Consider the following 91706-nt stretch of genomic DNA (forward strand, 5'->3'; position numbering starts at 1 on the left):
GCGCCGATGGTACTGCACTCGACAGGGTGTGGGAGAGTAGGACACCGCCGAACACCCGTTAACCGAAAGGGGACCCAACATATTGGGTCCCCTTTCGTGCGTTGTATGAGAGGAATGACTGTGTCGGAGAATGGCGACGAGCGTCGGTCCTTCCGTGGGGGAGGAGCGCCTCGATCAGGTGGCCCCCGTCGTGACAACGACGGGCGTGGATCACGCGGCGCTGCAGGCGGAGACCGCCGCGGTGGTGCCGGAGACAACAACCGTGGCGGTGCTGGAAACAGTAACCGCGGCGGCGGATTCAACGGCGGACAGCGTCGCGGCGGCGAGGGTGGGTTCACCCCTCGTGGACGCGACGGCGACCGCAACCGTCAGCAAGCACGACCTGACGAACCGGATTTGCCCGACAACGTAGAGCCCACGGAGTTGGACCCGGCCGTTCGTCGGGATCTGCTCAGCCTCGACAAGGACAACGCCAACACGGTTGCGCGTCACCTCGTCATGGCGGGCAAGCTCGTCGACGAAGATCCGGAACTCGCACTGCTCCACGCTCGCGCTGCCCGTCAGCGCGCCGGCCGAATTGCGGTCGTTCGTGAAGCTGCCGGAATCACCGCGTACCACGCCGGTGAATGGGCTGAAGCTCTCTCCGAGCTTCGTGCTGCCCGTCGAATGGCTGGCGGACCGGGTCTGATCGCTGTCATGGCCGACTGCGAACGCGGTTTGGGTCGACCCGAACGCGCGATCGAGCTCGGCCGTAGCGACGAGGCTGCCCTGCTTTCGGGCGACGAGGCGTCTGAGTTGAGGATCGTCGTCGCGGGCGCCCGCATGGATCTCGGTCAGTTCGACCAGGCAGTTGTCACACTGCAGACCAAGGATCTGGACGCAGCGCGTACCGGTGAAGCTGCGGCTCGGCTGTTCTACGCCTACGCCGATGCCCTCGTTTCAGCTGGTCGTGTCGAAGACGGACTGAAGTGGTTCCTCAACGCTGCAGCTGCTGACCTCGAGGGTGACACGGATGCTGAAGAACGGGTCGCCGAGTTGACCGGAGAAGATCAGTGACCGTGCTTCGTACTCAGTACGACGTACTTTTGCTCGATCTCGACGGCACGCTGTACGCCGGAGCTCATGCGATTCCCGGCACCCAGGCCGCTCTCGGTCAGGGCACGCAGGCTTTGTACTACGTGACCAACAATGCGAGTCGCTCGCCTTCGGCAGTGTCGGCGCATTTGACCGAACTCGGTTTCGATTCCGAAGACGATCGTGTCGTCACCAGTTCTCAGACGGCAGTGCGTCTGCTGTCGGAGCGTCTCGAACCCGGTGCCGCTGTGCTCGTCGTCGGTACCGACGCATTGGCCGACGAGGTGACGCGCGTCGGGTTGCTTCCGGTGCGCGAATTCGCGGATTCTCCGGTTGCTGTCGTTCAAGGACATTCGACGGAGACCAACTGGTCGATCCTTGCCGAGGCGTGCTTGGCGATCCGGGCCGGTGCGCTGTGGGTAGCGGCAAACCTGGACACAACACTGCCGTCGGAGCGGGGTTTGGTGCTGGGCAACGGCTCGATGGTGGCAGCTCTACGCGCTGCGACCAAGCAGGAACCGTTGGTGGCAGGTAAGCCTGCTGCACCGCTGATGGAGGACGCGCTCGCTCGCAGCGGGTGCTCGCGTCCACTGGTGGTCGGTGATCGTTTGGACACCGATATCGAAGGCGCACAAGCTGTTTCGATCGACTCGTTGTTGGTTCTCACCGGTGTGAGCATGCCGGGTGACGTACTGCGGGCTCCGGTTGAGCAGCGCCCCACCTACATTGCAGCAACTCTGGATTCGCTCAATCAGCCGGCCGTCGAATCGCTGGTCGGTGCGGACTCCAAGTGGTCTGTCTCCGTGAACGGGTCGGCGCTGGTTGTCGACGGCCCGGTTGTCGGGGACGAGATGTCGCTTCTACGCGCGGTTGCGCCTGTCGCATGGGCTAATCCGTCGTTCCGGACCCTGGAAGCGTCGGATGCCGGCGTGGCGGATCTGTTTGCATCCTGGCTCGTCTGATCTCTCGCAAATGTGTTCGACTCGCGGGGGTGCGGGTGTATGCGTAACCGAGAGTCATGCACTAACGTTGTGCCCGATGAGCACGCCGACACCGCACCCCGGAAACACGAGTAACGGATCTCCGTTGCCCGGGCCACGCCCTTCCGTCGATCCGGAACGCATACGTTCTGACGTCGACGGTTTGCTGGCGCGCCTCGGTGGCATCGAACAGGATCCGAACGATCAGCACGGAGCAGGTGTGATTCCGCAGAAGGCACATATTTTGGAACAGGCACACGAGGTGCTCGTCCAGGCACTCGCCTCTGTGGACAGGGCTTGACGTGGCACGTAGAGCACGGGTGGACGCCGAACTTGTCCGTCGCGGACTCGCACGGTCACGAGATCATGCGCAAGAACTGATTTCCGCCGGGCGAGTTCTCATCTCGGGAGCCGTTGCGACCAAGCCTGCGACGGCGATCGAAGCCGGTACTCCGCTTCGGGTCGTCGAGGTGGAGCAGGAAGTTTCGTGGGCGTCGCGAGGTGCTCACAAACTGATCGGCGCACTCGACGCCTTCGGTGCCGAAGGATTGACGGTCGAAGGTCGCCGTTGCCTCGACGCCGGCGCATCCACCGGTGGGTTCACCGATGTTCTGCTGACGCGTGGTGCGAAGGAAGTTGTCGCAGTGGACGTCGGCTACGGACAACTGGTGTGGCGCCTGCAGTCCGATGACCGGGTGCACGTCATCGACCGAACCAATGTTCGTGCAATTGATGCGGAGACCATCGGCGGAACTGTCGATCTCGTTGTCGCGGACTTGTCGTTCATTTCTCTCAAACTTGTACTCGGGGCGTTTGTCGCCTGTACTGCTGACGGCGCGGACCTGGTTCCGATGGTCAAGCCTCAGTTCGAGGTGGGCAAGGACCGCGTCGGTGCCGGTGGCGTCGTACGAGATCCGGAATTGCGAATCTCGGCTGTGCTCGACGTGTCGGAGGCTGCTGCAAAGGTAGGTCTGCGGACGTTAGGTGTCGTGGCCAGCCCATTGCCCGGTCCGTCGGGAAATGTCGAGTATTTCCTGTGGCTTCGAAAGACAGGTTCGCCCGTTGATCACGAGCCGGACACCGAGGGAATTCCTTCGGTGGAGGACATGATTCGCAAGGCTGTAGAGGAAGGGCCCCAGTGAACGCGGTCACGAACGGCGAGTCGCGCGAGATCCTTCTTGTCGCACACCCTGGTCGACGTGACATCACGGAAACCGCCAAACGAGTCGGGAAGATTTTCGAACGGGCGGGAATCGGACTGCGAGTCCTCGTCGACGAAGCAGACAGCTCGCGCATCGAAGCAATGACGGAACCCGCGGGCTTCTCTGCGCCGGGTCTCGACGTCACGGTTGTTCATCCCGGCCCTGATGCTGCCGTCGGATGCGAGTTAGTTCTGGTTCTCGGTGGTGACGGCACATTTCTGCGCGCCGCCGAACTCGCTCAAGAAGCGTCCATTCCGGTACTGGGCATCAACCTCGGACGGATCGGATTTCTGGCAGAGACCGAGGCCGAGCATCTCGACGAGGCTCTCGCACAGGTAGTTCGCAAGGAATATCGCGTCGAGTCCCGTATGACACTCGACGTTGTGATTCGGGTGGACGACGAGATCATCGATCGCGGGTGGGCGCTGAACGAGGCCAGTATCGAGAATCGTTCGCGTCTGGGAGTTCTCGAAGTTGTCCTCGAAGTCGACGGCCGACCGGTGTCTGCCTTCGGTTGCGACGGTGTTCTCGTGTCCACTCCCACCGGCTCGACCGCTTATGCCTTTTCTGCAGGCGGCCCTGTCGTGTGGCCCGAACTCGAAGCATTGCTCGTCGTACCCAGCAACGCGCACGCGCTGTTCGCGCGGCCGTTGGTCACCAGCCCGAATTCGATCATCGCGGTGGAGACCGTCGCCGGTAGCCACGACGGCCTGGTCTTCTGCGACGGTCGTCGTACGTTGGAACTGCCTGCCGGCGCTCGCGTCGAGATCGTTCGCGGCGCCACTCCCGTCAAGTGGGTCCGGTTGGACTCTGCGCCCTTCGCTGATCGGATGGTTCGCAAGTTCGAGCTTCCGGTTACCGGATGGCGAGGAAGGAAGCCTTAATCGTGCTCGCAGAGATCCGTATCGACAGTCTTGGTGTGATCTCCGAGGCCAGCGCCCAGTTCCACGAGGGCCTGACCGTCCTGACCGGTGAAACCGGCGCAGGTAAAACGATGGTCGTCACCAGCTTGCACCTCCTCAGCGGAGCGCGAGCCGATGCCGGGCGGGTGCGGTTGGGCGCGTCGCGAGCCGTCGTCGAAGGACGATTCATCGCCGACGACGTCTCACCGGCCACCGAGCGTGAGATCGTCCGAATCCTGGAATCGTCCGGCGCCGAGCGCGACGAGGACGGGACCATCATCGCCGTCCGGACAGTCGGCAGCGACGGCCGCTCACGGGCTCATCTCGGCGGACGAAGCGTGCCGGCGGGAGTTCTCTCCGAATTCACGGACCCACTTCTGACTGTCCACGGACAGAACGATCAGCTGCGATTGCTTCGTCCCGACCAGCAACGCAATGCGCTGGACCGCTTCGGGGACAAGGCAATCGGAACGCTGCTGACGAGGTACCGCAAACACCGTCGTGAATGGCTCGATGCTCGTTCGGAGTTGATCGAACGCACGTCGAAGGCTCGTGAACTGGCGCAAGAAGCAGATCAGTTGACCTTCGCGCTCAACGAAATCGACGGCGTGGCACCCGAGCCAGGCGAGGACACGGCAATCGTTGCCGAAGTTCGTCGACTCAGTGAACTCGATTCGCTCCGCTCGGCTGCGGAAGAGGCGCACGCTGCGCTCGCCGGTAGTGACGACATGGCCAGCGGCGACGTCGGGGTCATGCCGGCGCTAGACCTGATGTCCGAAGCGCGGGCGCGTATCGAGTCGGTCACCGACGCAGATCTGGACGGCCTCGGTTCCCGGTTGGCCGACGCTATTGCCGTCGTCACCGATGTTGCCGGTGATCTGAACACCTATCTGTCCGGGCTGCCCGCAGACCCGGGTGCTCTGGACTCGCTGCTGTCGCGGCAATCGGAACTGAAGACTCTGACTCGCAAGTACGCCGCCGATGTCGACGGTGTTCTCGAATGGGCAGATACCGCTCGCGCTCGTCTGTCCAAACTCGACGTGTCGTCGGATGCGTTGTCGCTGTTGGCCAAGCAGGTCGAGGAGACGGCTGGCCTCACCGCGGAAGCCGCCACAAAGCTGAGCGCCGCCAGAGTCAAGGCAGCGGCAAAGCTCGCCAAAGCCGTCAGCGCGGAACTCGCCGGTCTGGCGATGGGACGTGCGGGTCTCGAGGTGACTGTGCGCTCGCAGCCTGCCGGCCCGCAGGACTCGGCGCCGCTCAGCGTCGGGGGAGTAGACCTTCATGCCGGGTCTGCCGGCGTCGACGAGGTGGAATTCCGTCTGTCCGCGCACAGCGGGGCACCGTCACTTCCGATCAGCAAGAGCGCTTCCGGTGGCGAGCTGTCACGCGTCATGCTGGCGCTCGAGGTTGTTCTCGCTGGTAGCGACACCGGTGCGACGATGGTTTTCGACGAAGTGGACGCGGGGGTCGGTGGTCGCGCTGCTGTCGAGATCGGCCGCCGATTGGCGAAACTTGCTCGTACGCATCAGGTTATCGTCGTCACCCACCTTCCGCAGGTTGCTGCGTTTGCCGACACCCACCTCGTGGTGGACAAGGTCGACGACAAAGGCGGCGTGGTGAGCAGTGGCGTGCGGACCTTGTCGGATTCGGATCGGGTGGTCGAATTGGCCCGTATGTTGGCAGGGCTGGACGACACCGAGACCGGTCGTGCGCACGCCGAAGAACTGCTCGAGATCGCGAATGCGGCCCGCGTCACAGATTGAAGGTTCTGTGGTGTTGGTGTGACTGATGTGGTAGTTGTCGGCGCGCCTCCACCGGTCAACGCGGTTTCAGGTTCATCATCGAAGCCATGAAGATGCCCGGATTGCTCTCACGTAACACCGAATCCTTGCCTGGGATCAGTGGCATCGCCAGGGCCGATCGGAACACGGCGAAGCTTCTACGCCGCGTCGGTCCTGGAGACATCGTGATCCTCGACGAAGTCGACATCGATCGCCGGACCGCCGATGCTCTGGTGAAAGCCGGAGTCATGGCCGTGGTCAACGCGTCGCCGTCGATTTCGGGGCGGTACCCCAACCTCGGACCGGAAGTGATCGTCGCCAACGACATCGTTCTGATCGATGCCGTAGACGGTGACGTCTTCAAGAACGTCAAGGACGGCAGCAAGATCCGCCTGCACGAGGGCGAGATCTTCAACGGCGAGAAGAGCCTCGTCAAGGGCGAAGAGCAGACCGAGGCCGAGATCTCCGATCGGATGATCGAGGCCAAGACCGGCCTGGTCGATCACCTGGAAGCGTTCTCGGGTAACACCATCGAGTTCATCCGCACCGAAAGTCCTTTGCTGATCGACGGAATCGGTGTTCCGGACATCGACATCGACTTGAAGGATCGCCACGTCGTGGTCGTCTCCGACGGACCCGAACACGAGGCCGATCTGAAGAACCTCAAGCCCTTCATCAAGGAGTATTCGCCGATCCTGATCGGTGTCGGTGCAGGTGCGGACGTGTTGAGCAAGGCCGGATACCGCCCCGATCTGATCGTGGGCGACCCGGAAGAGATCACCAGTTCCACCCTCAAGTCCGGCGCGGAAGTTGTTCTGCCCGCAGACCAGGACGGTCATGCGGCGGGGCTTTCCCGAATCCAGGATCTCGGGATCGGGGCGATGACGTTCCCGGCGACCTGCTCACCGACCGACCTTGCGTTGCTGCTCGCCGATCACCACGGAGCTTCACTGATCGTGACGGTCGGCAACGTGGTGTCCTTGGACGAGTTCTTCGACCGTGGGCGTCGTGAAAGCAATCCGTCGGCGTTCATGACACGGCTCAAGGTGGGACCGAAGCTGGTCGACGCCAAGGCTGTGGCAACGCTGTATCGAAGTCGAGTGTCCGGCGGCGCGATCGCGCTCCTGGTGCTCGCCGCCCTGGTGGCAGTGATCGTCGCCCTGGTCGTGTCCAATGCCGGTAGTGAAGTTCTCGACTGGGCAATCGCAACGTGGAACAGCTTCGCGCTGTGGGTTCAGGGGCTCTTCAAGTGATTTCGATGCGTCAACATGCAATTTCCATAGCGGCAATCTTCCTGGCACTCGCGATCGGCGTGGTGCTCGGTTCCGGAATGCTGTCCAGTGGATTGCTTTCGGGTCTGCGCGACGACAAGGCGGACCTGCAGAACGAGATCGAAGACCTCAATCAACAGTCCAATCAGCTTCAGCAGCAACTCAATTCCGCGGACGGCTTCGATGCCGCTGTCGGCGGTCGCGTCGTGCGTGACAGTCTCGCTGGTCGCACCGTCGTCGTCATCACGGCACCGGACGCGGATCCCAGTGATCTCGACGGTGTCAACCGACTCGTCACTGCCGCCGGCGGTGCCGTGACCGGACGCGTCTCGCTCACCGATTCGTTTGTCGACGCCACCGGTGGTGACCGCTTGCGGACCGTCGTCACCAATGTCATCCCTGCGGGGATCACCCTAAAGACCGGTGCGGTCGATCAGGGCAGTCTCGCGGGTGATCTGCTCGGTTCGGTTCTGCTTCTCAACGGGCAGAACAGCGAACCGCGGAGCAGTCCGGACGAGATGAATCTCGCGCTCGACTCGCTGCGTAGCGCCGGTTTCATCAGCTACGACGACGGAGCGGTCAAGCCGGCTCAACTCGCCGTGGTTCTCACCGGCGACAACAAGAGTGAATCCGACGCAGCCACGGGTAACCGCGGCGCCGTCATCGCCCGGTTCGCCGGTGCTCTCGACGGACGCGGCGCAGGAACGATTCTCGCGGGCCGGCCTGGCTCGGCCGAGGGCAGTGGTCCGGTTGCCGTCGCTCGTGCGGACGCGGCGCTCTCAGCGGGCTTGACGACCATCGACAACATCGATCGGGAGTCGGGCAAGATCACCACGCCGTTGGCGCTGCAGGAACAGTTGAACGGCGGCGCCGGCCGCTACGGCACGGGACCGGGAGCGGCGGCGGTCACCGTCGGCGCACCCACCAACTGAACACCCCGGTATTGATACGCCGGTCACATCGGGGGCGGAAAGTCGGCGCGTTGTAGGCACCGACCCCCGATAGGTGTTACCGTGAAATCCCGTGGGTCGGCAGGCCCCAGCATGCTTCATCAGACCAAGCCCTGCACAGTCGTCACGGGAGCCCCTTTGCCACAGTCACGCACTAACACACGTACCGCCACCAAGCACATCTTCGTCAGCGGAGGTGTAGCTTCCTCGCTCGGCAAAGGTTTGACCGCCTCGAGCCTGGGACAGTTGTTGACCGCGCGGGGAATGCGCGTGACCATGCAGAAGCTCGATCCCTATCTCAATGTGGATCCGGGCACCATGAACCCCTTCCAGCACGGCGAGGTCTTCGTCACCGAAGACGGTGCCGAGACCGACCTCGACGTCGGACACTACGAGCGGTTCCTCGACCGTGACCTCTCCGGCCAGGCGAACGTCACCACCGGCCAGGTTTACTCGACGGTCATCGCCAAGGAACGCCGCGGCGAGTACCTCGGCGACACCGTTCAGGTCATCCCGCACATCACCGACGAGATCAAGCGTCGCATCCTCGAGATGAGCGGTCCGGATCTGCAGGGACACCGCCCGGACGTCGTGATCACCGAAATCGGTGGAACAGTCGGCGACATCGAATCGCAGCCCTTTCTCGAAGCCGCTCGCCAGGTCCGCCACGACGTCGGCCGCGACAACGTCTTCTTCCTGCACGTCTCCCTCGTGCCGTACCTCGGCCCCTCCGGAGAACTCAAGACCAAGCCCACGCAGCACTCGGTTGCGTCGTTGCGCAGCATCGGCATTCAGCCCGACGCGCTGATCCTTCGTTGCGATCGTGACGTTCCGCAGGGCCTCAAGAACAAGATCGCGCTCATGTGCGACGTGGACGTCGACGCCTGCATCTCGACGCCCGACGCTCCCTCGATCTACGACATCCCGAAGGTTCTGCACCGTGAGGGCCTCGACGCTTACGTCGTTCGCCAGCTCGGTCTCCCGTTCCGCGACGTCGACTGGACCGTGTGGGGCAACCTCCTCGATCGTGTTCACCAGCCGCGTGAGACCGTGCGGGTCGCGTTGGTCGGCAAGTACGTCGACCTGCCCGACGCATACCTCTCCGTCACCGAGGCACTGCGCGCCGGTGGATTCGCGAACCGGTCCAAGGTCGAGATCTCCTGGGTCCCGTCGGACGCCTGTGAGACCGAAGCCGGAGCGCAGGCCGCTCTCGGTGACGTCGACGGTGTTCTGATCCCCGGTGGCTTCGGCATCCGCGGCATCGAAGGCAAGCTCGGCGCGATCCGTTTCGCACGTTCGCGCAAGCTGCCGCTGCTGGGTCTGTGCCTGGGTCTGCAGTGCGTCGTCATCGAAGCTGCTCGTAGCGTCGGCCTCGACGATGCCAACTCGGCCGAGTTCGAGCCGGACACCAAGCACCCGGTCATCTCCACGATGGCTGATCAGGAAGACGTCATTGCCGGTGACGCCGACCTCGGTGGCACCATGCGTCTGGGTGCTTACCCGGCCGTGCTGACCAAGGGTTCCGTCGTCGCTCAGGCCTACGGAACCGAGGACGTCTCCGAGCGTCACCGTCACCGTTACGAGGTCAACAACACCTACCGCGACCGGATTGCCAAGTCCGGCTTGCAGTTCAGCGGAACTTCACCGGACGGCCACCTGGTCGAGTTCGTCGAGTACCCGCGTGAGCAGCATCCGTTCTTCGTTGCCACCCAGGCACACCCGGAGCTCAAGAGTCGCCCGACACGCCCGCACCCGCTGTTCGCCGCCTTCGTCGAAGCAGCGTTGACGTACAAGCTCGAAGAGCGCCTGCCCGTCGACGTCCACGGTGACGAGAAGATCGACACCGCCGCCACCGAGACGGCGCTCGACGCTGCAGTCGAGAACGTGGAAAAGGTCTAGCCACAGATGAGCGATCCCGGTCGGCACGAATTCGACACCCTCGGCTCCAAGACGGTCTACACCGGCGCGATCATCGCGTTGCGCGTCGACACCGTTGCGATGCCTGGTGGTCAGCGTGCCGATCGGGAAGTCGTCGAGCATCACGGCGCCGTTGCCGTCGTGGCACTGGACGAGCGCGACAATCTGGTGCTGATTCACCAGTACCGTCACCCGCTCGGGCACCGGTTGTGGGAAATTCCTGCCGGTCTGCTCGACGCTGCGGGGGAGAGCCCGGTCGAGGCGGCAGCGCGCGAGCTGGGCGAAGAAACCGGACTCGGCGCCGATCGGTGGTCGGTGCTGGTCGATGTCGCTCTCTCACCCGGGTTCACGGACGAGGCGGTTCGCGTCTTCCTCGCCGAGGGGTTGCACGAGGTGGAGCGCGACGATCCCGAACACGAAGAAGCCGATCTCGAGATTTCGCGGGTTCCGCTCGCCGACGCCGTCGACATGGCGCTACGCGGCGACATCGTCAATGCCACAGCGGTATCAGGCATTCTCGCGATCGCCACCGCACGCGCGACGGGAAAGCCGCTACGCCCCGCCGACGCACCGTGGCCCGATCGTCCTCGCGCATTCGGAGAACGCAAGTCGCGAGCCTGAAGTGCTTGCCCGACAGGTGGACTCGTATCTCGACCATCTAGCGGTCGAGCGAGGATCTGCGCGCAATACTCTACTTTCCTATCGCCGCGACCTGAATCGGTACGCGGAGTACCTGCACGGACGCGGCATCGACGACGTCGCGGGCGTGACGGAGAACGACGTCACCGAATTCGTGACAAATCTGCGCCTGGGTGACAAAGATGCCGGAGTCGTACCATTGGCGGCCAGTTCGGCAGCACGCACCCTGATCGCGGTCCGCGGATTCCACAAGTTCTCCGCCGCCGAGGGCCTGGTCAGCGTCGACGTGGCCCGAACGGTCAAGCCGCCGACGCCCGGACGCAAGCTGCCCAAGGCTCTGCCGCTCGACGACGTGATCGCCCTGCTCGACGCTTCGGGTGGCGGTGCGGCCGGTGACGGGCCCCGCGACCTGCGGGATCGCGCTCTGCTCGAGCTCCTGTACTCGACCGGAGCGCGAATCACCGAGGCGATCGATCTGGACGTCGACGACATCGATACCGAAACTCGTTCCGTGCTGCTCAAGGGCAAGGGCGGCAAGCAGCGGATCGTCCCCGTCGGCAGGCCGGCGATCGCCGCCGTCGACGCGTATCTCGTCCGCGGGCGCCCAAGCCTGGCGACGCGCGGTGTTCCTGCCCTCTTTCTCAACGCTCGCGGTGGACGCCTCTCGCGTCAGAGTGCATGGCAGATTCTTCAGGACGCGGCCGCGTCCGCCGGGATCAAGGCGGACGTCTCACCCCATACGCTCAGGCACTCGTTTGCCACACACCTGCTCGACGGCGGCGCGGACGTACGCGTCGTGCAGGAACTTCTCGGTCACGCTTCGGTAACCACGACGCAGATCTACACACTGGTCACCGTCACCGCGTTGCGCGAAGTGTGGGCTCAGGCACACCCGCGTGCCCGTTAGGGGTTGGTTGGCTCATGCGTGTCTGCGAGACCATTCGGTGATGTAAGCGGTAGCGTTCAAGGAGCGCGAGCGGCCTCCACCGCAGTTTCGGGGGTTTGCCGGCGCCGAGAGCAACCGCCGAAAGAGTAGGGGAGCATCGGACCGTGTCGACATCGCAGCCACCAGCGGCGGAGTCCGCGCCGCCGCATGTCAATGCCCAACTCTTCGAGCGCGTGAACGAATCAGCACCGGCTGTACCCTCCGAACCAGAGGCGATGTTCGAAATAGATACGACGCCAGTAGCCTCTCCACCTGCGGAAACCCTCACCGTTTCCGCGGAAGAACTCGGCCCGACAGGTCGACCGGTCCGCGAGGTACCCCAACCGACACCGTTGGCGCACCACGGACCCGCGATGATCATCGCGATGTGCAACCAGAAGGGCGGCGTCGGCAAGACGACGTCGACCATCAACCTGGGTGCGTCGTTGGCCGAATACGGTCGCCGAGTGCTCCTGGTGGATCTCGATCCCCAAGGCGCGTTGTCTGCTGGACTGGGCGTCCAGCATCACGACCTGGAACTGACCGTCCATAACCTTCTGGTCGAACCGCGTGTGTCCATCGACGATGTGTTGATGCGAACTCGGGTCGACGGCCTCGACCTGCTGCCCAGCAACATCGACCTTTCGGCCGCCGAGATCCAATTGGTCACCGAGGTCGGACGTGAGCAGACCTTGGGACGCGTGTTGCACCCTGTTCTCGATCGGTACGACTACGTGCTCATCGACTGCCAGCCGTCGCTTGGCCTGCTCACGGTGAATGCACTGGCCTGCGCCGATTCGGTCATCATTCCGATGGAATGCGAGTACTTCAGCCTGCGCGGCCTGGCACTCCTCAACGACACCGTCGAAAAGGTGCACGATCGTCTCAATCCCAAGCTCGAGTTGGCCGGTATCGTCGTCACGATGTTCGACGCCCGGACTCTGCACGCTCGTGAGGTGATGGCGCGAGTCGTCGAGGTGTTCGGCGACGTCGTCTACGACACGGTGATCAACCGCACCGTCCGATTCCCCGAAACCAGCGTCGCCGGTGAGCCGATCACGACGTGGGCGCCGAAATCGGCTGGGGCCGAGGCATATCGAGCATTGGCCCGCGAGGTCATTCACCGGTCTGGTCGTTAGTGGAACTGATTGCATCGCAAGAAGATTCGGTCGAAGTCGAGCCGGATTCGATCGACCCGAACGTGCCGACCGACGCTCAGACCGCAGCCAAGGCTGCCGGTTTCCGAGTCACTCTCCGGAACTTCGAAGGCCCGTTCGATCTGCTGTTGAACCTGATCAATCAACGACAGCTCGATGTCACCGAAGTCGCCCTGCACACCGTCACTGACGATTTCATCGCATACACCAAGGAACTTGGCAGTGCGATGGGCCTCGATCAGACAACAGAGTTTCTGGTCGTCGCAGCTACGCTTCTGGACCTGAAAGCGGCCAGGCTGTTGCCCGCCGGGCAGGTCGAGGACGCGGAGGATCTGGCGCTACTCGAAGCCCGCGACCTTCTCTTCGCGCGGCTGCTGCAGTACCGGGCGTACAAACAAGTTGCGGCGCTGTTCGGTGAGTTGGAGGAAGCAGCGCTGCGGCGCTATCCGCGCTCGGTTGCCGTCGAGGATCAGTTCACCGAACTCCTGCCCGAGGTGTTGTTGGGCGTCGACCCTCAGCGTTTTGCGGAGATCGCGGCGACTGTGTTCACACCACGTCCGGTGCCGACGGTGGGCCTCGATCACCTCCATGTGTCCAATATCTCGATACCCGAGCAGGCCGAGCGAATTCTCGAGTTGCTGCGCGAGCGAGGCATAGGGGAGTGGACACCCTTCGGGGACCTCGTTGCCGAGTGTGAGATCACCGTCGAGATAGTCGCAAGATTTCTCGCGTTGCTCGAGTTGTATCGCCGGCAGGTCATTGTGTTCGAGCAACCCGAAGCACTCGGACCGCTGATGGTGAGTTGGACCGGAGACGACCCGGCCGCGCCGGTCACAGAGGAGGACTACGGATGAACGCCGAGCCGACGGAACCAGAGTCTTCGCAGCTAGACGAGATGATCGAGCCTACCGAACACGCCTCGGAGTCCGAAGATTCCGCCCCCGATTTCGAACTCGACGACGATCAACTCGACGCAGTGCTGGAGTCGCTTCTGCTTGTCGTGGATTCGCCGGCCGAAGTGAACCAACTCGCATCTGTCACCGGAACCGCGCCGGAACGAGTCGAAGAACGCCTGACGTCGATGTCAGCCGCATTGACCGCTCGCGGCAGCGGAATGGACCTTCGCTACGCGGGCGACGGATGGCGTCTGTACACGCGACAAGAGTTTGCCCCGTACGTGGAAAAGCTGCTATTGGACGGCGCACGCACCAAATTGACCAGGGCGGCATTGGAAACTTTGGCCGTAGTCGCATACCGTCAACCGTTGACTCGTGCGCGGATCAGTGCGGTACGAGGCGTCAACGTGGACGGGGTGGTACGCACCCTCCTTGCCCGCGGACTGATCGCGGAAGCCGGGCCTGACCCGGACACCAACGCGACACGGTACTCCACGACCGAACTGTTCCTCGAACGGCTCGGCCTGGCCTCGCTCAGCGAGCTCCCGGAGTTGGCCCCGCTCTTGCCTGATGTCGATCTCATCGACGACATCAGCGAAAGCCTGGAATCCGATCCGCGATTTGCGAGAATGAACAAGGCAGACGTGCCCGCTGACGTAGTGGACACCGAAGTCGACGACTGACCGGAATTCCGGCGCTCGTCAGCACCGAGAAAGACCCGACCACGCTCGGGAAACAGTAGAAAACTGACAGGAAAAAAGTGAACAATCCCGCTCGCCGAGATGGCACACCGGACCGTAACAACTCCCGCGACAACCGCGGCGCACGCAGCGATGCCCCCCGTGGTGGTCGCAGCGACGCCCCCCGCGGCGCACGTAGCGAAGCGCCCCGTGGTGGACGCAGCAACACTTCCCGCAGTACCTCCGGATACGACCGCAACGCCGGATCCGACCGTCCCCGCACGGACGACCGTCGCGGTGGATTCAATGATGACCGTCGCCCTCCGCGCAGTGATGACCGTCGCCCTGCACGTACGGACGACCGTCGTGGTGGCTACAACGACGATCGGCGCGGCCCGCGCACGGACGATCGCCGCGGACCCCGCAGCGATGACCGCCGTACCCCCCACGTCGACGCCCGTCGCGCACCGCGTGGCGGCGCTGACCGTCGTAGTGACGATCAGCGCGGCGCACGCCCCGACGCTCCTCGCGGCGGCGCATGGTCGAACGCACCTCGTGGGTCCAAGTTCGACGGACCTCCGCGCAAGCGCCCGGCAGCTCCCACACCGCCGGCGACAAACAAGCGAGGCAAGCCGAAGACCGAGAAGCCGCAGCGCGTCGTCTCTCAGAACCCGTTGGTCTCCAACGCCAAGCCGGCACGTCACCAGCATGCCGAGATCACCAAGCACGACGGCCCGCCGAAGGGCGACGGCGTCCGCTTGCAGAAGGTGCTGGCTCAGGCCGGCGTCGCATCACGCCGTGCAGCTGAAGAACTGATCGACCAGGGTCGCGTCGAGGTCGACGGTCGCATCGTCGTCGAACAGGGTCTGCGTGTCGACCCCGAGAACGCAGTGGTTCGTGTCGACGGCGTCCGCGTCGTCGTGCAGAAGGACCTCGTCTACCTCGCGATGAACAAGCCGCGTGGCTGGCAGTGCACCATGTCCGACGATCTCGGTCGTCCGTGTGTCGGTGACATCGTCTCCGAGCGCGTTCAGTCGGGTCAGCGGCTCTTCCACGTCGGCCGTCTCGACGCCGACACCGAAGGCTTGCTTCTCTTCACCAACGACGGTGACTTGGCTCACCGCCTGATGCACCCGTCGTTCGAGGTTCCGAAGACGTACCTCGCCACGGTTCACGGAGTTGTCGAGCGCAGCACCGGCAAGCAGTTGCGTGACGGCGTCACCCTCGACGACGGTCCGGCCAAGGTGGACGCGTTCACCGTGCTCGAGATCAACGAGGGCAAGACGCTCGTCAAGCTGGTTCTGCACGAGGGCCGTAAGCACATCGTGCGTCGCCTCCTCGATGCCGTCGGTCACCCCGTTGTCCGCCTGGTACGCACCAACGTCGGAGTTGTCGCTCTCGGCGATCAGCGTCCGGGAACGCAGCGCGTCCTCGGACGTAGCGAGGTCGGTGGACTGTACGAGGCGGTCGGCCTGTGACCGATTCGTCCATGCCGCTGGTAGTCGCAATGGACGGACCGTCCGGAACCGGCAAGTCCAGCGTCTCTCGCGCGTTGGCGCAGCGTTTGGGCGCTCGCTACCTCGACACCGGAGCCATCTACCGGATCGCGACCCTGCACGTGCTGCGTCAGGGAATCGATCTGGCGGATTCCGCCGCGATCACGGCCGCCGTTGCGGCGTTGCCATGGTCCATCGGTACCGATCCGAGCAGCGAGCAGGTGCATCTCGACGGCGCGGACGTCAGCGAGGAGATCCGCGGCGACGCGGTCACCAAGGCTGTCTCCGCAGTGTCGGCCGTACCCGAGGTTCGCGACCTGCTGGTCGCCACTCAGCGTGAGTTGGCGGCCGGTGCGGAGCGGATCGTCGTGGAAGGTCGCGACATCGGAACCGTCGTACTCCCCGATGCAGACGTCAAGATCTTCTTGACCGCATCGGCGGAAACCCGTGCGGCACGGCGCAATACGCAGAATATTGGCCAAGGCCGTGAAGACAATTACGAAGCGGTGCTGGCTGATGTGCAGCGCCGTGACCATCTCGATTCGACTCGGGCAGTGTCGCCGTTGCGCCCTGCCGAGGATTCCATTCTGGTGGATACGAGCGAATTCGGAATTGAAGATGTGATCGCCAAGTTGCTGTTGGTGGTCAGCGACAGAACTGGAGCAGTGCAGTGAGCGACGATCTGGTAACCGAATATGCCGGTGACGGAACTTGGTCCGAGGAATCGGAGTGGGACTACGCCGATCTCGAAGCGGAAGGCGAAGGCGAAGCGCACATTGCCGTCCCGACCTTGGCTGTTGTCGGTCGACCGAACGTCGGCAAGTCGACGCTCGTCAACCGCATCATCGGCCGTCGTGAAGCGGTAGTCGAGGACATCCCCGGCGTCACTCGTGACCGCGTCTCGTATGAGGCGAACTGGGCCGGACGACGCTTCCTCGTCCAGGACACCGGCGGATGGGAACCCGACGCAAAGGGCCTTCAGCAGGCCGTTGCCCGGCAGGCCGAGTTGGCCATGGGAACAGCTGACGCCATTCTCCTGGTCGTCGACGCTGTTGTCGGCGCTACGGCGACGGACGAAGCTGTGGCTCGCGTGCTTCGCCGCTCGAAGACTCCGGTCATCCTCGTTGCCAACAAGGTAGACGACGGACGTACCGAGTCCGAGGTTGCAGCGCTGTGGTCCTTGGGCCTCGGTCAGCCGTACTCCGTGAGTGCGACCCACGGCCGCGGCACCGGCGACCTGCTCGACGAGGTTCTCGAGAAGCTGCCGGAAACCCCGCGTGAAGGTATCCCCGGCGGCGGTCCGCGTCGTGTTGCTCTCGTCGGAAAGCCGAACGTCGGAAAGTCCAGCTTGCTCAACAAGCTGTCCGGTGACGAGCGGTCCGTCGTGCACAATGTTGCCGGCACCACCGTCGACCCGGTCGACTCCATCGTCGAACTCGGCGGGCGCCCTTGGCGTTTCGTCGACACGGCTGGTCTGCGCAAGCGCGTCAGCCATGCCAGCGGGGCGGAGTTCTATGCGTCGCTGCGTACGAAGAGCGCGATCGAGGCCGCTGAGGTCGCGATCCTGCTGATCGACGCGCACGAGCCGATCACCGAGCAGGACCTACGTGTTCTGAGCATGGTGGCCGACACGGGTCGCGCACTGGTGATCGCATTCAACAAGTGGGACCTCGTGGACGAGGACCGTCGACTCATGCTGGACAAGGAAGTGGACCGCGATCTGGTCCGCGTTCCGTGGGCTCAGCGAGTCAACATCTCCGCCCACACCGGTCGCGCAGTGGCGAAGCTCGTGCCGGCTCTCGACACGGCTCTCGAATCCTGGGACAAGCGAATCCCCACGGGTCGCCTGAACACCTGGCTCAAGGAAGTTGTGGCAGCAACACCGCCGCCGATGCGTGGTGGCCGACTGCCTCGCATCATGTTCGCGACGCAGGCAAGCACGCGCCCGCCGACATTCGTTCTCTTCACAACGGGCTTCCTCGAGGCCGGCTACCGCCGCTTCATCGAGCGGCGTCTGCGTGAAGAGTTCAACTTCGACGGCAGCCCGATCCGCGTGTCCGTCCGAGTGCGCGAGAAGCGCGACCGTAAGGGCCGCTGATTCTGCGTCCAATTCGGTACTGAAACGGCTCTGACCAGCCGATTGGTACTTCGGCCCGTCCCTGATGTAATCTTTCCAAGCGCCCGAAACAAGGGCGTGGGACGGGCTGTGGCGCAGCTTGGTAGCGCACTTGACTGGGGGTCAAGTGGTCGCAGGTTCAAATCCTGTCAGCCCGACCGAAGTGAGATTGAAATGCGGCTCCGGAGCAATCCGGAGCCGCTTTTTTGCTGTGCCTGTGGCAGGCCGTCACTTGCGTGCCCTTGCGAAGGTCCCAGCGGGCGTATTTCTGTTCGGCATCCAACGACTGGCGACGGAACTGGTTCTATCGATGTTCTTATGTATCGGTATGGAGGTATGACCGCTTGATAGGGATTCAAGTTCGCATGGAACAAGATCTCGAATCTGGGCATGACCAGCTATGTGGCATGAGGACGCGAGGTTTCCGTCCGGCCGGCATTCTCTCTAGAGGTTAGGAATGTCGGCATCTGAGCATTCACGCTTAGCGGTTGTTGTCGTACGGAGACGATTTGAGCTGTTCACAAGCGGCGATTCAAGGGCGCGAAACATTGCGGTCCGTCAGCGAGGTCCAAACCCGCAACGCCTAGCCGTACAAGTGGTCCCAAGGAGACCGCCTCCATTTCGAAGTGTCCTCGGTCTGCCGGAGCACCTGCTCCCCGAATCGTTTGTTGATCCAGTTTTCTGCGTCTGCGTCGGCTGGTAGTTGTGGGTAGCTGTCGCGCCACTCAAAGAACTCGTGTCCGTAACTTGGCCCAGTTCCATGTAGGTCGTAAAGATGCTCGGCAGTCAACGCAAAGTGAGGTCGGCCGTTAGGGTCCTCGGTGACCTTCCACGGGGCTGCGCAGGCCGCCGACTGCTCGGTGGTTACCGCAAATGTTGCCGGTGCGCCTACGCGGTCGGCGACTCGCCAGAGCTTCTCAAGATCCCGTAAATACAGGCCGCGTGCGCGCGCTTTGCATTCGCCGAGAACCCACGCTCCGTTGCTCAGGATGACTAGCAAGTCAACCTCGGCGAGTGGGTTCTTCGAGCCTAGTTCGAATAGTTCGACGCCCGGATAGATTCCGAAGAGATGCCCACTCCTCCGATCAAAAATTCGACTTAGGTGGTGCATGGCTAAGACCGCGGGCAGGGCGTCGGAGCGGTTTGCACGTAGAAGCGTCTCGCTGGCTCGATATTGGTGGTCAATCTTGATCGCGTTGAATGGGTTTGCAATGGGCCGTCCGCAGCCGTGGCAGATCAGAACTGGGATGGCGTCCTCGAGGGTGCGCCATTGGTCGTGGTTGCAACTAGGACATGTAGCTTCGATTCCGCGGACGATGAATCGGTGTGAAAGGGCCCAGTCGATCCAAGACGAAGTCTCGTTTTTCGGCAACCTGAGAAGCGTCTTTATTCGGCTGAAGTCCATGTATGTAGTCTCATCCAACTCGGGTGATCCGATTGCCGCGTCGAGTTTCGCGGTCAATGTGTCGTACTTGTCTACGTTTTCGAGTTCTGATGTACCAGCGAGGAATTGGTCTAAGCGGCGTTTGACGAGGCTAGAATGTCCACGTCGGGTGAGATTGGACATGAGATCGATCGCACCGGGCGACGCCAGCATTGAAAGGTCACCGCCGGAGGCTCGAATAAGATGTTCTCCCGCAACACCAGGTTCGCTCGGCCGAGCAGTGAGCGAGCGGTCTGCTGCGAGAGCTCGGAGAACTTCAAGTCCTGTCGGCTGGCTGATGCGTCTGAAATCGTGGAGATTTCCAACACTCGCGATCTGACCGTGAAGGTAGCCTTGCGTTCCATACTTGCCTCGCCGCATGGTTGGGCTAGGTGGCAGTCGGTGGTTTGAGATGGTGGTGGTGCTACGCAGCCAAGTTGCATCGCTGGACCCCAAGTACTGCTGACCCAACTGCTCGACGTCGGTTGGTGAGAAGGATGCGATCATTGCTTCGCCGCCTCTAAACTGCGCAACGTCCGTGGAGGATACGCAGTAACCGAATATGGGACCCATGAGTTCCCACGGATCCACTACGTCGAAGGTTGTGGCCTCTGCGAGTGTTCGCAGTTTCGCCATCGGGACGCTGAAGGACGTCAGTGTGATGTGATGTGATATCCCGAAGTGGTGATGAATTTTGTGTTCGTGCTCAAGATGGACGAGGTCGCCGAGTGTCCTGCTCGTAATAGGCACGGCGAGTGGAAGTTTTGGGGGGTGAGCGAAGCGTGCCCGAAGATTCCAAAGCAATGCTAAGTCGGCGATGCTGCCCGGTTCGTAAACGACGATGATGTTCGGCCCGTAATGCTCGCGCATCGGGTTTCCGCCCCACGAGAAGCGTGAATTGCTCGGCATACCCTTGTTGAAACCTGCGACGAGTCCGGATGGAAGGCGCTCTCGTGTCAGAGCTACCGCGGTAGTTCTTACAGGGTCGCTAATGCGTTCGACTAGATCTCGGATCGACCCACTGTCGACGCCTTCGAGGTGGATGACATCTTCGAATTTTAGGTCGGTTTTGAGGTTGCTACGATTGTTGCGGTGCCTATCTGGGCCTTCAGGAAGGATGCCTAAGGTGCCAAGGTATGCGATATACCAGGGGTCGTCTGTCGGCAACCCGCGGGCAGTCTGTACTCGGACGCTTCCTGGTTTCTCAAGTTCGATTAGTTGACGCAGGAGGGACCGGGTCGCTTGGGCGTATTGATCAGAAAACCAATCCACTGCGGAGTCTGGAACAATTTCGCGCCAGTCGATCCCGTCGATGTTGCTTTCAATGAGAAGCCGGTGTAGCCGATCATCGATGTCAGGAGAATCTCGCCGGACCGCGACAATAGGGGACGCTCCACCGGCCCAGTCCGTGCACGCAGTGGCGATCGCGTCGGTGGCATCGGCTATTGAGTCTGCGTCGATAACTCTCGCGACGACGGTTGGTCGAAGTTGGCGTTCGATTGACAGTGAGCCTTCCGTTAGGTCGTCGGTGATTAGCGGCCAGAGATCCACTTCCGTACCTTTCAATTGGCAATGCTGGGCGTCGGGCCCGCCGCACAGTCGGCCGAGCGCAATGCATGGACGATTCACCTACACAGTCAGTTAGTCGAGAGCGCGCGGCTACGTGACTTCGAGTCTGGCAGTGTGGATAGTGTTGGGTGTACGAGGATCCGGCGGAATGTGTCGAGGGCTACCTGGAGTGCTCGATTCGCGACGGTAGTCGCAGATTCGTCGTCGAAGTCGTTTTCGTAGGGGTCGGTCACGCCGTAGACGATGTCAGCGCGGGCGGCATAGATGGTAGATAATTCGAGCTCTAGACTGGTGCGAGAAGTGGGGTCCTCTGGCTCAAGTAAGAGTGAAATCTGCGTGGTGGTTGGGTGCCCAGACTCGGGATAGCTGCCGAGAAGTGCGTCCCACGTGGTTACGGCGGCGAGCAGTCGTTCATTACTTGATGTACACCGGGCGGCCCGTAGCAGCTGTCGCATAGGTGAGTTTAGATGGTCAGGCATTCGCGTGACGACTTCGATCCAATCCTCGAAGTTCATGCACACGTCTGAAGTCAACTCATGTGCGGAGTTGTTGTGCGGCAGCTCAGCCGGGAGGCATGCACCAACATGTGTCATCGGGTTCGCAACTGTCTTGTAAACATCGTAGGTAGTAAGTATTTCGCCTTCGGAGGCAAGCAAGATTGAGAAACGAAGTCGATCTACAGCTTTGTTCAGCTCGCGGCTGCGGGAATTCAACTCATCCGAATGGCCCGGATCTCGATCGGGAAACATTGCGATTTCTGTCTGTCTTGTGCGAGTGGTTTGTCGGTTGGTGTGAAGGCAGTAGAACTCGGTGTCAATTTCTGCAATCACCCAGATCCGCGTCGTTCCGTCGAGGCATCCTGGATCGAGGGGGCGTCGACCGCCTCAGGTTAAATCCCTCTAATCCGGTCGCATCGATGTCGTCGGCTAGCTTGACGCCGGTCAATCCAACAAGTGTTCGTACGACGGCCTTTTCGCCTTGCGAAACCTTGCGAGCCTGCTGCAGTTGTTCGATCGCAGACGATTGAACTCCTTCAATAATGTTATTGGGCGCATATCGAGGAACAATCGTGTTCGTTAAGAGAGCTAGAACGACTTCGTGAAATTAAAGGGTTTGAGACGTACCGTCAGACCACAAGGGAAGCGTTGGGGACGGCGGTGGCAAGTACTCGAACGCTTCGGGCTCATAATCGACTTCAGTTGAAATCGCATTTACGAACATCGAGCGCAGGGGTTCATTTTCATCGAGACGGTCGAACAGATCGCGATACATGGGGTGTTTCTCGACCACAATATTTGGATGAGTGCGAGATTCGAGCAGCCTAATCCCGAGCAGGTCGCGTGCCAGGACGCTCACTGCGTATTCTACCGACCCGTCGTCCTCCATAGTCGGTACTCGACCACCACAGCGGCGATGCCATTCTATTGCGCGCGTGGTATCAAAATCTCCGAGGTAGACGCCAAGTTTCCTCGCGGTCGCAACCCTCCTATGGTCCGCATCGGCCACAGTTGCAAGGTCCGACGCAATTTGACGCAGTTCTGCAACCACTTCGCGCTGAGCATCCGACGGGATGGAGTCGACAAATGACCAATTTCCTCCGTACGCACACACGAACTCAAGGAAGTCCGCCCCGAATGACCGGATCATTTCGAAAAGCGTCTCACGAAAATCTCGGCCCTGTGCATCTAGAAACTCCTCCCACACTTCGAAGTCCCTGGCGTCTAGAACCCGTTCGTCACTCATAAGGTACAGAGATACACGAAGTTCGGCTTTCGTGGCTCGTTGTGGCAGCACGCTTGGAGGCAGCACATGCGTGCCCTCCGACGCTGCCTGCATCGAGGCCGCAGAATATCTCGCGGGCGCGCGCCAGTCTCAGCCGGTCACGTCCAGCTTGCGCTCGGCACGCCGACTGGGGCTCACTGACGAGTCCGACATCGTATTGCGGTGTCGCGGGATTCGTGAGGGCTCGGAGTGAGATATCGACCGAAGGTATTGCCAGACTGAGTAGCTCGTTGGGTCTTCTCGCTCCGGCGGTCGACGTTCTGTATTGCGTGATTACGCGCGGACAAGTATTCACACGGTTAGTTTAGTTTCTTTCGGGACTCTACCGATTCCGCGAGACAGCAGGATTTGTTGACGGAGCTGCGAGGAACTCACCGAAATCAGCGCAGTCGCTCGAGTCGTTGGCCTTTGCGGGCCAGTCGACAACAGCCATAGGGTGGGTGTCGGTTGAGTTGTTTGTTGCCGCGGGGCCCGAGAAGTTTCACTGCGACTTGATTGTCAGGAAAGTGTCCACGGGTTTGATGATCTTGCGTAGTTGGTCGTTCAGGGACTCGATCGCGTTCGCCCCCATGTACTTCCCTGCACGAAGAACATGGGGGGAGACGATCTTGCAGACTCAGGTGGAACGTGCGAAACGGGGAATCTACCGCCCCCAAGCGCTGCGCTCGGTCCGACCGCGGTCGCATAATAGCTTTTTGCTCCCGAGCGCAATGTTCGTTACTGGCATGATCTCTTCGTATGACGGGGATTCGGATCGCATGGGTTATATTGGCGGTTGCCACCGGGATTCTAGGATCCGCGACGGCACAGTGGCCGCTGTACGAGATCACCGATTGTGAAATAGGCCTCGGCCCGCTCAGTTCTGCCGATTGTTACCGCTCGATTCACGACTATTTCGGGCGGGAGCTCTTCTTAGTGCTGGCGTTGCCGGTGGCTCTGTGCGTCATTCCAGCCGTGATTCCGCGACCATTAGTTTCCTGGATCGTCTCGGCGACAATGCTCTGCGCTGCAGTAGTGGGTTTCTTTACCGCTTTCAGCTCGGATATGCCTTCTCTGCTCTCGATGGTGGGGAGCCTCCCTGCGGCAGTGCTGGCATTGGTACTTGCCGCAGTGCATCAGGGGATCGTATTGCGCAACAAGGGCGCCATTGCGCATGCGCGCGGTGGAGTTCGCGATGCGCGGTCGAGTGAATGATCAGGTGGGGCTGAAGAACAGTTCCATCGAGATCCAGAACCACGCCACCATTGCAGCGACCGGAAGGAACGCAAACACCAATGGCAACGCGAATTGCCGGCCGGTGCGACTGGGAATAGTCATAAGTCCGAGCAAGACGAACACGGCGGCAGGCGCCGCCCAACTTATCCAGTAGGTGAGCGGTGGTGGGTTGGGCCCGAACGACGTGAACGAACGGTTCGGATACAGCTGCGGCTGCGGGACATCCGCGAAGTGTTGCCACAGGAGTACCAATGGCAGGTAGCCGAACAGCCCCAGTAGGAGGCCGACGACGAGTCCCGCGAAGATTCGTTCGCCCCTCATCTCAACGCACCCGTCCGAATCAATCGTCCCACTGCCTATGCGACTTCTGGTAAGTCACGAGGCTGAATCCGTAGAGCCCACGCCCGGGCCGCAACGAACGTCATGGCCAATACGAGAACCGCCAGCAGTACGACCGCGATCCAGGTGGGAGCGGCGGTGGAAAAGCCCAGCCTCCACGCAGTACCGACACCTACAGTCGTCGCCGCCAACGCCCCGACCGGAAGCATCGCCGCGACCGCTCGCGTCGTGCGCGTAGTAAGTCGATCCCCGGCAGCGCGAAGGACTCCGAACACGGCGGCGACCGAAAGGCCATAGGCCAGGAGACCGCTTACGGCGTAGACCAGGAGAGGGGACCATCCGGTACCAACCGACCCGGTGAATACCATGCCGATCAAGACCAACAGGGGCGTCAGCCCAAGCGTGACGCCTGCGAGGCCTGCCACCACAGTTCGGACCATTCGATTGTCTTGGCCTCCGGAGATTCGCACGCCCGCGAGGCGGAGCACGAACCCGGTCAGCGCGCCCAGAGCGGCGCCGATCACCGCAGCGTCTATCGGCCAGTTCCATTGCGGTTCACCCGCGAAGCCCGAGATTGTCGTGCCACCCGAAAAGAGGGTGATCGTGGCGGACGCCTGTGCCGATCCCTGTGTCAGCGCCGCCGTGACGATGGCAACGGTCGCACCGAACAAAGCAAACCCGAGTGCCTGTTTCCACATCTAGCCATCTTGACCCATCCCGCGGGAGAATTCGGCACAACGGCAGTCTCATCCGGATGCCTTCTCACTGTGCAGATTGGGGGCGCAGCCGACTTCGGCGATAATTGTGTGAAGGGGCTGGTGGTGACACCCTCGTCGTATCACCACCAGCCACGTTCGACACTCACGACCTGCTGTCACGCACGCAATCGGCGACGTGCTGCCAGTGCTGCCGGAAATCCGAGATCTGCATCGATCACTTCACCGGAGAGACGTTCCGAGATTTCGATCAGTCGACTGCATCCGGTCTCTCCGATCGCCTCGTACGGGTACGACCCCAGCACATCGGTCTGATGCTCAACCCGCTTCCGGCGATCGCGACCCACCTCGTTCAGGTGAAGCTCGGGGCCGCCTTCGAGCCATCCACGCGCCCGCACACTTTCGACGCCTTCCGCCCACTGATCGTTGTCCCATGCCCGGCTCATTTGCAGAGCAGCAGCAGGAACATCACCGGTTGCGGCGTGGACTACCAACGCTTCGACACCGTTGAGTCCCTCGGCGTGAAGAAGTGCGACATGAGAATCTCCGCGAAACTCCCGGAGCAAGGATTGGGCATGCCACAACACGAGATGAGGCTCCTCAGGCCACGGCAATGATGCGTGCCCACCGAACAGGGGTCGCCCTTGTGGTCTGTTGCAGGCGCGTTCCGCGGCTCGACGTGCGAGTTCGGCAGCTTCGCGAACTTCTGTGCCGTCGACATGTTCTCCCCAGGCCTTGCGCAGCGAACGGTCGACAGCGTCGAGTCGAGCGGTGAGGATCTGTTCGGGGGTGGCGATTGTCCAGGCTTCCGGCAGCACCGCGTGTACCAGTTCGGGGTTGAAGTTGAAGAACGTAGCGATGGTGACTTCAGCCGCTACTGCGCCCATGGGCGCAGACCGCGAAGCGAAGTAGCCCATTCGAGGGTGTGTAAAGCCCAGTGCGGCATATGCTTCCGCGCCGAAAGGGGTGAAGTAGATCATGCCGTGTATCGGTTCGGCTCCACGGAAGACGCGGCGCGCGGTTTCTGGTGCGATCGAGGTCATCGATAGTCCTTCATGCTGGTGGTGTGGTCTTCGAACAGTCGAGTCGGATGGTTGTTCTACGCCGGCTATCTCCCTCTGACATACATGCGGTCCCGGACGGCATCACCCACTCGGTAGACGGCCAGGACGACCAATGAAATCAGAATGCCGGAGGGGAGAATCTGTTGTGGTGCACTCAAGATGTGCAGGTACGCATCGGATAAGTCACCGCCCCAACTCGGAGTGGGGGGCTGTATTCCCAACCCCAGGAATGAGAGTGCCGCCTGCGCGAGAAAGGTCAGGCCGGTGAGCACGGTCACCTGAACGACAACCGGCCCGATTGCGTGCGGAAGAAGATGACGCAGCAGCACTACGTGCGGCGGGCATCCTGAGAGTCGCGCGCTCAGAACGAAGTCTCGGTTCCTCGTTTCGCTGACCCCGGCAGCCAGAATTCTTGCAATTGTGGGTGCATAGACGACTCCGAGCGCTGACATCGACGTGATCAGGCTCGGCCCCAGAACACCGGTAATAGCCACTGCGAGAACCAAACCTGGGAATGCCAGCAATGCGTCCGCCACCCGGAGGAGTGACGCGCCGATCCAGCGTGGCCAATATCCGGCGATCAACCCCCACGGAATTCCCAACAGCAGACTGACGGCGACAGCGATCGCGACGCCGAAGAAGGCGGAGCGTCCTCCCCAGATCAATCGACTGAGCACGTCACGACCGAAGCCGTCAGTGCCAAGCAGGTGCTGTGCACTCGGACCGGCGAACGTGTTGGTCAGGTTCTGATCGGTCGGACTGTGCGGAGCCACGAACGAGGCCAAGACGGACGCCGCTATCAGCGTGCCGAGAAAGCAGTAGCTGAGCCATAATCCGGGGTGCAGTCGAGGGACAGCCCACTTGGAGCGGGTCTCGCCTGCGGTGGTCAGCGCGAGTTGGCTCACGAGATCGTTCCCTTCCTCAATTGTGGGCTGATCATGTTGTTGACGACGTCGACCAGGATGTTCACGAGAAGCACGATCACGACGAACAGCAACACAATGCCTTGAAGCATCGGATAATCTCGCGTGTCGATCGCAATGACGAGAGCGCTCCCGAGGCCCGGCAGCACGAAGATCTGCTCGAGAATGACCGTCGCACCCAGCATCGCCACGGCGAGCAATCCATAGACAGTGACAATCGTGGGAACGATGTTTCGTAGCGCGTAGCGCCACACGATCTTCCGCTCGTCGATACCCATCGCACGCGCAGTTCGTACGTAGTCACTTGACAGTGTCTCGATCATCGCAGCCCTGGTCTGCCGAACCGCAATCGATGCTGCGCCGGCAGCGAGCGCCGTTGCTGGTAGGACCAAATGGCTCAGGTTGTCGATCACACTGTTCTCGAGAGGAACCCAGCCGAGCACCGGTAGAACTCCCAAACCGAGGGCGAAGACATCGACCAGCACGATAGCGAGGAAGAAGTCCGGTACCGCGAGTCCGATCCCCGAAACCGTGCGGGTCAGACCATCGCTGCGTCGTCCCTGCCGCGTCGCGGTCCACACACCGAGCGGTATAGCGACGACGGCGGACAGTAACAGTGCGAGTACAACGAGCTCGGCGCTCGCCGGCAGGCGCGCAAGGATCTGTGGGCCGACGGGGGCGCTGTTCTGTAGCGACGTTCCCAGATCTCCGTGCAGAGCCGACACCACCCAGTTCCAGTACTGGACCAGCAGAGGTTGATTCAATCCGAGGCGCTCGTTGAGTGCGGCGATCGATTCATCGCTGCCGTTCGGACCGAGAAGGGCCTCGGCTGGTCCACCGGGGATTATCCGGATAAGGGCAAAGGTTATGAAACTAGCGATGATCGCGGTAGGAATTATCTGTGCGAACCGGACGCCGATCATCCGTATGTAAGGATTCACCGGCGATCGGTGAGGGTTTCGGGTCGGAACGCTCTCAGGCTCGGGGGCCAACGAATTCTCTTGCGATACAACGGTCGTCGTCATGACTTCGAGAGGTACGTCAGATTGGGGGAGCCGTTCAGTGCAGGAACGGCCCCGTGGACGTTCTTGGTGTAGGCGACCACGTCGGGAGTGAAGTACAACGGTACGTACTCAGCGGACTTGATCACGACTTGATTGATCTGTTTGACGATGTCGAGCTGAGCGGTTTCGTCATACGTGTTGTTCAACAGTGCGATCAACTTCTCCAAATCCTCGTTGGGGACGGAATTCTGCCGGAAGTACGACCGCGAACCCAGCGAGGCTTCGAAATTGAGCGGTGCGGATGCTCGCGTGGGCCATCCCACGCTGAAGACGTCCGCGCTGTTGTGTGCGACGAACTCCGTAATCGCCTGAGGTCCAGTCATTTCGACGAAGTCGACCTTGATGCCGACCTTCTCCCATTGTTCTCCGACAAGGACCGCGTTGGTCGAGTACGGCGGTAGATTGCCTGCTAATCCGCGCACGGTGACCCCGTTCGGATACCCAGCCTCCGCTAGCAGCGATTTGGCCTTCTCCGGGTCGTACGGCCATGCATCTTCGGTTTCCTCGTCGTAGAACTGCGAACCGGGAGGATATTGACCGAACGCCGCAGTTCCTTCCGTGCTGTCCAGTGCGGCTCGCGCAATTGCCTTGCGGTCGAGCGCGTATTGCATCGCCAGACGAACGCGGACATCGTTGACCACGGGGTTCTTGTTGTTGATCACGACGAGCGCAACTCCGAGTCTCGGATCGTGACTGACGTTCAGGTTGGGGTTGCGTTCGAGGATCGGAGCACTCGACGGTGTGAGCCCGTATGCAAAATCCGCAGCGTTCGATGTCAGGGCATTTGTCAGCGCTGTGGGATTGGAGATCACCTGGATCTGGATCTTGGCGAGCTGAGGGCTGGGTGGACCCGCCGGTTTGTAGTCGTCGAATCGACTGAATGTGTATGAACTGTTCGGGACTGCGCTGGTGAATGTGTACGGCCCTGCGCCTACAGGCTTGTTGGCGAAGTCTGCCCCTGCTGCTGCCAGCGCAGTGGGGGAGACCACCATTCCCAATCTGCCGTTGAGCCAGCCTGGTAAACCGGAGGTAGGTGAACTCAACGAGATCGTGACGTGATCTGGGGACGTTGCTTCGATGCTCTTGATCGTCGGGACGGAAACGATTCCGAGACTCAAGCAGTGTTCCATGCTTGCCTTGACGGCTGCTGCATCGACAGCTGTACCGTCGTGGAAGGTCAAGCCGTTCTGCAACGTCATCTCGAACGTCAGGTTGTCCGGTCCGGAGAAGCCCCACTCGCTGGCGATTCCGGGCCGCAACTTCTGGGTGGCAGGTTCCGCATCGATCAGTGGTGCATACATCAACTGTAAGTAGTCGATGTCGTATCCGATGTTTCCCGCACACGGGTCGAGCGAGGCGGGCACGTGCGATGTCGCGACCTTGAGTTCGGCGTTCGGATCGGCAGGTCCGGTATCGCCGGCGGTACCGGTGGCGCTGCTCGAACAGCCGCTGAGCACAAGAGCAGAAAGTGCAAACGCAGCTACCAGCACACGTGGGCCACTTTTCCCATGATTCTGGAAGCGTGTGATCGGATATCGGGATCGCAAAGACAGACGCGGATTCATATGGTGGACTTTCGCTTTGGTCTTCTCGGAAGGGGGAGACTGACGCGGCACGCATTTACTGCGGCGGGTTGGAGATTCCGGTCGATGTGGCCGGGGACGATAGATGGCAGGCGGAGCTGTGTGCGGAATTCGAGGCCGCGCGAAGTGACGGCGCTTCCGACGCACAGCGATCCATCGCAAACGGGCAGCGGGTGCGGAATCGACAACCCGAGGGTGGATTCCGTGGGTCGGGTAACTCGCCCCGCACCAATGCTTTCCGACGACTGCGCCGCTCGAGTTCGATGTGCGGGGCCGCGGCGAGAAGCGCCTGCGTGTAGGGGTGCGATGGAGTCCTCAGGACCGTGGCAACCGGTCCGATCTCGACGATTCGGCCGAGGTACATCACCGCGACGCGATCGGCGATCCGTGCCACCGAACCCAAATCGTGCGAAATGAAGATGTACGTGAGGTCATGTTCTTCTCGGAGATCGGCAAGAAGTTGCAACACCTCTTCCTGAAGCGAAACATCCAGGGAGGCAACAGGTTCGTCGCAGAGAATCAGTGGCGCCTTGGAGGCAAGTGCGCGAGCGATGGTCACGCGTTGGCGTTGGCCACCGGAGAGCTGGGTCGGGAGGCGGTCGGCAAGCTCAGCGCCGAGACCGACCCGACGCAACAGCTCGACGGCTTTCGGCCGCAAGGACTGTGGGATGCGCAGACGCCCTGGCGCCATCGGCTCGGCTACGCAAGCCCATGAGGCCATCCGATTGTTCAAGGCCGACGTAGGGTTTTGAAAAATGAGATGGGAAGATCCACCCTTGCCGAACGCCGGGTCGTCGAGATTCATAGTGATGGAGCCTGCGGCCGTAGCCACCAGACCCGCGAGAGCGTGAGCCGTCGAGGATTTTCCCGATCCTGATTCACCGATTATCGCAAGGGTTTCGCCCCTCTGTACGGAGAAGCTGACGTCGTCGACCGCGCGAAGAGCTTTGCGTCCGCGTCCGTACTCGACTGCCAGATTCCTAACGTCGACGATGACGTCGGTGTTGCTCATCAGCTCACCAGTCCGAGCAACTCGAGTTCGTCGCTGCGGTGACATCTTGTTGCCGATTCCGGTGATCCGATCAGAAGTGGATGATCGGATATGCAGAGCTCCTCGGAGTAGTTGCACCGGGCGACGTATCGGCAACCCACGCCGTCAGCAGGGGCTTTGGTGGTGAAATCGCCTCGCGCCTTGGGCGATTGGGAGGAGACTTCTTCGAATGTCGAGCGTGCCGCCTCGAGAAGGCTGAACGTGTAGGGATGCGCGGGCCGCCGAAGCAGCACGTCTCGTGGCGCGACGTCGACGATCTCGCCGCGAAACATGGTGATGACTCGATCCGCGACCTCGGCGACAACCGCGAGGTCGTGACTGATCAACAACACGGCAAGATCGCGCTGTTCGGCCAGTTCTCGAAGGAGATCGACAATCTGAGCTTGGATGGTGACGTCGAGCGCTGTTGTCGGTTCGTCCGCGATCAGCAACTTCGGACCGCATGCCAGGGCCATCGCGATCATCACCCGCTGACACATCCCGCCGGAAAGCTCGTACCCGAACGACTTCAAGGTTCTGCTCGGGTCGGCCAGACCGACCTGGTGGAGAAGATCTGTAGCCACGTCCTCCGCATCGACTTTCGTGATGTCGCGGTGGGCCTTCAACACATCGACGATCTGGCGACCGATGCTGACGGTGGGGTTGAGAGCCGAACTCGGGTCCTGGAAGACCATACTGACGTCGCGACCGCGTATTTTCCTCAACTCGGCGGCGGGCAGACCCACAAGTTCCTGTCCTTCCAAACGGATGCTTCCGCTGGTTGTTGCCGTACGGGGCAAGAGACCGAGCAGAGCGAGTCCGGTCAGTGTCTTTCCGCTCCCGCTCTCTCCTACGAGGCCGGTGATTTCGCCCGACCCCAACTCGAAGCTCACGCGGTCGAGGAGTCTGTTCGAAATCGATTCTGTCCCAATGTCAACCGTGAGGTCTCGTACTTGCAGAAGTGGGCTCATCGTCGGGTCGTCCACGTGTGATCGTTCATCGCATTCCTCCGTAAACAACTGAATTGTTGTGACTGGAATCACGTACCGGGGAACAATAAACACCCACCTGCAACAAAGTCAATGAATGTTGCAACGATCGCCGTCGATGGCGCCGTCTGATCGCCTCCGGCTACCGACCAGCACGTCGTCAGCGATACATTCACTCCATGGCCGAGACACGTGACATCCGCGCGGAAGCGTTGAGTGCCGCCCGACGACAGTTCGCAGCCGGAAAACCGCTCGATGTGAACGCTTTGGCCACCGAGTTGGGGGTGGATCGGACCACCTTGTTCCGGCGTGCAGGGAATCGCGACACAATTACCGGTGACGTGCTCGATTCGCTGGCGCGCCGAACGTGGCGAATGGGCCTCGAGGAGTGCGGTGGAAGCGGAGCGTCAAGGGTTGTCGACGTCCTCACTTACCATGCACGGGCGACAATCGAGACCGAATTCTTCCGGACGTATTTGACTCGGGAACCGCAAAAGGCGTTGTGCATACTCACAACTGGACTGGGGCCGATTCAGGGCACGATGGTCGAATCCGTGCGAAGGCTGATCGAAGCTGAAATACCGGAGCAGATTCGGCCAGACCTGCCCGTCGAGGACATGGCATATCTGCTGGTTCGCGTGGGTGAGTCGTTCATCTACAACGATTTGCTCACTGGTGGCACTCCGGATACGGAGAAGGCTCGCTTGGCGTTCCGGCTCATCCTCTCGCGTGACTAGTGTGCCGAGTTTCCGTTGTCTCAGTTTTCGTGAAAGCGCTTCGAATGCAAGCTATTTCATAGCTATGCCTGGTTGTATGACCCAATCAGGCTGGTGGGATCGGCACAAAGCTCCGCATTTCGTCCCGTCCGGGCCGGATGACGCCTGCGGCGGATTCGGGAACCTCGTTCCAGGCGCCGGGAAGGTCACGTAGAGGCTCGGAGACGACGATTCGGGTCTCCTCACTCAGATGGTGCAGGGCATCCACCTCAGGATGGAGCTTGCGCAACATGGAAATCTCGGTGGAGAAGAACAACGACCTCGACTGGTGCTCGCTGGAATAGCGAAAGATCCAGGTGGAGATGCCATCCGACGTGGCGACGGTCATCTGAACCGGATTGTCGATTCCCTGCGAGCGGGCCGTGTGCTCGACGAATCCGACGGCCCTCGCGACACCTTCGAACGGATCGTCGGTCAGGCCGAACGTCAGCGCGAGGAAGAACAAGGTTTCCGAGTCCGTCGATCCTTCGAGATCCGGAAAGAGCGACGGATCAATGGCAGTCACCAATTCCCGTTTCATGTCGTGGAATCCGTGTAGTGAACCGTTGTGCATCCACAACCATTGCCGGTGCCGGAACGGGTGACAGTTGCTGCGCTGCACTGCAGTTCCCGTCGAGGCGCGGATGTGAGCGAACAGCAGAGGGGTGCGCAATTGGGAGGTGACTTCGCGCAGGTTCGAGTCGTTCCACGCGGGTTCGATGCTCTTGAAAACTGCCGGTTGGGGGCCTTCCCCGTACCAGCCGATTCCGAAGCCGTCGCCATTTGTCGTCGTGGCCCCGAGTTGAGAATGCAGGCTCTGGTCGATCAGCGAGTGCTGTGGCCTGAACAGCAAGTCATGGGCCAGTATCGGCTCTCCGGAATACGCCATCCACCTACACATACTTTCAACTCAAGCAGATCGAGTCGGCGTTGACGGTGCATGCGCAGCGGCGTGCGTCGTCTGGGTGGGCTTCCATGTCGACACAGCCCAGATCACGACGATGTTCAGCGCGATGATGAGAGTCGACCACCAGGGGTAGTACGGCAGCCACAAGAAGTTCGCGATGATCGAGATCGCGCAGATCACCACTGCCGACACCCGCGCCCAGGCCGCTCCGGTGAACAGTGCGAGCCCGACGAGAGCGACGAGCGCGCCCAGCACGAGATGGATCCAACCCCACGTCGTCAGGTCGAACTGATAGACGTAGTCGATCCCGACTACGAACACTTCGTTTTCGGCGACGGCAGCGAGTCCTTGGAAGCACTGCACGATGCCGACCGTCACCAAGATGACGGCTGCCCCGATCGATGTTCCTACCGCGAAACCCTGCTTGACTGATGTTGTATCCGACATGACGGTTTCCCTTGATTCGGTGGGGGGCGACCGGACACGTGCCCGGCACGCTCGTTGTAGTGATCGTTGTTCCACCGGCTGACCGCTATGAAACGGAAATACCTGTCCAATGCGGTGAGAAATCAGTGCGATCTGCTCCGATGTGCGGGCGAAATGTAACTTATGACCCCTGTTGATCCGATGTACCCCTTGCCGGAACGCGTGTGCGGAGAAATTGCTCGTAACCGAAGTTCACAGAAAACAAGAGGAATTCGGCACGGAATTCGACCTATTTGTCCAGCTGTACTGGTATTTTGACTGAATTGACCGGAAGCTACGGTCCGCGGAAAAAGGTAGCGAGAGAATGACGATCTTCGGCAGGCGTACCGCGGGCATCACCGCGACGGCCTTCGTCTTGGCGACCGTTGTGTCGACAGCACTCCCCGCAGTGGGATCGGCTGCCCCCGTTTCGCTCACCCGCGCGTGCAACTCGGAAATCAACGAAAATTCGATGTCACTCGATCGGGCCGTGATCGACGGTTGGTACGACATCTCGACTGGATCGCCTGGAACGAAAATCAACTCGATCGAGGCGTGGCGGACAGTGCCGGGAGACATCCTCGAGTTTCGCGCATCGGTGACGATCAGAGCCCACGGAAGTCCCGTCCGAGGGACCCTTCGGATCGACGGCGCCGGCTTGACCGGAGATCAGGATTTGATCTCCAGAATGACGTTGACCCAAGATCTCGGCCGGTCAGGGTCAACGGTCACCGACGCTGACGACGGTTCGGTCATCCCCGTACGTGCCAAGCTCGCATTCGACGTCACAACTCCTGGACAAGTCGCGCAGAACCAGACGGTCAACCTCTCGGCAGTCAAGATTGTCTTGGCAGGCGACACCACCGATCCGGGAGGTGAGTGCCCCGGCCCCGGCCCCGGCGGCGGGGGGAATGGAAGCGGTGGCGGAAACGGCAGCGGTGGTGACGGTTCCGGTGGGAACGGTGGGGATTCCGGTGACGCACTTCCCGGTCGTGACGTCGGAAACCGAGTACCAATTTCCCAGATTCCGTCCGGCCCGACTTCTCGTCCGTGACAGCGGCACCTGGATCCACGGCCAGCCGAACGTGGGCCGCTGCAGTAGTGGCGACGATGCTCTTGATCGGCGGATGTTCCGACGACGGTGACTCGCCGACCCGCGTCCTCGCGACCGGCCAACAAGATTTGCCGCCAGAGATTCGCGCGGTGGTCGACGGTCCGGATGTCCCGACCACGCTGCGCACAGGCAACAGCACCGCTGACATCCTGCCGATCAAGACGACGACGGACGGCTCGCTCATTCCGCCCGAGGATGTCAGTGAGATCGGATGGTGGGCAGATTCGGCATTTCCCGGCTCCGGCGCGGGCACCGTGGTGATCACCGGACACATCAACGACATCTATCAGGGTGACGGTTTCGGAAAGAAGTTCTCGACACTGGAAATCGGCTCGGTCGTGACCGTGGCGGGCGCCGGGGGACAGACCTGGAACTACCGTATCGATGCGGTCGATCACTACGGCAAGGACGGAGAGCTGCCGGTCGAGCGATTGAACAGCCTCGACGGACCCGAAACCCTCGCGCTGATCACCTGCGGCGGCGAGTTCGTCGGTCCGCCGTTCGGATACGAGGACAACGACGTCGCGTGGGGAAGTCCGGTGCCCGCATAGCCGAAAACCAGACGTCGGAACGGTTGATAAACTGGGTCCCGCGTTCGTGGCCATCCACGCACGTTTCGAAAGTCCGAAGAAGGAGATTGTGCTGTGGTTGACCTCGCCTATGTCATCGCTGGGTCCGAAGCGACTGGCGGTGCCGGCCTGCAGGTCGACCTGAAGACGTTCCAGGCATTGGACGTCTACGGCGTAGCGACCACCACATGTATCGTCTCGTTCGATCCCAAGAACAACTGGGGTCATCGCTTCGTACCGATCGCTCCTGACGTGATCGCTGATCAGATCGAGGCTGCGACTGCGGCTCACGATCTGGACGTCGTCAAGATCGGCATGTTGGGCACGCCCGCCACCATCGAGGTTGTGGCAGAGGGCCTGCGTCGGCAGTCCTGGCGCCACGTCGTCCTCGACCCGGTCCTGATCTGCAAGGGCCAGGAGCCCGGCGCGGCTCTCGATACCGATACAGCACTTCGTGATTCGATCCTCCCGCTCGCCACAGTCGTCACACCCAACCTGTTCGAGGCACGCACCCTCGCCGGAATGGACAGCATCGAAAGCGTCGACGACCTCATCGAGGCCGCACGTCGTATCCACGACCTCGGACCCAAGTACGTGCTCGCAAAGGGCGGTGTCGAACTCGCCGGTGGCGACGCCGTCGACGTGTTGTTCGACGGGACCGACGTGACTGTTCTCTCCGCCCCCAAGGTCGGCGAAGAGCGCGTCTCGGGTGCCGGTTGCACGCTGGCAGCCGCAGTGACCGCGGAGCTGGCAAAAGGCGCCGACGTGGGAGAAGCCGTCGCTCTGGCAAAGAAGTTCGTCACGGCGGGCATCGAAGGCCGCGTCTCGGCACACACGCCGTTCGACACCGTCTGGCAGGGCGCGTTCAAGGGATAGGCGCACGGCGGCTCACATCGCCGCGCGCGGCCTGGCAGGATCGAGTGCGTGAGTACTGCGAACCTGAATCGAAGCGAAGTCGCCGAACGATCTCGAGCCATCTCCGTCGCCGGTTACCGGGTGGAGTTGGATCTGCGATCGGCGGTCGACTCCGCCGTGAAGACCTTTTCGACGGTCACGACAATTGATCTGACGTCCTCGGTGGAGTCCACGTGGCTCGATTTCATCGGTGCTGCAGTCGATTCCGTGGACGTCGACGGTGCGTCGATTCCGGTGGAGTACGACGGATCCCGGATCGGGCTGCGCGGACTCGGCGGATCGAACGTCGTTCGGGTGGCAGCTCACGGCAACTACAGCCGTTCCGGTGAAGGGCTGCACCGATTTGTCGACGACGCTGACGATCAGACGTATCTGTACACGCAATACGAGCCTGCCGATGCCAGGCGTGTTTTCGCCTGCTTCGAGCAGCCGGACCTCAAGGCGCCCTTCACATTCGAGGTGACAGCACCTGACGGCTGGGAAGTCCTGTCGAATCAGCCCGCGACCCAGACTCTCTCCGTGGACGGTGCACAACGCGTCACTTTCGCCCCGACGCTGCCGATCTCGACCTACATCACCGCGATCGCGGCCGGGCCGTATCACCGCGTGGCGTCGTCGTGGAGTCGCGGCGAACTCACTGTCGAGTTGGGTGCGCTGTGCCGGGCGTCGTTGGCTCCACACCTCGATGCGGACAACGTTTTCGACATCACCCGTCAGGGGTTGGACTTCTACGCCGAGTACTTCGACTATCCGTATCCGTTCGGCAAGTACGACCAGATCTTTGTCCCCGAGTACAACCTCGGCGCCATGGAGAACCCGGGACTGGTGACCTTCACCGAGGCATACGTGTTCCGCGGCTCCGCAACCGACGAGCAGCATCAGCGCCGCGCCAACACGATCCTGCACGAAATGGCGCACATGTGGTTCGGCGATCTCGTGACCATGGTCTGGTGGGACGACTTGTGGCTCAAGGAATCCTTCGCCGACTTCATGGGATCGCTGGTCAGCGCCGAAGCTACTCGCTTCACCGATGCCTGGGTAGCATTTGCCATCAAGCGAAAAGCGTGGGCGTACCTCCAAGATCAGCTGCCGACCACGCATCCTATCGTCGCCGACATCGTCGATCTCGAAGCTGCGAAGCTGAACTTCGACGGAATCACCTACGCCAAGGGCGCCAGTGTCCTCAAGCAACTCGTGGCGTTCGTCGGCCGTGACGCGTTCTTCGAAGCGGCACGACGGTACTTCAAGGCCCACGCCTTCGGGAACACCACGCTGGTTGATCTGCTCGACGTGCTCGCGGAGACTTCCGGACGTGATGTGCGCGAATGGGCCCGAATCTGGTTGCAGACCACCGGAGTGTCCACGCTGTCGCTCGACGGAACAGACCTGGTCCAGACGGACCCGAGGCCGCATCGGCTCGCAGTCGGAATCTACGACTACAACGAGTCCGGAGACCTTGTTCGCACCGAACGCGTCGAACTCGACATCACCGAATCACGCACGTCGGTCGACCTTCCGCCCGGAGCACTCACACTGCTCAACGACGAAGACCTCACCTACGCCAAGGTGCGATTGGACGCGGAATCTCTGTCCACTGTCGAGGCATCCCTGGACCGCGTGAGCGATCCGCTTGCGCGCGGGGTGATCTGGTCGTCGCTGTGGAACTCGGTGCGTGATGCGCAGCTCTCGGTGTTCCGGTACCTCGACATGGTGGAACGATTCGCTCCCGCGGAGACAGATCTTGCGATTCTCAGCTCGATCCTGACCGATGCCCAATACGCGGTTCTTCACTACGTTCCGAAAAGCTTGCGGCCCAATGTAAGTGCAGGCTGGTTGGAAACGACCTGGAAGGCGGTGTTCGAAGCCGAACCGGAGTCCGGAAGACAGCTGGCATGGGCACGGGCTCTGTCGGCCGCTGCAGCGGTCAACGATGCTCGCGCCGACGAGGTGCGGTCGATACTCGACGGCACCTGCCCGGGGCCGGTCGGACTGGCTCTCGATCCTGATCTGCGGTGGGCATTGTGGATCGCCCTGTCGGCGACCGGCCATGCGAGTGTGAGCGACTTCGACGGTGAGCTGAGCAAGGACAGCACGTCAGCGGGTCGAACGGCGTACGTCCGCGCCGCGGCGTCGATTCCCGATGCCGAGACCAAGGCGGCTGCCTGGGCGTCGGCGACCACTGACGGCTCACTCTCGAACGACCGCCTGGATGCGACGATCGCCGGATTCCGTTCGGGCACGGACCCGTCGTTGATCGAGGGATATGCGGCAGAGTACTTCTCGTCCCTGGGGAAGTGGTGGTCCGAACGCAGCATCGAGATCGCCCGACGGTTGGTGAACGGACTCTTCCCGGCAGCTGAAGACACCTCTGCTGTCGATTCCTGGATCCAGGCCAATGCGGAGGCGCCCGCGTCGCTGCGGAGGCTTGTTCTCGAGCGTCGGGATCACCTGGCCCGAGACCTACGTGCCCAGGCGTCGAACGCGGTGATCTGACGCCATCAGCTCCGAAATGTCCTGTTCTTGGATATTGTCTAAACAGGGCTGCGACAGGAGACGACGTGCACACGATCACGGATCTGTCGCTGGTCACGGGCCCGGTTCCGCCCGTGGTGACGGTGCTCGGAATTCTGGCACTTCTCTGGCTGATCTTCTCGAGATCGAGGCGTCACGTGCTGATCTCGATTCCGGTCTGCATCGTCGCGGCAATCGCGATCACTCTCGTGCTGTACTGGCTGATCGAGAAGGTGTGGCACCCGTTCCCCGATCCGATTGCCCGTCCGGTCTACGTGTGGATCGGGTTGGGCATTCTCGGCGTGCTGCTGGGTGGCTCGCGGGTATTTGCGGCGACGCGGATCGACGGTCGCGTGCTCACCGTGGTCTCGGTGCTCCTGGTGGTCGTGTCGAGCGCGGCTCACGTGAATCTGCAGTTCCAGTCGTATCCGACGTTGGGAACAGCGCTGGGACTCTCGGACGCGGAGAAGGTTTCACTCGCCGACCTGGACGACGGCAAGGACGGGGCGGTACCGGTTTCGCAATGGAAGGCTCCCGCGGACATGCCGTCGGCGGGCAAGGTCAGCACGGTCACGATTGCGGGGACGGTCTCCGGATTCAGCGTCCGCGACGCCGAGATCTACCTACCGCCCGCGTATTTCACCAACCCGCGACCGGAGTTGCCCGTGTTGGTCCTGCTTGCCGGCCAACCAGGCGCGCCCGAGGACTGGCTACAGGGCGGACGTCTCGTCCAGACCATGGACACCTACGCCGCTGCGCATTCGGGCTTGGCTCCCGTTGTCGTCGTTGCTGACGGGACCGGGTCGGAACTGGCGAATCCGCTCTGCGTCGATTCTCAACTCGGGAACGTCGCAACGTACCTTTCGCGCGATGTTCCCGACTGGGTGCGCGGGAACCTCCAGGTGGATCCCGACCCGAGGAAGTGGGCGATCGGGGGACTTTCCTACGGCGGTACCTGCGCGTTCCAGATGGCAACGAACTTCCCCGCGGTGTATCCGACGTTCCTGGATCTGTCCGGTCAGATCGAACCCACACTCGGCGATCGCAAGCAGACGGTCGATGCAGCGTTCGGCGGCAATGACGCCGCGTTCGTGGCAGTGAATCCGCAGGATCTGCTCCGGGAGAAGAAGTTCCCCGACAGCGCCGGGGTGTTCGTGGTCGGCAAACAGGACAACGACTACCGCCCAGGTCTTCAAACGCTCTACGAAGCCGCAAAGGCCGCAGGGATGGACGTCCAGTACGCCGAGGTCGACGGAGGGCACAGCTTCCAGGTGTGGTCGGCTGGATTGGCGAGTCAATTAGGTTGGCTGGGAACGCGACTCGGTCTGCCCGGATGAACGATCGTCCGGAAGTTCCGAAGACCCGATGATCAGCGGGTGAATTCTTCCGGTCGCCCCGGCTTCGGAGCCCAATCCCTGCGGATCCGCCACACTCGCGAGCCGAAGGTCGAGTGCGCCGGTCCATTCTCGGGTCAATTGCGCATCGAGTGCGTCGACGCGCTCGAGTAGCGGAGGGTGCTGGTCCGGCGGGCAGGCTTCGAGCAAGGTCGCGAATACCGCGCGCAGACGACGCTGGACCTGCGCGGAATTGGTACTGAAGTGCCGGATCTCGTCGGTGGCGACGGACACGTAATCGGTCCAGGTGCGTTGCTGCCCTCTGATCAGCGTGAGATCCGAGGTTGACGTGTCGAAGCGGACCCGCGGGGCGAGAAGTACCAGAAGATCTTCGATGTGGTCGAGAGCCTGGACGGCTCGGCCCGGGTCGTTGATGGCGGGTGACAGTGCCTTGAGCGCGATGTCCACGATCGACTGAAGCGCTGCACCGGGGCTGACGACCGGGCTGTGCGTGTCACCGAAGATCAAGCACGACATCAAAGTGTCCGGGCGTACCTTCAGCGACGGTCCGCGTACCTCGAAGAGGGGCGCGTTCTGGGCGACGAACTCGCCGATGCTGGGGACGACCTCGACCGAGACGTCCCAGCGGCCGGCCAACCGCTGCAGGCGTGCGAGATCGATCGCCAGCAGAATCCGGCCGTCGGGTGAGAGGTGGCGCAGGCGAATCACCAGTGCGTCGGCGCTCTCGGAGGTTTCGGACTCGTGCGGTTGGTGGAGGGGAAGTGGCTGACTGGGTTTCGGTGCGCCCGAGGGTAAGTCCTCGTACAGCGGATAGGCACGAATCGTCGCGCTCCGGCCCTGGGCCGCTATCCAACGCAGCAACCGACTGGAATTGAGAATCGACCCGGCCTTCGCCACCAACGCGATGAACAGGATCGCACTGGCCAATGCCAGAAGCAGTGCGATCGCCGTGGAGATGGTCGGTGAGGAATTCTCCGAATCGAGCGCCAGATCGAGCGCAATGATCAAGGAGAAGACGAACGTGGCCAGAAACATGCCGATCGACCACCGCATCACCCGCTGCTGCGCGAGCATCGGGACCACCCGCACCGAAATCTGCGAGGCGCCGAACTGCATTGCGAGGGTGATGGCGGTGAACACCAGACCGGTGAGAGTGATCATCCCGCCGGCGATGACGCTGAGCAGCGTCGCGGTGGCCCCGGCGTCGACGCCCTCGGAAATGGTACCGACGTCGCCGTCGCTGACCAGGTCTCCGTCGATCCCGACGAGGATGTTCGCGGTGACGACGGACAGGACGACGAGGATCACCGGGAGACGCCAGACGGGGACTGTTCGTAATCGTCGGCGAGTTCGACGCCAGCGAATTCTGTCCGAGAGCCGCCGCGACAATCCGACCTTCGACGTGGGGGTTGTGGTGTCGACGACGGGGAGCGGTGGTGGGGGCGGGGGAGTGGAACCGAAACTTCCCGACACCGTTTCCTGAACGTAGATCTTCGCGTGGATCATCGGCTCGCGATAACGCTGTTCACGGGCCACTGCCCGGCTCATCTTCGCCGGCTTGTCGCGGTAACGCGAGCGCGCCCACGGGGCACCCGGGCGACTCAACCGAATTGCTCCGATCAACAGAAGTGGGGTGAAGAACAGCCCGATCAAGCCGGTCCAGAGTTTGCCCTTCATCAACGTGATCACGGCGAGTCCGAGTTGGATGACGATCGCGACGACAACGCCGATCAACGTCGCCAGGCTACGGTCCTGCTCGTACGGGTCGAACTCTCCCGCGAACCCGATCGGGTGGACCCCGAGAAGGAAAAGGAACGAGATCGCGATGGCAACGAACACCGCGTCGATGGACGAGCGACCCTCCTCGGCCCAGTAGACATCGCGCAGATGCAACACGAGCGCGTACTCGTCGAGGACCAACGCGCTGCCGATACCGAACACCGACGCGAGAACACAATTGGCGATCGGGGTGTGATAGTCGGCCAGAGCGATGAAGGCGAAGCCGGACACGAGCATCATCATCAAACCGAAAACCATGTGGTGGATGTGCATTCCACCGGGCGTGACATTGCCTGGCCACCACGAGACCTCGGCCCGGATCATCCGGACGCTGAAGCGGATGAACAGGAACGTCAGGACAAAGGCGAGTAGGAGGAAGAACAGCGGGAGCCTGCCGGTGTCGACGACCGTGTGCTCGAACCAGGACCGCACGGCGTCAACTCTTGCTGGTGGCGAGCTTGATCAGCTGAGGAGCCGTTGCGTCGGGCAGGTAGGCACGCGTCAGTGCGATTCCGATCCGAGGCAGGTCGGCCTCGTCGCGGAAACACAGGAAAACGGGTTCGTACCTCGGCTTGAACTTCTTCTTGAACGCGTGAAGAGACCGGAAGCCGTAGAGCGGTTCCATCGCGGCTCCGAGCATGTCCAGCAGGCGGTCCATCGATGCGGCGTCGGCGCCGTCGTCGCTGCGGGCGAGCGGTGCTCCGGACAGTGAGACGAATTGGGCACCTTGTTCTTTGAACTCGAGGGCCGACGATGCGATGAGGAACTCGACCACCGGACGGAACCCGTCGGGACGTCGACGCATGACGTCGAGTGTCCAACCCCGAACCACGCCGCCTTCGCCGTACACCGGCAACCACGAGGTGACGCCGTGAATGCTTCCGGTCGGGTCGACGGCCAAGCCGACCCGGACGTCGCGGTCGAGCGCCTCCTCGACGCTTCCGAGGGTGAACCCCATCTCGGGTAGCCCCTTGTCGCCCACCCATTCCTCGGAGATGGCGCGCACCTGAGCCAATACGGAGAACGGCTCGTCGGCCAATGTTGTCATCCGGAAGGTGATGTCGTCCTTCTTGGCCTTGTTGAGCGCCGAGCGGATGTCCTGCCAGGATTTACCGGTGAACTGCAGTTCTGGTAGGTCGACGATCGTGTCTTCGGCGACCTGAACGGTGCGCCAGCCACGCCGGGTGGCGGCGTCGGCTGTCTCCTTCCCCACGGAGAACAAGCAGGGAGTGAGGCCGTTGGCTTCGGACATCGTCGTGAATTCGTCGACCGCTGCGGCAAGTCGGTCGGGGCTCGCTATCGGATCGGCCAGGACCACGACGACACCGACATGCCGTTGGAATGCAACGACGCTCTCACCCGACTCGCCGAAGTAGTAACTGTTGCCGTCCCACGTCGTCATCCACGACATGGTTCCGCCGCCGTGTCGTTTGAGTAGTTCCCGAGCGGCGGCGCGCGGATCGTTCCCGGACAACGGCCCGCCTCGAATCTTGCGCCGCATCGGTACGTGAAAAGCGTGGCGGCCCTTGATCAACAAGATGAGTTCGAGAAGCCAGAGCAGCGCGGTACCGACCGTGACGGCGCCGGCGCTCTCGTAGTCGAAGAAGATGACCGAGACGAGGACGAGGGCGGTGGCCAAAACCGTCAGTGAACCGAACACCACGGCAACCCACCAGGCCCAGCGGCGACCTCGTCGCAACTGGTCCGCGATCAGGGCAACGATGACCACGTCGATCAATGCCGTCCAGCCCGAACCGGTTTCGGCTTCCGTCGGCCCGAACGGTCCGCTTCCGGGGAACAGCCAGACGGCGATCTCGACCACGCCGATCAGGAGCAGGCCGATGAATCCGAGCAGGCGGATCTCGCGTCGCGTTCGGGGGATGAACCCGCGCTCTCCGTCGCCGAAGAACTTCTCGCCCACCGGCAGGAATATCGCGACCGCGATGAGGTGCTGCACGTCGGCGAGGCGGCCTTCGAAGAGGAACGCGATCGCAATGTACGCGCACAGAATGGCGCGCACTCGCATTCGCCAGGGCGAGCGGAGTGTTGCCGTGGTCGCGGCGAGTGCGGCGATGATTGCGGTGGTCACGCCGACGTCGCGGTGGGTGGCGAGGTTGCGAGCCCAATCCCAGTCGGTGTGGCTGCCCGCCCCGAGGAGGAGCGATGCACCGAGTTCGCCCGCCAACTGACCGCTGATCGTGACGATGGCCGCGTTCTTGGTTCCCAGGCGCCATTCGCACCAGCCGACCGCGAAGGCAAAAACGACGATGATCGAAACATACTGACCCGGCGTCAATCCGAAGAACCACCCCGTGACGAGAGTCCACCACTTGCCTTCCTGCAAGGCAGGAACTCCGTAGGCGATGTCGTTGAACCACGAATAGGTACGGACGTGATTCCACAGGGCGCCGGTCGCGATCCCGACGACGGTGATGGTGAGCACGACGCTCGCGGTGAACGGCACACGCCGCAGGACGCTCAGCGTGTCGGAAGCAAAGCGAGAGGCCCGATTCGACGCGCCCGGCGCGCCCTGGTCGGTCTGCGGGGTGGGGGTCTGGGACTGCTCAGCCATCGAGGTTCTCTTCTCGCCATGCCGCACGGTGGATTCTGCCTGTTCAGCATGACAGGAATACAGACCGATAATCAGGCGAAGCGGCCAAAATGGACCAGACTGGCTGAGGGTCTCAGTCTCGTGGCGCTACTGTCGAGCCATGGTGAACGGAGATTTACTGAATCGGGACCACGTGGTCGCCTCACTTGCCGCTTTCGAACCTCGGTCGGTCGAATTGGACGGAAGGCGCTCGGCGTCGGTGGTCATCGTCGTCATGCGGACAGCGGACGGAACACCAGTGTTCCCGGTGACGAAGCGGCCGAGCAAGATGCGCGCCCACCCCGGTCAATTCGCGTTGCCGGGCGGAAGCGTCGACCCGGGCGAGTCGTCCGAACAGGCAGCGGTTCGGGAACTTTCCGAGGAGCTGGGTGTCGACGTTCCCGAGTCGAAGATCATCGGCCAGCTCGACGACTACGTCACTCGTTCGGGATTCGTGATCCGGCCGTTCGTCATGTGGTCGGGCGAGGACATCGGGGGACTGGTACCCAATCCCGACGAGGTGGCCCAGGTGTATGCCGTCACGTCGGAGGAGCTCGACGTGGACTCGCGCTTCGTCACCATCGAGGAGTCAGCGAACCCGGTGATCCAATGGCCGTTCCGAACGAGCCTGATCCATGCGCCGACCGGAGCCGTCATCTATCAGTTCCGCGAAGTGCTGAACGGACGGCACACGCGCATCGACAAGCTCGAGCAGCCGGTGTTCGCCTGGAGATAAGGGCAGCTCGACACGCTCGGGACAGTTCAGGCTACGGCGCCTCGGCGAATAGTCCGTCGTGCTGTGGAAAGCTGGCCGCACGGCAATCGAACGACGCGAGGTGTGTGCAGTGAACTCTGGCGAACAAGAACCGATCCCCACGGACCGGATTCTCACTGTTCCCAACGTGCTCAGTATCGTGCGTCTACTCGCTCTGCCGCTGTTCGCCTACCTGCTGCTCGTCACGCACTCGGACGGCTGGGCATTGGCGCTGCTGATGCTCAGCGGGTTCACCGACTGGCTCGACGGCAAGCTGGCCAGAGTGCTCGGACAGACCTCGCGTCTGGGAGCGCTTCTCGACCCGCTGGTCGATCGTCTGTACGTCGTGACGACACTGGTCACCTTCGTCGCCCGCGATTTCATTCCCTGGTGGGTCGCAGCGATACTCATCGGCCGTGATCTTCTGCTTGCGTTGACGCTGCCGATCTACCGCAGGCGTGGCCTGCCACCGCCCGAGGTGGTTTATCTCGGCAAGGCTGCGACCTTCCTACTGATGTTCGCTCTGCCGTTGATTCTTGCCGGGCACGGAGACTGGGCCATCGGACCGTTCACCCATGCCTTCGGTTTCGCTTTCCTGATCTGGGGAACCGTCCTGTACGTGTGGACTGCCGCGATCTACGCGCTCAAGGCCGTTGACGTTGCGCGAACCCACGAGGTCGTGCCCCGATGAAGTCGACCGGGGAGGACGTCCGTCGTAACCCGGTACCGTCGCTGCTTCGGTCACTCATGACCGAACATCTCGACCCGGGCTACGAGGCAACTGCATTCGAACGCCAGCACGAGCACACCAAGAACAGATCCTCGAAGACGGGGCCGTGGCTGGCCCTCGGCGCACTGTTGATCGGGTTCATCGTCACGGTCTCGGCTGTTCAGGCGACGAAGCAGGTGACCGGCACCGAAGAGGTTCGAAGCGAGTTGGTGGCGAAGGTCCGTGATGCGGAGGATCGAATCGATTCACTGGCCGCGTCCCGCGATTCACTCGGCGGAGCCGTCGACGCCGCGCGCGGCGTGGTGCTCGAAGGCGATGCACGCGGCAGCGCCGTCCTCGACCAACTGCGAGCGGTCGAATCCGGCGCAGGAGCCGAAGCTGTTCACGGGGAGGGACTGGTGGTGACGTTGACCGACCCGGCCGGACGCCCGAACCTCTCGGATGCGTCGCAACGGAGTGTCGGCGGTAAGACAGTTGTCCTCGATCGCGATCTGCAGACCGTCGTAAACGCCCTGTGGGCTGGGGGAGCGGAGGCGATCGCCGTCGGCGGCGTGCGAATCGGGCCGACGGTGACCATTCGTCAGGCGGGCGGCGCGATGCTCGTCGACAACCAACCTGTTTTCTCCCCGTACCTCGTCGAGGCGATCGGAGACACGCGAGCACTGCAGCGGAAATTCGTCGTCAGCGACGCCTACGTGAGAATGTCTAGCGTCTCGCAACTGTACGGAGTCGGTTTCGCGGTGGCCGAAGACGATTCGTTGACTCTGCCGCCTGCGGCGCCTCGCGCCGTCCGAGTGGCAACAGAACCCACAGAACCCAAGTGACAGAAGGAGTTCGATGAAGGCCGGTTCCGCCCTGTACGGACTCGCAGCACTGGTCGTCGGCATCGTCCTGGGCGTAGTTTTCAGCCCGCAGGTGCCCGACGTGATCCAGCCCTATCTTCCGATCGCTGTCGTTGCGGCGCTCGACGCCGTCTTCGGTGGACTACGCGCGTATCTGGACGAAATCTTCGACGCGAAGGTGTTCGTGGTTTCCTTCGTCTTCAACGTGCTCGTCGCGTCGTTGATCGTCTGGCTCGGTGATCAGTTGGGTGTCGGTACTCAACTCTCGACGGCGATCGTCGTCGTGTTGGGTATCCGGATCTTCGGCAACGCAGCGGCATTGCGACGCCGACTGTTCGGAGCGTGAGTCATGGCGGAACATTCCACGACCGAACCGGAAGAAGAACCTCCCGTCATCACTGCGGGTGAAGGTCGTCACGAGTTGCGTTCACCGTCCAAACACCGCACCAACGTCGTCTTCGCAATCCTCGCTGCTGTGCTGTTGGGCGTGCTCGGCGTTGCGATTGCCACACAGGTACGCAGCACAGTGGCCGGAGATTCACTCGACGCCGCGCGCCCTGCCGACCTCCTGGTGGTTCTCGACAATTTGAATCGGCGCGAAGCCGCGCTGAGGCAGGAAGTCGCGAATCTTCAGGAATCGCTTGCCACTTTGGAAGCCGGTGGCAACACGGGAGCAGCGCTGGACGAGGCGCGGGCGCGGCTGACCTCACTCTCCATTCAAGTGGGGACCGCTCCGGCCATTGGACCGGGTGTGACGATGACCCTGACAGATCCGGCGGGCGGCGTCGGATCGGAAGTGATTCTCGATCTCATCCAGGAACTGCGTGCTGCCGGTGCCGAAGCCATCTCGATCGCAGGTGCGAACGGCGAACCCATTCGTATCGGCGTGAACTCGTGGGTGAGTGGGCGCGGCGGCGAGATCGAATTGGACGGAACCCGGATCGAGCAGCCGTACACTGTGACCGCGATCGGAGATCCGCCGACATTGGCGGCAGCGTTGAACATTCCCGGAGGCGTCTTCGACAATGTCGCACGCAATGGCGGAACGTCGTCCGTCGAGCAATCGCAGCAGGTCACGATCTCCGTCTTGCGACAATTGAATCCGCGCCAATACGCTCAACCCGGAAATTGATCTTTTTGCGTCCGACTTTCGGACGGCCTGTGAAAGGAAGCCACTGTGAGTGAGCTCGATACACCTACCGATCTGCGCTACACCGCGGAGCACGAGTGGGTGAAGCGAACCGGCCCGACCTCAGTTCGAGTCGGTATCACCGACTTTGCTCAGTCGCAGCTCGGTGACGTCGTGTTCGTCCAGCTTCCCGCTGTCGACGAAGACGTGACCGCCGGTGAATCGCTCGGTGAGGTCGAGTCGACCAAGAGCGTCTCCGACATCTTTGCTCCGTTCACTGCGAAAGTTCTTGCAGCGAACGGTGAATTGGACGGACAGCCCGACCTCGTCAACACCGACCCGTACGACACGGGTTGGTTGGTCGAACTCGAGGTTGCCGACGAGGCCACACTCGACGCCGCACTCGCGGCAACTCTGGACGCGGAGGCATACAAGGGACTCACGTCCGAGTAGAAAACCTGCGCGTGGACCGGCCAACTCGTGTTGTGTCGCGGCCTGTCTCGCTGCACACGGCGGTCTGCGCAGGGTACGGTCGTTAGGTACGCATGTGCCGAGTCGGGGCGCAGGGCCGTATCGAACGTGACTGTGAAAGATGCTCGTGAAGAAAGTGCACTGCGTAGTCCAGTGATTCATGATCTGGATGATTGACCCAGGAGGAGAAACAGTGAGCGAGAACGGTAACGACGCGGGCTATGGGGAGTCGCCGGCGGAGACCACTTCGGTTTTCCGCGCGGACTTCCTCAATGAGCTCGACAACACCTCCTCTGCAGCACCGGCCGCCGAGCAGCCGGTTTCGGGCGTGGAAGGCCTTCCCGCCGGAGCCGCACTTCTGGTGGTCAAGCGGGGACCGAATGCAGGATCCCGCTTCTTGCTCGATCAGCCGACGACGTCGGCAGGTCGGCACCCGGACAGCGACATCTTCCTCGACGACGTGACCGTCAGCCGTCGTCACGCCGAGTTCCGTCAGGAAGATGCAGATTTCCACGTCGTCGACGTCGGAAGCCTCAACGGCACCTACGTCAACCGTGAGCCTGTCGATTCGGCAGTTCTCGCGAATGGTGACGAGGTTCAGATCGGCAAGTTCCGTCTGGTGTTCCTCACCGGCCCTCGTGCCGGCGGTTCGCAGGTCGGCGAGTCGTCAGCAGGTGCGGGTAGCTAATGACGGCAGTGCGGCAGCAGAGCCAGCCCGGAATGTCGATTGGTTCCGTGCTGGATCGGTTGCGTCCAGATTTTCCCGACGTGACGATTTCGAAGATCCGTTTCCTCGAGTCCGAGGGCTTGATCAGCCCGCAACGGACACCGTCGGGATACCGCAGATTCTCTGTCGAGGACTGCGAGCGTCTTCGCTTCGTGCTGACCGCTCAACGCGATCAGTACCTGCCGCTCAAAGTGATCAAAGAACAACTCGAAGCGATCGACAGTGGCGCAGCGACGGTGAGTGCAGAAGTTCCTGCGCCTCGTCGTGCTCGCGTCCTGTCGATCGCTACGGGCGATGTCTCACCCGAGGCGTTCCGGGTCGATCGCGAAGTTCGAGTCGGTCGTCAGGATCTTCTCGCGCGCGCCGACATCGACGATCGGTTTCTGACCGATCTGATCCGCACCGGTTTGGTCGTTCCCGGCGCGGCGGGCTTCTTCGACGAGGATGCCGTGACGTTGGCGCGCACCGCTAAGGCGATGTCCGAGTACGGCTTGGAGGTGCGCCATCTGCGCGCGTTCAAGTTGGCTGCTGATCGCGAAGCGGGACTGGTGACTCAGATCGCCGGACCGGTTGCCAAGGGTCGTGACGCCGGAGCACGTGATCGTGCCGAGGAAATGGTGCGGGAGCTGGCCGCTCTGTCACTGACTTTGCACACGTGTCTGGTCAAATCGGCAGTTCGGGGAAGTCTCGATCGCTGAGTTCCTCGATCAGCGGGGCACACTCGAATAGAATTTCAGTACGACCGCATCGGAGTCGGTCGGCTGGATCACGTCAGGTTGGAGGCAAGCTCGATGGGCGAAATGCGTGTGATCGGAGTTCGTGTCGAGCAGCCTCAGAATCAGCCGGTCCTGTTGCTGCGAGAGTCCGACGGCGATCGGTACCTGCCGATCTGGATCGGGCAAACCGAAGCTACCGCGATTGTTCTCGAACAACAGGGAGTCGAGCCGGCGCGGCCGCTGACTCACGACCTGATCAAGATCTTGATCGAATCTTTCGGTCGGAGCCTCAAGGAAGTTCGGATCGTGGACCTGCAAGAGGGCACTTTCTACGCGGATCTCGTCTTCGACGAGCAGACCACTGTCTCGGCACGTCCGTCGGACTCGATTGCATTGGCCCTGCGCATCGGCGTTCCGATCTTCGCGTCGGAGGCTGTTCTCGCCGAGGCCGGTCTGGTCATTCCCGACGAGCGCGAAGACGAGGTCGAGAAGTTCAAGGAATTCCTCGACACCATCTCGCCGGACGATTTCAAAGCCACTGATGGTTAGCCTGAATTGACTGGTTGCGGACTTTAGTCTTCAACTCTCAAGTAGAGGTTGAGTCTCGGTCGGCGTGTTGCGTTGACCATGCACCCTCCTGGACTTACCGTTGCGTGCGGTGGAGATCTTCTCGCCTTGTCGATCGAGGCGTACTCTGGGTAAGTCCACTCATGGAATTACCTGCCTTGGATTCACATCTGAAAGTTCGGTCGGCACGGGATTCTCGTGACTGCTGATAGCACAGGTTGGTTACATGATGGCGAAGCGAGAGGGAGACGGCAGTGGAAGAACAGTCGAATGAGCGCGGGACGGGCATAGCCGGTAGTGCCGCGACTGCAGAAATGTCTTCCGAAGAGCTGCAGCCGGGCTTGTTCCCGGACGATTCCATCCCCGACGACCTCGTCGGATATCGAGTACCCAGTGCGTGCCAGATCGCCGGGATCACGTACCGCCAACTCGACTACTGGGCACGGACGTCGTTGGTTGTTCCGTCGATCCGTGGCGCTGCCGGATCCGGAAGCCAACGTCTGTACTCCTTCAAGGACATTCTCGTTCTGAAGATCGTGAAGCGTCTGCTCGATACCGGCATCTCACTGCAGAACATCCGCGTTGCCGTCGATCACCTCCGTAAGCGTGGCGTCCGCGATCTTGCCAACATCACTCTGTTCTCCGACGGCACCACCGTGTACGAATGCACGTCCCCCGAAGAGGTCGTCGACCTCCTCCAGGGTGGGCAGGGCGTATTCGGCATCGCAGTCAGTGGCGCGATGCGTGAACTCACCGGAACGATCGCCGACTTCCCCGCCGAGCGGGCCGACGGCGGCGAAAGTGATCCCAACCCGGAAGACGAGTTGGCTTCGCGACGCAAGAATCGCGCCAGCCGCAAAACCGGATAACGTACGTCACATCTCTTTGGAGGATGCCACGGTGCAGGTAGGCGTTTCGGTCAACTAGACTGGGCCTGCGTCGCCGGCGTACGGGAGAGCCTCGGATACCGATTCACCGAACTTGTCTTTGTTTCAGTCTTTGTCTCAAAGGTCAGTCGTGAGCGGGATCAGGGCGCCGAAGGAGCAATACCTCCCCGTCAATCTCTCAGGCACCAAGGACCGTACGGGCTCCGACGCCTCTGGAAAGCGGTGGGACAACCCACCCGCCGACGGGGAAAGGCTGTGGCTTCCGCCTTCGGCGGATCACTACCGAATCTCTCAGGCGCTCGGGAATCGAGCATGCGACAGAGGGGGAGGAACACACCGCAGTTCGGTGTGTGTCCTGATCCTCCGATCTGTCTGGGAGTTGTCGTGATCGACGCTGCAAGCCGTATATTTGCCGACCGCCATGTCGGTCCGAACGCCGCGGAACTCGCGCGCATCCTCGAACTCGTCGGGGTCGATTCACTCGACGAACTGGCAACCAAGGCCGTTCCCTCCGTCATCCTCGACGCTGCCCCGAACGGCATCGCTGCCGGACTCGACGCTCTGCCGCTTCCGGTCGGAGAGCACGAGGCACTTGCCGAACTGACTGCACTCGCAGCCCAGAACACCGTCGCGACGTCGATGATCGGCCTCGGCTACTTCGACACGTTGACGCCGCCGGTGTTGTTGCGCAACATCATCGAGAACCCGGCCTGGTACACCGCGTACACCCCGTATCAGCCGGAGATCAGCCAGGGCCGTCTCGAAGCCCTCCTCAACTTCCAGACCATGGTCGCCGATCTCTCCGGCATGGAACTGGCAAACTCGTCGATGCTCGACGAGGCCACCGCCGCTGCCGAAGCCATGACGCTCCTGCGCCGCGCGAACCGCAGCAAGTCCCCACGATTTGTCGTCGACGCCGATCTCTACCCGCAGACCCTCGCCGTCATCGAGACTCGCGCCGAGCCGCTCGGCATCGAGATCGTCTCTGCGGACCTCACCGCTGGTCTTCCGGAAGGTGACTTCTTCGGCGTCATCGCCCAGATCCCAGGTGCCTCGGGACGAGTCGTCGATTACACCTCGATCATCGCGGAAGCTCACGAGCGCGGCGCACTGGTTGCCGTCGGCGCAGACCTCCTCGCGATGACGCTCATCACCTCACCCGGTGAGCTCGGCGCGGATGCGTGCTTCGGAACCACCCAGCGTTTCGGTGTTCCCATGGGATACGGCGGACCGCACGCCGGTTACCTGGCCGTGCACTCCAAGCATGCGCGTCAGCTGCCCGGCCGCTTGGTCGGCGTCTCCATCGACGCCGACGGAGACAAGGCATACCGCCTGGCGCTGCAGACACGTGAGCAGCACATTCGCCGCGAGAAGGCGACGTCCAACATCTGTACCGCTCAGGTGCTCCTCGCCATCCTCGCTGCGATGTACGCGAGCTACCACGGCGCCGAGGGACTCAAGGCGATTGCGTTGCGCGTCGCTGCCCGCGCACACGCGTTGGCAAACGGCCTGCGCGAAGGCGGCGTGACCGTCGTCCACGATTCGTTCTTCGACACCGTGCTCGCTCAGGTTCCGGGCAAGGCGGCCGACGTCGTCGCTGCGGCCAAGGAATCCGGGATCAACCTGCGTCTGGTCGACGCCGATCATGTCGGTATCTCCTGCGACGAGGCCACGACCGCCGACCACGTCCTTGCCGTGCTCGACGCGTTCGGGATCGAGGATGCTGTTGTCGCCATCGAAGCCGAGGGCAATTCAGTTCCGGCTGCTCAGGAGCGCACCTCCGACTACCTGCAGCACGAAGCCTTCACCCGTTACCGTACGGAAACGGCAATGCTTCGCTACCTGCGCGCGCTGTCCGACAAGGACATCGCCCTCGATCGCAGCATGATCCCGCTGGGTTCGTGCACCATGAAGCTCAATGCGACCGCCGAGATGGAATCCATCACCTGGCCCGCGTTCAACGCGATCCATCCGTTCGCGCCGACATCGGATGCGCCCGGTCTGCTGAAGATCATCAAGGATCTCGAAGACTGGCTGGTCGCGGTCACCGGCTACGACAACGTCAGCCTGCAACCCAACGCCGGCAGCCAGGGGGAATACGCGGGCCTGCTCGCGATCCGCAACTACCACCTCAGCCGGGGCGACGACCACCGCGACACCTGCCTCATTCCGTCGAGTGCTCACGGCACCAACGCGGCTTCTGCCGTCATGGCCGGGATGCGCGTCGAGGTTGTCGCCTGCCGTCCCAACGGTGACGTCGACGTCGACGATCTGCGCGCGAAGATCGCCGATCACGCCGAGCGTCTCGCCGCGATCATGATCACCTACCCTTCAACACACGGTGTCTACGAGCACGAGATCTCCGACATCTGTGCAGCGGTACACGACGCCGGTGGCCAGGTGTACGTCGACGGCGCCAACCTCAATGCGCTTGTCGGCCTTGCCCGTCCGGGCCGATTCGGCGGCGACGTCAGCCACCTGAATCTGCACAAGACCTTCTGCATCCCGCACGGCGGCGGCGGACCCGGCGTCGGCCCGATCGGTGTGCGCTCACACTTGACGCCGTTTTTGCCCGGACACCCGATGGCCCCCGAACTCGGTGGTGGAGGAACGATCTCGGCAGCGCCGTACGGCAGTGCGTCCATTCTGCCCATCACCTGGACCTACATCCGGATGATGGGTGCTGCGGGCCTGCGCCGCGCCAGCCTGACCGCCATCGCGTCGGCCAACTACATCGCGCGTCGACTCGACGAGTACTTCCCGGTTCTCTACACCGGCGAGAACGGCATGGTCGCGCACGAGTGCATCCTCGACCTCCGTGGGTTGACCAAGGACACCGGCGTCACCGTCGACGACGTCGCAAAGCGTCTGGCCGACTACGGTTTCCATGCACCGACCATGAGCTTCCCCGTGGTCGGCACACTGATGGTCGAGCCCACCGAGAGCGAGAACCTCGAAGAGATCGACGAGTTCTGCGAGGCGATGATCGCCATTCGCGGCGAAATCGATCGCGTCGGCGCCGGCGAGTGGACGGTGGAGGACAACCCGCTACGCGGTGCTCCCCACACTGCCGGAAGCATTGCAGCGCAGTGGGATCACCCGTACTCGCGTGAGATCGCCGTCTTCCCGCGTGGCAAGGCCCGCCCGAAGGTGTGGCCGTCCGTGCGTCGTATCGACGGTGCACATGGCGACCGCAACCTGGTCTGCTCCTGCCCGCCGATCGAAGCGTTCGCAGGCAACTAAGGCGTGTGCCCGCCGGAGATCATCACCTCTCGTGTACGAGTTCGAGAACAGTGATCTCCGGCGGGGCGCCGACGCGTACCGGCGGACCCCAAGCCCCGGCGCCACGCGTCGTGTACAGCACTGTGTTTCCGACCCTGTCCAAGCCTTGCACCGAAGGCTGCTGCAGCGGAACGAGATACCGCAGCGGCCACATCTGACCGCCGTGAGTGTGCCCGGACAGTTGCAGATCGATACCCATCTCGGATGCCTCGATCGCTTGACGCGGTTCGTGCGCGAGAAGCAAGGCGAAAGTATTCGGATCGCGACCTGCGAGCGCGGCAGTCAGGTTCGGCTCGTACGGGGCCGGCGACGTGTAGTCGTGGATGCCCACGATGTCGATGGTATCGCCGCCATGCTGGATCGAGGTGCGGCTGTTGCGAAGTGTGGTGATCCCCAATGTCTCCCACACGTCGAGCCATTTGCCGCCGTCGTCGGCGTAGAACTCGTGGTTTCCGCTGACTCCGAAGATTCCGTCGGGCGCCCGAAGATCGGCGAGCGGAGCAAGATCGGGAGCAACTTTCGCGACGGTTCCGTCCACGAGGTCGCCGCCGATCGCGATCAGATCGACATTCTGCGAGTTCACGATATCGACCACCTTGCGGGTGAAGTCGACCCCGCGGGCCGGTCCCACGTGCAGGTCGGTGATCAAGGCGATCCGGTATCCGTTGAAGCCCTCAGGTAGGCGAGCGAGCGGCACGCGGACGCGGGAAATCTTGGGGCCCGACGCCTCGTAGACGCCGTAGCCGGCGGTGCCGATCGCCGCGAGAGTGACTGCTGCCGTAGCCAACTGCAACGTACGACGCTTGGCTGGGTCGACTTCGGTCGTGGTATCCGTGTGGCGTGCACGTAGTCGACCGATCCCGGCGAACAGGCCGATCACGAGCAGTCCGGGAATCAGATACAGCCACGAAGCCAGCCAGACCCATCCGACAAATCCGATCGGTCGCGCCCACGATGTCGGAAAGACTTCGCCGCTGCCGACCCCGATGAGCGTCGAGACCGCCAAGACGACAAGCGCAGTGTCGGCGAGACGAGCCCATCGCCTCGGGATGCCGGTGGCGCGAACGAGTCGGCGATGCAGGAACCAGGTCAGAAGGGCGAGAAGGACTGCAAAAACCGCGACGCGCCCCATCAGGACAGCATCTTGGTCACTGCGGCCGCGAGAGCGGGGTCGGACGTCGAATCGACCCGAACCAATGTGCCGCCCGTCCGATCCGAGACGTCTTGGAGTGTGGAGACGTCGTCGCCCGCACCGACGACGATCACGTCGACCTGTACCGGACGCGACGGATTGCCCGCAGCGGCGATCGCGCTGAGCAGTTCGGCTCGCGTCGTGGTGGATTCGTCAGGCGTACTCGAGGTGATCAGCAGCACCGAGTTGACTCGCCCCGCGTCGAAACCGTCCACGGCGGCTTTGTAGGAGCTGGCAAGCGCCGGGTACTTGGAGGTCTTTCCGCCGGCCCGAAGCCCGTTGAGGAAATCGGTGATCGTGGCACGCCGATTCGGCTCGGACAGTGAACCGCCCGGAACCAGGATGCGCTCGGACGGTTTTCCGTCGGTGCCCGTGCTGAACTCGCGAAGGCCGATGTCCGAAGCGTCAGGGCTGCGACCCAATTGGGTATTCACCGCCGAGGCAACGTTCGCCAAGCGGGTAGTGCCACCGTCGTCGGTACCCATCGACGCCGACGTGTCCATCAGGATGGTGGCACTACGCGGCGAGACCGGGTTGGCGACTATGTCACCGAGCGCCGCTGCGGTCTCCGCCGAAGCCGGTTTCAACGTGGACGAGATCTTGGCCGGGGACACCGCCCCGAGATCGGGAAGGTCTTGGCCCTCGACCCGGAAACCGGCGCCGACGAACAACTGTGACTGATTCGGCTCACGCATGAAATCGGCAAACTGTGCCGCTGCGCGCGACGCGGTTTCGTCGATCCCGCTGCCCGAGACGATGACCGCCGGATAGTCCGCGACTGGCGTTGCGCCGGCGGGGGAGTACGTCGTCATCGCCGCGTTCGCGCTCTGCGCTATCGACTGTTCCGTGGCCGGAACGGCTTTCACCGAATCCGGTGTTCCGGCGCTCAGTGCTCCGAGGGCTTCGGCGGTGGACGAGGGGGGAGTCGGCAAGGATTGGAACTGCAACGCCCGTGCACTGAGCGCAGCGTTGACCTGAGCGGACTTCGCCTGATCCGTCGTGACCGGACCGGCACCCGCATCGGCGACGTCGGCAGCGATCGCCTGTGCAGCCATCGAGGTTTCGGTACTTCCGACCGGCAGGGCGACCGTCAGATCGGAAGGCAAAGACTTCCAACTCGATGCTGCGCCGGCCAATGCTGCCGCGGTCTCGGGACCGGCTGCCAGAACGATCGGGGAACTCGCGAGCGAGCGAGGATCACCGTTGATCACGGCCTTGCCCGACAGTGGCGCGAGTTCGAACGAACTCGTCGGGATCCACAGGGAGGGACGCGGTCCCAATGCTGCGTCGTCCCAGGGGGCCGCCGGACCGGCTTCGAGTGCCGTCGAGACCGACGCGGACGGCGCACCGTGCACCACGACGGCGATGCAGTGATCACGCACCACCGGCGAGGTCTGGGTGTACCGCTTCGCCAGTTCCTCGACCTGTGGGGCTATGGACGGATCCGCGGTGACGTCGAGTGTCTTGTTGCCCTCGACGCACGTACCGGCTGCCTGCTGTCCCTGATCGTCGATCCGGTTGCTGAGGGCCTTCCATCCGAAGAAGCCTGCCACGATCAAGACGATCAGCACGACGACGAGAATCGGCCCCTTACTGATACCTCTGGCGCCTGACCCGCCGCGATGTTCGCCCACGTACCTTGCCCTACCTTGGTCACTCGAAGAATGTCTGTTGAACGGACTGTGTCCTCGGCCAGTCTAGTGACGAAACTTCGGGGCCTACGCGAACAGCCTCGACACCGGGAGCGGTGCCGAGGCTGTTCGGGTTCAGCTTCGAGTTCGAAGAAGGTGAAATCAGGCGTTGGCGGCCTTGTACTCGCGGCGGCGGCGATGCAGGATCGGCTCCGTGTATCCGCTGGGCTGCTTCGCGCCTTCGAGGATGAGTTCCTTGGCAGCCTGGAACGCGATGTTGGAATCGAAATCAGGTGCCATGTTGCGGTACTCGGCGTCGCCCTCGTTCTGACGGTCGACAACCGGGGCCATGCGCTCGAGTGCACTGACAACGTCGCTCTCGCTGACGATGCCGTGACGCAGCCAGTTGGCGAGCAGCTGGCTCGAGATGCGCAGCGTGGCGCGATCCTCCATGAGCGCGACATCGTGGATGTCGGGAACCTTGGAGCAGCCGACGCCCGCGTCGATCCAACGGACCACGTAGCCGAGGATGGACTGGCAGTTGTTGTCGAGCTCTTCCTTCTTCTCCGCGTCCGTCCAGTCGGTGCTGGGAGCGAGCGGGATGGTCAGGATGTCGTCGACGCTCGCGCGAGGCTTGCCCTTCAGGCTGTCCTGAACTGCGAATACGTCGACGCGGTGGTAGTGCGTCGCGTGCAGCGTTGCGCCGGTCGGCGAAGGTACCCATGCGGTGTTGGCGCCGGCCTTGGGGTGACCGATCTTCTGCTCGAGCATGTCTGCCATCAGCTCGGTCATGGCCCACATGCCCTTGCCGATCTGCGCCTTGCCCTGCAGGCCGCAGGCCAGTCCGGTGTCGACGTTCCAGTCCTCGTACGCACCGATCCACTTCTGCTTCTTCATCTCGGCCTTGCGCACCATCGCGCCGGCTTCCATGGAGGTGTGGATCTCGTCGCCGGTGCGGTCGAGGAAGCCGGTGTTGATGAACACGACGCGGTCGACGGCTTCCTTGATGCAGGCGGCGAGGTTGACCGTCGTACGACGCTCCTCGTCCATGATGCCGACCTTGAGCGTGTTCTCCGGAAGCCCGAGGACCTGCTCGACACGGCCGAACAGTTCGGTGGTGAAGGCAACTTCCTCGGGACCGTGCTGCTTGGGCTTGACGATGTAGATCGAGCCGGTGCGGCTGTTGTCGAGCGGTCCGTTGGCGTCACTGATCGAGAGGCCGTGCACTGCACAGGCACTGGTGATCAAGGCGTCGAGGATGCCCTCGGGGACCTCGTTGCCGTCGGCGTCGAGGATCGCGGGGTTGGTCATGAGGTGACCGACGTTGCGGACGAACAGGAGCGAACGACCGTGCAGGCTGAGTTCGCTGCCGTCGACTGCGGTGTACTTACGGTCGCCGTTGAGCGTGCGGGTGAAGGACTTGGCGCCCTTCTTGATCTCCTCGGACAGGTCACCGCGGTTGAGACCCAACCAGTTTCGGTAGCCGACAACCTTGTCGTCGGCGTCGACAGCGGCGACCGAGTCCTCGAAGTCCATGATCGTGGTGACGGCGGATTCGAGAACGACGTCCTTGACGCCGGCGGCGTCGGTGCTGCCGATCGGGGACGAGGCGTCGATCTGGATCTCGGCGTGCAATCCGTTGTTGAGCAGCAGGATGCTCGTCGGTGCGTCCTTCTCGCCGAGGTAGCCGACGAGCTTCTCCGGCTGGGCGAGCGTGGTGACAGTACCGTCTGCCAACGTGATCTTCAGTTCACTGCCGTCGACAACGTACTTGGTTGAATCTGCATGCGATCCCGACGCGAGAGGTGCTGCCGCATCGAGGAATTCACGCGCCCAGGCGATGACTTTGTCGCCGCGGACCTTGTTGTAGCCGGAACCCTTCTCGGCGCCGTTCTCCTCGGAGATGGCGTTGGTGCCGTACAGCGCGTCGTACAACGAACCCCAGCGGGCGTTGGACGCGTTGAGTGCGAAGCGCGCGTTGAGGATCGGCACGACCAACTGCGGGCCGGCCGTCGAGGTGATCTCGGTGTCGACGTTCGCGGTGGTGACCGAGAACTCGGCAGGCGTCGGCAGGAGGTAGCCGATTTCCTGCAGGAACGCCTTGTACGCGGCGGCGTCGATGGGAGCGCCGGCGTGATCGCGATGCCACTGATCGATCTGAGCCTGCAGATCGTCACGCTTGGCAAGCAAGTCGCGGTTCTTCGGTGCGAGCTCGGTGATGACCTTGTCGGCGCCGGCCCAGAACGTTTCGGCGTCTACACCGGTGCCGGGAAGAGCCTCCTCGACCACGAAGTCGTAGAGAACCTTGGCAACCTGAAGACTGCCGACCTGAACGCGCTCAGTCATGAATAGCCTCACTTTTCCGAAAGCGGAGCATCACATATGGATGCCATGAACCAACATCAATGTTACCTGGGAGTATTCCCACCGCTGTCCGCGCCCTGAGCTGCGATAATCGGGCGCGAAGAGCTGAAACGATCAAGTGAAATTCGTTCTGTCTAGAGTTTGCGCGCGGAAATCTCGAAACCAGCCGCGCGTAGACGCTCGACCAGGACGTCGCCGAGCGCTGTCGCTGGAGTCAAAACGCCGGTGGCCGGGGGAAGAGCCTTTTGGTCCTTCGCCAACGACAACGCAGATTCGCCGAGCATTACCGCCGTCGCGCTGTATCCCGGGTCGCCCTTCGCCTTCACTCGTGATGTGTATCGGGCGCCGGTCGTGGTCGTGGTGAACACGTCGAGCGTGAAGTGGCCCTTCTTCTGGGTGCTCTCGCTCGGACCTTCACCGGGAGCCGGCAAGACCTTGTCGAGAAGGAAACGTGTCGGAGGTAGAGCGAGTCCGGCGACCAGCGCGCCGAGGCCGACCGCCACGCCGCCCGCAATCACCGGTGACACCACCGATGAGCCGACGCTCATCACCTCGCTGTACTTGAACTTCTTGCCGTACGCCCACTCTCGGAGCGCATTGCTGCGACGGACGACTCGTGTGTTGTACGACGCCATCACGAACGGCGCTTTCCACCCCTTCAACGACGGATCGATCTTCTTGCCGTCGATTACGCTCACGTCGCTCTGGCGTCCGAGTTCGGGCTCCCGATCACGATCGGGGCTCAGCGAGTACGGCGAGGCAGCAAGTTTCCGCAGGCGCGCATCGTCTTTCGACACGTCGATTTGGTTGCGAAGCGAATCGATGGTGCCACCGCTCACGCCGCCGCGCAGGGCCGTGACCACCAGGGTGGTGTCGGTGAGCTCGCCGGCGCCGTCGGCGGCGACCTTCTCGTGCAGGACGTGAACTCCGAGATCGGAAGGGATGGAATCGAATCCGCAGGAATGGACGATCTTGGCACCGGTCGAGACCGCCAGCTCATGGTTGTCGTCGATGCTCTCGCGGTGGAACAGCACCTCACCGGTCAGGTCGACGTAATGAGTTCCGGCGGAGGCGCATTCGTGAACAAGGGCGTGGCCGTACTTGGCATACGGGCCGACCGTGGTGGCGACGACCCGGGTTCGCTGGGCGAGTGCCTTCAGTGCGGTGGCGTCGTCGGCGTCGGCGATGATCAAGGGGAGATCGGCAGCGGCAGTACCCAGATCGGCGCGAGTGGCTGCCAACTTTTCGAGGGAGCGGCCACCGAGGCCGATCTTCGTGCCTTCGGGAGCATGTTTGACGAGGTAGTCGGCGAGAAGCTTACCGACGAAGCCGCTCGCTCCGTAGACGATGATGTCGAGTTCTCGGGCGGGCGAGGTTCCAGTCATGGAGCCAGCCTACAAACGAGTAGTCGAAAGTGATGTGACCGCGGTCACTCGGCGGGGAGGGGCTCCTTGACGACGAGGATCGGAGCCTCGACTTCGAGCAACAGGCGTTGCAGCGGGCGTTCGAGGAGGAACTTGCCGATGGGGGACATCCGGCGTGTTCCGACGATCAGGAGATCGACACCCGCGTCGTGGACCAGGTCGACGAGTGCGGTAACCGGATCGCCGTCGTGCTCGGTGGTGCGCAGATCCCACTTCGTCTCCGAGAATCCACCGGCGTCGAGCGCTGACTGGATCTCGCCGCGAAGAGCGGCCCTATCGTCCTCGGTGTCTCCGAGGTTGACCGTGCCTCCGATGTTGACGTCGTCCAGGACGTGCAGAACCAGCAGTTCCTCGCTTCGACCCACGGATTCCCGTGCAGCGGCCACGATTGCGGCACGGCCTTCCGGGCTGTCCTTGTGTACGACGGCGATCGTCATGGTTCCTCCGAGTCGGTGAGCAGTGTCGGCTCCATTATCGCCTGCAATGCTGTGCTCTACCTGAAATGAGCTACTCGACACGGGGGTTTGGGGGTGACGAGATCGCCACATCGGGGCGGCTGGGTGCTGCCCATCACGAATGCGGCGTGCTGCCGATCACCACGGCGAAGGTTTGTAATCCTTGAGGAAGCAGCCGTGCAGGTCGACGCCCAGTTCACCCTGAACGATGGGGTCGTAGACGCGGGCGGCACCGTCGACGAGGTCGAGTGGTGCGTGAAAACCTTCGTCGGCCAACCGCATCTTGGTGAAGTGCGGGCGTTCGTCGGTGATCCAACCGGTGTCGACGGCGGTCATGAGGATGCCGTCGTCGAGCATTTCCTTGGAGCTGGTGCGGGTCAGCATGTTCAGTGCTGCCTTGGCCATGTTGGTGTGCGGGTGGCCAGGGCCCTTGTACGCGCGGCTGAACTGGCCTTCCATGGCGGAAACGTTCACGACGTACTTGCGTCGTGCAGCGGCCGCGGCCATCGACGGGCGCAAGCGCGAAACGAGGATGAAGGGCGCGACCGAGTTGCAGAGCTGGACTTCGAGAAGCTCGATCGGATCGACCTCCTCGACGGTCTGGACCCAACTGTTGGTGTGCGCGAGGTCCGGCAGCAGCCCGCCGGCGTCGATGGCGATGCCTTGCTCGATGCGATCGGGTGAAGCCGACTTGGCGACGAGTGCGAGTGAACTGACCGCGTCGGCGGACAGATTTCCGGAGGTGATGCTTGCGACATCCGACAGCGATCCGGCCAGAGCCGCGGGGTGAGCGTCGCTCGTCTTGCCGAAGGTCAGGACATCAGGCAGTTCACCGGCGGGCAGCGCTCCGGACTCGGCGTCGACCAGAGCGCCGTAGGCACCGGGGGAGCGTCGGACGGTTTGCGCGGCGTTGTTGATGAGGATGTCGAGTGGACCCTGTGCGGCAACGGAATCCGCGAGTGCAACAACCTGGGCGGGGTCGCGGAGGTCGATGCCGACGATGCGCAGACGGTGAATCCAGTCGTTGCTGTCTTCCATCGCTTTGAATCGGCGGATCGCGTCGTTGGGGAATCGCGTCGTGATGGTCAGATGTGCGCCGTCACGCAGCAGGCGCAACGCGATGTACATGCCGATCTTCGCGCGGCCGCCGGTCAGAAGTGCGCGTCGGCCGGTGAGATCAGTGCTGGCATCACGTTTGCTGCGGCTGGTGGCAGCGCAATCGGGGCACAGTTGGTGGTAGAAGGCGTCGACTGCGGTGTAGCGCTGCTTGCAGATGTAGCACGGCCGCGCCTTGATGAGCGTTCCGGCGGAGGCGCCGGCGGTGTTCGACTTGATCGGAATGCCTGCGGTCTCGTCGTCGATGCGATCCGGTGAACCGGTGGCAGTCGCAGCGACTACTTGGCGGTCGGCTTCGTTGACGGCTGCGCGCGAGGCGAGGCGACGCTTCTTCTTGAGCCGCTTGAACAGATGGCCGACAGCGCGCTGCATGGTGATCGAATCGGGATGCTCGTCGTCGAGTTCGGCGGCTTCGGAAAGGACCTTCAGGCAGATTTCGAGTTCCGCGGGGTCGAGGCCGGTGAGTTCGGCTCGAGCAGATTCTGAATCGGCTGTTTCCAGCGAATCTGCCTGCAGTGCATCCGACTTCTTGGTGTCTGTATCCACTTCGAACTTCTGTTCCATCTCGATCGCCGCTCGCGCGGACTGTTCCCTGGTGCGGGAACTTCGCCAATTACGAGAAAAGCTCCGGTTCGATGAACCGGAGCTTTTCCTGTCTGTCTCAACACAGAGTGTCCGAGGGGGGACTTGAACCCCCACGTCCGTTAATAGGACACTAGCACCTCAAGCTAGCGCGTCTGCCATTCCGCCACTCGGACTCGGCCCCGATTTCTCGGTGCTGGGAAAGAGTATCCGATGCCATCCCCAGGTCCCAAATCGCCCCACTGCTGTGCGCCTTTTTTAACCGCCGGGGGTTAATAAAGGCGCACAGCAGAAAGACCCCAGCCTGATCAGGCTGGGGTCTTTCTGCTGTATTCGAGTGTCCGAGGGGGGACTTGAACCCCCACGTCCGTTAATAGGACACTAGCACCTCAAGCTAGCGCGTCTGCCATTCCGCCACTCGGACTCGGCCCCGATTTCTCGGTGCTGGAAAAGAGTATCCGATTAGGTGAGCTGCCCCAAATCGCCAGGTTGCGGGGCATTCCGGTCGCCCGCGTCGTTTGATTCGATGGTAGGAAAGTGGAATGACCACAACCCCGAATAATCCGAATCCGAGCAGAGCCGAAGCAGAAGTAGTCGAACTGGTCAGTTCCCTCATCCGCTTCGACACCTCGAACACGGGAGAACTCGAAACCACCAAAGGCGAGCGTGCGTGCGCGGAGTGGGTTGCCGCGCAGCTTCAAGAAGTCGGTTACGAGACGGAATACGTCGAGTCCGGAGCACCCGGCCGAGGAAATGTCTTTGCTCGCTTGAAGGGAGCCGAGTCGGGTCGTGGTGCGTTGATGCTTCACGGTCACCTCGACGTAGTTCCGGCCGAGCCCGCCGACTGGAGCGTCCATCCCTTTGCCGGCACCGTCCAGGACGGTTACGTCTGGGGGCGCGGCGCCGTGGACATGAAGGACATGGTCGGGATGATCCTGGCCCTCGCCAGACAGTTCAAGGCGGAAGGCGTCGTACCGCCGCGTGATCTGGTGTTCGCTTTCGTGGCGGACGAGGAAGCGGGCGGAAAGTACGGATGCCAGTGGCTGGTCGAGCACCGCCCGGATCTGTTCGAGGGAGTGACCGAGGCCGTGGGTGAGGTCGGCGGTTTCTCGCTGACGGTTCCGCGGCCTGACGGAACCGACCGCCGGCTCTACCTCGTGGAGACTGCGGAAAAGGGCCTAGGTTGGATGCGTCTGACTGCCAAGGGACGCGCCGGACACGGCTCCTTCCTCCACGACGACAACGCAGTCGCGACACTCGCCGGCGCGGTCTCGAGGCTTGCTGCCCACCAGTTCCCGATCGTGATCTCGGATTCGGTCGCGGAGTTCCTGACCGCCGTCGGCGAGGAGACCGGATTGGACTTCGATCCGGGATCACCCGACATCGACGGGACTCTCGCGAAGCTGGGCACGATCGCCAACATCATCGGCGCGACGTTCCGTGACACGGCGAACCCGACGATGCTCAAGGCCGGATACAAGGCGAACGTCATTCCGCAGACGGCCGAGGCGGTCTTCGACTGCCGCGTGCTGCCGGGACGTCAGGCCGAATTCGAGCGAACGGTGGACCAACTGATCGGTCCCGACGTGACCCGCGAGTGGATCACCAAGCTGGATTCGTACGAAACAACGTTCGACGGCCACCTCGTAGACGCCATGAACGAGGCGATCCTCGCCCACGATCCGGAGGCTCGCACAGTTCCGTACATGCTCTCCGGCGGAACCGACGCGAAGGCATTCGCGAAACTGGGCATTCGCTGCTTCGGCTTCGCGCCGTTGCAGTTGCCGCCCGAGCTGGATTTCAGCGCGCTGTTCCACGGCGTCGACGAGCGAGTTCCGGTGGACGCACTACTGTTCGGGACACGTGTTCTGGAACATTTCCTGCTCAATTCCTGACGAGCACGTAGATAGATCCGTGAGCTCGACGCACATCGAGCTCTCTTGTCACAGAAAGGATTCGCATGGCGCACGATCCGTACGAACCATTGCCGAAGTTGCCGAGTTTCGAGCTGACCAGTGACGACATCACTGCGGGCCAGCCGCTGAAGCTTGCTCAGGCCAGTGGAGCCTTCGGTGTCCCCGGTGGCGAAGACATCTCACCGCAGCTCTCGTGGTCCGGCTTTCCGGCCGAGACGAAGAGCTTCGTCGTGACGGTGTTCGATCCGGACGCACCGACTGCGTCGGGGTTCTGGCACTGGGCCGTGGCGAACATCCCCGCTTCCGTCACCGAGCTCCCCGCCGGTGCCGGCGCGGCGGACAGCGATGTCCTGCCCGCCGGAACCGTCACCCTCCGCCACGACGGTGGTGGGTTCGGTTTCATCGGTGCAGGCCCGCCTCCCGGGCACGGTCCGCATCGCTACATCGTCGCGGTGCATGCCCTCGACGTGGAGGCGCTCGACGGAGTCACCCCTGATTCGTCGCCGGCGTTCCTCGGTTTCAACGTGTTCCATCACGCGATTGCGCGTGCAACCCTGACCGGGACGTTCGAGGTCGAATAGTCACTTTGCTGTGCGCCTTTATTAACCGCGGGCGGTTAATAAAGGCGCACAGCACTCTCTAGCGAGGGTTCTCAGCTCCCACAGCCTGGGCGATCGACGAGAAACCCGCTGCGCGGACCCGCTTCGCTATCCCCTTGTGGATGCTGCGAGCCCAGAACGGTCCGCCGTAGATGAAGCCGGTGTATCCCTGCACCAGTGTCGCGCCGGCGAGGATCCGTTCCCACGCCTGATCGGCCGTCTCGATACCGCCGACCGAGATGATGGTCATCTTGTCGCCCACTCGGGCGTACAGGCGCCGAAGTACTTCGAGTGAGCGCTCGGCGACCGGTGCACCGGACAGCCCGCCTGCGCCGAGTGCAGCTACCTCGGCGTCCGGGGTCTTCAAACCGTCGCGACGGATCGTGGTGTTGGTCGCGACGATTCCGGCAAGTCCGAGTTCGATTGCCAGATCGGCGACCGCGTCGACGTCCTCGTCCGAGAGGTCGGGCGCGATCTTCACCAGTACCGGCACGCTGACGGTGTCGAGCACGGCCTGCAGGATCGGGCGCAGTGATTCGACGGCCTGCAGATCACGGAGTCCAGGTGTGTTCGGCGAGCTGACATTCACGACCATGAAGTCGGCCAGCGGACCTAGAAGCTGCGCGCTGGCGGTGTAGTCGGCAGCGGCGTCGGCGGCTTCGACGATCTTGGTCTTGCCGATGTTGGCACCGATCGGGACCGTGACGCGGCGCTGTCGCAGGAAATTCGCCGCGTGACCAGCGCCGTGGTTGTTGAAGCCCATCCGGTTGATCAGAGCGCGGTCGGCCGGAAGACGGAAGAGACGCGGCGCGGGGTTACCGGGCTGAGCCTGGGCCGTCACTGTTCCGACCTCGGCGAAACCGAATCCCAACGGGCCCCAGGCGTCGACTCCGGTGGCGTCCTTGTCGAATCCTGCGGCGAGGCCGAGAGGTGCCGGGAACGTCAGACCGAATGCCTGACTCCGCAGTACCGGGTCGTCGACGACAAAGACTTTTGCGACCAGCCAGCGAAGGGGAGCGAACCGTGTCACCAGTTTCATCGCGGTGAAGGCAATGTGGTGGATGCGTTCCGGTGGGACCCGGAACATCAGGCTCAGCAGCAGTTGGTACACGATTCTCCAGCTCTTCGATGGTGTGATTTTGTCAGCGGCGGGCTCTGGTCGTCTGTTGGACGATCAGTGCTGAATGCCGTCCGGATCGGTCACGTGCAGCGGCGTCTTCTTTCGCTTGAGGAGCACGCGACGACTGCCGTCGGGGTAGAGACGGACTCGGGAGAGTTCCCATCCGCCGAACTCGGCGGAGATCGCCAGACGCATCGACGCCGTGACCCGCGAAACGTTCGGCGGTAGTCGAAGGGGCACATAGTCGAACTTGTCGTCCGACGTCTCCCACTGCGCGGGGATCCCGCGCGTACGCTTTTCCATCAGTTCTCCCGTGACGGGATGACCTGCAGCCCGTCACCGGTTGCCGATCCGACGATCAGATTGCCGTTGGAAGAGTCTACGGCCAACGAATTCGGCTGTCGCACCGTCTTGAACCGTCCGGTCTCCATGGGGATGCCGGACGACAGATCGAAGCCGACCACTTCGTTGGTCGCGGTCAGCGTGACCCACACCCGATCCGCGGCCTCGTCGTAGGCAACGGCGTACGGCGACTCGCCGACGGGGTAGCGCTGGTGCATCAGGAGCGGATCGGCAGTGAAGACGAGCAGTTCGTTGCCGGTGGTGTCGGTGACCAGAATGCGTCCGAAGCGATCGGTGGCCAGATGAGTTGCGCCCTCACCGGCGCGGAGAGCGACGCCGAGTTTGCCGTCTTCGAGGTTGATCGCCGTCAGCGAGGTCTGACGGTGATCGAGGGCGCTCAGGTTGTCGCCGGTGACCGCGAGTTCGTCGACCGATGCGAATCCCGAAACTGTCTGTGACTGATCGTTCTTCGGGTCGACGATGTGAACTGAACCATTGTCCGTGCCGATCGCGATGCGGCCGTCGTTGAGTTCGACCGCTGAATTCGCCTGCCCGTCTACCGGGATGGACGTCTGTTCGCCCGAAGTCAGATTCAGCTTCACGACCTGGCGATCCATCGACAGAAGAGCGCTACCGTCAGAGCCGATCGAAACGTCGCGTACGTCGGAATCCAGGGCTGTCGGACGACCTGCAGAGGCGGGGTCGGCGCCGGCCAAACTGTCCGAAGGAACGACCAGCACCGAACGGGGGTCGTTGGCAACCACTACAGCGCTGCGCGTGATCGGGTCGAATGTGATGGAATCGATCAGACCTGAATACGGGTGAACCACGCCGTCCGGGGTACTGGTGGTGGCCGGTGAGACCGCTGCCGTTGCGGGATCGATCGTGATGAGGTCGTCTCCGCCATCTCCGGAAGAACATCCTGTGACCAGCAGAACCGCCGCCCCCATTGCTGCTGCAGTGGTGCGGATCCCTAGGCGAGCCATGTGTAGTTCCTCTTTTTCTTGTCATCTGTTCTTCACGCAGTGCGACTGTCATCGATCATCCCTGATCGCAGTCGGGCGCCGTTCATCGCGTCGAGGAACTACCGACCATTCCGCTCACACCCCTGACGCGATACCGTACGAACAGCGGTTGCGGTTGACGCTGCAATCACCGAGGAGATCATTGTGATTCCCACAGAACCCACCGATTCCGGCGCACAGCCGCCCGAACCGGCGCGGCCGGGCTTCGAGATCGAGGACCTCACCGTCGGCGCTCACGCACACGGTTTCGGCAGGTCCGACGGTCGAACTTTCGCGTTCCGCGTACGAAAGAGCATGCTGTTCGTCGAGGTATACGGCGAATACTGCGAGCACAGTGTGCCGACCCCTGCAGACGTTGTCGCCACCGCGGAGCGATCGGTGACCGACATCGATCTGACCGACGAGCGAAGCATCGCCGGTGTGGTCCGCGACGCAGTTCTGTCCACGGAGGCTGATTGGTCACAGCCCGGTCCCGGTGACGGAGTTCGTGAGGGCGACGGCCGCAGCCTGCCGACGGTGAGAGCCGTCCTGAACAGGCTGGGATCGATCATCGATTCTGTTCGGTGAATTCTCGGCGCGGGATGACCAGCGTTGCTCCGGTTGTCGGATGCGGGAACACCTCGACCGGATAACCGTAGACGCGGGTCAGAAGCTCTTCGTGCAACACCGATTCCGGGGGACCGTCAGCGGCGATGCGGCCGTTTTCGAGCACGACGATCCGATCCGCGTACGCCGCTGCCAACGCGAGGTCGTGCAAAACGACGACGACGGCATCGCCGTCCGCAGCGCGAGCGCGCGCCACGGACATCACCGCCTCCTGGTGTCCGAGGTCGAGAGCTGCAGTCGGCTCGTCCAGCAGGATGGTCGACGTTTCCTGTGCCAGTACCCGGGCCAGCGCGACCCGCGCCTGCTCGCCGCCGGACAGCACGGCGAACGGCCGATTGGCAAACCCCTCGACATCGCAGGTCTTCATCGCCGCGGTGATAGCAGCGCCGTCGCGGTCTTCTCGGCGAGTTCCGGTCCATGGCGCACGTCCCATACGAACCACCTGGCGAGCGCTGAACGAAAATCCGATGGTGTGTTTCTGGGGGAGCACCGCGCGTCGGCGCGCCATGTCGATCGGCGACCACTGAGTGAGGTCGGTGCCGTCAACGTCCACCCGCCCAGCGATGACGGGCTGATCACCGGCCAACGCCGCAAGAAGAGTCGACTTACCGGCGCCGTTCGGTCCGACGAGAACGACTAGCTCGCCTGCCCGGACTTCGATGGACACGCCTTCCAGAATCTGCCGACCACCGCGTTCGACGGTGATGTCGCGCGCCTCGAGGGTGACATCACCGACGCCAGGGCTTTCCGGTTCGGGGGTGACACGGCCGAACAGTTCGCGCCAGTTTCTTACGAGGCTGCTCATGCCCACCCGCCCTGTTGCGCGCGCGTGCGTCGGAGAAGCCAGAAGAAGAAGGGGCCGCCCACCAGAGCGGTCAGCATTCCGAGGGGCAGGTCTGCGTTGTCGATCAGCGACCGCGAACCGAGATCTGCGACAAGCAGAACCAGTGCGCCGGCGAGGGCACTCGCCGGAATCAGCGCGCGGTGGCCAGGTCCGACGAGAATGCGCATCAGGTGCGGAACGACCAGACCGACGAAGAGGATGATGCCGGTGAAGGCAACACTCGCCGAGACCAGGAGAGCGACGATCAGTACCGCGAACTGGCGAAGCCGTTCGACGTTGACGCCCAGATGACGAGCCGCGTGTTCACCGAGCGCCAGCAGGTCCAGACGTGGGGCGATCATCATGGTCGCGGCGATCCCGACGACGGTCATCGGCGCCACGATCAGGACTGCGTTCCAGGAAGCGCCGTTGAGTGAGCCGAGTTGCCAGAACACGATCTGATCGCGAGCGGACGGGCTGGCGACGAAGGTGAAGAACGCGATGAGCCCGCCGGCGAACGCGTTGATCGCGACGCCCGTCAGCACCAACGTCACTACTTCGGTTCGGCCTTCGTGCCGAGCCAGCAGGTAGACCGCCGCGGTGGTGACCAGCCCGGCGACGAACGCAGCCGCAGCAACGGCCCAGCCGGCCACGAACGTTCCCCCGACGACGATGACAGCACTCGCGCCAACTGCCGCGCCCGCAGACACTCCGATCACTCCGGGTTCTGCGAGCGGATTGGAGAACACACCCTGCAGGAGCGCACCGGAACATCCCAGCGCCGCGCCGACACAGATGGCGAGCACGACGCGGGGGAATCGAACCTCCCACAAAGTCACTTCACCGCTGGGATGGGCGGGCATCGGACCGAGGTCGAGCCCGATGCGATGCAGGATGCTGCCCAAAACCTCGAGTGGCGACGTCGGAACTTGACCGATGCACGCCGACAGTACCGCGACGATCACCAGGGCGAGAGTCAAGCTGACCAGAACCGCACTCACCCGCGACCGCGACGCGGGGCCAGACGCCGACTTGTCGGCGCCCCCGACGTCGTGTGAATCCTCGGCCGACACAGTCTTACCTGCTTCGGAACTACCTGTCTCTGTACTCACGAATCAGCACTCACGAATCTTTGCTCACGATCCACCGGGCTCGTAGATCGCTTCGGCGAGTGCCGCCATGACGCGTCCGGTGTTCGGCCCGAAGCTGAGCAGTACACCGTCCGCCATGTCGACTACTCGTTTGTTCTTTCCAGCCGGCGTCTGAGCGATGCCAGGGACCTTTTCGAGGCCGTCGATTCCGCCGATCGATGCCAATCCGTCCGTCATCATCAGCAGGGCGTCAGGCGCTGCGGCGATGAGCGCTTCGCTGGTGATGGGCACGAACTGTTGTGTGATGCCCGAGGCGGTTCCTGCATCGGTGGCGCCGAGTGCCTCGATCAAGGAATCTGCTCCGGACCCTTCACCGCCGATCATGGTGATGGCCGATCCGCGCATGTAGAGGAATGCGATTTTCAGTGGATCGCCCTCGGTGGGGACCAGGTCACGAGCTCCAGCGATTTCCGATTCGGTCCGATCGACCAGCGCCGCGCCCTGGGCGGGGACGCCGAGCGCGTCGGCGACGGCCTGGAGTTGTCCTGGCACACCCTCGAGTGTCCGGGTCGGATCGAAGAAGACGACGGGAACACCGGCGGCGCGCAACTGATCCTGGACGCTCTTGGGCCCGATACTGGTGTCGGTGAGAACAACGGTGGGATTGAGGTCGAGAATTGCCTCGGTGTTGAGCGATTGGCCGCCGACCGTGACAACCGGCACGTCCGCGACTGCGGGGAACTTGGCGGCGGTGTCGCGGCCGACGAGATTGTCACCGAGGCCGAGCGCCACCGTCGTCGTCGCGAGCGTCCCGTAGCGGTCGGCCGCAACGATCCGGCTGTTGTCGGTGATGGTCACGTCGACGCCGTCGAAGCTCTTCACCGTCACGGGCAGTGTCGCGGTCGGGTTGCCGGACACGGGAACCGGGCTGGAATCTTCGAGTACCGCGGTCCTGGCACCCTGAGATGTCGTCGAAGTGTCGCTGGACCCGCAAGCCACCAGACCGAAACCGGCTGCTGCGACCAGAGCCGCCGCGGCCAAGCGCTTCATCATTTGACGAGGTAGCTCTCGATGTCGCCTTCGAGGTCGGCGAACAGGTCGCCGTTGAGGCGGTATGCCAGATTCACCTCGTCGATGAAACGCTGCTGTTCCTCGGCAGGAATCTGCAGTGCATCCAGATTCGAGCGGTAGTCGTCCTTGAAAGGCTTCGGCTTGGGGATGCCTTCGAAGATGTAGAAGCGAAGTCCGTCGGTCTCGAATCCGTAGGCGCGTTCGAGCATCCGGCGGATGATCTGTCCGCCCGAGAGATCGCCCATGTACCGAAGGTAGTGATGTGCGACGAAGCCGGCAGGCCAATCGAACGCCACCTCCTTCAGGCGGGCGATGTAACGCTCGGTTGCCGGTAGGGCCACGAGTTCGTCGCGCCAGTTCGGTCCGCCGAGGAACTCGAGATCGGCTTCGAGTGAAGCCACGCGCAAAAGATCCTCGGACAGGAACGGGGCGACCAACTCGTTGTCGGCGTGTGTGCGGCCGGCCTCTTCGAGGCTCGTGTAGACGAGGTACGTCTGTCCCAGAAGAGCGGCGTAGCCAGCCGTGGTCAGCTCACCGCCGAGAAGTGCGCCTACGAATCGCGACTGCTCCGTCTCGCGGTGTGCTGCGTCCGTCTCGGTCTTGATTCGTTCGGAGAACGCTGGGCCTGCGTCTGCGGAAAGGCTGTCTACGTCGAGCGTGGTCATTGATTCTCCTGAGGCTGTAGTCAAGCGTTGCCTACTAGGTTAGCCTGCCCTCGCCAACACGATACCTCCGGTATTTCGATCAGCGGGACAGATCAAGCGCTCACATCGTCGAGAGCCGCGGCAATCGCTTTCGGAAGTTCCAATTCTTCGGTTGCCAGTACTCCTGTCAACTGGGCGAGATCACGCGTGCCGACGACGGCGCTGGCCACCCCGGCGCGATCGCGCGCCCAGGCCAGTGCCACCGCCAGTGGGGAAGTACCCAGACCGTCGGCAGCGGTAACGACTGCGTCGACCACCCGGATCGAGGAATCGGTCAGATAGCTCTGCACATCCTGCGAATGTGCTTCGTCGGCGCCGCGGGAATCGACGGGAATGCCGTCGCGGTACTTGCCGGTCAGCACACCGCCCGCGAGGGGTACTGCGGCGAACACTCCGACGCCGTGATGGGCCGCCGCTGCGAACAATTCTTCCTCGACGCCGCGTGCGAGCAACGAGTACTCGGCCTGCGTCGCGGCGAGTGTTGTTGCGCCACCGGCTCCTACGGCCGTCGCGAGCTGCCAGCCGAGGTAGCCGCGAACTCCGACGTACCGCACCTTGCCGCTCGAGACGGCGTAGTCGAGGGTTGCTGCAACCTCGTCGACGGGCGTGAGCGGATCCCAGGTTGCGACCTGCCACATGTCGAGGAAGTCGGTTCCGAGTTCACGAAGAGTCGCGTCGAGCTGGCGGAGCAATCCGCGCCGCGAGCAGTCGACGCGGTCGGTGCCGATCGGTGTGGGGTCGATGCCGGCGCTCGAGCTGACGATGAGTTCGTCACGTGGAACGACGTCGTCGAGCAACTCGGCGAGGATCCGTTGCGCCGCACCGGCGCCGTAGGCGGGCGAGGTGTCGACCAGGGTTCCGCCGGCCTCGGCGAACGCGAGTAGCTGCGCAGCAGCCTCGTCGCCGTCCGTGTCGCGTCCCCATGTCAGTGTGCCGAGCCCAAGTCGCGAGACCCGAAGTCCGCTCGTTCCGACAGATCTGTGCTTCATAACCGCCTGCATCTCGCGCCCGACTCGTGTGCGCAAGTGCGGCACCCGAGAGATCTCACCACGTGCAGACTAGTAGGCGCTCGCCTCGAGTCGGGGTATTCGGACACGGACGTGCCGGGCGCGGCGCGGCGCCGTGGGCCCCGGTAGCGTGGCGCCGGTGAAACGTGAACCCGACACACGAAACCTGTGTGCAGTAACCCCATTCGAATCAGCCGGGATCGGTGAGTGATGGGCGAAGCGATGACCTGGCTCCAGGCCGTGATCCTGGGCCTCGTGCAGGGCTTGACCGAGTTCCTGCCCATCTCGTCTTCCGGACATTTGCGAATCGTGTCGGAGATATTCTTCGGCAGTGACGCCGGCGCGTCGTTCACCGCGGTGACGCAGCTCGGCACCGAGTTGGCGGTCCTGATCTACTTCGCACGCGACATCGTGAGGATCATCACTGCCTGGTTCCGAGGTGTGTTCAATGCCGAGCACCGGGGTGATCTCGATTACCGGATGGGCTGGTATGTCATCATCGGCACCATCCCGGTCGGCATCCTCGGGTTCTTCTTCAAAGACCAGATCCGTACCGGCGCACGCAATCTGTGGCTGATTGCCACGATGCTGATCGTGTTCGCGCTCGTCATCGCTGCTGCCGAGTACTACGGACGCAAGACGCGCCCGATCGAATCGCTCACAGCGCGCGACGGCATCATCATGGGTTCGGCTCAGGCGCTCGCGCTCATCCCGGGTGTCTCACGTTCGGGTGGCACGATCAGTGCCGGCCTTTTCCTCGGGCTCACCCGTGAGGCCGCAGCCCGTTACTCGTTCCTGTTGGCGATTCCGGCAGTTCTCGCCTCCGGTTTGTTCAGCCTCCCGGATGCCTTCGAGCCGGCTGGTGAGGGTCTGAACGCGAGCGGTCCGCAGTTGCTGGTGGCAACCGTCATCGCCTTCGCGGTCGGTTACGCAGCGATCGCCTGGCTGCTTCGATTTGTTGTCGATCACTCCATGTACTGGTTCGTCGGATACAGAATCGCTCTCGGCGTAGTCGTCCTTGCGTTGCTGGCCACAGGGGTCGTGTCCGCGACATAGGGCCCGTTTCGACGTCGACCACCCGTCCGTGCGGCCACCGCCCCATTAGGGTTGTGGAATGACAGTTGTCCTACTGCGGCACGGGCGGTCGACGTCCAACACTGCCCATACCCTGGCCGGTCGAACGCCGGGTGTGGAACTCGACGACCACGGCCGGAAACAGGCCGAAGGCGTCGTCGATCGGCTGGTCGGTCTGGACATCGCGGAGATCGTCCGCTCGCCGCTGTTGCGGTGTGAGCAGACGGTCGGCCCCATTGCCGTCGACCGTGGTCTGACGCCGGTGGTCGAGGATCGCCTCATCGAGGTCGATTACGGCGACTGGACGGGTCGCCCGCTCAAGGAACTCTTGGAAGAACCGCTCTGGAAAGTGGTGCAGCGCCACGCTTCCGGTGCAGTGTTTCCCGGCGGTGAAGGGCTGGCCCAGGTACAGGCGCGAGCCGTTGCCGCGATCCGAGAGCACGACGCACGGCTGGCCGAAGAACACGGCAAGGACGTCGTCTGGATTGCGTGCACGCACGGTGACGTCATCAAATCGGTTCTCGCCGACGCGTTTGCGATGCATCTCGATTCGTTCCAGCGCATCGTCGCCGAGCCCGCCTCGGTCAGTGTGATTCGCTACACGGCGACACTGCCGTTCGTTCTTCGCGTCAACGACACCGGAGACGTGCTCGCCGCGATCGGTGCAGCGAAGGCCGCGACCAACGGTTCGGCTCCCGCGCAGGAGTCCGTCCCCGGCGGAGAGGTCGGTGCGTGAGCTGTGACGGATAATGGGTATTCAGTGATGTTCTGCTCGAACTCGAGGAGGTGCAATGTCGCGCGCGATTCACGTATTTCGCACTCCTGACCGATTTGTCGCAGGAACGGTGGGCGAACCCGGTGACAGGTCTTTCTATCTCCAGGCCGTGCACGAATCACGGGTGGTGAGTGTGCTGCTCGAGAAGCAGCAGGTTCAGGTTCTCGCCGATCGCATGGGCTTACTCCTCGAAGAGGTGCATCGACGCTTCGGAACCGAGGTTCCGCCACAAGCCGACGACGTCTCCGACCTCAGCCCGCTGGTCACACCACTCGACGCGGAGTTCCGGGTCGGCACGATGGGGCTCGGTTGGGACGCCGATGCCGGGGCGGTCGTCGTGGAGCTGCTTGCCGTCAGCGAGACGGAGTTCGACGAATCGGTTGTCCTCGACGACGCCGACGACGGTCCGGACGCAGTCCGTGTGTTCCTGACTCCGGAGCAAGCGCGCGAGTTTTCGCTGCGGTCCGAACGCGTCATCGCGGCGGGACGCGCGCCGTGCCCGCTGTGTGGTGAACCGTTGGCGCCCGAGGGGCACGTCTGCATCCGCACCAATGGGTACCGACGCGGCGAGTCCTTCGGTTTCGCGATCGACGACGCAGACGACGACGAGGTCTGACGTCGTGTCCGAACCTGGTGTGCCGGACGTGCTGCTCGAGGGTGATCTGACTCTGATCGGTCAGATCACCACGGCGAGCAACGCCACGCTGGTATGTGAGTCGACTCTGGGGGAGCAGTCCACCCGTGTGGTCTACAAGCCGGTGCGGGGTGAACGCCCACTGTGGGATTTCCCGGACGGCACTCTGGCGGGGCGTGAGGTCGCGTCGTACCGCGTGTCCGAGGCGCTGGGTTGGGGAGTGATTCCGCGAACAGTGTTGCGGGACGGCCCCTTCGGTCCAGGCATGGTGCAGCGATGGATCGACACCGTCGATCGCCGCGCGGATGGATCTGGCGGACTCGAGATGGTGGACCTGTGCAGTCCCGGCAACGTTCCGCCGGGGTGGTTCGAGGTCCTGCAGGCCTTCGACTCGGAGGGTGAACCAGTCTCCCTGATCCATGCGGACGATCCACGGCTGCAGCGAATGGCCGTTCTGGACGTCCTCATCAACAACGCCGACCGCAAAGGTGGTCACGCCCTCGAGGGCGTCGACGGCTCGGTGTACGGCGTTGATCACGGAATCTGTCTTCACTCGGAGAACAAGCTGCGGACCGTGTTGTGGGGGTGGGCCGGGCAGCCCGTACCCGGTGCTTTGATCGCCGACGTCGCCGAATTCGCGACAACTCTCGACGGGGATCTCGGCGACGAGTTGTCCGAACTGATCACCGAAGAGGAAATCGTGGCCTTGGCGGTGCGGGCGATGCAGTTCGCCGAGTCCGCTGTGATGCCTGAGCCGAACGGCCATCGAACGATTCCCTGGCCGGCCTTCTAGTCGCGAGACGTTTCCTGCTGTTCGCGAGTTGCCGTCAATCCGGGTGAGCGAACCAATCGCAGTAGTTGTTCGCGCAGCGCGGCGACATCCCCGACGCCGACGGTCAACGCCGCATCTTCCTTCTCGAGCGTCAGTAGTCGCTCGTACGTCAGTCTTCCGGCGTCGGTTATCGCGATCACGCGCCGACGCTCGTCCCTCGGATCGGTGTCACGAGTGACGTAACCCGCTCGTTCGAGACGGTCGATCGTGCGGCTCATCGTCTGATCGGTGACGCGGGCGTTCTTCGCGATGTCGCGTTGAGACGCCGCCCCACCGGCGATCGAGTGGAGCACGATCAGGCCCGCGTGCGTCATGTCCTGAGACCGCAAGACCTTCTCCCACGAGTGCTCCACCAGGCGTGCAGCGGTGGACAACAGCCGGCCGGTGGGCCAGTCGTCCAGGCCGTCGCTGCTCATTTTTCTGCCTTCCGTTTGCAATTACTCAGCATGCTGAACAAAATAGTCGGCAAGTCCTCTGCTGCCGATCCCTGGAGACCCAGTGAGCACACCAGTACAAAATCGTCCTGTTCGTCGCCTTCGATGGATTGTGCCAGCTCTCCTCGTGATCGGCTGGCTGGCAATCGGAGGATTCGGCGGTCCGTTCGCCGGAAAGCTCAGCACGGTGCAGCAGAACGACAACACGTCGTTCCTGCCCGCGTCGGCCGAAGCGACCGAGGTGGCAAAGCTTCAAGAGAGCTTCACGGACACGCGCTTCGTGCCGGCCATCATCGTGGCGGAACGACCGGGTGGCCTCGAGCCCGCCGACTCCACCTTCCTGTCCCAGACCGTCGATTCGTTTGTCGGTACCGAGGGATTCGGTGACGCGTCATCGCCGCCGATCCCGTCGGCCGACGGCCAGGCACTCCAGATGTTCCTGCCGGTCGACAGCACCCTCGAAGTCAAGGACAGCGTGAAAGCGCTGCGCGCGGCGCTGGAGTCGAGCCCCGACGGACTGACGGTCAAGGTGACCGGCCCCGCTGGGCAGGTTGCGGATCTGTCGGCGGCATTCGCGGGCATCGACGGATTGCTGTTGTTGGTAGCCGGATCCGTGGTGATCGTGATCCTGATCATCGTCTACCGGAGCCCGATCCTGCCGTTCGTGGTGATCTTTTCGGCGATCTTCGCACTCGGATTGTCGAGCTTGCTCGTGTATCTGCTCGCGGACGCGGACGTCATCGCACTGAACGGTCAGAGCCAGGGCATCCTGTTCATCCTCGTGTTCGGTGCCGCTACCGACTACGCGCTACTTCTGGTCTCTCGCTACCGGGAAGAGTTGCGGATCGAGAAGGACAAGTACGCAGCAATGCGCACTGCGTGGCGCGCGACGCTCGAACCTGTCGCAGCGTCTGCGGGAACGGTCATCGCGGGCGTTCTGTGCCTGTTGCTCTCCGACCTGAACTCGAACCGCGGACTCGGTCCGGTGGCCGTCATCGGTATCGCCGCGTCCTTCCTCGCATCGATGACCTTCCTACCTGCTGTCCTGGTTCTGTTCGGGAGGACGGCGTACTGGCCGACCAAGCCGAAGTTCGATGCCGACCGCGAGCACCACGACGAGGCGAACGATCACCGGTTCTGGGCCGGGCTCGCTGCTCGAATCGGTAGGCATCCGCGCCGCTTCTGGGTGGCGTCGACGCTGGTGCTGGTGATCTTCGCGATGATGATGCCGCAGTTCAAAGCCAGCGGTGTCTCGTCGTCCGACATCTTCTTGCTCGATGTCGATTCGGTTGCAGGCCAGGAGATTCTCGGCGAGCACTTCGACGCGGGTTCGGGTTCACCGGCCGTGGTCATCGCGAATGCAGACCAAGTGGATGCCGTTGCGGCGGCCAGTCGCGTGGAGGGTGTCAGCGACGTGAGCGTCGTGCAGAACGGGGGAGCCCCACTGGTTGTCGACGGACGAGTCTCCCTGCAGGCGACGCTGACTGACGCTGCCGACTCACTCGAGGCCGAAGACACCATCGTGCGACTACGTGATGCAGTTCACTCAGTGGAGGGCGCCGACGCATTGGTCGGTGGCGTCACTGCGACCGACCTCGACACGAAGACCACCTCGACACGGGACCGGACACTCATCATTCCCGTGGTGATCATCGTGGTGTTCGTGATTCTCTCGCTCTTGCTGCGTTCGCTTCTCGCACCGCTGCTTCTCATGGGCACCGTTGTGCTCTCGTTTGCTGCGACACTGGGCATTTCGTCGCTGGTGTTCGACCACGTCTTCGGTTTCCCCGGTGCGGATCCGGTGGTCCCGCTCTTTGCGTTCGTGTTCCTCGTGGCTCTGGGAATCGACTACAACATCTTCCTCATGACGAGGGTGCGTGAGGAAGCGCTGAAGATCGGCACCAGGGCGGGCGCTCTGCGGGGACTCACGGTGACCGGCGGGGTGATCACATCTGCCGGAGTTGTTCTGGCAGCAACCTTCTCGGCGTTGGCGGTGATCCCGCTGTTGTTCCTCGCCCAGATCGCGTTCATCGTGGCGTTCGGTGTCCTGCTCGACGCTCTGATCGTCCGATCCTTGCTGGTCCCGGCCTTGACCTACGACATCGGTCAGAAGATCTGGTGGCCGAGCAAGCTCGCGTCGACGCCCGAACCAGAGCAGGATCAGCCAGCACCTTCCCAGCCTCAGAGCAGTCTCCACTAGGCTCGGCAGCATGCAGTCTTGGTCCGATACCGCACTCCCGTCCGTTCCCGGTCAGGGGCCGCCGTTGCGGCTGTACGACACAGCCGACCGTCAGGTTCGCCCCGTCACCCCGGGCGAGAAGGCGACGATGTACGTCTGCGGCATCACCCCGTACGACGCCACCCACCTCGGCCACGCGGCCACGTACCTCACGTTCGACCTCGTGAACCGCATCTGGCGCGACGCCGGACACGATGTCCACTACGTCCAGAACGTGACCGACGTGGACGACCCGCTGTTCGAGCGAGCCAATCGCGACGGCGAGGACTGGATCGTCCTCGGCATGCGTGAGACGGCACTCTTCCGCGAGGACATGGAAGCGCTGCGTGTGCTTCCGCCGAAGGACTACATCGGCGCCGTCGAATCGGTGAACGAAGTAGTCGAGTTGGTGGAGAAGTTCGTGGCGTCCGGTGCCGCGTACATCGTCGACGACGCGGAGTTCCCCGACGTCTACTTCCGTGCCGACGCGACCGAGCAGTTCGGCTACGAGTCGGGCTACGACCGCGCGACGATGGAGAAGTTCTTTGCCGAACGCGGCGGAGATCCCGATCGCGTCGGAAAGCGCAATCCTCTCGACGCACTTGTCTGGCGTGCGGAGCGTCCGGGCGAGCCCTCGTGGCCCTCACCCTTCGGGCCGGGGCGCCCCGGCTGGCACATCGAATGCGCGGCCATTGCACTCAACCGCATCGGCTCCGGCTTCGACGTCCAGGGCGGTGGCAGCGATCTGATCTTCCCGCACCACGAGTTCTCGGCGGCGCATGCCGAATCGGCAACGGGTGATCGCCGTTTCGCGCGGCACTACGTGCACACCGGCATGATCGGTCTCGACGGCGAGAAGATGTCGAAGAGTCGCGGAAACCTGGTCTTCGTCTCCAAGCTGCGCGGCGAGGGGGCGGACCCAGCGGCAATCCGCCTCGGACTGCTGTCCGGCCACTACCGCCAGGATCGCGCGTGGACTGATCAGGTCCTCGCGGATGCTCAGTCGCGCCTGAAGGTGTGGCGCGAGGCCGCGGCTCTCGGTTCTGCGCCGTCTGCCACCGACACTGTTGCGCGTTTGCGTCAGCACCTGGCCGACGATCTCGACACCCCGAAGGCGCTCGACGCGCTCGACGGTTGGGCCCGCCGCGCCATCGAGGGCGGCGGATCCGACACGCAGGCACCCGGCGAGTTCGCCGATGCCGTTGACGCCCTACTGGGTATTTCGCTTCGCTGAACCCCTGCTGTGCGCCTTTATTAACCGCCCGCGGTTAATAAAGGCGCACAGCAGTTTCTAGGCGTAGTCCAACGCACCTTCGGCGGGTGTCGGCACCCGGCGCCGTAGCGGCGAGCCCAATGCCCTCGCCAGATCCGTTCCGTCGTGCTCGGCGAGCAGCTCACCGTTCGACCAGACCAGCAGCGCGGCGCTGACCGCTTGTTCGGCCGTGGAGTGCGCGAGGTCGTAGTGCGCACAGCCGGGGACGTCTGCGTACGTGATCCACAGGTCGTAGCCGGTCATGAAGAGATCCAGGTCGAACTGAACGCTCAAGCCGAGAAGCTCGCTGCGACCGTTGTCGTCGACACCGGCGAAGGCCTCGTCGAGTGCCAGCAGACGCGGGGCGTGCGGGTCGGCCGAGTCCAACATGACGTGCGCCGCGGCGAACAAAGGAAGGTGCAGCGAGACGGACTGCTCGCCACCGGACAGCGCGCTGTGCCGCGCGACGGTAAGACGGTCTTCCTTGCCCTCACCGCTGATGAGGGTGAACGAGAACACGCGCCATTGACGGTAGTCGAGCGCCGAGGACAGAATCTCCGGGTACGAGCGTTCGGGGTGCGCCGCGCGGGCGGTACGGATCTGCGTCGCGAAATGTGCTCGCAGAGTAGCTAGTTCATCGACGCCGAGGGCCGACGCGTCTCGATCCAGCAGCTTGGAGATTGCCCGCGAGCTGTCGTCGAGGTTGTCGGCGAGCACCCAGTGAACGCCGATGGTATTGCCTGAGGACATCCGCCGCTCACGCATCTCGGTGCCCATCTGTGCGATCAACTCGCGTGCGTCGACCGTGCGCTCGTGGATCTGCTGGGCCAATCCCGTCAACAGGGCATCTTCGAGAATGCGACGCTCGGATTCGGTGAGCAACTGCTCCTGATCGCCGCGAGCGTCGTGGATCCGCGTTGCGAACTCGCCGATCGACGAATAGCCCTGATCGTCCTGGACTCGTACGACGGTCAGCCCATCCGGTGCATCCCACTGCAGACGGTAGTCCTGTCCGGCCGCTGCGAGTTGGGCGTCGAAGTCCTGCAACGCCGAGGTCAGTGCCGTGCGGGTTGCCTTGCGGGCTCCGTCGGTGACTCGGACTGCCGAGGTCGCAGCCTCGAGCGCTCGGTACAACTTGTCGACGTCTTCGGGGAGGACGGGCGGGTGGGCTGCGTCCTCGCTGCGATCTTCGTTCTGGATGCGGTAGACCAACTGATCGGGGCTCATCCACGCCGCTGAACTTGCCGGCCAGCTCAGATGTTCCTTGACGCCCAACAACTCGAGAAGGTCCGGGCGCGCGTAGGGTGCGAGTCGCTCTGCATCGCTGCGGGTTTCGGTCAGGGTGTGACGCAAGGTCTCCACGGCGGTGTTGTACGCACCCTCCGCCGTGCCGATCTGGAGGACGGCGGCGTCGTATGCCTTTCGCGCCGCACGCTGTTCGACCTTGCATTCTTCGATCTTCGCGCGGGCTTTTGCCAGGTCCAGGTCGATCTGCTCGGCGCTGGCACCGAGGGTGTCGCGCAGCGTCTCGAGACGCTGCACCTGCTGGAGCAGACTCTCCTCGGCGATGGCGGCTTCCTCGGCGAATTCCTCCGCATTGGCGCGTGATTCGTCGAGACGGTCGCGAGACTCGCGTTCGAGTTCGACTTCCTTGGCATGCTCCCGTCGGCAGCGCAGCGCCAGTTCGCCCTGCTTCTCGAAATGACGGATCGCCGCCGCGAGGGAATCGAGTTCACGGCCGATATGCGGCGTCCGGTGCTGCGACGCCGTCGCTCGGAGTTGCTTTTCCTTCGCCGCGAGATCAGCGATCGCCGCATCGAGTTCGCGTTGTGCCGTTTCCGTGGCCTCCGAGCGAGTACGGAGTGCGCCGGCAGATTCGGTGACCGTCTTGAGTGCGCGCAGGATCGAACCTGTCTTCGGCAATTCCTTTGCCGCAGAGTTGATCCGGCTCAGTTGCTCGTTGGTCTGCGCCACCAGTGCCTTGGCCGTATCGACTGCCGCGGCAAGTTCTTCCAGAGCCGCGTCGATCTCGGTGATCCGAGCCTCGCGTCGACGCGCCCGTGCTGTGGTGCCGATGTACTCGGCATCGGCCTTGACGTGCCGGCCACGCGCGACGCCCTGCCAGAAGCGGCCGTCGACGCCGATCGCGACGCTTGCATCGGAGTCGCCCGGCGCCTCGACGAGACTGATCGACGCGAGAATGTCCTGTACCCGAGCGTCGGGTACGTCGGCATTGCCTTCGACCTCGAGGACGTCGGCCAGCGTTCGTCCCTTCGGACGCTGCTTGACGGGCAGAGCCGTCAGGAACTGCTCGCTGACGTGCTCGGGAATCTTCTCGTCCGGGCAGACCCAGCCGTCGAGCAGATTTGCCGCCTGGAGTGCGGATTCGATTCCCGTGGCCACGTCTGGTTCGACGGAATCGGCGAAGCGCACCAACTGCCACAGCGGTGCACCACCCAGTTCACTGCGGTTGTCGGAGCGTGCGTGGAAGGCAGGCGGAGCGTCGTCGTGTTCCGCGGAGACGGCCTTGCGCTCGGATTTGAGAGCCGCGATGGAGGCGTGTGATGCAGATATTTCAGCTTCGGCCTCACGTCGACGCTCGCGCAGCGTCTCGGTGCCGGCCACGGTGTGCTCGGCGAGAACTGCGGACAGCGCCGGAGCGTCTTCGTCGCCGACCTCGGCGAGCGCCGCGTCGAGAGCTTCGAACAGCGACGTGTCGGCGCCGACAGCCGAAAACAGGGAGGAGTGATCGGTCCACCACGCGCGCAGCCCGCTGGCGCACTGACTGCGTGCGAGTTCCACGGCAGCTTCGCCCTCGAGTACAGCCGCCTTGGACGCTTCGAGCAGCTCTTGTCCACGGCGAGAGCTGTTTTCGGCCCGGGTTCGTTCGGTCGCCGCCTTCTCGACGGTCGCCAGTGCGGTGCGGACGACGCGTACGTCACCGTCACGCTCCTCGGCATGGCCACGGACTGCTGCCGTGATCTGGTCACTGCGTGAGCCGTCGGGCAGGGGAGTCCAGACGATGCCGGCGTCCTCGGCTGCTGCCTGAAGTTCGTCCTCGGCGCGCGAGAGTGCTTCGGCCGCACGCTTGACCGACGATGCAGCCTTGTCGGCTTCGTCGCCGCGTTGAGCGAGTGCGGCCTGCGCTTTCCGGGACTTGTCTGCCTGCTGCTCGGTCGAGAGCTTGAGCGTCGCGACGGCCTGGGCGAGGTCGTCGAGTTGCTGTTTGCCTTCGTACGCGCTCGAGCGTTGCAGTGCTTCGACATTGGCGCGCGCGTTCTCGAGTGCCTGCTCGGCCTGGTTGAAGCGCTCCTCGGCTGCTGCCCGCGCCTCACGGCTGCGGGTCTGGGCGAGCGACGACTCGTCCATGGCGGCAACACCTCTGGTGACCGCTGCGAGGCGGGTGCTGACCTGTTCGATCTCTCCGCGAGACTGCTGACGCAGGTACTTGGTGTAGACCCCGATGAAACTCTGGGCTGCCTGATCGGCGGCCGCGAGCCCCTCGAGCGCGCGGCCGACTTCCTCCATGTCGCTGAACGAACGCGCAGCTTCGAGGACCAACTGATCGTCGAGTGGACGGAGACCGTCGGTGAGTGCCTGCGAAAGGCCCTTCGGGTCGAGGTTCTTCGCGAGCTGGGGACGGCGAAGCGTGAGAATGAGATTGATCAGCTGGTCGTAGCGCTGCACTCCGAGACCGAACATTCGCGCGTCGATGGCTGTGCGGTAGTCGAGGGGACGGTCGGTGATGGAATCGCTGCCGAGTTGTTCGGCCAACTGCTTCTTGGTGAGAGGACGATCGTCGTTGCCGATCAGCGAGAAGTCGACTCCGACGCGGCCGTCGGCGACGAAGTACCAGCGGGTGACCTTGTCGTTGGTTCGGGTTGCCCGCATGCCGATTCCCACGGTCACCGACTCGGGATCTTCGAGGGAGCCGCGGCAGAACTCCATCCACACGTAGGAGTGCGCGCTGTCCTGGCCCCGGTAGAGCAGGTTGGACTTCATCGTGCGCTCTTCACCGGCGAACGGATTGAGGCGCCGCGGTTCGATGCGGCCGTCGAAGACGAACGGGAACAGGACCTCGAGGGCCTTGGTCTTGCCGGATCCGTTGGGTCCCCGCAGAACCAGTCGACCGTCGGCGAACGAGAACTCTTGGTCTCGGTAATCCCAGAGGTTGATGATTCCAGCCCGAGTAGGTCGGAAGCGGGCGTTGCTCATACGTTCTCTACCTCTGATAGTTCGCCGTTGGGGGAAGGTTCGGGGCCGAATTCGTCGACCGGATCCGGTGCGGAGTTGTCCACCGCGAAGTCGATCTGAGGATCGCGTTCGCGCACGGAGACCACGACGTCGCGGTACCGGGCAAGGACGGGCAACACCAGTACGCCGCCGTCGACCGCATGCGTCAGGCGCAGACGTTGCAGCAACCCGAGCGCCTGCTTGCGCAGCCCGTTGTGATCGGCCTGCCACTGCGCCGCGAAAGTTCGCCCGAACTGGTCCACCAACTCGGTGACCTTGTCAGCGAGCCAGTCGTCGTCGATTTTCGGGTACGTGACGGGTGGCGGTGGCTCGGCCGGTTCGCCGGCGGGCAGCACGAAGTCGTCGTCCTCGTCGGCGAGGTCCTCGAAGATCCCGGCCTCGGGGATGGCGGCATCGAGTTGTTCGATCAGGTGATCGTCCGACACGTGCGGGATCGGAAGTTTCGGCAGTTCAGGAGCGTCGACGTCGAGTACGCGGTCGGCAATCTCGCCGGCCAGGAGAAGTGCCACCTGAGCGATCGTTCCGGTGCTCGGGAAGCGGACGTCGGAGAGTCGGCCGGTGGGATCGATCATCGCGATTCCCTCGGCGCGGCGCTCGGCCACCAACCCCGTCAGTAGTTCGACTTCCGACGCGGTCTTGGGCTGCGCCAACGCGATCAATTCGTGCTGATCGAGTTCACCGGCCAGTACGACCGGCCGCTCGACCAGAGCCCGACGCACTCGGCGTCCGATCTCTTTCGCGTCCACAGGAATTCCGTCGTCCTCGGAGGCGCTCGAGGTCTCGACGGCCAGGAGTCCGCGGATGGAGTGTAGGTGCTGCAGGGCGCGCGGTGGACGGAACAGCGCTACGACGACGGAACGGTCGATGTCGTAGAGCGCTTCTCCCGCTTCGGGATTGGACGCCCAGCCGTTTGCGTCACCGTCGGCGAGGGCGATAGCGCCTCTGACTCCGAGCCAGCCCACTGCGTCGACGAAGGCGTCGCGGTCGGACGCACGATCGGTGGAGAGTTCGACGCCGTCGACTTGTGCAGCATCGGCCGCGACGTGATCCGCCAACTCCGACAACGTGATCTGGTTCCCGGCGCGGCCCAACGCGGCCAGGCACAATGCCAGGTAGGCGTAACGCGTGCGATCGAAGGTTCGCTCGGAGGCAGTTCGGGCCGGTGCCGACGGGTTGAGTCGATCCGACACCGTGAACAGGCGAGCGGTGGTCTCTGTCACCTCGAGGCGGTATCCGAACAGCTCCAGTAAGTCGTCACGTAGCTCGGTGGCCCAACGGCGCAAGAGCGGCAACGCAATTCGATCCGGGTACGTCGAGGTGATCAGGTGATTGGACAGAATCACACGCGCCGCTCGTTGGTACGAATCGAGGGCTAGGGGCGTGATCTCGCGAGCTCTCATCGAACACTGACCTCGATGCCGTCGAGATGCATTCGTCCGCGAGCAGTCTTGATGGTGGTCGAACCGTCCGAGGGACTGAGCGTCAGCTTCACCCCGTTCTCACTACCGGTGGAGCTCTTGACGCGTCCCACCACCGGAACGCGCGCGGTCAGTGCTGCATTGAGCAGACTCAGCAAAACTTCGGTCTCCTGCTCGTTGAGTTCGCGCTGATAAACACCGTTCGACGCGAGGGATTGCGCCGCGGCACTGCGCGTACGTTGCGCCGCCAACTGCTCTTCGCGCAGGCGGCGGATGCTGCCGTCGTTGCGGGCGACTTTGCTCGGCAAGCCGGGTGAGGGCGGGCGGCCGGTTTCGGCGAGTGTTCGCGCGATCTCGACCGGCGGTGCCTCCCACCACGAGCGTGAGTGCGAAATGATGTCGGCGTCCGGATGCACCATCGAGAGATGGCGTGGACGACCGAGGTCGAACACTGCCTGGAACAGAGCATGAGCTGCGTCTTCGGACGGCGTGGCGGCGAACCAGCCGGCGAGGTGCCGGAGCTGGCTCTCACGGCTGACACCGCCGCGACGGGTTTCCGTGACGCGGCGAAGGAGCGCGAGAACCGCGGCGATCGCGCTCATCGTGCCCTCACGCAGGCGTTCGGACTCGCTGATTCCCGATTCCGCAGAGACGAACCAGGCGGTCAATCCTCGCCAGCGCGCAGCCCAGTCGTCTTCGCGTTCGGTGATCGGGACGAACACCCGTTCGTCACTGGCGGCGGCGAGGCGGATCATGCGATCGACCCCGGTGGATTCGACGTGCTCGATCGCTTCCTTGAGCTTGGGGGCGTAGCGAGCCAGATCGGAGCTGAACTCCCGCATGTGCGTGAGCAGAGCATCCTTGTGCGTGAGGAAAGCCTGCGGAGTGATCTCCGTGGTCCGTACGAGGTCCCCGAGGGTCAGATAGAAGTGCGCGGCTCGATCAGCCATGTCGGAGAGTGTCGAGTCGAGGCGCTTGAGCTTGCGGAAGATCAGATCGCCGTCGGAGCGTCGGTTGGCCTCGGCGAGTTCGGACATGTCTGCGAGCAGGTCCGGCAGAGCGAGACGCGAGAGCGACGCCGAGTCCAGGCGTGCGGCGAGAACGTCTTCGACTGATCGATAGACCTGGTATCCGGCCTGACCGAACTGGTAGACGAAGTGGCGATTGCGGTACTCGGCCAGCGTGGCCGCGCGGGTGCCGTCGTAGCTGCGCTCGAGGATCTCCCACACGTGGAGCTGATCCAACAGGGGAGTGACCTCTGCTGCCGACAGATCGGCCGCCGGATCCGATCCACCGATCTTCTCGAGGATGTGCGCGACGGCTCCGGCATGCAGCAGGACGGTGTAGTTGGCGCGAGCATGGTCGAAGGCACGAAGTACCCAGAGGTACTCGGCCCGTTTTTCCGCGATCGTGAACGAAAACAGCTTCAGTCGATTGGTGTCGGCGTACGCGGCGTAATCGGGCGCACTCGTTTCTTCCACCATGACAGGGTAGGCGAGAGACGCCCCCTCTTTTTCCTACGGGCGATCCGTAGCAGGGGATGCGGCGCGTCGCCACTGCGATTCGTTCTCGATCATCCATGTGAGCAGGTGCTCGGCCGCCGCCTCGTCGGAGTCCGGGCCGACCAGCAGATCGGCGAACGCTTGGCTGGGGGCGACGATGCGGATGCCGTCGCGGGTGAGCAATCGGTCGAAGGCAGACGGTGAGAGGGGAGCGGTGATCCACACGTCACCGCCGGATTCCACCCGCCGTAGTCCGAGAGCGTCGGCGAACTGATCGACGTTGTCGGCATGGAAGTGGGCACGTCGAGTGGGCGCGTACCGAGCAAAGGGTGCGGCGGCCACCGAGGCGGTACCGGCGTAGATGTGACCGCTGAGCTGACGCAGTTGATCGAAGAGTGCTTCCAACCCGTCCGGCGCGTGAAAGCCGTGAGGCGTCGGCGCTTTGGCCCCGGCCTCAGCCGCCCATTCACGAAGCATCTTCGGCCAGCGGACGTCACCGATCCCACCGCGGGGGAGCCGGGTGACCAGTTCGCGATCCGACAGTGTCTGAACCACCCGGTAGGTTGCTCCCGTCGATGCACCGGCCAGGCGCACCAAGGCAGTGATCGCCAGTGGCGCCGCGAAATCGGCAAGCGCACGCACGACGCGAGCTGACGGATCGCCCGTCAGCTGTCCGGAAGGACGTCCGGGCCCCCGCCACGGATCGGCGTCGGCTCCGCGTCCACGCACCCAGACGGCGGGTCGATCAGCGGTCAACGACACGTTGCCCGTGGCGTCTGCGTACGAGATCGCGTGGGAATCGAGCTGCCGGCGGACCGGCTCGGACAGATATTTTGCGCACACGAAGCCGGGTTGACCGGTGGGGAAGCGATCGGCGATACCGGGAACGTCGCTGCTCAGGACACCGTGAGCGGCGTAGACGCCGAATTTGGCCACCGCGCCGTCAGGGGAGCGGAGGTCGAGTCGGAGTGGCGCCTCGGACAGGTCGGGGGAGCGCTGTGTCGACAAAGACCAGGTAGGAGGCAAATTTTCTTCGATGACGGCAACCGATCGCCGAAAAATGTCGATCGGCCGTTCCGGTTCCGACTCAGATTCGCTCATGTTCCAATGGTATCAATATCTGTCAACGACGGAAACACAGGATTTTCCGAATAATGTTCGCCCTGACAGCCTCGCGACAACGGTGGTCGCTTTCGCCGAGAAACTCACTACCTCCACAACTTCGAATTCGAAATTGCCGAGACCGATCAGCGTTGCTTCGGCATGATCAGGGGAGCGACGACGGCGAGCAGTAGTGCGGGGATCAGGAAGCTCGCGGCAGGCGAAGAGTCGTAAATCGGTGTCAGGGCCAGGGGAGCAAGAGCGGCGCCGCCGAAGCGCATCGCTTGGACGACGGACACGGCGCCGCCACGGTTCGGCCCCGCGGATCCGAGGACCGCCGCGTTGACGCCGACCAGCACGAACTGGCTCGCGACGCCTGCGACAAACCATGCGATCGCGATCACGGGCACCAAGCCGGCAAGGCCGACGACGGAGACCAGAACTGCTCCGCCCAGGGCGCCGATCATCACGGAGGAGCGTGCGCCGATGCGATCGATGAGGATTCCGATGCGCCGGGCCGAGAGGATGCCGGCCACGCCGAAGACGGTGAGCAGTAGGCCGCGGACGGTGGGGGACAGCCCGAACTCGTCTTCGAAGCGGAAGGCGAGCAGGAAGCTCAGTCCACCGAGGGCGCCCCAGCCGAGCAATGCAGCGATACCGATGCGGAGCACTTCGGGGCGTAATGCATCGCGGAGACGGGCGGGAGTGGTCGCTGCCGGTGCTTCGGACTTCGGAAGTCCGACGGCTCCCAGAATGCCCGCGACCACTGCGATGACGAGAAAGGCCAGACGCCAGTCGAATTCGGCCGCCAGTCCGCCGATCAACGGAGCCGACGACTGCCCTGCGGCCTGGAAAGCGCCGAAGGCTCCGAGGGCTCGACCCAGCCGTGCCTGCGGTGTTGCGGCCGCCAACGAGGCAAGCAGTAGCGGCGTGGTGAATGCGTTCGCGGAGCCCTGCAGTACCCGGGCGGCAAGGAAGATCTCGAGTGTCGGGGCGAGGAAGCATGCCAACGACGCGAGGACGTAGACGCCGTAAGCGATGCGCACCGTCCGAACCTTGCCCCACCGCGTCCCGAGTGTCCCCGACACCAACATCAGAGCGGCGAAGGGGAGCAGGTACGCGGTGAGGGAAGAGGCGGCCGCCGACGGACCGACCCCTAGATCGTCACCGATCTCGGGAAGGATCGAAGCAACCACGCCGCCGCCGAACGGGCCGAGGAACCCGCCGGCGTACAGCGCGATCAGCTGAAGCCGGAGGCGCAGTGGGCGCTGTGTACTTCCGCCTTCTTCTGGAGTGTTCTTGCTCACAGTCCGAAGCTGCCGGGGCCTCGCCGTCTGAGGTAGCGCTCGAATTCCGCGGCGATGGCATCGCCGTCGATCTTGGAGATTGCTTCGCTGATGTCGGTTTCGGCGTCTCCCCGTTCTTCCAGGGTGCGCACGTATTCGCCGATTTCCTCATCGTCCGCGGTCATTTCGTTGACCGCTTCCTCCCAATCCTCCGACTGAGCCGGGAGCTCCCCGAGTGGGACCTCGATGTCGAGAACATCCTCGACTCGTTGAAGGAGGGCCACTGTGGCCTTCGGGTTGGGTGGCTGCGAGACGTAGTGCGGAACCGCCGCCCAGAACGAAATAGCGGGTACACCAGCACGAACGCACTCGTCCTGAAGAACCCCGGTGATGCCCGTCGGGCCTTCGTACCGCGTCTGTTCCAGGTTGAATCGGGCGGCGGATTCACTGCTGTAGGCCGTGCCCGTCACCGGGACCGGTCGGGTGTGCGGAGTATCGGCGAGCAGGGCGCCGAGGATGACGACCGTCTTGACGTTCAGTTGGTCGATCAGCTCGAGCAGATCCTCGCAGAAACTGCGCCACCGCATGTTGGGCTCGATCCCGCGAAGCAGGACGATGTCGCTCTCGCTGCCAGGAGGCGAACAGACCGACAAACGTGTTGCCGGCCAAACGATTTCGCGAGTGACACCGTCGACCTGCCGGACTGTGGGGCGGTTGACCTGATAGTCGTAGTAGTCCTCTGAATCGAGTTCGGCGAGCGGCTGGGCATCCCAGATCAGCTCGAGATGTTCGACCGCACCGCTGGCTGCGTCACCGGCGTCGTTCCAGCCCTCGAAAGCTGCAACGAGGATAGGATCACGTAGGACAGGGATGTCGCCCTCGAGGCGGTCGCTGCTGTCGACGGCAAAGCCGTCAGGGCTCTCGAAGGCCGCGGAATCATCGAAATCGACCGGGCCGTCGGGAGTGACGGGGAACTCACTTGGACTCACCCACCCAGCCTACGGCCAGAGCTTGTCGGTGCGCCCACTACTCTGGACGGCATGTCTGCCCCATTTAACTCTGCCCTGCTTGATGCGCTGAAACAGCGCGTTGTCATCGGCGACGGAGCGA

The 91706-nt window shown here is 62.9% G+C and carries 79 protein-coding genes, 3 tRNA genes and 1 riboswitch; of the genes, 45 read left to right on the forward strand and 37 right to left on the reverse strand.

Annotated elements, in window-relative coordinates; genetic code table 11:
- Nucleotides 1-114: 114 nt before the first annotated feature.
- The 18 genes from QRN54_RS26165 (at nt 115) to QRN54_RS26250 (ending at nt 18144) form a co-directional block, all read left to right on the forward strand.
- Nucleotides 115-1056, forward strand: a complete 942-nt coding sequence (locus QRN54_RS26165; protein ID WP_080961175.1) for a tetratricopeptide repeat protein — start codon at nt 115-117, stop codon at nt 1054-1056.
- Complete coding sequence (locus QRN54_RS26170; RefSeq protein ID WP_063316361.1) at nt 1053-2036, forward strand: HAD-IIA family hydrolase; 984 nt, start codon at nt 1053-1055, stop codon at nt 2034-2036. The genes QRN54_RS26165 and QRN54_RS26170 overlap by 4 nt, the downstream gene beginning before the upstream one ends.
- Before the next feature lie 76 nt (nt 2037-2112).
- Entirely contained in the window at nt 2113-2355 is a 243-nt protein-coding gene (locus QRN54_RS26175) for a hypothetical protein (RefSeq protein WP_003946140.1), read from the forward strand.
- Nucleotide 2356: 1 nt separating this feature from the next.
- Nucleotides 2357-3196, forward strand: coding sequence for a TlyA family RNA methyltransferase (locus QRN54_RS26180; RefSeq protein ID WP_285183406.1), 840 nt, complete (start codon nt 2357-2359; stop codon nt 3194-3196).
- Nucleotides 3193-4140 (forward strand): NAD kinase, encoded by a 948-nt coding sequence (locus tag QRN54_RS26185; protein ID WP_003946132.1) that lies wholly within the window; start codon nt 3193-3195, stop codon nt 4138-4140. Before QRN54_RS26180 ends, QRN54_RS26185 begins: the two co-directional genes overlap by 4 nt.
- Before the next feature lie 2 nt (nt 4141-4142).
- A complete protein-coding gene (gene recN / locus QRN54_RS26190) occupies nt 4143-5921 on the forward strand; it encodes a DNA repair protein RecN (protein WP_003946143.1) in 1779 nt (592 codons plus the stop codon).
- Between the two features lie 86 nt (nt 5922-6007).
- Nucleotides 6008-7192, forward strand: a complete 1185-nt coding sequence (gene steA, locus QRN54_RS26195; protein ID WP_007731902.1) for a putative cytokinetic ring protein SteA — start codon at nt 6008-6010, stop codon at nt 7190-7192.
- Nucleotides 7189-8142 carry a copper transporter gene (locus QRN54_RS26200; protein WP_285183407.1) on the forward strand — a complete coding sequence of 318 codons (954 nt, stop codon included), beginning with the start codon at nt 7189-7191 and terminating at the stop codon, nt 8140-8142. The genes steA and QRN54_RS26200 overlap by 4 nt, the downstream gene beginning before the upstream one ends.
- 156 nt (nt 8143-8298) lie before the next feature.
- The gene (gene pyrG / locus QRN54_RS26205) at nt 8299-10059 is read left to right on the forward strand and encodes a CTP synthase (protein ID WP_003946139.1); all 1761 of its coding nucleotides are present in this window, start codon (nt 8299-8301) and stop codon (nt 10057-10059) included.
- Between the two features lie 6 nt (nt 10060-10065).
- Nucleotides 10066-10698, forward strand: a complete 633-nt coding sequence (locus QRN54_RS26210) for an NUDIX domain-containing protein (RefSeq protein ID WP_007731894.1) — start codon at nt 10066-10068, stop codon at nt 10696-10698.
- 1 nt (nt 10699) lies between these two features.
- Nucleotides 10700-11623, forward strand: a complete 924-nt coding sequence (gene xerD / locus QRN54_RS26215; RefSeq protein WP_285183409.1) for a site-specific tyrosine recombinase XerD — start codon at nt 10700-10702, stop codon at nt 11621-11623.
- Nucleotides 11624-11766: 143 nt separating this feature from the next.
- Complete coding sequence (locus tag QRN54_RS26220) at nt 11767-12780, forward strand: ParA family protein (protein WP_003946138.1); 1014 nt, start codon at nt 11767-11769, stop codon at nt 12778-12780.
- Nucleotides 12781-12830: 50 nt separating this feature from the next.
- Nucleotides 12831-13652, forward strand: coding sequence for a segregation and condensation protein A (locus QRN54_RS26225; protein ID WP_046379919.1), 822 nt, complete (start codon nt 12831-12833; stop codon nt 13650-13652).
- Between the two features lie 41 nt (nt 13653-13693).
- Nucleotides 13694-14377 (forward strand): SMC-Scp complex subunit ScpB, encoded by a 684-nt coding sequence (scpB, locus tag QRN54_RS26230; protein ID WP_037127047.1) that lies wholly within the window; start codon nt 13694-13696, stop codon nt 14375-14377.
- A 77-nt stretch (nt 14378-14454) separates the two neighbouring features.
- Nucleotides 14455-15852 carry a pseudouridine synthase gene (locus QRN54_RS26235; RefSeq protein ID WP_075833298.1) on the forward strand — a complete coding sequence of 466 codons (1398 nt, stop codon included), beginning with the start codon at nt 14455-14457 and terminating at the stop codon, nt 15850-15852.
- Nucleotides 15853-15863: 11 nt separating this feature from the next.
- Nucleotides 15864-16544: a (d)CMP kinase gene (gene cmk, locus QRN54_RS26240; RefSeq protein ID WP_285183432.1), complete on the forward strand. Its 681-nt coding sequence runs from the start codon at nt 15864-15866 to the stop codon at nt 16542-16544.
- Nucleotides 16541-17968, forward strand: coding sequence for a ribosome biogenesis GTPase Der (der, locus tag QRN54_RS26245; protein ID WP_007731884.1), 1428 nt, complete (start codon nt 16541-16543; stop codon nt 17966-17968). The genes cmk and der overlap by 4 nt, the downstream gene beginning before the upstream one ends.
- A gap of 102 nt (nt 17969-18070) precedes the next feature.
- Nucleotides 18071-18144 (forward strand) — tRNA-Pro (locus QRN54_RS26250).
- Between the two features lie 425 nt (nt 18145-18569).
- Here QRN54_RS26250 and QRN54_RS26255 read toward each other — a convergent pair.
- Nucleotides 18570-20960 carry a hypothetical protein gene (locus QRN54_RS26255; RefSeq protein ID WP_285183410.1) on the reverse strand — a complete coding sequence of 797 codons (2391 nt, stop codon included), beginning with the start codon at nt 20958-20960 and terminating at the stop codon, nt 18570-18572.
- 1122 nt (nt 20961-22082) lie between these two features.
- Entirely contained in the window at nt 22083-22814 is a 732-nt protein-coding gene (locus QRN54_RS26260) for a hypothetical protein (RefSeq protein WP_285183433.1), read from the reverse strand.
- A 684-nt stretch (nt 22815-23498) separates the two neighbouring features.
- Here QRN54_RS26260 and QRN54_RS26270 point away from each other — a divergent pair.
- Complete coding sequence (locus tag QRN54_RS26270) at nt 23499-23954, forward strand: hypothetical protein (RefSeq protein ID WP_285183411.1); 456 nt, start codon at nt 23499-23501, stop codon at nt 23952-23954.
- Here QRN54_RS26270 and QRN54_RS26275 read toward each other — a convergent pair whose 3' ends face one another.
- The 8 genes from QRN54_RS26275 to QRN54_RS26310 form a co-directional block, all read right to left on the reverse strand.
- Nucleotides 23955-24296, reverse strand: coding sequence for a hypothetical protein (locus QRN54_RS26275; RefSeq protein WP_046378605.1), 342 nt, complete (start codon nt 24294-24296; stop codon nt 23955-23957).
- Between the two features lie 35 nt (nt 24297-24331).
- A complete protein-coding gene (locus QRN54_RS26280) occupies nt 24332-25012 on the reverse strand; it encodes a hypothetical protein (RefSeq protein WP_285183413.1) in 681 nt (226 codons plus the stop codon).
- 176 nt (nt 25013-25188) lie between these two features.
- Nucleotides 25189-26073: an SCO6745 family protein gene (locus tag QRN54_RS26285; RefSeq protein ID WP_021333517.1), complete on the reverse strand. Its 885-nt coding sequence runs from the start codon at nt 26071-26073 to the stop codon at nt 25189-25191.
- A gap of 65 nt (nt 26074-26138) precedes the next feature.
- Nucleotides 26139-26999, reverse strand: coding sequence for an ABC transporter permease (locus QRN54_RS26290; RefSeq protein WP_285183415.1), 861 nt, complete (start codon nt 26997-26999; stop codon nt 26139-26141).
- Nucleotides 26996-27958, reverse strand: a complete 963-nt coding sequence (locus QRN54_RS26295; RefSeq protein WP_158171306.1) for an ABC transporter permease — start codon at nt 27956-27958, stop codon at nt 26996-26998. Before QRN54_RS26295 ends, QRN54_RS26290 begins: the two co-directional genes overlap by 4 nt.
- 80 nt (nt 27959-28038) lie before the next feature.
- Nucleotides 28039-29571 carry an ABC transporter substrate-binding protein gene (locus tag QRN54_RS26300; protein WP_285183416.1) on the reverse strand — a complete coding sequence of 511 codons (1533 nt, stop codon included), beginning with the start codon at nt 29569-29571 and terminating at the stop codon, nt 28039-28041.
- Between the two features lie 130 nt (nt 29572-29701).
- Nucleotides 29702-30676 (reverse strand): oligopeptide/dipeptide ABC transporter ATP-binding protein, encoded by a 975-nt coding sequence (locus QRN54_RS26305; protein ID WP_021333513.1) that lies wholly within the window; start codon nt 30674-30676, stop codon nt 29702-29704.
- A complete protein-coding gene (locus QRN54_RS26310) occupies nt 30676-31587 on the reverse strand; it encodes an ABC transporter ATP-binding protein (RefSeq protein ID WP_285183418.1) in 912 nt (303 codons plus the stop codon). Before QRN54_RS26310 ends, QRN54_RS26305 begins: the two co-directional genes overlap by 1 nt.
- A 275-nt stretch (nt 31588-31862) precedes the next feature.
- On the opposite strand from QRN54_RS26310, the gene QRN54_RS26315 reads away from it, so the two are divergent.
- A complete protein-coding gene (locus QRN54_RS26315) occupies nt 31863-32420 on the forward strand; it encodes a QsdR family transcriptional regulator (RefSeq protein WP_021333511.1) in 558 nt (185 codons plus the stop codon).
- Between the two features lie 85 nt (nt 32421-32505).
- On the opposite strand, the gene QRN54_RS26320 is transcribed toward QRN54_RS26315, so the two are convergent.
- Nucleotides 32506-33327 (reverse strand): class II glutamine amidotransferase, encoded by an 822-nt coding sequence (locus tag QRN54_RS26320; protein ID WP_099698222.1) that lies wholly within the window; start codon nt 33325-33327, stop codon nt 32506-32508.
- A 21-nt stretch (nt 33328-33348) separates the two neighbouring features.
- Nucleotides 33349-33792: a DUF7144 family membrane protein gene (locus QRN54_RS26325; protein ID WP_285183419.1), complete on the reverse strand. Its 444-nt coding sequence runs from the start codon at nt 33790-33792 to the stop codon at nt 33349-33351.
- Between the two features lie 343 nt (nt 33793-34135).
- Between QRN54_RS26325 and QRN54_RS26330 the strand changes: the two genes are divergently transcribed.
- From QRN54_RS26330 to QRN54_RS26350, 5 genes are all read left to right on the forward strand, one after another.
- On the forward strand, nt 34136-34864 hold the full coding sequence (locus QRN54_RS26330) for a hypothetical protein (protein ID WP_285183420.1): 729 nt from the start codon (nt 34136-34138) through the stop codon (nt 34862-34864).
- Nucleotides 34861-35475 (forward strand): class F sortase, encoded by a 615-nt coding sequence (locus QRN54_RS26335; protein WP_235808411.1) that lies wholly within the window; start codon nt 34861-34863, stop codon nt 35473-35475. Before QRN54_RS26330 ends, QRN54_RS26335 begins: the two co-directional genes overlap by 4 nt.
- 93 nt (nt 35476-35568) lie before the next feature.
- Complete coding sequence (thiD, locus tag QRN54_RS26340; protein ID WP_003946192.1) at nt 35569-36369, forward strand: bifunctional hydroxymethylpyrimidine kinase/phosphomethylpyrimidine kinase; 801 nt, start codon at nt 35569-35571, stop codon at nt 36367-36369.
- 48 nt (nt 36370-36417) lie between these two features.
- On the forward strand, nt 36418-38901 hold the full coding sequence (gene pepN / locus QRN54_RS26345; RefSeq protein WP_065455775.1) for an aminopeptidase N: 2484 nt from the start codon (nt 36418-36420) through the stop codon (nt 38899-38901).
- A gap of 65 nt (nt 38902-38966) precedes the next feature.
- Nucleotides 38967-40256 carry an alpha/beta hydrolase gene (locus tag QRN54_RS26350; RefSeq protein WP_285183421.1) on the forward strand — a complete coding sequence of 430 codons (1290 nt, stop codon included), beginning with the start codon at nt 38967-38969 and terminating at the stop codon, nt 40254-40256.
- On the opposite strand, the gene QRN54_RS26355 is transcribed toward QRN54_RS26350, so the two are convergent.
- Complete coding sequence (locus QRN54_RS26355; RefSeq protein WP_285183422.1) at nt 40218-42485, reverse strand: DUF2254 family protein; 2268 nt, start codon at nt 42483-42485, stop codon at nt 40218-40220. The genes QRN54_RS26350 and QRN54_RS26355 overlap by 39 nt on opposite strands.
- A gap of 4 nt (nt 42486-42489) precedes the next feature.
- Nucleotides 42490-44625: a bifunctional lysylphosphatidylglycerol flippase/synthetase MprF gene (locus tag QRN54_RS26360; protein WP_285183423.1), complete on the reverse strand. Its 2136-nt coding sequence runs from the start codon at nt 44623-44625 to the stop codon at nt 42490-42492.
- A gap of 139 nt (nt 44626-44764) precedes the next feature.
- Between QRN54_RS26360 and QRN54_RS26365 the strand changes: the two genes are divergently transcribed.
- The 11 genes from QRN54_RS26365 to gcvP all read left to right on the forward strand — a co-directional run bounded on the left by QRN54_RS26365 (nt 44765) and on the right by gcvP (nt 54709).
- Complete coding sequence (locus tag QRN54_RS26365; RefSeq protein ID WP_285183424.1) at nt 44765-45379, forward strand: NUDIX hydrolase; 615 nt, start codon at nt 44765-44767, stop codon at nt 45377-45379.
- 109 nt (nt 45380-45488) lie between these two features.
- Nucleotides 45489-46088 carry a CDP-alcohol phosphatidyltransferase family protein gene (locus QRN54_RS26370; protein WP_285183425.1) on the forward strand — a complete coding sequence of 200 codons (600 nt, stop codon included), beginning with the start codon at nt 45489-45491 and terminating at the stop codon, nt 46086-46088.
- The gene (locus QRN54_RS26375) at nt 46085-46951 is read left to right on the forward strand and encodes a DUF881 domain-containing protein (RefSeq protein WP_054187379.1); all 867 of its coding nucleotides are present in this window, start codon (nt 46085-46087) and stop codon (nt 46949-46951) included. The genes QRN54_RS26370 and QRN54_RS26375 overlap by 4 nt, the downstream gene beginning before the upstream one ends.
- Nucleotides 46952-46964: 13 nt before the next feature.
- The gene (locus QRN54_RS26380; RefSeq protein ID WP_003946178.1) at nt 46965-47315 is read left to right on the forward strand and encodes a small basic family protein; all 351 of its coding nucleotides are present in this window, start codon (nt 46965-46967) and stop codon (nt 47313-47315) included.
- Nucleotides 47316-47318: 3 nt separating this feature from the next.
- Complete coding sequence (locus QRN54_RS26385; RefSeq protein WP_075833253.1) at nt 47319-48101, forward strand: DUF881 domain-containing protein; 783 nt, start codon at nt 47319-47321, stop codon at nt 48099-48101.
- Nucleotides 48102-48146: 45 nt separating this feature from the next.
- Nucleotides 48147-48551 carry a glycine cleavage system protein GcvH gene (gene gcvH, locus QRN54_RS26390; RefSeq protein ID WP_003946160.1) on the forward strand — a complete coding sequence of 135 codons (405 nt, stop codon included), beginning with the start codon at nt 48147-48149 and terminating at the stop codon, nt 48549-48551.
- Between the two features lie 211 nt (nt 48552-48762).
- Nucleotides 48763-49257, forward strand: a complete 495-nt coding sequence (gene garA / locus QRN54_RS26395) for a glycogen accumulation regulator GarA (RefSeq protein ID WP_003946166.1) — start codon at nt 48763-48765, stop codon at nt 49255-49257.
- The gene (ftsR, locus tag QRN54_RS26400; protein WP_003946161.1) at nt 49257-49994 is read left to right on the forward strand and encodes a transcriptional regulator FtsR; all 738 of its coding nucleotides are present in this window, start codon (nt 49257-49259) and stop codon (nt 49992-49994) included. Before garA ends, ftsR begins: the two co-directional genes overlap by 1 nt.
- Before the next feature lie 93 nt (nt 49995-50087).
- The gene (locus tag QRN54_RS26405; protein WP_003946194.1) at nt 50088-50561 is read left to right on the forward strand and encodes a bifunctional nuclease family protein; all 474 of its coding nucleotides are present in this window, start codon (nt 50088-50090) and stop codon (nt 50559-50561) included.
- 332 nt (nt 50562-50893) lie between these two features.
- The gene (locus QRN54_RS26410) at nt 50894-51448 is read left to right on the forward strand and encodes a MerR family transcriptional regulator (RefSeq protein WP_021344354.1); all 555 of its coding nucleotides are present in this window, start codon (nt 50894-50896) and stop codon (nt 51446-51448) included.
- A 220-nt stretch (nt 51449-51668) separates the two neighbouring features.
- Nucleotides 51669-51797: riboswitch (glycine riboswitch) on the forward strand.
- A 53-nt stretch (nt 51798-51850) separates the two neighbouring features.
- A complete protein-coding gene (gene gcvP / locus QRN54_RS26415; protein ID WP_231783385.1) occupies nt 51851-54709 on the forward strand; it encodes an aminomethyl-transferring glycine dehydrogenase in 2859 nt (952 codons plus the stop codon).
- Nucleotides 54710-54731: 22 nt separating this feature from the next.
- Here gcvP and QRN54_RS26420 read toward each other — a convergent pair whose 3' ends face one another.
- The 8 genes from QRN54_RS26420 to QRN54_RS26455 form a co-directional block, all read right to left on the reverse strand.
- The gene (locus QRN54_RS26420; protein ID WP_054187381.1) at nt 54732-55880 is read right to left on the reverse strand and encodes a metallophosphoesterase; all 1149 of its coding nucleotides are present in this window, start codon (nt 55878-55880) and stop codon (nt 54732-54734) included.
- Nucleotides 55880-57574, reverse strand: coding sequence for a VWA domain-containing protein (locus QRN54_RS26425; RefSeq protein ID WP_007732001.1), 1695 nt, complete (start codon nt 57572-57574; stop codon nt 55880-55882). The genes QRN54_RS26420 and QRN54_RS26425 overlap by 1 nt, the downstream gene beginning before the upstream one ends.
- A 159-nt stretch (nt 57575-57733) precedes the next feature.
- Nucleotides 57734-59917, reverse strand: coding sequence for a malate synthase G (locus QRN54_RS26430; RefSeq protein ID WP_058038817.1), 2184 nt, complete (start codon nt 59915-59917; stop codon nt 57734-57736).
- Nucleotides 59918-60069: 152 nt separating this feature from the next.
- Entirely contained in the window at nt 60070-61320 is a 1251-nt protein-coding gene (locus QRN54_RS26435; RefSeq protein ID WP_042451005.1) for a saccharopine dehydrogenase family protein, read from the reverse strand.
- A 44-nt stretch (nt 61321-61364) separates the two neighbouring features.
- Entirely contained in the window at nt 61365-61796 is a 432-nt protein-coding gene (locus QRN54_RS26440) for a universal stress protein (RefSeq protein WP_003946198.1), read from the reverse strand.
- A 156-nt stretch (nt 61797-61952) separates the two neighbouring features.
- Nucleotides 61953-63494, reverse strand: a complete 1542-nt coding sequence (locus QRN54_RS26445; RefSeq protein WP_074447104.1) for an SDR family NAD(P)-dependent oxidoreductase — start codon at nt 63492-63494, stop codon at nt 61953-61955.
- A 108-nt stretch (nt 63495-63602) separates the two neighbouring features.
- Nucleotides 63603-63688 (reverse strand) — tRNA-Leu (locus tag QRN54_RS26450).
- Between the two features lie 162 nt (nt 63689-63850).
- Nucleotides 63851-63936, reverse strand: a tRNA-Leu gene (locus QRN54_RS26455).
- Between the two features lie 118 nt (nt 63937-64054).
- Between QRN54_RS26455 and QRN54_RS26460 the strand changes: the two genes are divergently transcribed.
- Together QRN54_RS26460 and QRN54_RS26465 are read left to right on the forward strand one after the other, a co-directional pair.
- Nucleotides 64055-65407 carry a M20/M25/M40 family metallo-hydrolase gene (locus QRN54_RS26460; protein ID WP_003946170.1) on the forward strand — a complete coding sequence of 451 codons (1353 nt, stop codon included), beginning with the start codon at nt 64055-64057 and terminating at the stop codon, nt 65405-65407.
- 65 nt (nt 65408-65472) lie between these two features.
- Nucleotides 65473-66009 carry a YbhB/YbcL family Raf kinase inhibitor-like protein gene (locus tag QRN54_RS26465; RefSeq protein WP_054827756.1) on the forward strand — a complete coding sequence of 179 codons (537 nt, stop codon included), beginning with the start codon at nt 65473-65475 and terminating at the stop codon, nt 66007-66009.
- Nucleotides 66010-66067: 58 nt separating this feature from the next.
- Here the strand turns inward: QRN54_RS26465 and QRN54_RS26470 are convergent, their stop codons facing one another.
- The 3 genes from QRN54_RS26470 to QRN54_RS26480 all read right to left on the reverse strand — a co-directional run bounded on the left by QRN54_RS26470 (nt 66068) and on the right by QRN54_RS26480 (nt 68475).
- Nucleotides 66068-67138 carry a quinone-dependent dihydroorotate dehydrogenase gene (locus tag QRN54_RS26470; RefSeq protein WP_285183427.1) on the reverse strand — a complete coding sequence of 357 codons (1071 nt, stop codon included), beginning with the start codon at nt 67136-67138 and terminating at the stop codon, nt 66068-66070.
- A gap of 63 nt (nt 67139-67201) precedes the next feature.
- On the reverse strand, nt 67202-67450 hold the full coding sequence (locus QRN54_RS26475) for a DUF5703 family protein (protein WP_003946171.1): 249 nt from the start codon (nt 67448-67450) through the stop codon (nt 67202-67204).
- Complete coding sequence (locus QRN54_RS26480; protein ID WP_285183428.1) at nt 67450-68475, reverse strand: YncE family protein; 1026 nt, start codon at nt 68473-68475, stop codon at nt 67450-67452. The genes QRN54_RS26475 and QRN54_RS26480 overlap by 1 nt, the downstream gene beginning before the upstream one ends.
- A gap of 183 nt (nt 68476-68658) precedes the next feature.
- Between QRN54_RS26480 and QRN54_RS26485 the strand changes: the two genes are divergently transcribed.
- On the forward strand, nt 68659-69081 hold the full coding sequence (locus QRN54_RS26485; protein ID WP_285183429.1) for a hypothetical protein: 423 nt from the start codon (nt 68659-68661) through the stop codon (nt 69079-69081).
- Here the strand turns inward: QRN54_RS26485 and QRN54_RS26490 are convergent.
- The 5 genes from QRN54_RS26490 to QRN54_RS26510 form a co-directional block, all read right to left on the reverse strand.
- Complete coding sequence (locus QRN54_RS26490) at nt 69062-69925, reverse strand: heme ABC transporter ATP-binding protein (protein ID WP_037132661.1); 864 nt, start codon at nt 69923-69925, stop codon at nt 69062-69064. The genes QRN54_RS26485 and QRN54_RS26490 overlap by 20 nt on opposite strands.
- Entirely contained in the window at nt 69922-71016 is a 1095-nt protein-coding gene (locus tag QRN54_RS26495; protein ID WP_042451000.1) for a FecCD family ABC transporter permease, read from the reverse strand. Before QRN54_RS26495 ends, QRN54_RS26490 begins: the two co-directional genes overlap by 4 nt.
- Before the next feature lie 63 nt (nt 71017-71079).
- Complete coding sequence (locus QRN54_RS26500) at nt 71080-72087, reverse strand: heme/hemin ABC transporter substrate-binding protein (RefSeq protein WP_285183430.1); 1008 nt, start codon at nt 72085-72087, stop codon at nt 71080-71082.
- The gene (locus QRN54_RS26505; RefSeq protein ID WP_003946162.1) at nt 72084-72770 is read right to left on the reverse strand and encodes a biliverdin-producing heme oxygenase; all 687 of its coding nucleotides are present in this window, start codon (nt 72768-72770) and stop codon (nt 72084-72086) included. The genes QRN54_RS26500 and QRN54_RS26505 overlap by 4 nt, the downstream gene beginning before the upstream one ends.
- A gap of 92 nt (nt 72771-72862) precedes the next feature.
- Nucleotides 72863-73798, reverse strand: coding sequence for an aldo/keto reductase (locus QRN54_RS26510; protein WP_063316377.1), 936 nt, complete (start codon nt 73796-73798; stop codon nt 72863-72865).
- Between the two features lie 228 nt (nt 73799-74026).
- Here QRN54_RS26510 and QRN54_RS26515 point away from each other — a divergent pair, with 228 nt between their 5' ends.
- Genes QRN54_RS26515 through QRN54_RS26530 form a run of 4 tightly spaced genes read left to right on the forward strand, consistent with a single transcriptional unit; the run spans nt 74027 to nt 77092 of the window.
- Nucleotides 74027-74872: an undecaprenyl-diphosphate phosphatase gene (locus tag QRN54_RS26515; protein ID WP_030537531.1), complete on the forward strand. Its 846-nt coding sequence runs from the start codon at nt 74027-74029 to the stop codon at nt 74870-74872.
- A 58-nt stretch (nt 74873-74930) separates the two neighbouring features.
- Complete coding sequence (locus QRN54_RS26520) at nt 74931-75626, forward strand: histidine phosphatase family protein (protein WP_003946173.1); 696 nt, start codon at nt 74931-74933, stop codon at nt 75624-75626.
- A gap of 55 nt (nt 75627-75681) precedes the next feature.
- Nucleotides 75682-76281 (forward strand): DUF3090 domain-containing protein, encoded by a 600-nt coding sequence (locus tag QRN54_RS26525; RefSeq protein WP_003946200.1) that lies wholly within the window; start codon nt 75682-75684, stop codon nt 76279-76281.
- Between the two features lie 4 nt (nt 76282-76285).
- Nucleotides 76286-77092, forward strand: coding sequence for an SCO1664 family protein (locus QRN54_RS26530; protein ID WP_003946172.1), 807 nt, complete (start codon nt 76286-76288; stop codon nt 77090-77092).
- Here the strand turns inward: QRN54_RS26530 and QRN54_RS26535 are convergent.
- Nucleotides 77089-77547, reverse strand: a complete 459-nt coding sequence (locus QRN54_RS26535; protein WP_042450996.1) for a MarR family winged helix-turn-helix transcriptional regulator — start codon at nt 77545-77547, stop codon at nt 77089-77091. The two genes, QRN54_RS26530 and QRN54_RS26535, sit on opposite strands and share 4 nt — an antisense overlap.
- 127 nt (nt 77548-77674) lie before the next feature.
- Here QRN54_RS26535 and QRN54_RS26540 point away from each other — a divergent pair, with 127 nt between their 5' ends.
- On the forward strand, nt 77675-79765 hold the full coding sequence (locus QRN54_RS26540) for an MMPL family transporter (protein WP_422662741.1): 2091 nt from the start codon (nt 77675-77677) through the stop codon (nt 79763-79765).
- 10 nt (nt 79766-79775) lie between these two features.
- A complete protein-coding gene (gene mshC / locus QRN54_RS26545) occupies nt 79776-81017 on the forward strand; it encodes a cysteine--1-D-myo-inosityl 2-amino-2-deoxy-alpha-D-glucopyranoside ligase (protein ID WP_030537535.1) in 1242 nt (413 codons plus the stop codon).
- Between the two features lie 57 nt (nt 81018-81074).
- Here the strand turns inward: mshC and QRN54_RS26550 are convergent, their stop codons facing one another.
- The 6 genes from QRN54_RS26550 to QRN54_RS26575 form a co-directional block, all read right to left on the reverse strand.
- Nucleotides 81075-85250, reverse strand: coding sequence for a TIGR02680 family protein (locus tag QRN54_RS26550; protein ID WP_283377431.1), 4176 nt, complete (start codon nt 85248-85250; stop codon nt 81075-81077).
- Nucleotides 85247-86689 carry a TIGR02678 family protein gene (locus QRN54_RS26555; RefSeq protein ID WP_054187391.1) on the reverse strand — a complete coding sequence of 481 codons (1443 nt, stop codon included), beginning with the start codon at nt 86687-86689 and terminating at the stop codon, nt 85247-85249. The genes QRN54_RS26550 and QRN54_RS26555 overlap by 4 nt, the downstream gene beginning before the upstream one ends.
- Nucleotides 86686-88191 carry a TIGR02677 family protein gene (locus QRN54_RS26560; protein ID WP_064074328.1) on the reverse strand — a complete coding sequence of 502 codons (1506 nt, stop codon included), beginning with the start codon at nt 88189-88191 and terminating at the stop codon, nt 86686-86688. The genes QRN54_RS26555 and QRN54_RS26560 overlap by 4 nt, the downstream gene beginning before the upstream one ends.
- Before the next feature lie 33 nt (nt 88192-88224).
- A complete protein-coding gene (locus QRN54_RS26565; protein WP_019748530.1) occupies nt 88225-89310 on the reverse strand; it encodes a helix-turn-helix domain-containing protein in 1086 nt (361 codons plus the stop codon).
- Between the two features lie 146 nt (nt 89311-89456).
- Nucleotides 89457-90617 carry an MFS transporter gene (locus QRN54_RS26570; RefSeq protein ID WP_050655280.1) on the reverse strand — a complete coding sequence of 387 codons (1161 nt, stop codon included), beginning with the start codon at nt 90615-90617 and terminating at the stop codon, nt 89457-89459.
- Entirely contained in the window at nt 90614-91468 is an 855-nt protein-coding gene (locus QRN54_RS26575) for a PAC2 family protein (protein ID WP_223257810.1), read from the reverse strand. The genes QRN54_RS26570 and QRN54_RS26575 overlap by 4 nt, the downstream gene beginning before the upstream one ends.
- Between the last annotated feature and the right edge of the window lie 238 nt (nt 91469-91706).

It is taken from the genome of Rhodococcus sp. MEB032, from assembly GCF_030208925.1.
Lineage (GTDB): Bacteria > Actinomycetota > Actinomycetes > Mycobacteriales > Mycobacteriaceae > Rhodococcus_F > Rhodococcus_F qingshengii.

What these genes read in the sequence shown, in the direction of transcription:
- QRN54_RS26165 (WP_080961175.1), top strand. Translation starts at nt 115, where the DNA reads ATGACTGTGTCGGAGAATGGCGACGAGCGTCGGTCCTTCCGTGGGGGA.
- QRN54_RS26175 (WP_003946140.1), top strand. Translation starts at nt 2,113, where the DNA reads ATGAGCACGCCGACACCGCACCCCGGAAACACGAGTAACGGATCTCCG.
- steA (WP_007731902.1), top strand. Translation starts at nt 6,008, where the DNA reads ATGAAGATGCCCGGATTGCTCTCACGTAACACCGAATCCTTGCCTGGG.
- QRN54_RS26210 (WP_007731894.1), top strand. Translation starts at nt 10,066, where the DNA reads ATGAGCGATCCCGGTCGGCACGAATTCGACACCCTCGGCTCCAAGACG.
- scpB (WP_037127047.1), top strand. Translation starts at nt 13,694, where the DNA reads ATGATCGAGCCTACCGAACACGCCTCGGAGTCCGAAGATTCCGCCCCC.
- cmk (WP_285183432.1), top strand. Translation starts at nt 15,864, where the DNA reads ATGCCGCTGGTAGTCGCAATGGACGGACCGTCCGGAACCGGCAAGTCC.
- QRN54_RS26260 (WP_285183433.1), bottom strand. Translation starts at nt 22,814, where the DNA reads ATGCAGGCAGCGTCGGAGGGCACGCATGTGCTGCCTCCAAGCGTGCTG.
- QRN54_RS26270 (WP_285183411.1), top strand. Translation starts at nt 23,499, where the DNA reads ATGACGGGGATTCGGATCGCATGGGTTATATTGGCGGTTGCCACCGGG.
- QRN54_RS26275 (WP_046378605.1), bottom strand. Translation starts at nt 24,296, where the DNA reads ATGAGGGGCGAACGAATCTTCGCGGGACTCGTCGTCGGCCTCCTACTG.
- QRN54_RS26280 (WP_285183413.1), bottom strand. Translation starts at nt 25,012, where the DNA reads ATGTGGAAACAGGCACTCGGGTTTGCTTTGTTCGGTGCGACCGTTGCC.
- QRN54_RS26285 (WP_021333517.1), bottom strand. Translation starts at nt 26,073, where the DNA reads ATGACCTCGATCGCACCAGAAACCGCGCGCCGCGTCTTCCGTGGAGCC.
- QRN54_RS26305 (WP_021333513.1), bottom strand. Translation starts at nt 30,676, where the DNA reads ATGAGCAACACCGACGTCATCGTCGACGTTAGGAATCTGGCAGTCGAG.
- QRN54_RS26315 (WP_021333511.1), top strand. Translation starts at nt 31,863, where the DNA reads ATGGCCGAGACACGTGACATCCGCGCGGAAGCGTTGAGTGCCGCCCGA.
- QRN54_RS26320 (WP_099698222.1), bottom strand. Translation starts at nt 33,327, where the DNA reads ATGGCGTATTCCGGAGAGCCGATACTGGCCCATGACTTGCTGTTCAGG.
- QRN54_RS26325 (WP_285183419.1), bottom strand. Translation starts at nt 33,792, where the DNA reads ATGTCGGATACAACATCAGTCAAGCAGGGTTTCGCGGTAGGAACATCG.
- QRN54_RS26330 (WP_285183420.1), top strand. Translation starts at nt 34,136, where the DNA reads ATGACGATCTTCGGCAGGCGTACCGCGGGCATCACCGCGACGGCCTTC.
- QRN54_RS26360 (WP_285183423.1), bottom strand. Translation starts at nt 44,625, where the DNA reads ATGGCTGAGCAGTCCCAGACCCCCACCCCGCAGACCGACCAGGGCGCG.
- QRN54_RS26365 (WP_285183424.1), top strand. Translation starts at nt 44,765, where the DNA reads ATGGTGAACGGAGATTTACTGAATCGGGACCACGTGGTCGCCTCACTT.
- QRN54_RS26375 (WP_054187379.1), top strand. Translation starts at nt 46,085, where the DNA reads ATGAAGTCGACCGGGGAGGACGTCCGTCGTAACCCGGTACCGTCGCTG.
- QRN54_RS26380 (WP_003946178.1), top strand. Translation starts at nt 46,965, where the DNA reads ATGAAGGCCGGTTCCGCCCTGTACGGACTCGCAGCACTGGTCGTCGGC.
- QRN54_RS26385 (WP_075833253.1), top strand. Translation starts at nt 47,319, where the DNA reads ATGGCGGAACATTCCACGACCGAACCGGAAGAAGAACCTCCCGTCATC.
- ftsR (WP_003946161.1), top strand. Translation starts at nt 49,257, where the DNA reads ATGACGGCAGTGCGGCAGCAGAGCCAGCCCGGAATGTCGATTGGTTCC.
- QRN54_RS26405 (WP_003946194.1), top strand. Translation starts at nt 50,088, where the DNA reads ATGGGCGAAATGCGTGTGATCGGAGTTCGTGTCGAGCAGCCTCAGAAT.
- QRN54_RS26410 (WP_021344354.1), top strand. Translation starts at nt 50,894, where the DNA reads ATGTCTTCCGAAGAGCTGCAGCCGGGCTTGTTCCCGGACGATTCCATC.
- QRN54_RS26420 (WP_054187381.1), bottom strand. Translation starts at nt 55,880, where the DNA reads ATGGGGCGCGTCGCGGTTTTTGCAGTCCTTCTCGCCCTTCTGACCTGG.
- QRN54_RS26430 (WP_058038817.1), bottom strand. Translation starts at nt 59,917, where the DNA reads ATGACTGAGCGCGTTCAGGTCGGCAGTCTTCAGGTTGCCAAGGTTCTC.
- QRN54_RS26435 (WP_042451005.1), bottom strand. Translation starts at nt 61,320, where the DNA reads ATGACTGGAACCTCGCCCGCCCGAGAACTCGACATCATCGTCTACGGA.
- QRN54_RS26440 (WP_003946198.1), bottom strand. Translation starts at nt 61,796, where the DNA reads ATGACGATCGCCGTCGTACACAAGGACAGCCCGGAAGGCCGTGCCGCA.
- QRN54_RS26445 (WP_074447104.1), bottom strand. Translation starts at nt 63,494, where the DNA reads ATGGAACAGAAGTTCGAAGTGGATACAGACACCAAGAAGTCGGATGCA.
- QRN54_RS26460 (WP_003946170.1), top strand. Translation starts at nt 64,055, where the DNA reads ATGACCACAACCCCGAATAATCCGAATCCGAGCAGAGCCGAAGCAGAA.
- QRN54_RS26465 (WP_054827756.1), top strand. Translation starts at nt 65,473, where the DNA reads ATGGCGCACGATCCGTACGAACCATTGCCGAAGTTGCCGAGTTTCGAG.
- QRN54_RS26475 (WP_003946171.1), bottom strand. Translation starts at nt 67,450, where the DNA reads ATGGAAAAGCGTACGCGCGGGATCCCCGCGCAGTGGGAGACGTCGGAC.
- QRN54_RS26480 (WP_285183428.1), bottom strand. Translation starts at nt 68,475, where the DNA reads ATGGCTCGCCTAGGGATCCGCACCACTGCAGCAGCAATGGGGGCGGCG.
- QRN54_RS26490 (WP_037132661.1), bottom strand. Translation starts at nt 69,925, where the DNA reads ATGAGCAGCCTCGTAAGAAACTGGCGCGAACTGTTCGGCCGTGTCACC.
- QRN54_RS26500 (WP_285183430.1), bottom strand. Translation starts at nt 72,087, where the DNA reads ATGATGAAGCGCTTGGCCGCGGCGGCTCTGGTCGCAGCAGCCGGTTTC.
- QRN54_RS26505 (WP_003946162.1), bottom strand. Translation starts at nt 72,770, where the DNA reads ATGACCACGCTCGACGTAGACAGCCTTTCCGCAGACGCAGGCCCAGCG.
- QRN54_RS26510 (WP_063316377.1), bottom strand. Translation starts at nt 73,798, where the DNA reads ATGAAGCACAGATCTGTCGGAACGAGCGGACTTCGGGTCTCGCGACTT.
- QRN54_RS26515 (WP_030537531.1), top strand. Translation starts at nt 74,027, where the DNA reads ATGGGCGAAGCGATGACCTGGCTCCAGGCCGTGATCCTGGGCCTCGTG.
- QRN54_RS26520 (WP_003946173.1), top strand. Translation starts at nt 74,931, where the DNA reads ATGACAGTTGTCCTACTGCGGCACGGGCGGTCGACGTCCAACACTGCC.
- QRN54_RS26525 (WP_003946200.1), top strand. Translation starts at nt 75,682, where the DNA reads ATGTCGCGCGCGATTCACGTATTTCGCACTCCTGACCGATTTGTCGCA.
- QRN54_RS26535 (WP_042450996.1), bottom strand. Translation starts at nt 77,547, where the DNA reads ATGAGCAGCGACGGCCTGGACGACTGGCCCACCGGCCGGCTGTTGTCC.
- mshC (WP_030537535.1), top strand. Translation starts at nt 79,776, where the DNA reads ATGCAGTCTTGGTCCGATACCGCACTCCCGTCCGTTCCCGGTCAGGGG.
- QRN54_RS26550 (WP_283377431.1), bottom strand. Translation starts at nt 85,250, where the DNA reads ATGAGCAACGCCCGCTTCCGACCTACTCGGGCTGGAATCATCAACCTC.
- QRN54_RS26555 (WP_054187391.1), bottom strand. Translation starts at nt 86,689, where the DNA reads ATGAGAGCTCGCGAGATCACGCCCCTAGCCCTCGATTCGTACCAACGA.
- QRN54_RS26560 (WP_064074328.1), bottom strand. Translation starts at nt 88,191, where the DNA reads ATGGTGGAAGAAACGAGTGCGCCCGATTACGCCGCGTACGCCGACACC.
- QRN54_RS26565 (WP_019748530.1), bottom strand. Translation starts at nt 89,310, where the DNA reads ATGAGCGAATCTGAGTCGGAACCGGAACGGCCGATCGACATTTTTCGG.